The organism is Plantibacter auratus (genome assembly GCF_050587365.1).
GTDB classification, from domain to species: Bacteria; Actinomycetota; Actinomycetes; order Actinomycetales; family Microbacteriaceae; genus Plantibacter; species Plantibacter auratus.
The window spans coordinates 1-115,343 of record NZ_JBOBFV010000005.1; the positions used below are offsets into that span (position 1 = coordinate 1).

Annotated in this window: 87 protein-coding genes, 2 tRNA genes and 1 other RNA gene; 46 read left to right on the forward strand and 44 right to left on the reverse strand. The window is 68.9% G+C overall.

Annotated elements, in window-relative coordinates; all coding sequences use genetic code 11:
* Positions 1-197 precede the first annotated feature (197 nt).
* The 4 genes from ACQ3HE_RS17080 to ACQ3HE_RS17095 form a co-directional block, all read right to left on the reverse strand.
* Positions 198-271, reverse strand: a tRNA-Pro gene (locus tag ACQ3HE_RS17080).
* Between the two features lie 123 nt (positions 272-394).
* Complete coding sequence (locus ACQ3HE_RS17085; RefSeq protein WP_430893575.1) at positions 395-934, reverse strand: hypothetical protein; 540 nt, start codon at positions 932-934, stop codon at positions 395-397.
* Positions 935-1,242: 308 nt separating this feature from the next.
* The gene (locus ACQ3HE_RS17090; protein ID WP_159879670.1) at positions 1,243-1,788 is read right to left on the reverse strand and encodes a hypothetical protein; all 546 of its coding nucleotides are present in this window, start codon (positions 1,786-1,788) and stop codon (positions 1,243-1,245) included.
* A gap of 123 nt (positions 1,789-1,911) precedes the next feature.
* Positions 1,912-3,711, reverse strand: coding sequence for a DUF4012 domain-containing protein (locus ACQ3HE_RS17095; protein ID WP_430893576.1), 1,800 nt, complete (start codon positions 3,709-3,711; stop codon positions 1,912-1,914).
* 179 nt (positions 3,712-3,890) lie between these two features.
* Here ACQ3HE_RS17095 and ACQ3HE_RS17100 point away from each other — a divergent pair, with 179 nt between their 5' ends.
* On the forward strand, positions 3,891-4,328 hold the full coding sequence (locus ACQ3HE_RS17100) for a VanZ family protein (protein ID WP_167374571.1): 438 nt from the start codon (positions 3,891-3,893) through the stop codon (positions 4,326-4,328).
* On the opposite strand, the gene ACQ3HE_RS17105 is transcribed toward ACQ3HE_RS17100, so the two are convergent.
* The 6 genes from ACQ3HE_RS17105 to ACQ3HE_RS17130 form a co-directional block, all read right to left on the reverse strand.
* Positions 4,304-5,614 carry a UDP-glucose dehydrogenase family protein gene (locus ACQ3HE_RS17105; RefSeq protein ID WP_430893577.1) on the reverse strand — a complete coding sequence of 437 codons (1,311 nt, stop codon included), beginning with the start codon at positions 5,612-5,614 and terminating at the stop codon, positions 4,304-4,306. The genes ACQ3HE_RS17100 and ACQ3HE_RS17105 overlap by 25 nt on opposite strands.
* Positions 5,611-6,258, reverse strand: coding sequence for a thymidine kinase (locus ACQ3HE_RS17110; RefSeq protein ID WP_192005612.1), 648 nt, complete (start codon positions 6,256-6,258; stop codon positions 5,611-5,613). Before ACQ3HE_RS17110 ends, ACQ3HE_RS17105 begins: the two co-directional genes overlap by 4 nt.
* 70 nt (positions 6,259-6,328) lie before the next feature.
* Entirely contained in the window at positions 6,329-7,795 is a 1,467-nt protein-coding gene (locus tag ACQ3HE_RS17115) for a malate:quinone oxidoreductase (RefSeq protein WP_159879674.1), read from the reverse strand.
* A 115-nt stretch (positions 7,796-7,910) separates the two neighbouring features.
* Positions 7,911-8,642: an SGNH/GDSL hydrolase family protein gene (locus ACQ3HE_RS17120; RefSeq protein WP_079706867.1), complete on the reverse strand. Its 732-nt coding sequence runs from the start codon at positions 8,640-8,642 to the stop codon at positions 7,911-7,913.
* Positions 8,643-8,676: 34 nt separating this feature from the next.
* Positions 8,677-9,744 carry an aspartate-semialdehyde dehydrogenase gene (locus ACQ3HE_RS17125; protein WP_079706866.1) on the reverse strand — a complete coding sequence of 356 codons (1,068 nt, stop codon included), beginning with the start codon at positions 9,742-9,744 and terminating at the stop codon, positions 8,677-8,679.
* A gap of 113 nt (positions 9,745-9,857) precedes the next feature.
* Complete coding sequence (locus tag ACQ3HE_RS17130; protein ID WP_079706865.1) at positions 9,858-11,144, reverse strand: aspartate kinase; 1,287 nt, start codon at positions 11,142-11,144, stop codon at positions 9,858-9,860.
* Positions 11,145-11,356: 212 nt separating this feature from the next.
* On the opposite strand from ACQ3HE_RS17130, the gene ACQ3HE_RS17135 reads away from it, so the two are divergent.
* On the forward strand, positions 11,357-12,109 hold the full coding sequence (locus tag ACQ3HE_RS17135) for a GNAT family N-acetyltransferase (protein WP_064296091.1): 753 nt from the start codon (positions 11,357-11,359) through the stop codon (positions 12,107-12,109).
* A gap of 131 nt (positions 12,110-12,240) precedes the next feature.
* On the opposite strand, the gene recR is transcribed toward ACQ3HE_RS17135, so the two are convergent.
* Positions 12,241-12,840: a recombination mediator RecR gene (gene recR / locus ACQ3HE_RS17140; RefSeq protein ID WP_430893578.1), complete on the reverse strand. Its 600-nt coding sequence runs from the start codon at positions 12,838-12,840 to the stop codon at positions 12,241-12,243.
* Positions 12,841-12,843: 3 nt separating this feature from the next.
* Positions 12,844-15,645, reverse strand: a complete 2,802-nt coding sequence (locus ACQ3HE_RS17145; protein WP_430893579.1) for a DNA polymerase III subunit gamma and tau — start codon at positions 15,643-15,645, stop codon at positions 12,844-12,846.
* Positions 15,646-15,783: 138 nt separating this feature from the next.
* Here ACQ3HE_RS17145 and ACQ3HE_RS17150 point away from each other — a divergent pair, with 138 nt between their 5' ends.
* The 5 genes from ACQ3HE_RS17150 to ACQ3HE_RS17170 are packed head-to-tail and all read left to right on the forward strand — an operon-like array spanning position 15,784 to position 18,896.
* The gene (locus tag ACQ3HE_RS17150) at positions 15,784-16,080 is read left to right on the forward strand and encodes a hypothetical protein (RefSeq protein ID WP_139382533.1); all 297 of its coding nucleotides are present in this window, start codon (positions 15,784-15,786) and stop codon (positions 16,078-16,080) included.
* The gene (locus tag ACQ3HE_RS17155) at positions 16,077-17,480 is read left to right on the forward strand and encodes a hypothetical protein (RefSeq protein ID WP_430893580.1); all 1,404 of its coding nucleotides are present in this window, start codon (positions 16,077-16,079) and stop codon (positions 17,478-17,480) included. Before ACQ3HE_RS17150 ends, ACQ3HE_RS17155 begins: the two co-directional genes overlap by 4 nt.
* Entirely contained in the window at positions 17,477-18,082 is a 606-nt protein-coding gene (locus ACQ3HE_RS17160; protein ID WP_159879682.1) for a hypothetical protein, read from the forward strand. The genes ACQ3HE_RS17155 and ACQ3HE_RS17160 overlap by 4 nt, the downstream gene beginning before the upstream one ends.
* Positions 18,079-18,267, forward strand: coding sequence for a hypothetical protein (locus ACQ3HE_RS17165; protein WP_430893581.1), 189 nt, complete (start codon positions 18,079-18,081; stop codon positions 18,265-18,267). The genes ACQ3HE_RS17160 and ACQ3HE_RS17165 overlap by 4 nt, the downstream gene beginning before the upstream one ends.
* Entirely contained in the window at positions 18,264-18,896 is a 633-nt protein-coding gene (locus tag ACQ3HE_RS17170) for a hypothetical protein (protein ID WP_430893582.1), read from the forward strand. Before ACQ3HE_RS17165 ends, ACQ3HE_RS17170 begins: the two co-directional genes overlap by 4 nt.
* Positions 18,897-18,961: 65 nt before the next feature.
* Here the strand turns inward: ACQ3HE_RS17170 and ACQ3HE_RS17175 are convergent, their stop codons facing one another.
* The 5 genes from ACQ3HE_RS17175 to ACQ3HE_RS17195 form a co-directional block, all read right to left on the reverse strand.
* Complete coding sequence (locus tag ACQ3HE_RS17175) at positions 18,962-22,945, reverse strand: family 43 glycosylhydrolase (protein ID WP_430893583.1); 3,984 nt, start codon at positions 22,943-22,945, stop codon at positions 18,962-18,964.
* Positions 22,946-23,190: 245 nt separating this feature from the next.
* Positions 23,191-24,948 carry a glycoside hydrolase family 35 protein gene (locus tag ACQ3HE_RS17180; protein WP_430893584.1) on the reverse strand — a complete coding sequence of 586 codons (1,758 nt, stop codon included), beginning with the start codon at positions 24,946-24,948 and terminating at the stop codon, positions 23,191-23,193.
* A 117-nt stretch (positions 24,949-25,065) separates the two neighbouring features.
* Positions 25,066-26,418: an ABC transporter substrate-binding protein gene (locus ACQ3HE_RS17185; protein ID WP_124769910.1), complete on the reverse strand. Its 1,353-nt coding sequence runs from the start codon at positions 26,416-26,418 to the stop codon at positions 25,066-25,068.
* A gap of 116 nt (positions 26,419-26,534) precedes the next feature.
* Positions 26,535-27,485 (reverse strand): carbohydrate ABC transporter permease, encoded by a 951-nt coding sequence (locus tag ACQ3HE_RS17190; RefSeq protein ID WP_064296051.1) that lies wholly within the window; start codon positions 27,483-27,485, stop codon positions 26,535-26,537.
* Positions 27,485-28,408, reverse strand: coding sequence for a carbohydrate ABC transporter permease (locus tag ACQ3HE_RS17195; protein WP_064296050.1), 924 nt, complete (start codon positions 28,406-28,408; stop codon positions 27,485-27,487). Before ACQ3HE_RS17195 ends, ACQ3HE_RS17190 begins: the two co-directional genes overlap by 1 nt.
* Before the next feature lie 150 nt (positions 28,409-28,558).
* Here ACQ3HE_RS17195 and ACQ3HE_RS17200 point away from each other — a divergent pair, with 150 nt between their 5' ends.
* The gene (locus tag ACQ3HE_RS17200; protein WP_430893585.1) at positions 28,559-29,599 is read left to right on the forward strand and encodes a LacI family DNA-binding transcriptional regulator; all 1,041 of its coding nucleotides are present in this window, start codon (positions 28,559-28,561) and stop codon (positions 29,597-29,599) included.
* A 381-nt stretch (positions 29,600-29,980) separates the two neighbouring features.
* Positions 29,981-33,889: a glycoside hydrolase gene (locus tag ACQ3HE_RS17205; protein WP_430893586.1), complete on the forward strand. Its 3,909-nt coding sequence runs from the start codon at positions 29,981-29,983 to the stop codon at positions 33,887-33,889.
* Positions 33,890-34,261: 372 nt separating this feature from the next.
* On the opposite strand, the gene ACQ3HE_RS17210 is transcribed toward ACQ3HE_RS17205, so the two are convergent.
* The 7 genes from ACQ3HE_RS17210 to ACQ3HE_RS17240 all read right to left on the reverse strand — a co-directional run bounded on the left by ACQ3HE_RS17210 (position 34,262) and on the right by ACQ3HE_RS17240 (position 49,310).
* Entirely contained in the window at positions 34,262-34,531 is a 270-nt protein-coding gene (locus ACQ3HE_RS17210) for an HPr family phosphocarrier protein (RefSeq protein ID WP_056014456.1), read from the reverse strand.
* Positions 34,532-34,610: 79 nt separating this feature from the next.
* On the reverse strand, positions 34,611-36,653 hold the full coding sequence (locus ACQ3HE_RS17215; RefSeq protein WP_430893587.1) for a PTS fructose transporter subunit IIABC: 2,043 nt from the start codon (positions 36,651-36,653) through the stop codon (positions 34,611-34,613).
* A 78-nt stretch (positions 36,654-36,731) separates the two neighbouring features.
* Positions 36,732-37,733: a 1-phosphofructokinase family hexose kinase gene (locus tag ACQ3HE_RS17220; protein WP_430893588.1), complete on the reverse strand. Its 1,002-nt coding sequence runs from the start codon at positions 37,731-37,733 to the stop codon at positions 36,732-36,734.
* Complete coding sequence (locus ACQ3HE_RS17225; RefSeq protein WP_085512485.1) at positions 37,730-38,518, reverse strand: DeoR/GlpR family DNA-binding transcription regulator; 789 nt, start codon at positions 38,516-38,518, stop codon at positions 37,730-37,732. Before ACQ3HE_RS17225 ends, ACQ3HE_RS17220 begins: the two co-directional genes overlap by 4 nt.
* A 339-nt stretch (positions 38,519-38,857) precedes the next feature.
* Positions 38,858-39,883: an HTTM domain-containing protein gene (locus tag ACQ3HE_RS17230; protein WP_430893589.1), complete on the reverse strand. Its 1,026-nt coding sequence runs from the start codon at positions 39,881-39,883 to the stop codon at positions 38,858-38,860.
* Complete coding sequence (locus ACQ3HE_RS17235) at positions 39,880-40,848, reverse strand: DUF5819 family protein (protein WP_430893590.1); 969 nt, start codon at positions 40,846-40,848, stop codon at positions 39,880-39,882. Before ACQ3HE_RS17235 ends, ACQ3HE_RS17230 begins: the two co-directional genes overlap by 4 nt.
* Before the next feature lie 116 nt (positions 40,849-40,964).
* Positions 40,965-49,310: a hypothetical protein gene (locus tag ACQ3HE_RS17240; protein WP_430893591.1), complete on the reverse strand. Its 8,346-nt coding sequence runs from the start codon at positions 49,308-49,310 to the stop codon at positions 40,965-40,967.
* A 514-nt stretch (positions 49,311-49,824) separates the two neighbouring features.
* Here ACQ3HE_RS17240 and ACQ3HE_RS17245 point away from each other — a divergent pair.
* From ACQ3HE_RS17245 to ACQ3HE_RS17265, 5 genes are all read left to right on the forward strand, one after another.
* Positions 49,825-52,713 carry a helix-turn-helix transcriptional regulator gene (locus ACQ3HE_RS17245; RefSeq protein ID WP_430893592.1) on the forward strand — a complete coding sequence of 963 codons (2,889 nt, stop codon included), beginning with the start codon at positions 49,825-49,827 and terminating at the stop codon, positions 52,711-52,713.
* 198 nt (positions 52,714-52,911) lie between these two features.
* On the forward strand, positions 52,912-53,556 hold the full coding sequence (locus ACQ3HE_RS17250) for a SipW-dependent-type signal peptide-containing protein (protein ID WP_430893593.1): 645 nt from the start codon (positions 52,912-52,914) through the stop codon (positions 53,554-53,556).
* A 20-nt stretch (positions 53,557-53,576) separates the two neighbouring features.
* Positions 53,577-54,224, forward strand: a complete 648-nt coding sequence (locus tag ACQ3HE_RS17255; protein WP_430893594.1) for a SipW-dependent-type signal peptide-containing protein — start codon at positions 53,577-53,579, stop codon at positions 54,222-54,224.
* A 10-nt stretch (positions 54,225-54,234) separates the two neighbouring features.
* On the forward strand, positions 54,235-55,548 hold the full coding sequence (locus tag ACQ3HE_RS17260) for a signal peptidase I (protein ID WP_430893595.1): 1,314 nt from the start codon (positions 54,235-54,237) through the stop codon (positions 55,546-55,548).
* The gene (locus ACQ3HE_RS17265; protein ID WP_411556777.1) at positions 55,548-56,126 is read left to right on the forward strand and encodes a hypothetical protein; all 579 of its coding nucleotides are present in this window, start codon (positions 55,548-55,550) and stop codon (positions 56,124-56,126) included. The genes ACQ3HE_RS17260 and ACQ3HE_RS17265 overlap by 1 nt, the downstream gene beginning before the upstream one ends.
* Here ACQ3HE_RS17265 and ACQ3HE_RS17270 read toward each other — a convergent pair.
* A complete protein-coding gene (locus tag ACQ3HE_RS17270; RefSeq protein ID WP_159879707.1) occupies positions 56,116-57,129 on the reverse strand; it encodes a LacI family DNA-binding transcriptional regulator in 1,014 nt (337 codons plus the stop codon). The genes ACQ3HE_RS17265 and ACQ3HE_RS17270 overlap by 11 nt on opposite strands.
* 221 nt (positions 57,130-57,350) lie before the next feature.
* Here ACQ3HE_RS17270 and ACQ3HE_RS17275 point away from each other — a divergent pair, with 221 nt between their 5' ends.
* The 4 genes from ACQ3HE_RS17275 (at position 57,351) to ACQ3HE_RS17290 (ending at position 62,622) form a co-directional block, all read left to right on the forward strand.
* Positions 57,351-58,292 (forward strand): carbohydrate ABC transporter permease, encoded by a 942-nt coding sequence (locus tag ACQ3HE_RS17275; RefSeq protein ID WP_079706839.1) that lies wholly within the window; start codon positions 57,351-57,353, stop codon positions 58,290-58,292.
* Positions 58,285-59,214, forward strand: coding sequence for a carbohydrate ABC transporter permease (locus ACQ3HE_RS17280; protein WP_425313603.1), 930 nt, complete (start codon positions 58,285-58,287; stop codon positions 59,212-59,214). Before ACQ3HE_RS17275 ends, ACQ3HE_RS17280 begins: the two co-directional genes overlap by 8 nt.
* A 95-nt stretch (positions 59,215-59,309) precedes the next feature.
* Positions 59,310-60,638 (forward strand): ABC transporter substrate-binding protein, encoded by a 1,329-nt coding sequence (locus tag ACQ3HE_RS17285; protein WP_430893596.1) that lies wholly within the window; start codon positions 59,310-59,312, stop codon positions 60,636-60,638.
* A 121-nt stretch (positions 60,639-60,759) separates the two neighbouring features.
* A complete protein-coding gene (locus ACQ3HE_RS17290; protein ID WP_430893597.1) occupies positions 60,760-62,622 on the forward strand; it encodes a glycoside hydrolase family 2 protein in 1,863 nt (620 codons plus the stop codon).
* A 169-nt stretch (positions 62,623-62,791) separates the two neighbouring features.
* On the opposite strand, the gene ACQ3HE_RS17295 is transcribed toward ACQ3HE_RS17290, so the two are convergent.
* Positions 62,792-63,661, reverse strand: a complete 870-nt coding sequence (locus ACQ3HE_RS17295; protein ID WP_430893598.1) for a CPBP family intramembrane glutamic endopeptidase — start codon at positions 63,659-63,661, stop codon at positions 62,792-62,794.
* A complete protein-coding gene (locus tag ACQ3HE_RS17300; RefSeq protein WP_430893599.1) occupies positions 63,658-64,092 on the reverse strand; it encodes a hypothetical protein in 435 nt (144 codons plus the stop codon). Before ACQ3HE_RS17300 ends, ACQ3HE_RS17295 begins: the two co-directional genes overlap by 4 nt.
* A gap of 257 nt (positions 64,093-64,349) precedes the next feature.
* Here ACQ3HE_RS17300 and ACQ3HE_RS17305 point away from each other — a divergent pair, with 257 nt between their 5' ends.
* Positions 64,350-64,529, forward strand: coding sequence for a hypothetical protein (locus tag ACQ3HE_RS17305; RefSeq protein WP_064296076.1), 180 nt, complete (start codon positions 64,350-64,352; stop codon positions 64,527-64,529).
* A 77-nt stretch (positions 64,530-64,606) separates the two neighbouring features.
* On the opposite strand, the gene ACQ3HE_RS17310 is transcribed toward ACQ3HE_RS17305, so the two are convergent.
* The 3 genes from ACQ3HE_RS17310 to ACQ3HE_RS17320 all read right to left on the reverse strand — a co-directional run bounded on the left by ACQ3HE_RS17310 (position 64,607) and on the right by ACQ3HE_RS17320 (position 67,918).
* The gene (locus ACQ3HE_RS17310; protein WP_085512517.1) at positions 64,607-65,152 is read right to left on the reverse strand and encodes a hypothetical protein; all 546 of its coding nucleotides are present in this window, start codon (positions 65,150-65,152) and stop codon (positions 64,607-64,609) included.
* 142 nt (positions 65,153-65,294) lie between these two features.
* Positions 65,295-67,055 (reverse strand): DUF4012 domain-containing protein, encoded by a 1,761-nt coding sequence (locus ACQ3HE_RS17315; RefSeq protein WP_430893600.1) that lies wholly within the window; start codon positions 67,053-67,055, stop codon positions 65,295-65,297.
* A 161-nt stretch (positions 67,056-67,216) separates the two neighbouring features.
* Positions 67,217-67,918, reverse strand: coding sequence for a CPBP family intramembrane glutamic endopeptidase (locus tag ACQ3HE_RS17320; protein WP_430893601.1), 702 nt, complete (start codon positions 67,916-67,918; stop codon positions 67,217-67,219).
* 202 nt (positions 67,919-68,120) lie between these two features.
* Here ACQ3HE_RS17320 and ACQ3HE_RS17325 point away from each other — a divergent pair, with 202 nt between their 5' ends.
* The 11 genes from ACQ3HE_RS17325 (at position 68,121) to ACQ3HE_RS17375 (ending at position 81,377) form a co-directional block, all read left to right on the forward strand.
* On the forward strand, positions 68,121-69,503 hold the full coding sequence (locus ACQ3HE_RS17325) for a tyrosine-protein kinase domain-containing protein (protein WP_430893602.1): 1,383 nt from the start codon (positions 68,121-68,123) through the stop codon (positions 69,501-69,503).
* On the forward strand, positions 69,500-70,099 hold the full coding sequence (locus tag ACQ3HE_RS17330) for an arsenate-mycothiol transferase ArsC (protein ID WP_430893603.1): 600 nt from the start codon (positions 69,500-69,502) through the stop codon (positions 70,097-70,099). The genes ACQ3HE_RS17325 and ACQ3HE_RS17330 overlap by 4 nt, the downstream gene beginning before the upstream one ends.
* Positions 70,100-70,197: 98 nt before the next feature.
* Positions 70,198-71,103: a hypothetical protein gene (locus ACQ3HE_RS17335; RefSeq protein WP_430893604.1), complete on the forward strand. Its 906-nt coding sequence runs from the start codon at positions 70,198-70,200 to the stop codon at positions 71,101-71,103.
* A gap of 205 nt (positions 71,104-71,308) precedes the next feature.
* Entirely contained in the window at positions 71,309-72,817 is a 1,509-nt protein-coding gene (locus tag ACQ3HE_RS17340) for a sugar transferase (RefSeq protein ID WP_430893605.1), read from the forward strand.
* On the forward strand, positions 72,817-73,968 hold the full coding sequence (locus ACQ3HE_RS17345) for a glycosyltransferase (protein ID WP_430893606.1): 1,152 nt from the start codon (positions 72,817-72,819) through the stop codon (positions 73,966-73,968). Before ACQ3HE_RS17340 ends, ACQ3HE_RS17345 begins: the two co-directional genes overlap by 1 nt.
* A gap of 188 nt (positions 73,969-74,156) precedes the next feature.
* Positions 74,157-75,176 (forward strand): glycosyltransferase family protein, encoded by a 1,020-nt coding sequence (locus ACQ3HE_RS17350; protein ID WP_430893607.1) that lies wholly within the window; start codon positions 74,157-74,159, stop codon positions 75,174-75,176.
* Entirely contained in the window at positions 75,169-75,996 is an 828-nt protein-coding gene (locus tag ACQ3HE_RS17355; RefSeq protein WP_430893608.1) for a glycosyltransferase family protein, read from the forward strand. Before ACQ3HE_RS17350 ends, ACQ3HE_RS17355 begins: the two co-directional genes overlap by 8 nt.
* Positions 75,993-77,279 (forward strand): lipopolysaccharide biosynthesis protein, encoded by a 1,287-nt coding sequence (locus tag ACQ3HE_RS17360; RefSeq protein WP_430893609.1) that lies wholly within the window; start codon positions 75,993-75,995, stop codon positions 77,277-77,279. Before ACQ3HE_RS17355 ends, ACQ3HE_RS17360 begins: the two co-directional genes overlap by 4 nt.
* A 1,245-nt stretch (positions 77,280-78,524) precedes the next feature.
* The gene (locus ACQ3HE_RS17365) at positions 78,525-79,313 is read left to right on the forward strand and encodes a glycosyltransferase family 2 protein (protein WP_430893610.1); all 789 of its coding nucleotides are present in this window, start codon (positions 78,525-78,527) and stop codon (positions 79,311-79,313) included.
* Positions 79,294-80,313, forward strand: coding sequence for a glycosyltransferase family protein (locus ACQ3HE_RS17370; protein ID WP_430893611.1), 1,020 nt, complete (start codon positions 79,294-79,296; stop codon positions 80,311-80,313). The genes ACQ3HE_RS17365 and ACQ3HE_RS17370 overlap by 20 nt, the downstream gene beginning before the upstream one ends.
* A 533-nt stretch (positions 80,314-80,846) precedes the next feature.
* Positions 80,847-81,377, forward strand: a complete 531-nt coding sequence (locus tag ACQ3HE_RS17375; protein WP_430893612.1) for a glycosyltransferase — start codon at positions 80,847-80,849, stop codon at positions 81,375-81,377.
* Here ACQ3HE_RS17375 and ACQ3HE_RS17380 read toward each other — a convergent pair.
* Positions 81,364-81,939, reverse strand: a complete 576-nt coding sequence (locus ACQ3HE_RS17380) for an acyltransferase (protein ID WP_430893613.1) — start codon at positions 81,937-81,939, stop codon at positions 81,364-81,366. The two genes, ACQ3HE_RS17375 and ACQ3HE_RS17380, sit on opposite strands and share 14 nt — an antisense overlap.
* Positions 81,940-82,200: 261 nt before the next feature.
* On the opposite strand from ACQ3HE_RS17380, the gene ACQ3HE_RS17385 reads away from it, so the two are divergent.
* From ACQ3HE_RS17385 to ACQ3HE_RS17400, 4 genes are all read left to right on the forward strand, one after another.
* Positions 82,201-83,223, forward strand: a complete 1,023-nt coding sequence (locus ACQ3HE_RS17385) for an acyltransferase family protein (protein ID WP_430893614.1) — start codon at positions 82,201-82,203, stop codon at positions 83,221-83,223.
* Positions 83,224-83,641: 418 nt separating this feature from the next.
* Complete coding sequence (locus ACQ3HE_RS17390) at positions 83,642-83,920, forward strand: alkaline phosphatase family protein (protein WP_430893802.1); 279 nt, start codon at positions 83,642-83,644, stop codon at positions 83,918-83,920.
* 59 nt (positions 83,921-83,979) lie between these two features.
* On the forward strand, positions 83,980-85,536 hold the full coding sequence (locus tag ACQ3HE_RS17395) for an LPXTG cell wall anchor domain-containing protein (protein WP_430893615.1): 1,557 nt from the start codon (positions 83,980-83,982) through the stop codon (positions 85,534-85,536).
* Positions 85,537-85,759: 223 nt separating this feature from the next.
* Entirely contained in the window at positions 85,760-87,526 is a 1,767-nt protein-coding gene (locus ACQ3HE_RS17400) for an alkaline phosphatase family protein (protein WP_430893616.1), read from the forward strand.
* Positions 87,527-87,872: 346 nt separating this feature from the next.
* Here ACQ3HE_RS17400 and ACQ3HE_RS17405 read toward each other — a convergent pair whose 3' ends face one another.
* A complete protein-coding gene (locus tag ACQ3HE_RS17405; protein ID WP_430893617.1) occupies positions 87,873-88,226 on the reverse strand; it encodes a hypothetical protein in 354 nt (117 codons plus the stop codon).
* A gap of 151 nt (positions 88,227-88,377) precedes the next feature.
* Between ACQ3HE_RS17405 and ACQ3HE_RS17410 the strand changes: the two genes are divergently transcribed.
* Positions 88,378-89,976 (forward strand): HNH endonuclease signature motif containing protein, encoded by a 1,599-nt coding sequence (locus ACQ3HE_RS17410; RefSeq protein ID WP_430893618.1) that lies wholly within the window; start codon positions 88,378-88,380, stop codon positions 89,974-89,976.
* A 575-nt stretch (positions 89,977-90,551) separates the two neighbouring features.
* On the opposite strand, the gene ACQ3HE_RS17415 is transcribed toward ACQ3HE_RS17410, so the two are convergent.
* From ACQ3HE_RS17415 to ffs, 4 genes are all read right to left on the reverse strand, one after another.
* Positions 90,552-91,640, reverse strand: coding sequence for a hypothetical protein (locus ACQ3HE_RS17415; protein ID WP_430893619.1), 1,089 nt, complete (start codon positions 91,638-91,640; stop codon positions 90,552-90,554).
* A gap of 363 nt (positions 91,641-92,003) precedes the next feature.
* Positions 92,004-93,227 carry an acetate/propionate family kinase gene (locus ACQ3HE_RS17420; protein ID WP_430893620.1) on the reverse strand — a complete coding sequence of 408 codons (1,224 nt, stop codon included), beginning with the start codon at positions 93,225-93,227 and terminating at the stop codon, positions 92,004-92,006.
* Positions 93,228-93,239: 12 nt separating this feature from the next.
* A complete protein-coding gene (gene pta / locus ACQ3HE_RS17425) occupies positions 93,240-95,408 on the reverse strand; it encodes a phosphate acetyltransferase (RefSeq protein ID WP_064296374.1) in 2,169 nt (722 codons plus the stop codon).
* Positions 95,409-95,616: 208 nt separating this feature from the next.
* Positions 95,617-95,713, reverse strand: an RNA gene (ffs, locus tag ACQ3HE_RS17430) — signal recognition particle sRNA small type.
* A gap of 155 nt (positions 95,714-95,868) precedes the next feature.
* Here ffs and ACQ3HE_RS17435 point away from each other — a divergent pair.
* The 8 genes from ACQ3HE_RS17435 (at position 95,869) to ACQ3HE_RS17470 (ending at position 105,341) form a co-directional block, all read left to right on the forward strand.
* Entirely contained in the window at positions 95,869-96,519 is a 651-nt protein-coding gene (locus tag ACQ3HE_RS17435) for an SDR family oxidoreductase (protein WP_086475012.1), read from the forward strand.
* 506 nt (positions 96,520-97,025) lie between these two features.
* Positions 97,026-97,655, forward strand: coding sequence for a hypothetical protein (locus ACQ3HE_RS17440; RefSeq protein ID WP_430893621.1), 630 nt, complete (start codon positions 97,026-97,028; stop codon positions 97,653-97,655).
* Positions 97,652-98,695, forward strand: a complete 1,044-nt coding sequence (locus tag ACQ3HE_RS17445) for an AAA family ATPase (RefSeq protein WP_086475010.1) — start codon at positions 97,652-97,654, stop codon at positions 98,693-98,695. Before ACQ3HE_RS17440 ends, ACQ3HE_RS17445 begins: the two co-directional genes overlap by 4 nt.
* Before the next feature lie 62 nt (positions 98,696-98,757).
* Positions 98,758-100,152 carry a DUF58 domain-containing protein gene (locus ACQ3HE_RS17450; RefSeq protein WP_430893622.1) on the forward strand — a complete coding sequence of 465 codons (1,395 nt, stop codon included), beginning with the start codon at positions 98,758-98,760 and terminating at the stop codon, positions 100,150-100,152.
* Positions 100,139-102,628, forward strand: a complete 2,490-nt coding sequence (locus ACQ3HE_RS17455) for a transglutaminase TgpA family protein (RefSeq protein WP_430893623.1) — start codon at positions 100,139-100,141, stop codon at positions 102,626-102,628. Before ACQ3HE_RS17450 ends, ACQ3HE_RS17455 begins: the two co-directional genes overlap by 14 nt.
* A gap of 143 nt (positions 102,629-102,771) precedes the next feature.
* A tRNA-Ser gene (locus ACQ3HE_RS17460) sits at positions 102,772-102,859 on the forward strand.
* Positions 102,860-103,147: 288 nt separating this feature from the next.
* Entirely contained in the window at positions 103,148-103,591 is a 444-nt protein-coding gene (locus ACQ3HE_RS17465; protein ID WP_138945078.1) for a MarR family winged helix-turn-helix transcriptional regulator, read from the forward strand.
* A 235-nt stretch (positions 103,592-103,826) separates the two neighbouring features.
* Complete coding sequence (locus tag ACQ3HE_RS17470) at positions 103,827-105,341, forward strand: MATE family efflux transporter (protein WP_430893624.1); 1,515 nt, start codon at positions 103,827-103,829, stop codon at positions 105,339-105,341.
* A 170-nt stretch (positions 105,342-105,511) separates the two neighbouring features.
* Here the strand turns inward: ACQ3HE_RS17470 and ACQ3HE_RS17475 are convergent, their stop codons facing one another.
* A complete protein-coding gene (locus ACQ3HE_RS17475; RefSeq protein WP_430893625.1) occupies positions 105,512-106,012 on the reverse strand; it encodes a GNAT family N-acetyltransferase in 501 nt (166 codons plus the stop codon).
* Between the two features lie 46 nt (positions 106,013-106,058).
* Positions 106,059-106,418, reverse strand: coding sequence for a DUF4406 domain-containing protein (locus tag ACQ3HE_RS17480; RefSeq protein WP_430893626.1), 360 nt, complete (start codon positions 106,416-106,418; stop codon positions 106,059-106,061).
* A 56-nt stretch (positions 106,419-106,474) separates the two neighbouring features.
* Here ACQ3HE_RS17480 and ACQ3HE_RS17485 point away from each other — a divergent pair, with 56 nt between their 5' ends.
* Entirely contained in the window at positions 106,475-107,239 is a 765-nt protein-coding gene (locus ACQ3HE_RS17485; RefSeq protein WP_430893627.1) for a DeoR/GlpR family DNA-binding transcription regulator, read from the forward strand.
* Here the strand turns inward: ACQ3HE_RS17485 and ACQ3HE_RS17490 are convergent.
* From ACQ3HE_RS17490 to ACQ3HE_RS17510, 5 genes are all read right to left on the reverse strand, one after another.
* A complete protein-coding gene (locus ACQ3HE_RS17490; RefSeq protein ID WP_430893628.1) occupies positions 107,224-107,928 on the reverse strand; it encodes a glycosyltransferase family 2 protein in 705 nt (234 codons plus the stop codon). The genes ACQ3HE_RS17485 and ACQ3HE_RS17490 overlap by 16 nt on opposite strands.
* Positions 107,929-107,951: 23 nt before the next feature.
* A complete protein-coding gene (locus tag ACQ3HE_RS17495) occupies positions 107,952-109,409 on the reverse strand; it encodes a PIG-L family deacetylase (RefSeq protein WP_430893629.1) in 1,458 nt (485 codons plus the stop codon).
* Positions 109,409-110,431: an acyl-CoA dehydrogenase gene (locus tag ACQ3HE_RS17500; RefSeq protein ID WP_430893630.1), complete on the reverse strand. Its 1,023-nt coding sequence runs from the start codon at positions 110,429-110,431 to the stop codon at positions 109,409-109,411. Before ACQ3HE_RS17500 ends, ACQ3HE_RS17495 begins: the two co-directional genes overlap by 1 nt.
* A 328-nt stretch (positions 110,432-110,759) precedes the next feature.
* Positions 110,760-111,770 carry a 1-aminocyclopropane-1-carboxylate deaminase gene (locus tag ACQ3HE_RS17505; RefSeq protein ID WP_079706802.1) on the reverse strand — a complete coding sequence of 337 codons (1,011 nt, stop codon included), beginning with the start codon at positions 111,768-111,770 and terminating at the stop codon, positions 110,760-110,762.
* A gap of 66 nt (positions 111,771-111,836) precedes the next feature.
* The gene (locus tag ACQ3HE_RS17510; RefSeq protein ID WP_192019503.1) at positions 111,837-112,505 is read right to left on the reverse strand and encodes a GntR family transcriptional regulator; all 669 of its coding nucleotides are present in this window, start codon (positions 112,503-112,505) and stop codon (positions 111,837-111,839) included.
* Between the two features lie 179 nt (positions 112,506-112,684).
* Here ACQ3HE_RS17510 and ACQ3HE_RS17515 point away from each other — a divergent pair, with 179 nt between their 5' ends.
* Positions 112,685-113,218, forward strand: a complete 534-nt coding sequence (locus ACQ3HE_RS17515; RefSeq protein ID WP_430893631.1) for a hypothetical protein — start codon at positions 112,685-112,687, stop codon at positions 113,216-113,218.
* Between the two features lie 102 nt (positions 113,219-113,320).
* Here ACQ3HE_RS17515 and ACQ3HE_RS17520 read toward each other — a convergent pair whose 3' ends face one another.
* Positions 113,321-113,923, reverse strand: coding sequence for a GNAT family N-acetyltransferase (locus tag ACQ3HE_RS17520; RefSeq protein ID WP_430893632.1), 603 nt, complete (start codon positions 113,921-113,923; stop codon positions 113,321-113,323).
* Between the two features lie 395 nt (positions 113,924-114,318).
* On the opposite strand from ACQ3HE_RS17520, the gene ACQ3HE_RS17525 reads away from it, so the two are divergent.
* On the forward strand, positions 114,319-115,194 hold the full coding sequence (locus tag ACQ3HE_RS17525) for an aminoglycoside phosphotransferase family protein (protein ID WP_430893633.1): 876 nt from the start codon (positions 114,319-114,321) through the stop codon (positions 115,192-115,194).
* Positions 115,195-115,343 lie beyond the last annotated feature (149 nt).

Genomic DNA, 115,343 nt, shown 5'->3' on the forward strand with positions numbered 1-115,343 from the left:
GTAGCGGGATGTGCAACCCGCCAGCCCAGCGGACCGCCAACCCGGGAAACAGAGAAGCCCGGTCAGACGATTTCTCATCTGACCGGGCTCGTACTGTCGGGGTAGCGGGATGTGCAACCCGCCAGCCCAGCGGACCGCCAACCCGGGAAACAGAGAAGCCCGGTCAGACGATTTCTCATCTGACCGGGCTCGTACTGTCGGGGTAGCGGGATTTGAACCCACGACCTCTTCGTCCCGAACGAAGCGCGCTACCAAACTGCGCCACACCCCGATGGCCCGAAGGCCTTGTCTAGGATAGCCGATTTTTCAGCGGCTGTTCGCCACTTCCTGGAATCGGTTGATCCCGGACCGGATCAGCCGGGCGCCGCCATCGCCGCCCGGCCGATCCGTGATCTCACGCCTGCTGGCGGCGACGCACGACCACGGTACCGAGCGCGGCAGCACCGAAGGCGAGGAGCCCTCCGGCCACCCACGGGAGGGCGGTTCCGGCGAACCCGGTGTCGGCGAGGGCGTTGCCCCCGGCAGACGGGTCGGAGGCCGATGCGCCGGCCGCCGCGGCATCCGCGGGGTCCAGGACGGTGAAGTCGGACGAGTCGGTCACGGCACCCTGGGTCGCGGTCAGCGTGTAGGTGCCCGCGGGGTCAGCAGCCGTGTCGATGGAGACCTGGATGTCGCCGGTCTCGCCCGCGACGGTCGACAGCGTGCGAGCGGAGACACCGGCTGCGGAGGACTCGATGGTGATCGAGACCGTCTGGTTCGCCGCCCAGAAGTCCGAGCACGAGTACGAGACCGCCGCGCCGCGCGCGACGCTCGCCGGCGTGATCGAGTTGCAGCTGCCAGGACCGTAGCTGTCGCCCTCGAGCGCGTTGGCTGCGGTGGGCAGCGCGACGACGGCGAGGAGGACGAGTGCGGCGGCGGAGAGAGTTCGTTTCATGTGCGGGCCCCTTGGTGTGCGGATGGCGCATGCGCTGCGTGATGCGACATGCGGACAGGGCCTGGAGCCGAGCGCTGATCACTCGTGGCCTCCATGGCCGTCATCATGCTAGGGCAGCCGCCATCTCGCCAGGGCTGGAAAACCGCGGAATTCCGCGGATGTGACCACCTTTGGGGGTACGACCTGTCCGCCTGACGCCAAGCCGGGCGAGGACCGTGCCACGCCGAAGCCCAGGAGGGTGAGATGCCCTCCGGTCAGGCCGTGGTCCGAGCGGACGACCGCTCGGACCACGTATCCCGGCTGACGGATCAGGCCGTCTTGCGGCGACGGATCGCCATCGCACCGATGACGCCGGCACCCACGACGAGGAGGCCTCCGCCGATCCACGGCAGGGCTCCACCGTCGAAGCCGGTCGAGGCGAACTCGCGCTCCGAGACCTGGAACGAGGCGCTCTCGGTGGTCGCGCCCTGGGTCGCCGTGACCATGCAGGTGCCGGAGGCGGTCTTGCTGGTCTCGATCGTCACCGCGAATGCACGGGCGGCGTCGGTGTTGAACGTGCCGGACGTCGGCACGGCGCTCTGCTCGGCGGCCTGCTCGGTCGCGCCGGCGGTGTTGGGCTTCGCAGCGGGAATGCTGCAGCCGGGCCCGGCGACGGTGACCGTCACCGGAGTGCCGGGATCGAAGGTGCCGTCGCAGCGGAAGACGGTCGACTCCCCCTGGGTCACCGACACCGGTGTGAGGGTCGCACAACCGGCAGGGCCGTAGGTGGACGAGTCGGTCGCTGCACTCGCGGCGGTCGGGGCCGCGAAGACTGCCAGGAGGCAGAGCGATGCTAGGGCAAGGGTGCGCTTCATGTTGATATCCCCAAGGAACGTCGAATACCCCCTGCGTCCGCCGATTTCGGGTGGGCGTCCGCGCGAGGTTCCCCAGGGTCACGAATTCGGGTGCGTGGCTTCCTGCGGTGTTGTCATGCTATGTCAGGAGGCGCACCGAGGGAAGGCTGAAATGGTCGTTTTGCCCGTGATTCCGGGGGTTGTGACCAGGTTTGGGGGTACGTCGGAGGCCTTCGGAGCGAGCACCGTGAAGACGAGTTCCGTTGTCGCCCCCGGAGTGAGGGTCACGTCGGTCTGGGCGTAGAGACGACCGTTCGGGTCGGTCACGGCCTTGACCGGCAGGTCCTCGCCGTCGCTCGCACCGAGCAGGGTTGCGCCCAGCGGACCGTGGATCACGACGCGCGTCGCGATGTCTCCCGCGGGGGTGCCGAAACGCCCGCCCGCGGTCACGTAGTCCGGCAGGGAGGTCGCGGCATCCGCCGGCGCAGTGGACGTCAGGGTGACGGCGACGACGTATTCGGCGCCGTGCTTCGTGCACCGGGCGTCGCGGATGTCGACGTTCGTCTCCAGGTAGTAGTCCATCTTCGCGCGGGTCAGGTCCTCGAGGTAGACCCCGGTGTAGACCGCCGCGTCGTCGGTCGTCGGCGGGATCCCGGCGAGGCTCGTCTGGGCGATCAACGCCTGTTCGGCGGGGACCGCACTCCAGACGTGAAGACGGTTCTCCGCGCCGGACTCGGACAGGGCCTGGACGAGCGCGGCGGGGTCGGGCGAGCGGGAGATCATCCCCTCGAACACCGCACCCGAGACCGCGGCGAAGAACGCGTCCTGCACGAGCCGGTCCGGGAACCGGGCGTAGACGTCGCTCAACAGCGTCTTCGCCGCGTTGTCGGCGGTGAGCTCGGTGCCGTCCGGGAGGGCCACAGGCCCGGTCGCCTCCAGCAGGTGCGCGAGGACGTAGGGATCGACGGCGACCACGGTGTCGATGGGCACGCCGAACACCTGGGTCCCCATGGCTGCGGCGAGCTCCCCGGTGCGACTGAAGTCGACCGTGAGGTTGGTGTCCTGGATGTACCGGCCGAGGTTGTCGGTGTAGACGTTCTGCTCGAACGGGGTGAGCGGCAGCACGGGGGCCGGGAAGCCGGAGAAGTCGTCGCTCCCCCGGGTACCGACGAAGGAGATGACGCCGTTCTCCGCGTGGATGAGGGCCACCGCCCCGGCGATGCCGCCACTCGAGCGCAACTCCGCGTTGTTCTGGATCATCACCATGATGTTCCGAGGCCCGGCCCCGCCCGCCATGTCCGGCAGGAGCGCCGTGGCCCGCGCGGCGGTGTCGAGCATCGTGGACGCACCGGTGATCGTCCGGGTGAGCTTCTCGACGGCGTCGGCGACCACCGGCAGCGCACCGTCCGTGCCGATCGTCTCCACACGCCCGGCGATGGCGTCAGCCGCTACAGCCGCCTCGGCCACGGTCGGCGCGACGGCGCGGAGCGGCTCTGTCGCGATCGAGCCGTCCCCGGGGAGCAGGGACGACAGGTTGACCTGATCGGCGATCTCGACGACCTTCGGCACGACGTCGACCGCGACGTCGTCGGTCGCAGCGGCAGCCTGTCGCACCGCAGAGAAGTTCACGCCGAGGAACGGGACCGCCTCGGCCGCCCGCCAGACGGGATCACTCGTCAGCGACACCGCCTCGCCGGTGTGCTTCGTGAGGGCACGCTGCGTTGCCTCGGTGCCGCTCGCGTCACCCTTGAGTACGGCCGATTGGAGCGACTTCGCCTCCGACTGGGCGGCTTCGAGCGCGTTCTTCGCCAGGGACGCCCGGACGCCGAGCCAGGCTCCGAGCGCGAGGACGACGAGGAGGACGGCGAGTGCGATCCACCACAGACGCGAACGCCGATGGCCGGGCAGGCGAATGCCGGCCGTCGCCGGGCGTGGGTCAGCCAAGAGTGCTCCTTGTTCGGGTAGGCACAGCCTAACCGCCGGATGACGGCCTCCGAGGGTCGGTGCACGCCCCCTTTCAGGGGTGGACGGCGCATGCGGCGACCGGGCTCCCGGCCACTCATGGCCTACGATTGCGGGATGCCGTCAGCACGCTCGTCGACCGATCTGGAGCCGCACCGCAGATGACCCGCACGCCGCGCATCGTGATCGGGATCCTGCTGCTGCTCTGCCTGTGCGTCATGCTCGGCATCGCGTTCTGGCCCACGCCCGTCGACGCCGACGGCCGCACGACACTGCTCGCGATCCTCGACCGATTACAGGCCGCGGGCGCGCCGGACTGGTTCGACTACCGCTTCGTCGAATCGGCCGCGAACGTCGTGCTGTTCATCCCACTCGGCGCCCTGCTCGCCCTGGAGCTGCCGCTGCGGCTCTGGTGGATCGCACCGCTGACGACGACCCTGTTCTCGGTCGTGATCGAACTCGGACAGACCCTGCTCCCCGAGCGCGTCGCGACGATCGCCGACGTCTACGCCAATGCGGCCGGAGGGCTGCTCGGCGCGACGATCGTACTCGTCGTCCGGCTACTCGTCGCCGGTCACGGGCGACCGAGACCGACGTAACGCCACCCGGCGCCCCGCCAGGCGTCCACGTCGAGGCAGTTGCGTCCGTCCACGATCGTCTTGCCCGCGGTCAACTCGGCGACGGCAGAGGGGTCCAGGGTACGGAACGCCTTCCACTCGGTCACGACGACGACGATGTCCGCGTCCGTCACGGCCTGCTCGGCCGAGTCTGCGAACGTCAGCTGCGGGTGGAGTCGACGCGCGTTGGGGACCGCTTCCGGATCGAAGGCGAGCACCTCCGCACCCAGGCCGTTGAGTCCGACGGCGACGTCGAGGGCCGGCGAGTCGCGGACGTCGTCGCTGTCGGGCTTGAAGGCGAGCCCGAGCACCGCGACCCGCTTCCGGTAGGCGCTCCCGCCGAGCTCCTCGACGACGAGGTCGATGACGCGCTGACGGCGACGCAGGTTGATCGCGTCGACCTCCTTGAGGAACGCCACCGACTCGCCACGACCGAGCTCCTCGGCACGAGCGGTGAAGGCCCGGATGTCCTTCGGCAGGCATCCGCCGCCGAACCCGACACCGGCGTTGAGGAAGCGGCGGCCGATCCGGGCGTCGTAGCCGATCGCGTCGGCGAGCTCCGTGACGTCGGCGTCCGTGACCTCGGCGATCTCCGCCATCGCGTTGATGAAGGAGATCTTCGTGGCGAGGAACGCGTTCGCCGCGACCTTCACGAGCTCCGCGGTCGAGTAGCCGGTGGCGACGAGCGGCGTGCCGGTCGAGAGCGCCTGGGCGTAGACCTCGTCGAAGGCGGCTCGCGCGACGGCGGCGTCCTCGGGAGCCGGCGGCAGCCCGTACACGAGTCGGTCGGGCGCGATGGTGTCCTGCACGGCGAAGCCTTCCCGCAGGAACTCCGGGTTCCAGGCGAGCACGGCGCCGGTGGGGGCGACGAGTTCCGCAAGGCGCGCAGCGGTGCCGACGGGGACGGTCGACTTCCCGACGACGACGTCACCAGCCGACAGGTACGGCAGGAGGGCCGTCACCGCAGCGTCCACGTAGCGCAGGTCGGCCGCGTTGGAGCCGGCCTTCTGCGGCGTACCGACTGCGACGAAGTGCATGGTCGCCCCGGCCGCGTCGGCCATGTCCGTGCTGAAGCGCAGGCGGCCCGACTCGACGCCGGCCAGCAGCAGCTCCGGCAGACCGGGCTCGAAGATCGGCGAGCGTCCGGCGGCGAGCGCCTCGATCTTGGCCGGGTCGACGTCGATACCGACGACCTCGTGCCCGATCGACGCCATGGCGGCCGCGTGCACGGCCCCGAGGTAGCCGCAGCCGATGACGGAGAGCTTCATGCGTGTGATCCTTCGCTGATGGGACGAACGGTGGGTGTGCTGGACAGTCGACCGCCGGACTCCTGCAGGTAGCAGACGCCGCAGAGCGATTCGTAGGTGACGGTGGTGCCGTCGATGGCGACCTGGTCGCCGTCGAACACGAAGGTGTCGCCGAACCGGCGGCCGTTGAAGATCGCCTTCCGACCGCACCGGCAGATCGTCTTGAGTTCTTCGAGGCTGTGGGCGACTTCGAGGAGACGCCGGCTCCCGGGGAACGCGACGGTCTGGAAGTCGGTCCGGATGCCGTAGGCGAGCACCGGGATGCCCTCGAGCAAGGCGATGCGCAGGAGGTCGTCGACCTGCTCCCCGTGGAGGAACTGGGCCTCGTCGACGAGCAGACAGCTGACGTCCTCTCCGGTCTCCTGCACGACGCGGCGACGGTGCTCCGCGAACACCCGGACGGCGTCGTCGTCAGGACCGAGCAGGAAGTCGGCGTCGCGGGTCACACCGAGGCGACTGACGATGGCGGCGTCGCCCTTCGTGTCGAGGGACGGCTTGGCGAGGAGGACGCGGTGGCCGCGCTCCTCGTAGTTGAACGCCGCCTGGAGCAAGGCGGTGCTCTTGCCGGAGTTCATCGCCCCGTATCGGAAGTACAGTTTCGCCACCAGGCAAGCTTAGGGTCCCAAGCTTCACCTGTCGCATCCGACGACGGACCGGGCGAGCGCCCTGGGGCGGCTACAGCGAGATGTCGAGGGCCTCGGCGGTGCTCTCGAGGACCTTCGCGGCCGTCGCGGGGACGTCGTTCAGCGTCGAACCGTAGGTCGGGATCATCTCGCGGAGCCTCGGCTCCCACGCGGTCATCCGGTCGGGGAAGCACTTGCGCAGGACGTCGAGCATGATCGGTACGGCCGTCGACGCGCCGGGAGAAGCGCCGAGCAGTCCCGCGATCGTGCCGTCGGCACCCGTGATGACCTCGGTGCCGAACTGCAGGACGCCGCCCTTGGCCTTGTCCTTCTTCATCACCTGGGCGCGCTGCCCGGCCTCGATGAGGTACCAGTCCTCGTCCTTCGCCGTCGGCAGGAACTCGCGGAGGCTGTCCATCTTCTGCTTGCGGGACTGCAGGAGCTGCCCGACGAGGTACGTGATGAGACTCGGGTTGTCTTTCGCGACCGCCAGCATCGGGAGGAGGTTGTGCGGGCGCACCTGGGTGACGAGGTCGAGCATCGATCCGCGCTTGAGGAACTTCGGGCTGAACGTCGCGTACGGGCCGAAGAGGAGACTCGCCTGACCGTCGACGACGCGGGTGTCGAGGTGCGGGACCGACATCGGCGGGGCACCGACCGAGGCCTGGCTGTAGACCTTGGCCTGGTGCTTCGAGACCACCGCGGGGTTGTCGGTGCGGAGGAACTGCCCGCCGATGGGGAAGACGCCGTAGCCCTTGATCTCGGGGATGCCGGACTTCTGCAACAGCTTGAGCGCCCATCCGCCGGCACCGACGAAGACGAAGCGGGCGTTGATCTCCATCGGTGAACGACCGAGAGTCTGGCGGCCACGGATGCGCCACGTGCCGTCCTTCAACCGCTTGAGCGACCGGACCTCGTGGTTGGTACGGACGTGCGTGTTCGGTGCTGCACCGAAGAGCTTGTGCGTGAGCGAACCGAAGTCGACGTCGGTGCCCGCGGTGATCCGGGTGGCCGCGATGCGTTCGCCGACGGCACGACGGTTGATGAGGAGTGGAGCCCACTCGGCGATGACGGCCGGGTCCTCCGAGAACTCGATGCCGGCGAAGAGCGGCTGATCCTTCAGCGCCTCGTAGCGCTTCCGCAGGTATTCGACGTCCTTCTCGCCGCGCACGAAGGTCATGTGCGGGGTCGGGTTGATGAAGGTGTCGGGTGCGCCGAGCAGGCCCTCCTCGACGAGGTGCGACCAGAACTGGCGGCTGAGCTGGAACTGCTCGTTGATGCCGATGGCCTTCGCCGGGTCGACCTGGCCGTGGGCGTCCTGCGGCATGTAGTTGAGCTCGCACAGCGCGGCATGGCCCGTCCCGGCGTTGTTCCACGGGTTGGAACTCTCGAGTGCGACGTCGCTCAGGCGCTCGTACACCTCGACCTTCCAATCAGGCTGCACCTGGTGGATGAGGGCGGCGAGCGTGGCGCTCATGATGCCACCACCAATGAGGGCTACGTCGATGGTTTCGGTCACCAGAGCAGTCTAGTCGCGGCGAGGCCCGAGCTCCCCACCCGCGTGCTGTCGCTGATCGACTGCAGTGAGATCGCTCGATGTCGAGACACTTCGGGTCGCCTGCGGTGACGCGGGGTCAGCGTCCGGGGAGCGCAGGGGTGAGGGCGTCGAGCTCCTCGAGCATGCGCTGGGCGAGGTGCGCATACCCGGCGTCGCTCGGGTGGAGGCCGTCGGCGGAGATCCACGTCGCCGGGTCGTCGTCCAGCCAGTGCGACGCCCCGGAGATGTAGTCGGCCCCGATGGTGTCGGCGGCGTCATGCACCCATCCGATGATCTGTTCGACGGACGCCGGTCGCTCAGCGGTGTACCACCAGGGCTCCACCACGATGATGCGGGTGCCGGGCAGCCCGTCGCGCAGCCGCTGGAACTCCGGCAGGATCGCCTCCTGGATCGCCTGCTCGTTGCCGGTCCACTCGAAGTTGTCGTTGATGCCGAGCGCGACGATGAGGACCTCGGGGTGCTGGGCGATGACGTCGGCCGTGACATCACCGACCTTGTCGCGCTTGCGGACGAAGCCGAGACCCGGGTAGCCGGCGTTGTACTCCGTCCAGCCTTCAGCCTTCGCGACGAGCGAAGACCAGCGCGCGGCGGGCGACGACGCTGCCGAGCCCTTCGTGTACGAGTCGCCGTAGAACGCGACGAGCGGTCCGACGGCGACCTCGGAGCCGGAGGTGTCGGCGCGGGCGACCGTCGTCTGCTGGACGTCGGCACGCAGACCGCTCACGGTGATCACCGCGGTGACGGCGATGGCCGCCGCGATGAACGCGGCCAACCAGCGTCGGCGCAGGCGTGGTCGCTGGCGGGCCATGTCGTCGTCCCCGATCGGGTGGAGGGAGGGCCGGTCAGACCGTCGCGGGCTGTGCGAGCAGCTCGGCGGCGACGATCTCGGCGATCTGCACCGCGTTGAGGGCGGCACCCTTGCGGAGGTTGTCGTTCGAGATGAACAGGGCGAGGCCCTTGCCGGCCGGCGCGCTCTGATCCGGACGGATGCGCCCCACGAACGACGGGTCTGCACCGGCGGCCTCGAGCGGCGTCGGCACGTCCGACAGCTGGACACCCGGGGCGTCGCTGAGCAGCTCGATCGCACGTTCCGGCGACAGGTCGCGCGAGAACTCGGCGTTGATCGACAGCGAGTGGCCCGTGAACACGGGCACGCGCACGCAGGTGCCCGACACGAGCAGCTCGGGGAGCTCGAGGATCTTCCGGCTCTCGTTGCGGAGCTTCTTCTCCTCGTCGGTCTCGCCCAGTCCGTCGTCGACGATCGAACCGGCGAGCGGGATGACGTCGAAGGCGATCGGGGCGACGTACTTCTCGGGGGCCGGGAAGTCGATCGCCGAACCGTCGTGGACGAGTCGGGTGAGGTCGCCCTGGGCGACCGCGGCCTCGATCTGGCCGGCGAGTTCAGCCGCACCGGCGAGCCCGGAACCGGAGACGGCCTGGTAGGTGTTGACGATGAGGCGGGTGAGCCCGGCCTCGGCGTCGAGGACCTTGAGGACCGGCATGGCCGCCATGGTCGTGCAGTTGGGGTTCGCGACGATGCCCTTGACCGCGTCCTTGATGGCGTGCGGGTTCACCTCGCTGACGACGAGCGGGACCTCGGGGTCCATCCGCCACGCGCTCGAGTTGTCGATGACGAGCGCACCGGCAGCCGCGAACCGCGGAGCCTGCGTACGGGAGCCGGTGGCACCGGCCGAGAACAGGGCGATGTCGATGCCGCTCGGGTCGGCCGTCTCGACGTCCTCGACCACGATGTCCTGGCCACGGAACGGGAGCGTCGTGCCCGCCGAACGAGCCGTCGCGAAGAAGCGGATCTCGCTGATCGGGAACTCGCGTTCCTCCAGCAGGCGGCGCATGACCTTGCCGACCTGACCGGTCGCTCCGACGACACCGACACGTACACCGTTGCTCATGGGGATTCCTCTGGTTTCAGGGGGTTGTTGTGAACCATCTTGCATCAGGATCGGCGGGATCCCGCCCGTCGGTCCGTGGTCGGCTTGGTTCCGGAGCCTGTGGACGAGCCTGCTCAGCGGCCGGTGCCGCCGTGGACGACGGCTTCGTCCTCGCCGTCGAGACCGAACGCGGAGTGGACCACGTTGGCGGCCTTGTTGAGGGTGTCGGCACGCGTCACGACCGAGATGCGGATCTCGCTGGTGGAGATCATCTCGATGTTGATGCCCGCTGCGCTCAGCGCCTCGAAGAGTTTCGCCGAGACGCCGGTGTTCGTGCGCATGCCGGCCCCGACGAGGGCGAGCTTGCCGATCTGGTCGTCGTGCTGGATGGCCGAGAAGCCCACCCGCTCCTGCTCGGCCGCGAGCGCGCGGAGGACCTGCTGCGCCTCGGGCTTCGGCAGGGTGAACGAGATGTCGGTGACGCCGGAGACGGCGGTCGACACGTTCTGGACGATCATGTCGACGTTGCCGCCAGACTTCGCGACGATCGTGAAGATCTCCGCCGCCTTACCCGGCAGGTCGGGGACACCGACGACGGTGATCTTGGCTTCGCTGAGGTCGGTCGCGACTCCGGCGACGATGGGCTGCTCCATGGGTGCCTCACCTGCTCCTGGGTTGTTGCGGCTCGCGTCGTTGAGGACGAGCGTGCCTTCGTTGTTGTTGAAGGACGACCGGACGTGGAGCGTCACGCCGTGGCGGCGTGCGTACTCGACGGCGCGGATGTAGAGGACCTTGGCGCCCGAGGCCGCGAGCTCCAGCATCTCCTCGCTGGAGATGCGGTCGATCTTCCGGGCTTTCGGGACGACGCGGGGGTCGGAGGTGAAGATGCCGTCGACGTCGGTGTAGATCTCGCAGACGTCGGCGTCGAGGGCTGCGGCGAGCGCGACGGCCGTGGTGTCGGAGCCGCCGCGACCGAGCGTGGTGATGTCGCGGGTGTCGCGGTTGAAACCCTGGAAGCCGGCGACGATGACGATGGCGCCGTCGTCGAGGGCCTCGCGCAGACGCACGGGGGTGACGTCGACGATGCGCGCGGCGCCGTGCTGGGCGTCGGTGATCATGCCGGCCTGGCTGCCGGTGAAGGAGCGTGCGACGTAACCCATGCTGCTGATCGCCATCGCGAGGAGCGCCATCGAGATGCGCTCTCCGCTGGACAGCAGCATGTCGAGTTCGCGGGGCGCCGGGATGGGCGTCACCTCGTGGGCGAGGTCGAGCAGTTCGTCGGTCGTGTCGCCCATCGCCGAGACGGCAACGACGACCTCGTTGCCCGCCTTGCGGGTCTCCACGATGCGCTTCGCCACGCGCTTGATGCTCTCGGCGTCCGCGACGGAGGACCCGCCGAACTTCTGCACGATCAATGCCATCGGATCTCCTGGGGAAGTCGGTGCGGGCACGAGCGGCCCAGCGATCATCCTACCCATCCGGGCATTCCGCGCCGTTCATGTGACGAAGGGCACCCTCACCCGCTCCGGGGCAGGAGATCCGCCCCGCAGCAGGACGCATCGGCCCGTCCGGTCCTGCTGTCGGGCCGATCTCCTGCGGCGGGGAGACGGGTGGGCCTCGGTAGGGTTGGCCTATGCAGCAGGAAGACGCGCGGGTGCTCGCGACGGTGCGACGCCTCTGGCAGGGGCTCGCATCGCCGACCGCGCGGTTCTCCGCCGGCCGGGTCGCCGTCGTCGTGAACGCCGGCTCGATGGCGTGCCCGCCCGGATGGATCGGCGTCGTCGAGATCGACGGCAGCGCCCTGGCGATCGTGCCCGACGAGGACACCGCCAGGCGGCTCGCCATCGAGGACGAGTCACCGAGGAGCGTCGGAACGGTCGAGTTCCTCCGCTCGCGGGTGCAGGTCGCCGAGGTGCTCGGGCCGGCGACCCTCGACTACCTGCTGCCCGGGCGGTTCCGACCGGCCGAGGAGATCGACGTCGTGGCGAGCAAGGCGAGTGACCCCGCCATCGAGTCGCTGCTGTCGAAGGTGGGCGACGACGAAGCCTCGGAGAGCGGGATCTTCGGCATCACCTCGCCGCTGTTCTCGGTGCGCGAGCACGGACGGGTCCTCGCCGTCGCCGGCTACCGGTCGTGGCCGTTGGGCGTCGCGCATGTGACCGCGTTGACCGCCCCGGAGGCTCGCGGGACCGGTCTCGCGACCCGTCTGGCCTCGACCGCGGTCGAGCACGCCCTCGCGGCCGGACTCCTCCCCCAGTGGCGGGCCGCCGACACGAACCCCGGCTCACGCGCCGTCGCCCGCAAGCTCGGCTTCTCCGCGATCGGCCGACAGCTGTCGGCTCGACCGGTGGTCGCCGAGTGGCCGGCGCCCTCCGCCGACGCCTGAGGCGCGCCCGGCTGCCCTCACTCAGGAGTCCCTCGGCACGGCGCAACCCACCAGCCCCGACACACCGGCCGACTCCTGAGAAAGGACCGATGGCAACAAGGGGGCGGAGGGGCGGACGACGGGGCGGGGTGTCAGCCGCTGACGACGGTGCGACCCTCGAAGGCACGACCGAGGGTGACCTCGTCGGCGTACTCGAGGTCGCCGCCGACGGGGAGGCCGGAGGCGAGGCGCGTGATGCGGATCCCCATCGGGAGGAGCAGCCGACTGAGGTAGGTGGCGGTCGCCTCCCCCTCGAGGTTCGGGTCGGTCGCGATGATGACCTCGGTGACGGTGCCGTCGGCGAGGCGCTGCATGAGACGACGGATGTTCAGGTCGTCGGGACCGACACCGTCGATCGGGCTGATGGCGCCACCGAGCACGTGGTAGAAGCCGCGGAACTCACGCGTGCGCTCGATGGCGACGACGTCCTTCGGTTCTTCGACGACGCAGATCAGGGCCGCGTTGCGACGCGGGTCGCGGCACACGCTGCAGAGGTTCTGCTCGGAGATGTTGCCGCAGATCTCACAGAACTTGACCTTCTCGCGGACGACGGTGAGCAGCTCGGCGAGCTTCGACACGTCGAACGACTCCGTCTGGAGGATGTGGAACGCGATGCGCTGCGCCGACTTCGGACCGATACCGGGCAGCCGCCCGAACTCGTCGATCAGATCTTGGACGATTCCCTCGTACATGGCCTACCGCCCTCCGGAGCGCGGCTCGTGCGGCTGCTCCTCGATGAATGTGGCGCCGAGAAGCTCGCGGACGACGCTCTCGCCGTACCGGTTGTCGCCCGCGGGGTGGGACGTCGGCACCGGGGGCGCCTGGCGCATCCGGACCGGGGGCTGCGGGCGCTGCTCGGCGACCGGGGCCGCAGGCGGTGCGGCCTGCTGGGAGCCTGCAGGAGCTGCGGATGGCGCGACGGCCGCTGGGGATGGAGTAGGTGCCGACGACTCGAACGGGTCGGGGTAGGGCGGCTCGTCGTCCGGCGGCGGTGCGTCGTCGTCGGACGGGATCGAGACGACGTCCCACGTGACGGTGCGCGAGCCGAGCGCGTCGCCGTTGGACGGGCCTCGGGCGGGTGCCTGCTGGCGCGGCGGGGTGGACGGCCGCCGCTGCGCGGGTGAGCTGGCCGGCGTCTCAGGTGCTCCGGATCCGGCGGGTCGCGCGGGCTGCCCTTCGACAGGCTCAGGGACCGAAGACGGCTGCGTGGACGAGGCAGGCGCGGGCGACGAGGTGGGCCCTTCGACAGACTCAGGGACCGGAGACGGCTGCGTGGACGAGGCAGGCGCGGGCGACGAGGTGGGCCCTTCGACCGGCTCAGGGACCGAGGATGGTGGCGTGGACGAGGCAGGCGCGGGCGACGACGTGGGCCCTTCGACAGGCTCAGGGACCGAGGATGGTGGCGTCGCCGAGGCGGCACCAGGTGACGACGTGGGCCCTTCGACAGGCTCAGGGGCCGGGGTCGGCTCGGGCTCGTCGGCCGGCGGCGCGACCGTCGCCCACGAGGAGGCGGAGACGGAGGTCTGCTCCTCGACGGGCTCGGGGGCCGCGGGCGCAGGAGCCGCCGGGGCAGCGGGCGAGGACGCAGCGGGCGACGACTCGGCGTCGGCCGGCGCAGCGGAGGCGGGCTCGCCGCCGGCGGGAGCGACGGTGGGCCACGAGGATCGGGATGCCGACCCGCCACTGCTGTCTGACGACGACGGGGCTGCAGGGGCGGGGACGGTCTGCGGCAGGCTCGGGGTCGACCAGGCGGACGAGTCCGACGACGGAGCGCGGGTGGCGGGCGCAGTTGCCCGCGGTGCCGGCGGCTCGTCGGCACCGGCAACCTTGGCGAGGTACTTCACCCGCACGCCGAGGACGTCGAGGACCGCCGTGCGCAGGACCTCAGCGACACCGGTGCCGGGGGCGTGACGTGCCTTGAAGTCGTTGAGGTCGCTGTTGTTCGCGAAGACGAGCGTGAGGACGTCGTCGTCCGAGTACCCGCCGACCTGGGTGTTGACGACGATCATCCAGGCCTTGCGATCGGCCTTCTCGACCCGCGCCACGATCTCGGGCCAGGCGTCGCGGATGTGCTGCAGGGTGACCGGGCCGACCCGCGGGGCGGCGGGGGTCGGTGCCGCGGTCTGCGCGTGGTCAGGTTCCTGCGCCGGTCGACGGTCGGGGGCCGCGGATGCTGTCGAGGCAGCGGCCGGGGCGGGAGCCGGGGTGGAGCTCGCCGCCGTGCTCGCGGGGACCGCGCCGGCAGGGGCCGGAGCGCGGTCGGCGACCACGGGCTGCGTCGAGACCGCGGGCTGCGCCGAGACCGCGGCCTGGCCGCTCTCGACGGCAGCACCCTCGACGCCGATGCGACGCTCGAGCCGCTCCACCCGGGCCAATGCACCACGAGCGGAGTCGTCGGCTGCGGGCACGAGGATGCGCGCCATCATGAGCTCGAGGTGGAGCCGGGGCGACGTCGCGCCCGTCATCTGGGTGAGCGCCTCGTTCACGACGTCGGCCGTGCGCGACAGCTCGGCGATGCCGAACGCCCGCGCCTGGGCGAGCATCTTGTCGAGTTCGTCCTGCGGGAGCCCGCGGAGGACCGCCGCCGCGTTCTCGCCCGTGGCGGCCACGACGATGAGGTCGCGGAGTCGCTCGAGCAGGTCGTCGACGAAGCGGCGTGGGTCTTGGCCGGTCTGGATGACGCGGTCGACGGTGCTGAAGGCTGCACCCGAGTCGCGGGCGGCCAGGGCGTCGACGACTTCGTCGAGCAGGGCCGTGTGGGTGTAGCCGAGCAGGGCGACCGCGCGCTCGTAGTCGACGGAGTCGCCCTCGGAGCCGGCCATCAGCTGGTCGAGCAGGGACAGCGTGTCGCGGGCGGAGCCGCCTCCGGCCCGGACGACGAGCGGCAGCACGCCGGCCTCGACACCCACGTGCTCGCTCTCGCACAGCTGCTGGACGTAGTCGAGCATCTGCGCCGGCGGGATGAGCCGGAAGGGGTAGTGGTGGGTGCGGGAGCGGATCGTGCCGATCACCTTGTCGGGCTCGGTCGTCGCGAAGATGAACTTCACGTGCTCCGGCGGCTCCTCGACGATCTTCAGCAGGGCGTTGAACCCCTGCGGGGTGACCATGTGCGCCTCGTCGAGGATGAAGATCTTGTAGCGGTCGCGCGCGGGCGCGAAGATCGCGCGCTCGCGGAGGTCGCGGGCGTCGTCGACACCGTTGTGGCTGGCCGCGTCGATCTCGACGACGTCGAGCGAGCCGGAGCCGTCGCGGGAGAGGTCGACGCAGCTCGCGCAGACACCGCACGGGGTGTCGGTCGGGCCCTCGGCGCAGTTGAGGCAGCGCGCGAGGATGCGGGCGGACGTCGTCTTGCCGCAACCACGCGGACCACTGAACAGGTACGCGTGGTTGACGCGGTTGGTGCGGAGGGCCGTCATGAGGGGATCGGTCACCTGCGCCTGACCGATCAAGTCGGCGAACGTCTCGGGCCGATACCGGCGATACAGAGCTGTGACCACCCACCAATGGTAGCCGTCGCCCCCGACATCGGAGCCGGCTTCCCGGCAGCACCGGTCGGCCCGCACGGTGGGGAGTTCTCCCCATCGAGGCCGTCCCCGTCGCTTCCTAGAATGGTCAGCGCCACCAGAGAGGACCAGATGGAACAGTTCACGGTCGACACGGCCCTCATCAGGGACACGACAGCCAACCTCACCGTCATCCAGAGCGAGTTCGACGCCGCGGAGAAGCACACCGCGTCGGCCGCCGACGTGATCCCCCACGAGCTCCTCGCCCGGACCCTCCAGGAGTTCTCGAGCGGCTGGGACACCAGGCGCTCGGAGTTCTCGGAGGCCATCACCACCTTGAACGGGATGGGCACGGCGATCGCCGACCACTTCGAAGGCTGGGAATCCGACCAGGCCGCGGCAGCCGGCGGAGACGGAGACGAAGGATGAGCCCGATAGCCGGCGACCCCGGTTCCATCCGCACCTGGGCGACCACCTACGGCGGCATCGCCGACACCATCGTCGAGGCCTCCTCGCAGCTGCAGTCGCTGGAACTGGGCGAGCAGACGAGCATCGCGGTCATCGAATACCACGACAACGCGCAGTACCTCGGGGAGAACATCGCGCTCACCGAGCCCCGGTACCGCGCGGTCCACGAGGCGCTCACGTTCTACGCCGACGAGCTCGAGGCAGCCCAGCAGACCGAGCGCGACGCGATCGCCGCAGCGGAGGCTGCGGAGACCGAGCACGCGAGCGCGAACAGCGACTACCTGACGAAGTGGGAGGCCGCGGACACGGCGGCCCACGATCCGGCTGCCACCGACGCCGCGGAGACGAGGACCGCCTCCGACGCCGCGTGGTACCGATTGGAAGAGGCCCGCATCGCGCAGGGGCAGGCCCAGGTGGACCTCGAGAACGCGCAGATCCGCGCCGAGAACGCCGGACGCACCGCCGCCTCGATGATCACCACGGCCGTCGACGGCGACGGCATGAACGACACCTGGTGGGACGACTGGGGGAAGGGCCTCTACGACGTCCTCTCGGAGGTGGGCAAGTGGATCGTCGGGATCGTCGCCGTCGTCGCGATCGTCGGCCTCGTCCTCGCGACGATCGGGACCGCGGGTATCGGGCTCCCCGCCTTCGTCGTCGCGGGAGTCGCCGTGATCGGTGCAGCGGGTGTCGGCATCGCCGGACTCATGGGCCTGATGACCGGCGGCGCCATGCTGTCGGGCGAGAAGGGCCTCGAGAACCAGTTGATGTGGGACGCGATCGGACTCCTCCCCTTCTCGAAGTTCCTCAAGGGCCCGATCGCGAAGGCCCTCCGCAACATGGACGTGCCGACGACCGGGCCCGGTTCCCTCGCCGGAGTGCCCCGTGTCTCCGGCACGACGCCGACCACCAACCGCTTCGTCGATGCCGCAGGGCGCGGTGGAGAGACGCAGAAGGCCGCCGTCGAGTTCTACCTCGACAATCAGGTCGACATCTTCGCCTCCATCGGGCTGGAGGCAGGCAAGAACATCACCGCGGGGACGCCGTCCCTGCTGCCCGACCTCACGCCGAACGACCAGGCGCCGAACGCGCACCAGGAGGGATGGCACCCCGGCGACTCGCAGTACGTGCCGCCGGACGAGTACCGCCTCGACCCGTTGGTGCCCGACTTCGGCACGCCGTCGACCGTGTTCGGTGGTGGCGGCAACGGGACCGGTGTACAGCCACCGCCGACGGTCAGCCCATACCCGCTCACCCTGCCGGGCTCCTCGCCGGTCGTCCCCGGCGGTCAGACCTACGGCCCGGCGAACCCGACCGTGCCGGACACCGGCACCGGCACGGGCACGGACGGTCAGGGATGACCGCGCCGACCCCGTCCGTGATCACCGTCCGCCTCGACGGCGTCGACCTCGACCGCTGGATCTGGGTTCCGCACGCCTGGCCCTACGAGGGGTTCGCCGACCCGCGGGGCTGGGCGGACGCCGCGGCGAAGGGTGTCGCACGCCGGTCAGGGTTCGCCTTCGTGAAACGAGCCGCGCTCCGCGACGACCTCATCGAGATGTCGAGGAGCCGGGACAGCGTCGGCGCTCATTGGACGGTCGCCTACGCCCCGGACCTCAGCCGCCCGGCGCGCATCGCCCGCATCGAGGTGCACGACAGCCGCGTGGGGACGTACCGGAGTCTCGAGCAGTTCATGCAGCTCGACACCCCGGGTCTCGAGGGCCCACCGGTCGTCGAACCGTTCGTGTCGCCCCACCTCGGCGAGGGCATCACGGCGATCATGCACCAGCGGAACGCCGACCGGACGCTGTCCGCAGTGCGCTCGTACGGCTGGACCCTCCCCACCTGCTGGGTGTCGATGTACTACGCCGACTTCGACCTCGGGCTGATGGAGCGACTGCGACCCGAGTTCGATGCGTTGGCACGGGCCTTGCAGGTCGACGAGCAGGTCGTCGACTCGTGAGTTCGACGCGACCCTCCCATCCGAGCGGCGCGGGCGTCCGATCGGTTCCGCGGCGGACACAGTTCGCGTGGCCGCACGACCTCGGAACGGCGGTCTGGATCGGCATCGGGTGCATGATCGTCGGCCAGGGGTTCGCGTACCTCGCCGAGCGCTCGGCCGCTCGTCACCGCGGGGTGGTCTCGTGAGCGTTGCTCGTCGCTACCGGTTCGTCCTCCCGGCCGGTTGGGGGTATCTGGCTGCTTCGGAGAGCGTGGAGGCCGCCGTCACCAGACTGGTTCCGGACGACGGACCCACCGCCGGACGGGCCGCCCTCGCCAAGCTCCGCCCCGTCCTCCGCCAACAGTTGCGTTCGCTCCGCGGTCGAACCGTCGCGAGCGGCGGCGTCGACATCCTGCTGCCGGTCGCCCCTCGTGCCGGCGCCATCATCCCGGCGAACATCGTGATCGCACGGCCCGGTGCCGAGGAACGGTCGGAGTACGCATCCGGCGGGCTCCCCACCGGATGGGCGTCGGCGGAGGGAGGCGCTGATCGCTCCGAACGCCGCGCCGACCTCATCGGCGAGCTGCCCGTGACCCGCCACCTCCGGGTGCGCCGGGAACAGACCGACGAAGCCGGCACGACCGCCGACCTCATCCGAGTCGACTACTTCATCCCGGTCTCGCCGGAACGCGAACGCGAGCTCGCGCTCATCGTCAGCGCGACGGTGCTCGGCCGGGTCGGCGACGAACGCCTCCCGCCGTCGACGGTCGAGGTGCTCGTGACGCTCGTCGACGCGATCATCCACACCTTCCAGTGGGAGGAACCGCCCCGCTGAACCGCCCCGTGGCCGGATGGCGGACGTTCGTCCCCTCGCCCGGGCACGGGCGAGGGGACGTGGAGTCAGCGTCGGACGATCATGATCCAGGAGAGCTGCACGTCGGTGCCGCCGCCCGAACCGACCGGATCGAGGGTGATCGACAGGCGGCCGTCCGCGTCCGGCTGCACGGACGACAGCGTCGCCACCGTCGGAGTGCCGGTGATCGGTTGCGCGCTGAGCAGCGTCGCACCGTTCGCCCCGATGTCCGCGCGCCGGTTGTCCGCCCACTGCGACCACGGGTCGTACAGCCCGACGTACACGTCGTAGCTCCCCGCGTCGAGGGAGTCGAACGCGTACTCCAGGGTGCGGTCGGTCGCGGAACTCGCGACGTAGCGGAGCGACTCCGAGAACGGCCCGTCGGTCGTGCCCGTCTCCGCGCCGACGACGCCCCAGTTCGCGCCGGTGGCCGCGTCGGCCCCGAGCGTCCGGTCGGACGTCGAGTTGAGCAGGGTGCCGTCGGCGTCCGCCACCGAGCGGATCGCGTCGTACTCGCGCGACGCCGATCCCCCGGCGTCGACGAGGTAGACGAGGTCCTTCGGGACGACCGTCACCTGCCGGGTCACCGGACGGGACACGCCCTCGACCGTGCCGGTGAGCGAGACCGGACCGGGGACGGCGAGCGCAGCGGTGTCCCACGTGATCGTCCGGGTGGTCGTCGTGCCACCCTCCGTGACCTGCGCCTCGCTCGGCAGGGTGCTCGCGTCGCCGAGCCGGACGGTCGCAGGCACCTCGACGTCGACCGCGACCTTGCCCTTCCCCGCGAGGTCCGCGAGCGTCCACTCGTCGTACCACTTCAGGGACAGGGATCCGTCGTCGCCGAACTCGAGCGGGAGCCAGACGGCCGGCGCGTTGCGCAGGTCGGACGGCGTCCAGCGGTCACCCATGTAGATGAACTTGCCGGCGGCCGCGTCGATGGGGATCACGGACGTGCTCTGGCTGCCGTGGGTCGTCGACGCACCGGAGCCGCTCACCGGGTTGCCGTGGTCGGTCCACTCCCCCAGCATCGAGTCGGCGGTGGCGTACTTGGCCGGGTTGGGGTTCCAGCCGGTCGCGCCCGAGGTGATGAGGTAGTACGTGCCGTCGTAGACGAACACCGCCGGTGCCTCGCGCTGCCCACCGATGTAGGTGCGGGTGAAGTCCTCGCCCTTCACGGCGCGGTCGACGGGTGCCGACAGGAACATGAAGTTCGACGACAGCTTGGAGATGAAGAGGGTCAGGTTCTCCTCGCTCGCGTAGATGATGTAGCCGGTGCCGTCGACGTCGGTGAAGAGGTTCATGTCGCGGGCCATGCCGGGGCTGTCGGGCTGGTAGTTGGGCTCGCCCTCGGGCGCGACGTTCAGGCGGTAGCTGTCCACGTAGCGGAACGGGCCGGTCGGTGAGTCGGAGACCGCGACGCCGGCGGTCGCCTTCGCGTACTGCGCGTCGGACGTCGCGCTCGGGCCGTCGGTGTGGATCCACATGACCCACTGTTCGGTTGCGGCGTTGTACATGACCTTCGGCCGCTCGAGGATCGCTGCGGGGACGGCCGGATCGCTCGGGACCGTCAGGAGGTCGCGGACGACCGCCGCCCGTTGCCGGGCCGTGTAGTCGGCGTACAGCTCGGCTGCGGCCGGATCGGTCGTGAGCTGGTCGGCGGTCGACAGGGCCTGCAGCGCGAGGCCTTCGTCGGTCCAGTTGTAGAGGTCGCGCGAGGAGTACACGTGCACCCCGCGGCTGCTCGCGTAGCCGTTCCACCGGTCTTCGCCGTACCAGTAGTAGATCGGCTGGCCGTCGGCGTCCGTCGACGGAACGACCTGCCCGCCGTGCGCCTGGATCGGGTTGCCCTGGTCGTCGACCCAGGCCTGGCCCGGGCGGAACGAGTCGTAGGTGACGATCGGCCGGAGTGCGGTGCGTGCGGCACCGAGCGCGTCGTAGGCGGCGGTGAGTGCCGCGGTGTCGGTCGACCCGGCGTCCACGAGCGCCTGGGCGTCGGCGATCGCTGCGTCGAGGACGGCGAGCGAGTCGGCGACGTAGCCGGCGCGCTGCCCCTCGTCGAGCGTGACGGCTCGGATCTTCGCCGCGAGCACCTCGGTGGACGCCGTGTGCGGCGCTCGGATGACGATGGAGTTCACCGCGGGGTCCGTGTAGGTGTTGGTCCGACCCGCCGGGCTGTGGACCTCGAGGTCGAGGGTGCCGTCGTCGACGCTCACCGTGAGCTGCTGCTCGAGGAGCGCGCCGGCCGGCGCGGTCACCTGGGCGAGCGTCTCGCCCTCGGCCCGGAGGTCGAGCGGTCGTGCCGCCCAGCCGCTCGGCAGGTTGAACCCGAGGGTGACCTCGTACTCGCCGGCCGGGAGGTCGAAGGCGTAGTCGACCGACCGCGTCGGGAGTGAGCTGCCCGCGGGCGGTGCGTCGTACCGGAGGGAGGCGGTCTTCTCGGTCCCGGAGGAGCTGTTGGCCGTCGGGTTGCTGTTCGCGTCGGCGACAAATCCCCAGGACGCGCCGGTTGCGGCGTCGACCCCGTAGGACTGGTCGGTGCGTGACTGGTACAGCCCGATGTGGTCGCCGGCGGAGACCGCGTCGGTCACCGTGCTGCCGGCGTTCGCGAAGTAGAGGACGAAGTCGTTCGCGACGAGTTCGTCGACCGTCGGGCTGGGGTAGCTCGGTGCGGCCTCGGCACGTGGTGCGTCCGCCGTGACGAGGGCACCGGAGAGCCCGAGGGCGAGGACGACCGCGCCCGCGACGCCACTGCGTCCGACACCGCCGCTGGAGGAGGCGCCTTCGGCGGCGCTCGAGGCCACGACCCGACGACGGCGGAGGATGAGCAGGGCACCCGCGAGCAGGAGCACCGCAGCCACGATCACCGCGGCGGCGATCGAGACACCCGACACGGCGAGCCCACCGGCACCGCCCGCACTCGTGCCCGAGCCCGGCTGACCGACCCCCGGGTCCGCCCCGGGCTCGCCGCCCGGCCCGGTTCCGGGATCGGTGCCGCCGGGCAGGGAGTCGACGGTGTTGCCCGGGCCGCCGTTCGTGCCACCGGCGACGGGGACCGCACCGGCCGCGGCGACGGCACCCGTCTCGCCGAGCGCGACGCCGGCGGCCAGGAGACCGTCGGGCAGTGCCGCGCGGGCGTCGGCAGCGCCCCAGACGGTGACCGATCCGTCGGCGGCGATCGCCCCGGACAGGTACGGACCCGCGAAGACACGGACGACGTCGACCCCGTCGAGGGACGCCGGCACCTCGGTCTGGCCGGAGCCGTCCGCGCCCCAGGCGAGGACGGTGCCGTCGGCGGCGAGGGCGAGTGTGTGGTCGGTGCCGGCGGCGAGCTGCACGACGTCCTCGTCGGCGAGCGCCGTCGGGAGCTCGAGCTGCCCGGCGTCGCTCCGCCCCCAGGGGACGACGTCACCGTCGTCGGTGAGGGCGACGGTGAAGCCGGATCCGATCGCGACGTCGGTCACGCGTGCACCGTCGAGCGCGGTCGGGAGGTCGTTCTGTCCGAACGCGTCGTCACCCCAGAGCGCGAGCGTGCCGTCAGCGCGGACGGCGGCCGAGTTCGGTCCGCCGGCGGCGATGCGCAGGACCCGGTCGAGGCCTGCCGGGACCGTGGCCTGGCCGTCGGCATCGCGGCCCCAGGCGGTGACGGTGCCGTCGGCGGCGAGCGCGAGCGAGTGCTTCGTGCCGGCCGCGACCTGGGTGATCGTCCCCGTGAGGCTCGGGACGGTCGCCTGATCGAAGCCGTCGGCGCCCCACGCGAGCACGGTGCCGTCCGCACCGAGCACGACGGCGTGGCCGAGACCGGCGGCTACGCCGGTCACCGGGGTGCCGACGAGCTCCGCGGGAGCCGCGGGGTCGCCCCAGCTGAGCAGGGTCGCCGCGGGCGCCTCGGCAGCGGCCGCGCTCCCCGCCGTCAGAGCGGTGGTGCCGACGATGGCGACCGTCAGGAGGCCTGCGGCGAGACCACCCCGCCGCAGGACGGCGGCACCTCCATCCGGTGTCGATCGGTCGGTTCGTCTCGTCGCTCGTCGCATGCTGCGGCGTCCTTTCACGTCATCGTGGGGTGCTGCGGAGGTGGTGCTCAGGTGCTGCAGCCCTTCGACAAGCTCAGGGACCGGGGTTGAAGTCGGGGACCGGGGTGGAGGTGCTGGCGTTTGGATCGGTCCCTGAGCCTGTCGAAGGGCGGGGAGCGGACCTGTGACCCTTCGACAAGGTCAGGGACCGGGTGGTGCGGTCGGCGCCGCGTCTGTGCGGGCGACGCCGACCGGATCGTGGGCGGTTAGAACTCGGTCGGGCCGAGCGAGGGGCGGTCGAGGAAGGACAGGGCAGGGGTCGTGAGCGCGTGGAACTCGAACACCGTGAAGCGGTTCTCCCCGGCACGGAGCTGGCCGCCGGGGACGTACAGCGTGTGCTGCGGCCCCCGCGACCAGTAGCGACCGAGCAGGAAGCCGTTCACCCAGACGAGCCCTTTGCCCCAGGCTGCGGTGTCGAGGAACAGGTCGGTGGGCGCGTCGAGCGTGACGGTGGCGGTGAGGAGGACCGGCCCGGCACCGCTGATCGTGGCGCCAGACGTCCGCGTGGCTGCGGCGTCGACGACGGCGTCGAGGCGGTCGAGGGCCACGGGGGCGATGCCCCACGACGTGAGTTCCACGCCGTCGAGCGACACGGGCCCGATGATCCCCTTCGGCTCTCCCAGGCGCTTGCCGTAGTTGACGCGGCCCTGGTTCTCGAGGAGGAGTTCGAGCGTCTCACCCGCCGGGATCACGATGGACCGCTCCTTGAACTCGCGGGTGAGTGCACCGACCGGCACGCCGTCGACGGAGACGACCACGCGGTCGCGCACCTCGGCGAACCGGAGCACCCCGCCGCGTCCACCGAGCGACGCCCGGTAGCGCGCCAGACCGCTGAACGCTCCGAGTTCGTCCATCGTCGGGATCCGGTCGAACGCCTGGAGCGGCGCGATCTCGTCGGCCACGTCCGCGAACGGGACCTCCTGCTCGAACGACGCGGTGAACGCCGGGGCGTCCGTCGCCGCCGGAGGGATTTCCGTCGGCACCTCGGCGTACTTGGCGATCACGTCGCGGAAGGCGAAGAACTTCTCCGTCGGGTGGCCCGCCTCGTCGAGGGGCGCGTCGTAGTCGTAGGAGGTGACGTGCGAGCGGTACTGGCCCTTGTCGTTCGCGCCACCGGTGAACCCGAAGTTCGTGCCGCCGTGGAACATGTAGATGTTCACGGACGCGCCGGCAGCGAGGAGGGCGTCGAGGTCCGCCGCCGTCTCGGCGATGGGCGTCGTGTGGTGGTGCTCGCCCCAGTGGTCGAACCAGCCGTCCCAGAACTCGGAGCACATGAGCGGCCCGGTCGGCTGGTGTTCCCGCAGGGTCGCGAGGCGTTCGAGCGAGCGGCTGCCGAACGAGCCGGTCTTGTGGAGTTCGGGGATGCTGCCGTCCTCGAGCATCTGGGCCGTGGGCTGGTCGACGGTCGTCAGCGGCACGGTGATGCCGAGCTCGCGGGTCCAGTCGGTCAGCGTGCGGAGGTAGTCGTGGTCGTCGCCGTAGGCGCCGTACTCGTTCTCGACCTGCACGAGGATGACGGGACCGCCGCGGTCGATCTGCAGCGGGGCGACGATCGGCAGCAGCGCCTCGAAGTACTCGCGGACGGCGGCCAGGTAGCGAGGCTCGCTGCGACGGAGGCCGAGTTCGGGGTCGTGCAGCAGCCAGCCGGGGAGGCCGCCGTTGTCCCACTCGGCGCAGATGTAGGGGCCGGGACGCACGATCGCGTACATGCCGGCGTCGTCGACGAGGCCGAGGAAGCGTTCGAGGTCGTTCACGCCCGTGGTGTCGAACACGCCGCGCTCGGGGCTGTGCTGGTTCCACGCGACGTAGGTCTCGATGGTGTTGAGGCCCATGAGCTTCGCCTTCGCGATGCGGTCCGCCCACTGCTCCGGGTGCACCCGGAAGTAGTGGAGGGCTCCGGAGATGATCCGGAACGGCTGACCGTCGAGCAGGAAGTCGTCGTCGCCGATGGAGAAGGTGGGCATGCTGGGGCTCCGTGATGAAGGGGTGCGGATGGAGCGACCACGGCCGGCCGGAGCGGATCCCGGAGGACCCTCCGACCGGCCGCGGTCGATGGTGCTGGTGCTACAGGTGCCGTTCGGCTACTTCTCGGTGACCGTGAAGCCCTGCGTGTTGCCGTACTCGACGAGCTGCTTCTGCCAGTCGGCGAGACCGTCGTTCAGGTCGGCCTTGTTCGCGTAGGACTGTCCGACGGTGTCGGCGAAGATGCTGTTCGCGTAGACCTGGTACGGCAGGTACTGCCAACCGGTCGACACGTCCTTCGCGCCCTGCACGAGGACCTCGTTGATCTTCTGGCCACCGAAGTACTCGGGAGCTGCGGAGAGGAACTCGTCGGAGTTGAGGTCGGCGGTCGTCGCCGGGAAGCCGCCGTTGTCGAGGAAGACCTTGACGCTGTCCTCGTCGTTGTTCAGCCACTTGAGGAAGCCCGCGGCGAGCGCCGGGTTCTTGCTCTGCTTCAGCACGACCTGGCCACCGCCACCGTTCTCGGCGTTGGCGGGCTTGCCGTCGTAGGTCGGGATCGGTGCGACGCGCCACTGACCGGAGGCCTCGGCGACGGACGACTCGAGCACACCGGGCATCCAGGCGCCCGTGATGAGCGTCGCGATGCTGCCGTTGCCGAGCGACTTGTACCAGTCGTCACTCCATCCCGGGACCTCGGAGAGGAGGTCGCCCTCGACGAGCTGGTTCCAGGTGTCGGCCCACTTCTTGGAGCCCTCGTCGGCGAGGTTGACGCTCACCTTGGTGCCGTCGGCGGTGAACGGACGTCCACCGGCCTGCCAGATCATGCTGGTCGCGAAGCCGGAGTCACCGGAGTCGTTGGTGATGTACTTCGACGGGTCGGCCGTGTGCAGCTGTGCGGCTGCCGCGATGTACTCGTCCCAGGTTGTCGGCACGGCGATGCCGTACTGGTCGAACACCGTCTTGTTGTAGAACATGGCCATGGGGCCGGAGTCCTGCGGGAGGGCGTAGAGGCCGTCGCCGATGTTGACGGAGCTCCACGGGCCGGGGCTGTAGTCGTCCTTCAGGTCGCCGAAGCCGTAGGCGTTGAGGTCGACGAGGGAGTCGCTGAGCGCGAACTGCGGGATGGCGTAGTACTCGACCTGCGCGACGTCGGGGGCACCCTTACCGGCCTTGATCGCGTTCTGCAGCTTCGTGTACTCGGTGGTGTTGGTGCCGGCGTTGACGAGGTTGACCTTGACCTTGGGGTAGGCCTTCTCGAACGCGGCGACCTGCGCCTCGGCGGAGGGCGTCCAGGACCAGTAGGTGATCTCGCCACCGGCTTCGAGGGCGGACTCGATGTCCTTGGCGTCGCCCGAGGCGGTGCTGCCGCCGCCGGACGAGCAGGCGACGAGCGAGGCTCCGATCATCGCGGACGCGACGGCCGCCGTGGCCGCGCGGCGCAGAACCGTGCGAGACGGTGAGATGCGCTTCATGGGTGTTTCCTTTCACTGCGTTGGGAGGAGGAGGTGATGCGGGTGGTGCGGGTTGGGAACGGATGTTGGTGCGGGTGGCCCTTCGACAAGCTCAGGAACCGAGACCGCAGGAAGGATCAGCCCTTGACGCTGCCGGCGCTCAGACCGGACTGCCAGAAGCGCTGCAGGAAGAGGAACGCGATGACGATCGGGACGATGGTCAGGAGCGATCCGGTGATCACGAGGTTGAAGATCGGCTGCGCGGCGACACCGGTGGCCTGGGCGCTCCACTGACTGAGGCCGACGGTGAGCGGATACCAGGTCGGCTCCGACAGCATGATGAGCGGCAGGAAGTAGTTGTTCCAGGTCGCGACGATCGCGAAGAGGAGCACCGTGACGATGCCGGGGCCGAGGAGTCGCAGTGAGATCGTGAAGAAGGTGCGGAACTCCCCCGCGCCGTCCATGCGGGCTGCCTCGAGCAGCTCGGTCGGGACCGCGTCCACCGCGTACGTCCAGATGAGGTACAGACCGAACGGGCTGACGAGCGAGGGCAGGATGACCGCCCACGGCGTGTTCGTGAGGCCGAGTTGGCTGAACATCAGGAAGGTCGGGACGGCGAGTGCGGTACCGGGCACCGCGATGGAGCCGAGGATGATCGCGAACACGGCGCGCTTGCCGGGGAACCGGAACTTGGCGAGGCCGTAGCCGCCGATCGTCGCGAGGAGCGTCGCCCCACCGGCACCGACCACCACGTAGAGGAGCGTGTTGCCGAACCAGCCGACGAACTGCCCGTCGCGGTAGGTGAGCGTGTCGACGATGTTCTGCCAGAGGTTGAACCCGCCGTCCCCGAACCAGAGGCCGAAGGAGGTGAAGAGGTCGGGCTGGGACTTCGTCGCGTTGATGACGAGCCACAGGATCGGGACGACCGAGTAGATGAGGAAGACGGCCATGACGATCGTGAGGACGATCGAGCGCTTGCGGCGCGGGTCGTGGCGCTTCCGGGTGGGCCGGTCGAAGGCGCGCGGGTTGCGGGCGGTCCGGGTCGACACGGTCTGCGGGCGGACGGTCGGGTTCGAGACGGTGGCCATCAGCTGTTCTCCTGTCGGGAGCCGCGCACCTGCACGACGTAGGCGATGACGGCGGTGATGACGCCCATGATGATCGCGACCGTCGCCGCGAGGTTGAACTGCTGACCGGCGAAGGACAGGTTGTAGGCGTACATGTTCGGGGTGAAGTTGCTCGTGATCACGTTGGGCGCGAGGTTCTTCAGCAGGTTCGGCTCGTTGAAGAGCTGGAAGGAGCCGATGACGGAGAAGATCGTCGCGATGACGAGCGCTCCGCGGAGGGCGGGGATCTTGATGCTGAAGACGGTGCGGAACTGTCCGGCCCCGTCGATCTCGGCAGCCTCGTAGATCTCGCCGGGCACGACGCGGAGGGCGGCGTAGAAGATGAGCATGTTGTAGCCCATGAACTCCCACGTCACGATGTTGCCGATGGACGCGAGGACGGCCTGCGAGCTGAACGGCTCGAGGATCTGGGCACCGACGAGGTCGTTGAAGCTGCCGGCGAGACCGAACTGGTCGCCGTAGATGAAGCCCCAGATGAGCGCCGCGACGACGCCCGGGACGGCGTAGGGCAGGAAGAGCGCGATGCGGAAGAAGGCGGCGCCGTGGAGCCTCGCGCTGTCGAGCGCGAGCGCGGCGGTGAGCGACAGGGCGAGCATGATCGGCACCTGCACGACGAAGAACAGTGCGACGCGACCGAACGGCTCCCAGAACTTGGGGTCCTGGAGCACCTGGGCGTAGTTCTCGAAACCGACGAAGGCGTTGCCGCCGATGAGCTTCTCCTGGAAGAAGCTGAGGTAGAGCGCATAGACGAGCGGCGCGATGATCATCAGCGCGAAGACGATCATGAAGGGGGCGATGAACGCCCAGCCCTTCCAATCCCGGCGGTCGCGTCGGTGGACACGGACCGCTGGTGGCCGGCCGGTGCGAGCGGTCGTAGTGGTCATGGGCAGCTTCCTTGCTGGGATTCGGGCGGAACCGTCGTGCGGTGGAGCCGTGCGGGGGAGGGATCGCGGTGGATGTTTACGTCAACATCTGATCGGTACCATAGCATGTTCACGTCAACATGCAAGGATGGATGCGACGATAGGGAGACCATGACGGACACCACCCGGAGAGCGCCTGGCCGCGCCAGGCGAGCACCGTCGATGGCGGACGTCGCGGCGCACGCCGGCGTCTCCTCCCAGACCGTCTCCCGCGTCGCGAACGGGCTGACCAACGTCGACGACGGCACCCGCGACCGCGTGCTGGAGGCCATGACCGAGCTCGGCTACCGCCCGAACAAGGCCGCTCGGGCGCTGCGATCGGGGCGCACCCGCAGCATCGGGATCACGATGTTCACGCTCTCCTCCTACGGCAACATGCGGACGCTCGACGCGATCACGGTGCAGGCCGCACGGGCCGGCTACTCGGTCACGGTCGTCCCCGTCGAGTACCCGACGCAACGCGATGTCGCGGTCGCCCTCGACAGCCTCCGCGAGCAGGACGTCGACGGCCTCATCATCGTCATCGAGTCGCACATCGTCGACGGCGCCGACGTCGAACTGCCCGCAGGTCTCCCGGTCGTCGTCATCGACTCCGCGGCACGCACCGACTACCCGGTCGTCGACAACGACCAGGCGCAGGGCGCGGCGCTCGCCACTCAGCACCTCCTCGACCTCGGGCACCAGGGCGTCTGGCACATCGCCGGCCCCCGCACCTCGTACTCGGCGGCTCGTCGCGAGCAGAGCTGGGCCGACACGCTGCGCGAGGCCGGCATCACGCCGCCGCCCGCGTTCCGAGGCGACTGGTCGACGACCTCGGGGTACGAGATCGGCCTCGAGATCGCCGAGCGCCCGGAGATCACGGCCGTGTTCGCCTCGAACGATCAGATGGCGCTCGGCCTCCTCCGCGCCCTGCACGAGCGCGGGCGCGCCGTGCCGGAGTCGATCAGCGTCGTCGGCTTCGACGACACCCCGGAATCGGACTCGTTCTGGCCGCCACTCACGACGGTGCACCAGGACTTCGACGAGATCGGACGCCGGGCGATCACCACGCTCCTCCGCGAGATCGAGGAAGGCCCGTCGGCATCCTCGGAACCCCTCACGCCGACGCGCCTCGTGGTGCGCGCGAGCACCGCTCCCCCGCCCGCGCGCTGAGGCGAGCGAGACACTCCACGCGGTCATTGAGCCTGTCGAAATGCCCACGGCGACACCTCGACCAGCTCGGCGAACGAATCCCCGGTCATTGAGCCTGTCGAAATGCCCACCTCCGCACTTCGACAGGCTCAGTGACCGGCGTAGGGGCCCCAGTGACCGGCGTAGGGGCCCCAGTGACCGGCGTAGGGGTCCCAGTGACCTGCGCAGGGGCCTCAGCCGGAACGGACCGGAATGGGGCCGCAATGACCGGGCTCGCCTTGACACCCGAGCGAGGGGTCGCCCATACTCGTCGGAAATGTTGACGTGAACACGGTGGTTCGACGCCGCTGAATGTTCACGTGAACATCCCCTGCACCACGGCCTCCAACGAAGGAACCACCGATGACACTGCCGTCACCAGTCCGCCGACGAACGATCGGAGCGACCGTCGCCGTCGCCCTCGGCATCGCCGCGATCGCACCAGCACTCGCCACCGTGGAGGCCGCACCTGCGGCCGCCGCGGAGAGCACTCCCCTCACCATCACCCCCAACCCGGCCTACCAGAACGAGGCGTTCGAAGGCTGGGGCACAAGTCTCGTCTGGTTCGCCAACGCGACCGGCGACTACCCCGCGGACGTCCGCCAGGACCTCTTCGACAAGGTGTTCGGTGAGGACGGTCTCAACCTCAACATCGCCCGCTACAACATCGGTGGCGGCAACGCGAGCGACGTCCCGCCCTACCTGCGGGCTGGCGGCGCAGTCGACGGCTGGTGGAACCCGGACCTCGCCGCGAGCGACGCCGACGGCCCCATCACCTCGGACTACGCCGACCGCGACCGCTACGCCGCCGCCTGGGACGCCGACGACCCGGCCTCCTACGACTTCGACGCCGATGAGACCCAGCGCTGGTGGCTCACGGCGCTCAAGGACAAGATCACCAAGTGGGAGGCGTTCAGCAACTCCCCGCCCTACTTCATGACCGAGAGCGGTTACGCGTCAGGCAACTTCAACGCCGCCGACGAACAGCTGAAGCCGGAGAGCGTCGACGACTTCGTCGCGTACCTCACCACCGTCGTCGACCACCTCGAGGCCGACACGGGCATCGACTTCGACACCATCGACCCCTTCAACGAGCCGAACACGAACTACTGGGGCACCCAGATCGACGAGGCCACCGGTTGGCCGAAGGGCGGACGCCAGGAGGGTGCGCACATCGGCCCGGCCATGCAGGACACCGTCATCAAGGCCCTCGCCGAGCGCCTCGCCGCCGAGGGCACCTCGACCGAGGCCGTCATCGCGGCCATGGACGAGACCAACCCGGGCATCTTCGCGACGAACTGGAACGGCTGGTCGCAGACCGCCAAGGACCTCGTCACGCAGCTCAACGTCCACAGCTACGGCCAGGGCGGCAGCGTCGTCGCGCGCGACATCGCGAAGACCGCCGGGAAGCCGCTGTGGATGAGCGAGGTCGAGGGCAACTGGGACTCCAGCGGCAAGCACAACCTCACGAACATCGACAACGGCATCGGTATGGCGACGCACCTCATCGACGACCTCCGCAACCTGGAGCCGACCGCATGGGTGCTCTGGCAGCCCGTCGAGGACCTCTACAACATGGAGAAGGTCGAGAAGCTCAACTGGGGCAGTGTCCTCATCGACTTCGACTGCAACGCCGAGGGCGACTCCGAGCGACGCATCGCCGACGGTGACGCCGATCCGAGCTGCTCCGTGAAGACGAATGCGAAGTACAACACGCTCCGCAACTTCACCCACTACGTGCAGCCCGGTGACCACCTCATCCCGTCCTCCGACGCGCAGACCACCACGGCGCTCCGTGCCGACGGCACCGGTGCGACCCTCGTGCACGCCAACCCGTCGACCTCGGCTCGGACGATCACCATCGACCTGTCGAAGTTCGCGGACATCGCTCCCGGCGCGACGGTCACGCCGATCGTGACGACGGAGTCCCCCGCGGACGACGTCACCGCCAACGCACTCGTGCAGGGCGACGCCGTGTCGATCGACCCGGTGACCAAGCAGGCGACGCTCACGGTCCCGGCGAAGTCGGTCACCACCTTCCTCGTCGACGGTGCGACCGGTGTCGCAGCCGACGCGGCGCCGTTCCAGGACGGACACGCCTACCAGCTCGTCGGCAAGCAGAGCGCGAAGGCGTTCACCGCCGCAGCCACGACCGGGACCGTCCCGGCCGGCACGATCACTCCGCGTGCCTCCGACGCCACGACCGGTGCCGCACAGGTGTGGACCGCCGAGCGACTCTCGGGCGGCGGCACGAACACCGACCGCTACGCCGTCCGCAGCTCGTCCGGGGCACTCCTCTCCGCGAACTCCGCCGGCACCTCGCTCGTCGCTGCGACGCGGGAACAGGCTGCGGCCGACCCATCGCTGCAGTGGATCACGACGACGACCAACGGCTCCGAATGGAGCCTCGTGAACGTCGGCACCAGCCAGGCCCTCGAGGTCGGCGGGCAGTCCACCACGACGGGCGCCGCCGTCGGCGTCTACCAGTCGAACAACGGCGCGAACCAGACCTGGAACTTCGTCGACACCGCCCTCACGGGGGTGCAGCCGGTCACGGTGCAGACCGTCGCCGGCGTTCCGGCGGCGCTGCCTGCGACCGTGGTGCCGCTGTACGGCGCGGTCCAGGGCGCGCCGGTGCCGGTCACCTGGGACACCTCGGCCGTGGACTGGAACACGCCGGGCACGATCGTCGTGAACGGTTCCGGCACCGACGGGTGGGGTGCGGCGTTCACCGCACAGGCCACCGTCGACATCGGCGGCTTCACGACCACCGAACCGGTCTCCCTGACGGTCGCCGCAGGGTCCCCGGCGAGCGCCGTCATCGCTGCGGCACCGACGACGGTACCGGCGCAGATCGGGGCGAGCGTCAACCGCTTCGACACGCCCGTCACGTGGGACTTCAGCACCCTCGACGACGCCGACCTCGCCGACACCGGTGTGGTGCAGGTGCGCGGCGCGGCTGCGTCGAACGACCCGGCCGCGGCACCGATCGACGCACTCCTGTCGATCATCGTCACGGCGCCCGGCGAGCGGAACATCGCACCGGACGCCACGACCGTCGCGGGTGCGACGTCCACCGAGTCGGGCTACCCGGCGAGCAACACGAAGAACGGTGTTCGGAACGACAAGGGTTGGTCGAACTGGCGCTCGTCGAACAAGCCGGCGAGCGACACGCTGAGCTACGAGCTCGGCGGTGAGCACACGATCGAGCACGTCACCTTCTACGCCTACAAGGACGGGAGCACCAACAGCTGGCCGAGTGCACTGACCGTGCAGGTCCGCGACGCCGACGGCGCGTGGATCGACGCTCCGGGTGGGGCGGTCGCTGTGCCGGTACCGACCGATGGGACGGCTCCGGTCGTCGACGTCGACCTCGGTGGTGTCACGACGAGTGCGGTGCGCGTCGTGATGACGGCGTACGCGAACACCCACCTGGTCGTCTCGGAGGTCGAGATCTACGCGCTCGCACCGTCGGTCGCGACCGAGGCGAGCCTCGCCGCGCTGCGGGTGAACGGCACGCCGGTCGAGGGCTTCGACGCAGGCGTCCTCGAGTACGAGGTGCCGCTCGCCGGGTCCGCCGATCCGGTGGTCGACGCCATCCCGGCCGACCGCGACGCGACGGTGACGATCGAGCCGCTCGAAGCGGCACCGGCGGCTGCGGCCCGTGCTGCGGCTGACGCGACCGACGGTGTCGTCATCACGGTGACGGCGGCTGACGGCGTGACCACACAGTCGACGACCATCACCTTCGCCCGGACGGCGGTCGCGACCGCGACGCTGTCGAGCGTGGCCCGCGAGGGCGTGCCGACGACCGCGGCGGTCGTCGTGGACCCGGAGGACGCGGCAGTGGTCTACGCGTGGCTGCTCGACGACGAGGTCGTGGACGGTGCCGACACGGCGACGTTCACGCCGCCCACCGGCAGCGCTGGTGCGGCGCTCGCGGTGCGGGTCACGGTCTCCGCCGATGGCTTCGCGCCGGTCGAGACGACGTCCACACCGGTGACGGTGCTCGCTGCCGCGGTGGACCCGGGGACCGATCCCGGCACCGACCCGGGGACGAACCCCGGGACCGGTCCTGGCACGGGCGCCGGCGGTGGCGCGGTCGGCGGTGGTGACGGCACGAGCTCCCCCTCGGGTGGTTCGGCCGCCGGCGCCGACTCGCTGTCGCGCACGGGTGTGGATGTGTCGAGCATCGGGCTCGTCGCGCTGCTCCTCGGCCTCGTCGGCTTCACGTCGGTGCTGCTCGCGCGTCGCCGTCGCACCGCAGAGTAGGTCACTGCTGATGAACCCCGTCACCCGTCGTCGCGGGTGGCGGGGTTCGTCGCGTGTCGGCAGACGCGCGGTTCCCCGGGGGCACTTCGACAAGCTCAGCGACCGGACGGTTCCACGCACGACACGAAACGGTTCCCCGAGGACACTTCGACAAGCTCAGTGACCGGAACGGTTCCACGCTCCCTGAGCCTGTCGAAGGGCCCACGAGCAACCACGCACGACACGAAACGGTTCCCCGAAGACACTTCGACAAGCTCAGTGACCGGAGCCCTTCCCGCGGAGAGACCCGCTCCCTGAGCCTGTCGAAGGGCCCACGAGGAAACCCCGCCGTCCGAGATGACTCGGGCGGCGGGGCTTCGTGGTGCAGGGTGACTACTCGGCGTCGAGGTCCGTCTCGAGGAGACCGGCGAGCTCGGCGAGCGCCTCGTCGGCACCCTCGCCCTCAGCGCGGAGGGTGACGACGTCGCCGTTGGTGGCGCCGAGGCTCATGATCGTGAGGATGCTCGAGGCGTCGAGCGGGCCCGAGTCGCCCAGCTCGATCGTGACGGGCACCGGCTGGCGCTTGACCGTCTCGATGAAGAGCTTGGCGGGGCGGGCGTGCAGCCCGACGCGGCTGGCGATGGTGGCTTGGCGTTCGGCCATGATGATGCTCCTTCTGCGGTTCGGTTGGTGCCGGCCGGACCAGTGGATCAGGTCAGGCTGTGGATCGGACGGGTACGGATCAGACGGTCGCGGGCTCGGTGGCGACCGCGGGGGCTGCCGAGTCGGCACCCTCCACCGGACGACGACGGGCGAACCGCTTGAGCAGGATGACCGCGACGGCGGTGATGACCGTGCCGACCGCGACCGACAGAATGAACATCCCGATGTTGCCGATGGCGAAGAACACGAAGATGCCACCGTGCGGTGCCTGCGAGGTGACGCCGGTCGCCATGATGAGCGCACCGGTGGCGGCACCACCGAGGATCGACGCCGGGATGACGCGGAACAGGTCGGCCGCGGCGAACGGGATCGCACCCTCGCTGATGAACGCGGCACCGAGCAGCCAGGCGGCCTTGCCGTTCTCCCGCTCGACCGCGGTGAACGAACGACGGCTGAGGACGGTCGAGGCGAGCGCCATCGCGAGCGGCGGAACCATACCGGCGGCCATCACGGCGGCCATGATCTGCCACGGTGCCTGGTTGGCGAGCGTTCCCGCACCGAGACCGGCGACGGCGAACGAGTACGCGACCTTGTTGACGGGGCCACCGAGGTCGAATGCCATCATCGTGCCGAGGATCACGCCGAGCAGGATCGCGGAGACACCGGTGAGGCCGGAGAGCCAGGAGTTGAGGCCGTTCATGAGCGCGGCGATCGGGCCGCCGAGGACGAGGATCATCAGGCCGGAGGCGACGATCGATCCGAGGAGCGGGATGATCACGACGGGCATCAGGCCGCGCAACCAGCGGGGCACGTTGAGTCGGCCGAGGCCGTAGGCGACACCACCGGCGAGCAGACCACCGACGAGTCCGCCGAGGAAGCCGGCGCTCATGAGGAGGGCGACGGCGCCGGCGACGAACCCGGGCGCGATGCCCGGTCGGTCGGCGATCGCGAAGGCGATGAAGCCCGCGAGGGCCGGGACGAGGAAGCCCATCGACGCGGCACCGATCGAGAACGCGACCGCACCCAGGTAGGTGCCGAGGCCGCCAGCCGGGAGGTCCGCGAGGCTGTTCTCGACGATGATCTTGCCGGCGTTCTCCGTGATGTTGTATCCGCCGAGGAGGAAGCCGAGGGCGATGAGCAGACCGCCACCCGCGACGAACGGGATCATGTAGCTGACGCCGGTGAGCAGCCAGCGCTTGATCGACTGACCGACGTTGGCGTCCTTCTTGTCCGACGTCGACGCGGAGGCGTCGCCGGCCGCTGCGGCGACCCGCGGGGCGTTCGGGTTCGAGATCGCGGCGACCGCGTCATTGATGAGCTGTTCCGGGGCGTCGATGCCGCGCTTCACGGGAGCCTTGATGACGGGCTTGCCGGCGAAGCGGGTGACGTCGCGGACGTCCACGTCGACGGCGAAGATGACCGCCTGCGCCTTCGCGACGACGTCGGCGGGCAGCGGGGTCGCACCGGAGGCGCCCTGCGTCTCGACGTGCAGCTCGACACCGAGGCGCTTGGCGGTGGCGGAGAGCGAGTCGGCTGCCATGTAGGTGTGGGCGATGCCCGTCGCGCATGAGGTGACCGCGATGAGCACGGGCCGTGCGGCCTGGTCGCCGGCCTCGACGGGAGCCGTCGCGGCGCGCTCGGCTGCAGGAGCCGACGCCGGCTTGGGCGCGTCGCTGAGTGCACCATCGACGAGGGCGACCACCGCGGCGGCGTCGGGCGCCTCACGCAGTGAGGTCACGAACTCGGGCTTGATGAGCGAGCGGGCGAGCTTCGACAGGAGGGCGAGGTGCGCCTGGTCGGCGCCGTCCGGGGCCGCGATGAAGAAGAGGAGGTCGGCCGGGCCGTCGTCGGAACCGAAGTCGACGAGCGGCGAGACACGGGCCATCGCGAGCGTCGGCTCGGTGACGGCGGCTGAACGGCAGTGCGGGATCGCGATGCCGCCGGGGATGCCGGTGTCGGTCTTGCTCTCCCGCGCCCAGGCGTCGGCGAAGAGGGCCTCGGTGTCGGTGGCACGGCCGGCGCGGACGACGAGCTCGGCGAGCGCGCGGATGACACCCGCGCGATCGGTGCCGAGGTCGGCGTCGAGGGCGACGAGCCCTGGGGTGATGAGTGGGGTGGACATCTGGGTTCTCCTTCGAAACGGATGCTGGTGCTTCGGGTGGTCGGGGCGGCCCTTCGACAAGCTCAGGGACCGGGGTGGTCAGGGGGCGGAGGGGATCCGCTGCGGGAGCTGGACGACGTCGATGGCGGCGGCGTCCGTCCCGCTGAGCGCCGGTACGTCGCTGCCGGGGAGTGCCGCGGCTGCGGCTCCGTGGGCGACGGCCTGCGCGAGGCGTGCTGCAGGTGCGAGACCTGCGGTTCGGGCGATCAGGTAGCCGGCGAGGGAGGAGTCCCCCGCACCGACGGTGCTGCGCGCGACGATCTTCGGGGCCCGGGCCGACCAGGCGGTGTCACCCTCCACGAGGACGGCTCCTCGGGAGCCGAGCGTGACGAGGACGGCGGCGACCGGGCCGGGTCGGTCCGTGGTGCCGATGAGCCTGGCGGCGACGGACGCGGCGAGCGCCGGGTCCGCCTCGATCTCCTCGCCGGACGCGGTGCCGGTGAGCTCGGCGAGTTCGGCACCGTTCGGCTTGATGAGGTCGACGCGTTCCCCGGTGACGGCGAAGGCGGCGAGGAGGGCGGCGAGCGGCTCCCCCGAGCTGTCGACGGCGACGAGCGGGCGAGTGCCGTCGGTGAGGGCGCGAGCGGCCCGGACGATCCGTGCGTAGAAGTCGGCCGGCAGCCCGGGTGGCAGCGAACCGGCGATGACGAGCCATTCGGCACTCGCGGCGGCACGGGCGGTCGCGTCGACGAGGCGTGCAGCGTCGTCCTCGGTGAGGAGCGGACCCGGCTCGTTGATCTTGGTGGTGGTGCCGTCTGGCTCGGTCAGCGTGATGTTGCGGCGCACGGGCTGCCCGGTCGGGACGGCGAGGACGTCGATGCCCTGCGCGCGGAGCGACTCGATCATCGGGTCGGTCGATTCGCCGGGGAGGACGGCGATGGTCGCCAATTCGGCGGCGGCGATCGCCCGCGAGACGTTGACGCCCTTGCCGCCCGGCTGCTCCCGGCTGGCGAGTGCGCGGAGGACCTCGCCGCGCTCGACGATGCCGGGGAGCTCCACCGTGTGGTCGAGCGAGGGGTTGGCGGTCAGGGTGATGATCATGCGACGACCACCTCGACACCCGCAGCCTCGAGGGCGTCCCCGAGCGTCGTCGGAACGACCTCGTCGGTGATGACGGTGTCGATCTCGTCGAGGGCGGCGAAGCGGATGAGCGCTTCCTCGCCGAGCTTGGCGGCGTCGGCGAGGACGACGGCCCGTCGCGAACCACGGACGATCGCCGACTTCACGGCGCCCTCGAGTTCGTCGGGCGTGCTGAGGCCGAAGTCGGCGCTGACCCCGTTGGCGCCGACGAAGGCGATGTCGGGGCGGAACCGGCCGAGCTCGTCGACGGTCGTGCTGCCGACCGCCGCGCTCGTGATGCCACGGACGCGGCCACCGAGGAGGTGCAGTTCGACGTGGTCGCAGTGGTGGAGCGTCGCGGCGATCGGCACGGAGTTGGTGATGACCGTGAGCGTCTGGCCGGCGGTGGCCGGGCGCCAGGTGACGAGGAGGTCGGCGAGGTGGGCTGTGGTCGTGCCGGCGTCGATGACGATCGAGCCACTGAACGTGGCCGGGATGAGCCGGAGGGCCGCACGGGCGATCGTGGCCTTCGCGTCGCTCCGCTGGCCCTGGCGATCGGCGAGGCTGGCCTCGGCGACGGAGGCACGCGCTGCGGAGACGGCGCCGCCGTGGACGCGGCGCAGGACGCCAGAGGTTTCGAGCTGGTCGAGGTCGCGGCGGATCGTCTCGGCGGTGACGCCCAGCTCACGGGAGACGTCGGCGACGGAGACCCGTCCGCTCGTCTTCACCCGGCTGGTGATGTGCTCGTGCCGCTCCGTCGCGTACATGCGTCGTCCTTGACCTTCGTTTCCGGTGTTGCAGGCTTGCAGTGCGAAGAAAGTATCACACAAACACAGAGAAACACAGATCCACTTCTACGCCGGACCCTGAGCTTGTCGAAGGGCAGCAACCATCCCCGGACCCTGAGCCTGTCGAAGGGCAGCAACCATCCCCGGTCCCTGAGCCTGTCGAAGGGCGCAGTTCGACAAGCTCAGTGACCGATCGAGTAGGACGGTCGGCAGCGACTCAGGGCGCGAGGGAAGGGACCGGCAAAGGGGTGGCGGTCGGCGCAACCGTGGCGCCGACCGCCGGTTCGTCTCGCACCCGAACGCGCGAGACGGCTGTGGTCACGACGGCGAACCGGCCGACGTCGTGACGGGTCTTTCGGTCCTCTGGCGCTCCGGCAGCAGCTGGCGGAGCACTCCCCCGGCGTGCGACGCCCACCGACCGACGGCGACCCAGCTGCGGTCGCGGACGAACAGCAGGTCGAGCGCGATCATCGCGAGCGAGAACGGCCACAGTCCGAGGAAGAGGCCGATGCCGAGGTGCATCAGGATCGTGAAGCCGAGCGCGAGGATCCGCGTCGGCCGCCACAGGATCAGCACCGGGAACAGCAGCTGCACCCAGACCGACAGGAACGTGGCGACCCAGACGAACGGACCGACCTGCCAGGCGAGGTCACTCAGCACGGGGAACGGCCGGAACACGTCGAGGACGAGCGAGTAGTAGAACGCCGTGCCCTCGCGCCACTCGGGACCCATGAGCTTGTAGATGCCGGAGTTCACGTAGACGAGCATGATCTGGTACGCGCAGAGGAGGACCGCGGTGTTGTTGGCGGCGTTCGCGAGCCAGGCCGGGATCGCGAACCGACCGCGCAGGATCGGCCGCAGCGCTCGACCCCGCCGCTTGGTGAGCCAGGCGTCGACCGACCAGTGACGCGACAGGTCCGCGAACACCAGGAACAGCAGCGTGATGCGGATGATCGTGTCGCCGCCGTTGGTCAGCACCGTGCTGTTGGTCGCGAGCCCCACCCAGAACACGAGCAGGACGGGCGTGACGAACCGGGTCTGCCAGCCGACGAGGAACAGCAGCCCGAGCACGATGAGCACGCCGTAGGCGAGGTCGAAGACGAAGGCGCTGTCCTTCGTGAAGACGAGCTCGAACAGCGGGAACCACGCGCGACGGTTCGCCTCCGGGTCGACCCACTTCGACGCGACGCCCCACAGGTAGTGGCGGTCGGCGAGGCTCGTGAACAGGAAGCTGACGATCGCGACACCGTAGAGGATCCGCAGGGCGGAGAGGCTGTAGCCGGCGTGCTTGGCACCCGTGACCCAGCCGGCGAACCGGTCGAACGATGCGCGGACGGCGTTCATCGCGCACCTCCGTAGCGGGTGACGACGTCGCGGTAGACGGCGAGGGTCTCCGGGTCGATGACGTCGTCGACGTGCCGCCAGCCGAAGGTGACGGCGGTGTCGTCGAACTGCTGCTCCTCGGAGAAGCGGTTCTCGAAGTCGTTCGGGCGGGTGCGGTCGATCCGCCACCGGACGCGCTCGACGTCCTGGTCGAAGTACGCCGTGGAGAACGCGGTCGCGTACTCCTTGAGCATGTAGTCGTAGCGGAGGAACCGGACGACGTCGCCCTGCCCCGAGCCCGGCGTCGTGCTGACGGCGTCGAGGTCGGCGATGAGCGACTCGGCCGACTGGGCGCGATACCCGCCACCGTCGGCTCGCTGGATGAAAGTGTCGCGGACGAGCTCGCGCTGCTGGGCGTCGAGGGCGAGGTAGCGGGCGTTGTAGGCGAGCATCGCGTTCCACGAGGACTTCTGGATGCGCGACGGCTCGGCGTGGCCGGGGACGGCCTGCTGCTCGAGCTTCGTCACGTTGACCCAGTCGGACTTCACGAGTGTCCCGTCGGCGTCGCGCCACTGGGCCTGGACGGAGAAGGTGATGTTCGTCTTCATGATGCTCGGCGCGAAGACGTTCCACTTCTGCGTGAAGTACGGGCCGGCTGCGGCGACGACGGCACCACGGACTGGTGTGGTCGGTGAGACGATGACGAGGGTGCCCGCGACGTAGACGCCGACGAGGGCGATCGAGACCGCGGCGGCGATGCGCGCGGCCCGCTTCGGCGGGGCGGCTTCGTCCCGAGACGATCCCGCCCTCCGGTCCTGTCGAGCGGACGCCGGTGCTTGATCGTCCTCCGGTTCCTCGGCGCCGGCCGGTTCCTCGGCGCCGTCCGGTCCCTGAGCCCCTTCCGGTCCCTGAGCCCCTTCCGGTCCCTGAGCTTGTCGAAGGGTGTCAGAACGACCCCCGACGGGTGTGCGTGTGATCGGAGTCACGGTTCCTCCTTGGTGCTGGGTGGTGATGAAACCGCGGGGCACCGGTTCGGCGGTGTCTCCGCGGGAGAAGGAGCAGGCCGTGCCGACCCGAATGCGGCACGGCCTGCTCGGCGAGGTCACTCCATACGCGCCCGTCGCGTGGCCACGAAGGTGCCTCCGAGGAGGAGCATCATGGCGCCGAGCCCCCCGAGCCACAGGCCGTCGAAGCCGGTGCTCGGCAGACCGGGGCGTGACCCCGGTGCGGTGGCGGCCACCGCGGTGACCGTGAAGGCGGTGGCCTCACGATCGAGCGGCAGGTCGCCGGTCACGGATCCGGAGAGTTCCACCCGATGCGCACCCAGCTCGAGCGACGAGTCGATCGGGAAGGTGAACGTGGCGTTACCGGAGGCGTCAGCGATGACGGGCGTCAGTGCGAACGGGGTCGAGAAGACCGTGGCCGAGATGGTCTCGCCGGGCTCGAAGCCGGTGGCGTAGACCTCCTGGATCACACCCGTGTCGCGGACGATCGTCGAGTACTTGACCGTCGCCTGACGCTCGTCGCCGGCGTCGGTGTCGCCATCGGCGTCAGCGGCGGTGTCGGCGGCAGCGTCCGCGTCAGCTGCAACATCGGTGTCGGCAGCGGCGTCGGTGTCGGCAGCAGCATCGACGTCAGCCGCAGCATCCACATCGGCCGCAGCGTCAGTGTCAGCGGCGGCATCCGTGTCGGCAGCAGCATCCGTGTCGGCAGCAGCATCGACGTCAGCAGCAGCATCGACGTCGGCAGCAGCGTCAGTGTCAGCAGCAGCATCGACGTCAGCAGCAGCATCCGTGTCGGCAGCAGCGTCCGTGTCAGCCGCAGCATCCACATCAGCCGCAGCATCGACGTCGGCAGCAGCATCGGTGTCGGCAGCGGCGTCCACGTCAGCCGCAGCATCCGTGTCGACATCAGCCGCAGCATCGACGTCAGCAGCAGCATCCGTGTCAGCAGCAGCATCCGTGTCAGCAGCAGCATCCACATCGGCCGCAGCGTCCGTGTCAGCAGCAGCATCCACATCAGCCGCCGCATCCGCGTCGGCCGCAGCATCGGTGTCGGCAGCAGCGTCCGTGTCAGCAGCAGCATCCGTGTCAGCAGCAGCATCCGTGTCAGCAGCAGCATCCGTGTCGGCGGCAGCGTCCACGTCTGCGGCAGCGTCCACGTCTGCGGCAGCGTCCGTGTCAGCCGCAGCGTCCACATCGGCAGCAGCGTCCACGTCTGCGGCAGCATCCACATCGGCAGCAGCGTCGGTGTCGGCGGCAGCGTCCACGTCAGCCGCAGCATCCACATCAGTCGCAGCGTCCGTGTCAGCCGCAGCGTCCACATCGGCAGCAGCGTCCACGTCAGCGGCAGCATCCACATCGGCAGCAGCGTCGGTGTCGGCGGCAGCGTCGACGTCAGCCGCAGCATCCACATCAGTCGCAGCGTCCGTGTCAGCCGCAGCGTCCACATCGGCAGCAGCGTCCACGTCAGCCGCAGCGTCGACGTCAGCCGCAGCGTCCACGTCTGCAGCAGCATCCACATCAGCGGCGGCATCGACGTCCACGTCCACATCAGCGGCGGCATCCACGTCGGCGTCCACGTCAGCAGCAGCGTCCACATCGACCGCAGCTGCGTCGGTGTCGACGTCGACCGCTCCGTCCTCGATCGTGACGTCAGCCTCGGCCGGCGTCTCGGAGACATCGCCTTCGGCGGTCACCGTGACCGGTCCGGGCGTGTAGTCGTCCGGGATCGGCAGGTCCACGGTGAAGGAACCGTCAGGGTTCGTCACCACGGTGACGGACGGTGCGCCCGGGATGGACACCGTGACCGTCTCGCCACCGGCGAAGCCCGTCCCGTCGACCGTGACCGTCTCACCCGGCAGCACCGAGGACGGGTCGACCGTGATGGCCGTGTCGTACGCGAGGATCTCGATGATCGTCGTCGCCGGCTCGTCCGATGCTGCACCGAGTGCCGTCACCGTGACGTCGCCGAGCGCGTAGCCGTCGGGGACCGGCAGGGTCACCGTGAAGCCGCCGCCGGCGTTCGTCACCTGCGTGACGACCGGGGCGCCGGGGATCGACACCGTGACCGTCTCGTTGGCTGCGAAGCCCGATCCGGTGATGACCGTCGTGTTGCCGGCGATCAGCGCGTCCGGGGAGGCGGTGATGACGGGCGAGAACACGATGGCGGTGACCGTGACGGTCGCGGTGGCCGGCGTCTGCGACACCGCTCCCTCCGCCGTGACGACCAGCGGGCCGACGGGCGCGTTCGCCGGGACCGTGATCCCGACCGAGAACTCGCCGGCACCGTTCGTGGTCGCAGGGACGGCCGTGCCACCCGGGACCGTGACCGTGACGGACTCGTTCGGCGCGAAACCGGTGCCCGTGACGAGCGTCGCTCCGCCGGCCGCGACCGTGCTCGGGTCGGCGGTGATCGCCGTCTCGTAGGCCTCGACCGTGAGCTCCGCCTCGGCGGGCGTCGCCGAGGTCTCACCGACCGCGGTCACCGTGACGGGCCCGGCGGGCGTTCCGGGCGGCACCGGCAGGGTCGCGGTGAAGCCGCCGTCGCCGTCGGCCGTCACCACGACGGGGTCGCCGCCGGGGATCGAGACGCTGACCGACTCGTTCGGCTGGAAGCCGGTACCGGTGACCGTGGTGGTCTGGCCCGGGTTCACCGTGTCCGGTGTGAGGGTGATCGCCGTGTCGTAGACCGTGGCCTCGACCGTGACGGTGGTGGTCGCCTCGGTCGCCGAGACGACGCCGAGTGCGGTGACCGTGACCGGACCGGTCGCGAAGCCCTGCGGGACGGCGAACGTCGTGGTGATCTCACCGTCGGCGTTCGAGGTGACCGTCACCGGCGCGAGGCCGGGGAAGGTGACCGTGACGCTCTCGGTCGGCGCGAAACCGGTGCCCGTGATCTCCGTCGAGGTGCCGCCGGGGACTGTCGCCGGGTCGGCAGTGATCGTCGGCGTGTAGACCACGTCGACCGTGAGGTTCGTCGTCGCAGGGGTGTCGGACGTCGCACCGAGCGCGGTCACGACGACCGTGCCCTCGGCGTAGTCGGCCGGCACGGGCAGCGACACGGAGATGGTGCCGGTCGCCGTCGCCGTGGTGGTCACCGGGTCGGCGCCGGGGATCGAGACCGTGACGCTCTCGGTCGGCGCGAAACCGGTGCCGGTGACGAGGGTGCTGGCACCCGCGACGACGGTGGTCGGGTCGGCGGTGATGGCTGTGACGTAGGTCGTGGCCTCGACGGTGAGCGTCGCCGTGGCGGGGGTCGCCGAGACGGTACCGGTGGCGGTGACCGTGACGTCACCGATCGGGAAGTCCGCGGGGAGCGAGACGCTCACGGAGATCTCGCCGTCGGCGTTCGCCGTGGTCGGGAACGGGTCGACGATGCCCGGGACCGTGACACTCACGCTCTCGTTCGGGGCGAAGCCCGCACCGGTGACGGTCGTGCTGCCACCCGGCGCGATGGTCGCGGGATCGAGGGCGATCGCCGTCTCGTAGGCGAGCACCGTGACGGTGGTCGTCGCGTCGGTCGCCGAGAGGGCACCGGTCGCCGTGACGACGAGCTCCCCTTCGGTGGTGCCCGACGGGATCTGCAGGGCGGCGGTGAAGCCGCCGTCGCCGTTCGCCGTCACGACGACCGGTGTGCCACCGGGGATGGAGACCGAGACGGACTCGTTCGGTGCGAACCCGGTACCGGTGATCGTCGTCGAGGTGCCGGGGAGCAGCGTGTCGGGGTCGGCGGTGATCGCGGTCTCGTAGGGCACCACGGTCACGTCGGCGTCGGCGGGCGTGTTCGACGTGTCACCGGTCGCCGTGATCGTGATCGGTCCGGCCGGGGTTCCGGCGGGGATCGTGATGGGCTGCGTGAAGTCGCCGTCGCCGTTCGTCGTCACCGTGACGGGGTCGCCGCCCGGGATGGTGATGGTGACGGTCTCGTTCGGCGCGAAGCCGGTGCCCGTGACGGTGGTGGTTCCACCCGGGTTGGCCGTCGTCGGGTCCACCGTGATCGCCGTGTCGTACACGACCGCTTCGACGAGGACCGAGGTCTGCGCCGGCGTGAGCGACAGGGCGCCCATGGCCGTGAACGTCACGGTCGCGGGGACGAAGTCCGCCGGGAAGGCGACCACCTGGCTGATCTCGCCGAGCCCGTTCGCGGTGGTGACGACGTCGTCGAAGCCGGGAGCCGAGATGGTCACCGACTCGTTCGCGACGTAGCCGGTGCCGGACAGGATCGTCGAGTCACCGGGGTTCAGCGTCGACGGCGTGGCCGTGAGCGTCGTCTCGAACGCCTCGACGGTGATCGTCGCGGTGGCAGGCGTGGCCGACACCGCTCCGACGGCCGTCACGACGACGGGGCCGGCGGGGGTGCCGGGCAGGATCGGCAGGATGGCGGTGATGTCGCCGTCCGGGCCGGCCTCCACCACGACGGGCGTGCCGCCGGGGATGGAGACGGAGACGGACTCGCCGGGCAGGAAGCCCGTTCCGGTGACGGTGGTGCTGCCGCCGGGGAGGAGCGTGTCGGGGTCCGCGGTGATCGCCGTGTCGTAGACCGTCGCCTCGACCGTGACCGTGGTCGTCGCCTCGGTCGCGGAGACGACGCCGAGGGCCGTGACCGTGACCGGACCGACCGCGAAGTCCTGCGGGACGTCGATGGTGGTCGTGATCTCGCCCGCTGCGTTCGACGTGACGGTGATCGGGTCGAGGCCCGGGAAGGTGACTGTGACGCTCTCGCTCGGCGCGAAGCCGGAGCCTGAGATCTCGGTGCTGGTGCCGCCAGGGACCGTGGCCGGGTCGGCGGTGATCGTCGGGGTGTAGACGACGTCGACCGTGAGGTTCGTGGTGGCCGGGGTCTCGGAGACCTCACCGAGCGCGGTCACGACGACCGCGCCCTCCGCGTAGTCCGCCGGAACCGGGAGCGACACGGAGATGGTTCCGGTCGCCGACGCCTGCGTGGTGACCGCGGGCGCACCGGGGATGGAGACCGTGACGGTCTCGTCGGGCTCGAAGCCGGTACCGGTGACGAGCGTGCTCTCCCCCGCGACGACGGTCGTCGGGTCGACGGTGATGGCCGTGACGTAGGTGGTCGCCTCGACGGTGAGCGTCGCCGTGGCAGGGGTGGCCGAGACGGCGCCGGTGGCGGTGACGGTGACGTCGCCGAGCGGGAAGTCCGCGGGGAGCGTGACACTGACCGTGATCTCACCGTCGCCGTTCGCCGTGGTCGTCACGGGCGTGGCGAGGCCGGGGATGGTGATCGTGACGGTCTCCTGAGGGACGAAGCCCGAGCCGGTGACGACCGTGCTGCCGCCAGGGGCGACGGTCTGTGGGTCGAGCGCGATCGCGGTGTCGTACGCCTCGACGGTGATGACCGTCTCGGCCGGCGTGGCGGAGACCGCGCCGGTGGCGGTGACCGTGAGCTGGCCGGCGGGCGTGCCGGAGGGGATCGGCAGGACCGCCGTGAAGCCGCCATCGCCGTCAGCCGTCACGACGACGGGCGTGCCGTCCGGGTAGGAGACGGAGACCGACTCGTTCGCGGCGAAGCCGGTGCCGGTGATCGTGGTCGAGTTGCCGGGGAGGAGCGAGGCCGGGTCGGCGGTGATGGCCGTGTCGTACGGCAACACCTCGAGGTCGGCGGTCGCCGGGGTGGCCGACGTCTCGCCGGTCGCAGTGACGACGAGCGTGCCGGCCGGTGTGGCGGCAGGGACGGGCAGGTCGACGGTGAAGCCGCCGTCGCCGTCCGCCTCGACGGTCACCGGGGTGCCGCCCGGGTAGCCGACGGTGACCGTCTCACCGGGCAGGAAGCCGGTGCCGGTGACAGTCGTGGTGTTCCCAGGGATGAGGGACGTCGGGTCCAGCGTGATGGCGGTGTCGTAGACCGTCGCGGTGACGGTGACGACCGTAGTCGCTTCGGTCGCGGACACGGCGCCGAGGGCGGTGACCGTGACGTCGCCGACCGCGAAGTTCTGCGGGACGGCGATGGGGGTGCCGATCGCGCCGAGTGCCGTGGCGGTGACGGTGATCGGCTCGAGGCCGGGGAACGTCACGACGACATCCTCGCCGGGTGCGAAGCCGGCGCCGTTGATGATCGTGGTCGTGCCACCCGCGACCGTGGCCGGGACGGCGACGATCGACGTCTCGTAGACCACGGTGAGGTTGGTCGTGGCCGGGGTGTCGGACGTCTCGCCGAGCGCGGTCACGACGACCGGGCCTGCGGCGTAGTCCGCCGGGACGTCGAGCTCGACCGAGATCGTGCCGGTTCCGGTGGCCGTCGTGGTGACCGGGTCGACGCCGGGGATCGAGACGGCGACGGTCTCGCCCGAGGCGAAGCCGGTGCCGGTGATCGTCGTGGTCCCACCGGCGACGACACTGGCCGGGTCGGCGGTGATGGCGGTGACGTACTGCGTCGCCTCGACGGTGACCGTCGTGGTCGCGGGGCTGGCCGATGAGGCACCGGTCGCCGTGACCGTCACGGGGCCGAGCGGGAAGTCCGCCGGGAGCGTGAGGCTCGTGGAGATCGTGCCGGTACCCGTCGCGGTGGTGACGATCGGGTCGGTGAGGCCGGGGACGGTGATCGACACCGACTCGCCGGGCAGGAACCCGGTGCCGGTGATCGTGGTGCTGCCGCCCGGAGCGATCGTCGCCGGGTCGGCGATGATGGCGGTCACGAAGGGTGCGACGACGAGGTCGGTGGTGGCCGGGGTGGCGGAGGTCGCACCGGTGGCGGTGAACGTCAGCGTCGCCGGGGTGAAGCCGGCGGGGATCGCGACGCTCTGGCTGATCACACCGGCGGCATCCGACGTCGTGGTGACCGGGTCGAGTCCGGGCGCGGTGATGGTGACCTGCTCGTTCGCCGCGAAGCCGGTGCCGTCGATCACGGTGGCCTGGCCGGGGTTGACCGTCGCGGGCGTGGCGGTGATGGCCGTGTCGTACACGACGAGCGTGCCGCGCACGGAGGACGACGCGAGGTTGACCGTCGCAAGCGAGATCGCCGGGACGAGGGAGATCTGCACGGCCCGGACGGTCGCCGATCCGTCACCGAGGTCGCCGGTCGCCGGCTGCACGTTGGCGGTGACGTCGGCGACGAGCCGCACGATGTTCAGGATGGGGCCGACGACGTTCGCCGCCAGGCCGCCGGTGATCCCGTTGAGACCGGTGTTGAGCGTGTTCAGACCGGTGAACGCGGTTCCGACGACGCCCTTGACGAGGTTGAGGACGAGGTTGACCACGCCGTCCAGCGTCAGACCGAGGGTCGCGAGGATCGGGTTCAGCACGTTCGGGAGGAGCCCCGCCGAGGTGAAGGCGGCGGTACCGTTTTGGACCGCCCCGAGGGTCGAGTCGAGCGACAGGGAGATGACCGGCACCTGGGTGACCACGACGTTCGTCGTGACGTTGCCGGTGACCTGGATACGTGTGTTGTCCACGGCCGTCTGCAGGCCGGCGGACACGGCCGTGACCTGCGCGGTGACGGCAGACGTGATCGCGGCCGCGATGGCGGCACCGATCGGGCCGGACAGCAGCGAGGTGTTCGGCGGCAGGTCGTTGAGGTCGGGCAGCGTCGGGTCGTTCGCGAGCAGGGTCGCGAGGTCGACGGTCACCGCACCGGTGAGCAGGTTGACGGAGACGCCGGTCGCCGCCGACTGCGACGCCTGGGTGGTGAGGATCGTGTTGACCACGGTCGACAGGTTCGGCGGGGTGACCGTCCCCGTCGCGCTCACGCGGAGGACGCCGATGAGGTTCGCGTTCAGCGCGGTGTTGAGCGCCGAGGTGAGCCCGTTGAGCGTGGTCTGTAGCGGCGGGAGGAGGCCGGTCACCTGCGTGCCGACGTTCTGCACGAGGGGGCTCTGGAAGTTGAGCGTCGCACCGGCGATCTGGTAGTCGGGAACGGCCGTGGTGCCGCCCGTCTGCGAGATCGTGGAGGCGAGGGCGCCGAGGCTGAGCGAGAGGTCGCTGAGAATCCCGCCGGTGGGCGTCCCGACCCGGCCGAGCAGACCGGTCAGGTCGAGTTCGGCGTCCGCCGGCGGAGCATCGGGTCCACCGATCGAGACGCCACCCTGGTCGGTGACCGCGCCTGAGCCGGCGATCGCGTCGCCGTTGTCGGCGGCGGACCCGTACTGAGCGACGGCACCGAGCTCGATGACGCCATTGGCACCGAACAGTTGGAGCGAGCTGCCGAGGTCGACGCCGAGGGTGTTGAGCACCTCGGCCGACAGCGGGTTCGCGGCGACCGGGTGCACCCCGCTCGGGTTCTCGGCACGGGCGCCGCCGACTGCGGCGAGAGCGTCGAGGTTGATCCCGGCCGCCTGTCCACCGAGGAAGCGGCCGAAGCCGTCGGAGACATCGGTCGGGGCCGCTGTGGCCGCCGTCGTCGATCCCATGGCGATGACCGTGCCGACCACGGCCATGGCCGCGACCTTCCACGCACGGCCTCGGCCGAGGATGCTTCGCTGCTGTTCCCCCACGGTGGAACCCTTTCTTCGGTGCACGGGCGAACCCGCGACTGGCGTCGATCCCGGCCAATCTATGGGCGGGCTTCCCTGTCCCCCAGAGGAGGGACCCCAACCTCCGTAGTGCCGGATGGAAAACCGGTACTGGCCTCCGCAGTGCGAGGCGGCGCCGCGGGACGCCGGGTTTCGATCGGTCCCGGGGGGCCTCCGACGCGTCATCAGTGGCGGGGCTCCGGTGCAGTCGGTTCCATCTGTGTCATGTCATCGATGACGGTTGAGAGATAACCCGCACTGGCCGGGGGTCTACCCCCGACTGGGGTGCGTAGTTTCTACTGAGAACGCTCTCTTAGGGCTGCGGGAGCACTCAGGGATTACGGATAATGGGGCATCCGACGGAGTATTCGCAGCGTCCCTAGTGATGCGGATCCCGTCGTCCTGACGGAGCTTGAGGGGGCTGCGATATGGAAGAACCGGTTGCGACGGTAGTGGAGCGAAAGCCACGCCCGAGGTTGGCCGAGCAGGTCATCCCATGAACCCGGGTGCGCATCGGTTCAGTGGCGGCGCGCGGTCCGCCGCATCGCCCACCCGTCGCTCCGGCGAGTTCCGCCAATCCGCCACCCGCGCTCCCGCCCAACCGAGCGGTCGAGCGGCCGCGATCGCCCGGATGACGGCGCTCATCGCGAACCGGACCAGCACGCTCCTCGTCGGACCACACGGCTACGGCAAGACCTTCACCGCGGACGCGATCGGACGTCGGATGCACGAGGAAGGACGCCCGGTCATCCACGTGTCGGGTGCGTCACGGGACGCCTCGCACACGCTGAGCGACTGGCGCACGGTACCGAGCGGTGCCGTCTTCATCGTCGACGACGGGGCAAACCTCCACCCGGCGAGCCTCGCCGACATCATCGAACTCTCGCGGTCGCGTGAGCAGGTCGCCCTGGTGACGCTGGAGCAGGAGCTCGCCGGACTGCAGGGGCGCGGCGACGAGTCCGCCGATCGGCTCCTCGCCGTCTGGCGGAGCGGATCGCTCACACGGATCGACCTCCCGGCGCTCGACGGGTTCGAAGCCTCGGCGATGGTGGACGAGGCCGCCGACGACGCGGTCCTCGACGACATGGCCAAAGCCGTCATCGTGCGGCTGAGCAACGGCTCGCCGCGACTCGTGCACGAGCTCACGAAGGACGCCCTCGAGACGGGCGGGGAGTTCTACCTGCCGCGCAGCATCCTCTCGCTCGGGGTCGCGGGCGTCTCACCGCGAGTGCACGACCTCACGGAACCCCAGCTCTCCCGGCTCGAGGACGAGGGTCGCTACGCGCTGGTCATGCTGGCGAAGCTCGGCCCGGTCCCCTACTCGCGCGCGATCCGCCTGCTCGGCGAGCACCAGTTGCACGCGCTCCTCCGGCTCGGACTCGCGCGGCACGACGGCTCAGGCCAGGACCGCATCGTCGCCGACGAACTGCACGCGTGGTCGGCACTCGCAGAGTGGCGCCACAGCGGACGACTGCACCGCCACGACCGCGTCCAGCGGACGCTCATCTCGGACCTGCGTGGCGGTGCCCGTCTCACGCCGAACGAGTCCTTCATCCTCGGCCGGTACTGGCTGACGGCTCCGCACACCGAGCTGGACGAGGGGTTCGAGTCCCTCACGATGGCCCGCACCTTCCTCGAGGCGGCGCACGTCGCGAACGTCTCCGGCCTCGCCGAGGACGGTCGTCTGCTCGCCGAACGCGCGTACACCTGGCGCCCGTCCGTGGCAGCGGCGCTCCAGTGGTCACGGTCGCTCGCCATGCTGGGCGACGGTGACGGGGCTCAGCGGGTCCTCGAGGTCGATCCCGCGGCCGATTCCGACGAGGACATGCAGGCGGAGGTCGTGAGTTGGCGGGCGACCCTCGATCGCTGGTCCGAACGCACCTGCGCGCAGGAGCTGACGGAGCAGGAGGAGCACAGCCGCCTGCTGTCCCAGCGCATCCTGATGGTCGAGACCTGGCGCGACCAGGATCGGCAGGAGCCGACCGAAGGCGATGCCGTCTTCTGGAAGGTCCTGCGCGACGTCGACGCCGCGCAGTCCTCGCGACTCTATGCCGCCGCTGCGCTCGTGACCAGGCTCGGCCTCAGGCTGCCACCGTCCGAGCTGCGGGAGCTGCTCCAGCTGGGTGACGCCGTCTATCGGTCGGTGCCCTACAGCGCAGCGCGGCCGTTGTCGCACGCCCTGCGCGACGCGAGCGCCATGTACGTCCTGTCGGCCGGCACCATCCGCCTGCTCACCGGACTCTCCTGGGCCGGCTTCGCGCGCTACATCGACGAGTTCGTCGCTCGTGCCGAGCGCGGGACCGGGCGCCTGGCGACGACGGACCAGTGCATCGTCGGGATCCTCGGAGCCCAGTTGGCGTTCTTCGATGGCCGCCCGGACCGAACCGTGGCCGACCTCCGGGTCGTCGAACGGCTCCTCGACTCGACCGTTCCGCCCGAGGTGCACACGCAGACCGCGCTCCTCCTCGTCGGTGCTCTCGCTCAGACCGGCGAGCTCGAGGAGGCGACGGAACGGCGAGCTGCCGAGGACGAACGCCTCATCGCCGCCTCCACGGTCCTCTCCTATCTGGCCGACATCGCCGACTTCGGTCTGCTGATGGCAGGCGGTCGCGTCATGGACGCCCGGGATCACCTGCGTCGGCTCGCGCAGGACATCCGGAAGCCGCTGACCCAGCGGATCTACTCCGCGAGCCTGGCCGCCGCGGCCGGCGCCGACCTGTCCGAGACCCTGTCCTGGGTCGTGGACGCTCGATCGCAGGAGCTCACGCCCCTGCAGGCGTCGCTCATGCTGCTCCTCGAGGCCGGCGCCGCCGGCGACGCGAGCCGCGCCGAGGAGGCCGCCTGTTCGCTCGAGGAGGTCGGAGCGCGGCACCGGGCGATCGGGGCCCATCTGCTCGCAGAACGGCTCCACGAGGCCCAGGGGCGACTGCAGCACGCCCGCCGTTGCGCGGAGCGGGCCGCCGAACTCGTGGGTCCCACGCCAGGCGCCGCTGCGGATGCGGAGGCCCGACGGACCTCGGTCGTGTCTCCGTCGCCCGTGTTCGCCACCTACCGGGCGGAGACGACCGATGAGACGGTGCCGGTCGAGCGCACCGTCCCCGTGGAGCCGCCCTCGACACACGCTCCGCTGGCCTACCTCTCCCGCGGGCAGACGGACACCGACCAGGAGACCGCCGGGGCCGACTTGAGCGCGCTCACCCGGCGGGAGCTGGAGGTCGCCCTGCTCATCGCGCAAGGACTGAGCAACCAGGAGATCGCGACGCGGCTCTTCCTCAGTGTCCGCACCGTCGAGTCGCACGTGCTCCAAGCGCGGACGAAGCTGGGCGCGGGGAGACGGCGCGACCTCGGCCGCCTCGTCGCGCAGTCCTCGCAGCGTCAGGCCTGACCCCCCTGAGCGGGCGACGCAGCGCGGTTCAGCAGTTTTCTCGGTAGCGTCCGGCGATCCCAGTACCCCACTACTGGTTACAACCGTCAGCCTGCTGCCTATCGTCCTGAGGGTGTCGTGAGACGCGCGGAGGCCGTCTCCGCACGCCCGACACCTGTGGTGACGCGAGCCGTCACCGGCGGACTCCAGGGGGCTTCCATGACCATCGACACCAGCACCGAGGCCTCAGCGGCCACCGGCACCGACGCGCCCGTCCGCGGCCAGCGCAGCAAGCGGGCGAAGGCGATCCTCGCCGGCGGCCTGGTGCTCGGCGTCGGTGCGGCCATCACGCTCGCGGCCTGGAACGACTCCGAGTTCGCGACCGGGATCTTCGCCGGTGGTGGTTTCGGCATCGAGGGCAGCACGGACGGCACCGCGTTCACCGAGCACCCGACCGAGGCTGCGGCCGCCCCGCTCACCTTCGCGGTCGAAGCCGACAACCTGGCACCCGAGGAGCCTGTCTACGCCGGCTTCGCCATCCAGCTGACCGCCGCGTCGACGTATGCCGGCACGGTCGACATCACCGCCACGAGCGGAGCCGCCATCGCCTCCTCGCTCAGCTACTCCGTCGTGGAGACCACCACCTTCGGCTGCGACGCCGCGAGCTTCGCCGCCGGCGACCCGCTCGTGACCGACGCCGCCACGACGTCGAGCACGGCCGCGGACATCTTCACGCTCGGTGCCGTCACCACGCCGGTGTTCCTCTGCTTCGAGGTCACCCCGGCGGCGAGCCTCCCGCAGTCGTCGCCGAGCGGCACCGTCGTCTGGGAGTTCGCGGCCGAGTCCACCACCCCGCTGCCGTAACCCGCGGCGGGACGGCGATCATGGGACGGCACACCCCGGCGGTAGGCAGACACCACCGCACCGACGAACGACGGAGCACATCGCGTTACACGAAGGCCAGGGCGGCCCTCGCGGCAGCGCTCGTGCTGGGCGTCGGGACCTCGCTCACCCTCGCGGCCTGGAGCGACGACGAATTCGGGACGGCGACCTTCGCGGCGAGCACCTTCGCCGTGGAGTCGCAGACCTCGTCGTCGACCTGGGCGGCGCACGAGGCGGCGAACCCGGCCACGCTGGTGTTCAACGCCACCGCCATGTCGCCAGGGCTCTCCCAGTTCGCCTACATCGACATCCGCACGACCGCTGCGACGAACATCGGCGGGACGGCGGCGCTGTCGGCAGTCTCAGCGGCGACGGGCACCCTCCTGCCGCAGCTCGAGTACCGTGTCGTCACGACGGCGGCGGGCACGGCGTGCAACGCCGCCGCGTTCACCTCGGCGACCGTCCCCGCGTACACCGCGTCGCTCTCGACGGGCACGGCTCCGCCGACCGCGACCGGCGCGCTCACCGCGGCGGGCAATTCCACCGTGCGCTTCTGCTTCGACGTGCGGGTGAAGGCCGGCACCGCCTCCAGCTTCCAGGGCGGCACGGCGTCGGCGACCTGGGTGTTCACCAGCACCTCCAGTTCCTGATCGGAGCACCGTGACCCGACCCTCCACGGAAGCGATCGACGCCACCGAGCGGCAGCACCCCCGCCGCTCGGTGGCGTCGATCGTCGGCAGCACCCTGCTGAACCTCGCCGCCGTCGGCGGGGTGGTCTGCATCGTGCTCGTCATCCTCGCGACCTGCTTCAACATCACCCTCATCATGTTCAAGACCGGTTCCATGAGCCCGACGATCCCCACCGGCTCACTCGCGCTCGTCCGCGAGATCCCCGCGTCCGACATCGCGGTCGGCGATGTGGTGACGGTGGATCGCGCTGGTCAGCTGCCGGTCACCCACCGCGTCACCTCGGTGATCGCCGGTGTCGACTCCGCAGGACCACAGCGGACGATCACCATGCAGGGCGACGCGAACCTGTCGGAGGACCCCGAGCCATACACCGTCTCGACGGTCCGCATCGTGCTCGCCTCGGTGCCCGGGCTCGCGTACCTCGTCGTGTGGCTGTCCAACCCGTGGGTCCTGGCCGGATTGACGCTCAGCTGTTCGGCCCTCGTCATGTGGGCGTTCTGGCCGCGCTCCGACCGTAAGCGCCCACCGCGTGGCCCGGGAGGAACGGGTGGCGGCGGTCGCGCGGCTTCCCGACGCCGCTCCTCGACGGCGGGCGCCGACGGAACCGGACCGCGACCGGCCCGCCACGCCGCGCTCCGCTGCTCACCGGTCGCCCTGCTCCTCGGAGCCGGTCTCGCGATCGGCGGCGCAGCTCCCGCGCACGCCGAACCGATGGTTGACGTCATCGCCGGTGAGGCGGTCGTCCTCACCTCGATCGGCGACCCGTCGGCCATGCGATCCCTCACTCCGGGTCGGTCGACGCCCTGGGAGGTGGGTGTCAGCACCAAGCCCGAAGCCACACCGGGGTCCATCGACGTGTCCATGGTCGGCTCCGGCTCGTCGGAGCTCGGGCTCGTCATGGTGGTCGACGCCTGCTCCGTCCGCTGGACCGCGGCCGGCTGCGTCGGCACCGTCACCCACCTGTTCGACGAGATGGCGGTGCCCGTCGACGGCGTCGAGCGCGCAGTGCTCTCGATGCGCAGCTCGGAGGCGTGGTGGCTGAGGTTCGACGTCCGGATGCCGTCCGGTACAGCGGCGGCGAACGCCTCGGTCGCCCTCACGGTCACCGCCGAGGGCATCGGCGACGACGTCTCGGTCTCGCCCGGCCCGATCACCACCCTCCCCCGCACCGGCGCGAGCATCGAATTCGCCGTGTGGGCGGCTGCGGGCGCGATCCTGATCGGTCTCGTCGGCGCGTGGTTCGGCGCGCTGCGTCAGCACTCGCGTTCGGCGAGGGGCGCTTGATGAAACCAGGTCGGTCGAGACACGTCGCGGCGGTCGTCCTCGCGACCGCTGTCGCGCTCGTCGCGGCTCCTGCTCCGCAACCGGTGGAGGCCGCATGGCAGGACGCCGAGTCGGGTGCCGCGACGTTCGCCGCACTGAGCATCCCCAAGCCCGTCTACCTCGCCGGAGCAAGCGGATGCTCCATCTCGACGACGTCGGTGCTCGGCGTCGGTCTGGTCATCAACTCCTACACCCTGACGTTCACCATGCCGGAGGGGTACGGCGCGGCGGACATCCAGGTCGGCGGCGGGAACACGTCGGCCACGATCGCGCTCGCTTCCGCGGCGGTCACACCGGCCGCGACCTCGCCGACCCCGAACCCGACGAGGCAGTACTCCGTCACGTTCAACCGCGGTCTCCTCGACGGACTGCTCACCGGGCTACTCGGCGGAACCGGCTATCTCGGCGTCCGCGTAGCTCCATCGAGCCTGATCGTTCCGCCGCTCGCCCGAGACACGATCTGGACGTCGCCGTGGGCCATCGTGCAGGTGGGGACGGGCCTCCTCGGGACGAACCCGACGTGCGCCGTCATCGGGTGAGTCGCGCCGGACCGGACGACTCTCTGACGATCAGCTCGAACCCGGCGCGCACCCGCCGCCCCGGCCCGACGTGCCCGGCCACGCGTTCGACCAGCATCGCGACCGCCTCGCGGGCGATGGCCTCCTTGTCGGGCGCGACCGTCGTCAGTGACCGCATCGCGTACCGGCCGTCCTCGATGTCGTCGAAGCCGACCACCGCCAGGTCGCGCGGGATGTCGACACCGCGATCCCACGCGGCACGCATCGCGCCCAGCGCCATGAGGTCGTTGAAGCAGAACACCCCGTCAGGAGGATCGCCGGCGTCGAGCATTCCACCCATGACCGCTGCACCACTCGCGCGATCGTATTCCCCTTCGGCCATATACCGGTTCGGGTCGAGTCCTGCCTCCTGCATCGCGCGGGTGAACCCGTCCACGCGCTGCTTCGCGGTGCCCGTGGAGTGGGCCTGCCGTCCGATGGCGCCGATGCGGGTGCATCCCCGTTCGATCAGGTGCCGGGTCGCCACGTAAGCCGCCTCGGTACCGTCGATGGCGACGTGGTCCGCGCTCGCGCCGTAGTCGCGCTCGCCGAGCAGGACGATCGGCTGGGTCGCGGCGGCTGCTTCGACGTCGGCGGCCGTGAGGTTGAGCGCGTTGAGCAGCACGCCGTCGAACGTCGAGGACACCGCTCCCCCGGTGAGCACGGCGCGCTCGCGTTCCGGGTCGCCGTTCGTCTGGTCGACGACGAGGGTGAGCGAGCGCTTCGTGAGTTCGGGGATGAGGCAGCGGGCCAGGTCGGAGAAGTACGGAACGTCGAGCTCGGGGACGACGAGGGCGATGAGTCCGCTGCGGTTGTTCCGGAGTCCTCTCGCGTGCGGATTGGGCCGATAGCCGAGCTCGTCGATGACCGCCTGCACGCGCTTGCGGGTCTCGGCACCGACCCGTCCCGGCAGGTTCACGACGTCCGACACCGTGCGCTGGGAGACGCCGGCCGCCTGCGCGACATCCCGTGCGGTCACTGCCATCCGTGCCTCCCCGTCGGTCGCGCGCGCTCCACCGTGCGTCGGTACTGACGCAAGCGTACCGACTCCTCGACCGTCGGATACCAACGGAAACCGATTTCCAAATCCGCCTTGTGCTACGTAGCACAAGCGGTTAGCGTGTCTCCCTGTCAGCACGGTCGCAGCGAGTCGAAGGAGATGCGCAGCATGTTCGAGAACCCACCACCCATCACCCGAGCCGCCACATGAGCGCGCTCAACGAGCTGCGCGCGCTGCGGACGCCGAAGGGGGCGATCAAGCATCGCGACGCCTCCGAGTTCCGCGACAACCGCGCGGCGCTCCTCTTCCTCGGCCCCTGGATCATCGGCTTCCTCGTCATCACGCTCGGGCCGGTCCTCGTCTCGCTGTACCTGTCGTTCACCGACTACAACCTCCTCCAGAACCCGAACTTCACCGGGCTGGAGAATGCGCAGCGGATGGTCGAGGACCCCCGCCTGCACCAGTCCCTCGGAGTGACGATCACCTACGTCCTGGTCTCGGTGCCGTTGCAGCTCATGGTCGCCCTGGCGATCGCGGTCCTCCTGGATCGCGGCCTGCGCGGACTCTCGTTCTACCGGTCGGTGCTGTACCTGCCGTCACTGCTCGGCGGCAGCGTCGCGATCGCCGTCCTGTGGCGCCTCGTCTTCGGTTCGAGCGGCCTCGTCAACGCCCTGCTCGCCGTCTTCGGTATCCAGGGCCCCGGTTGGATCTCGGAACCCGACACCGCGCTGTCGACGCTGATCATCCTGCACGTGTGGACGTTCGGTGCTCCGATGGTGATCTTCCTCGCCGGGCTCCGCCAGATCCCGCGGCAGTACTACGAGGCGGCGTCGACGGACGGTGCCGGCCGGTGGACGCAGTTCCGGTCGATCACCCTGCCGCTGCTCAGCCCGATCATCTTCTTCAACCTCGTGCTCGGCATCATCGGCGCGTTCCAGTCGTTCACGCAGGCCTACGTGGTGTCGAACGGATCGGGCGGGCCGTCCGACTCGACGCTGTTCATCACGCTGTACCTGTACCAGAAGGGCTTCGGCAGCTTCCAGATGGGGTACGCGTCGGCGATCGCGTGGCTCCTGCTCATCATCATCGCCGCCGCCACGGCCATCAACTTCTGGGCCTCGAAGTATTGGGTGTTCTACGATGACTGACCTCAAGACCCGCCCCTCGTCCGAGGACGGCCTCTCACCCGATGCGGCAGCCCGTCGCGAGCGGGGCGAGGCACAACGCGCCAAGCTCCTGCGCCGTCAGCGGATCTCGAGCATCGGCAAGCACGCGCTGCTGATCCTGCTCGGGCTGCTGATGCTGTACCCCGTGCTGTGGATGGTGGTGTCGTCGCTCCGCCCGAACGGGTACATCTTCGACAACCCGGGCCTCGTGCTCGACACCTTCGAGGCGTCGAACTACACGAACGGCTGGAACGCTCTGGCGCAGCCGTTCGGCAGCTACCTGGCGAACTCGGCGATCGTCGTCGTCGGCTCGATCATCGGCAACCTGCTCACCTGCTCACTCGCCGCGTACGGCTTCGCCCGGCTGCGGTTCCGGTTCAAGCGCTTCGCCTTCGCGGCGATGCTGCTCACGATGATGCTGCCGATCCACGTGCTGATCATCCCGCAGTACGTCATCTTCGCCCAGCTCGACTGGATCAACACCTACCTGCCGCTCATCGTGCCGAAGTTCCTCGCGACGGACGCGTTCTTCATCTTCCTCATGGTGCAGTTCATCCGCGGCATCCCCCGGGAGCTCGACGAAGCGGCGCGCATCGACGGAGCCGGCCACCTGCGGATCTTCGTGCAGATCATGCTCCCGCTCATGACCCCGGCCCTCGCGACGACGGCGATCTTCACCTTCATCTGGACGTGGAACGACTTCTTCGGCCAGCTGATCTTCGTGACCGACCCCGACAAGTACACGTCGTCGGTCGCCCTCCGCTCGTTCGTCGACACGCAGTCGCAATCGGACTACGGTGCCCTCTTCGCGATGAGCGTCGTCACCCTGCTGCCGGTGTTCCTCGCCTTCCTGTTCGGTCAGCGGTTCCTCCTCCGAGGCATCGCGACCACCGGAGGCAAGTAGCGCTGGTCCCTGACCCACAACCCGGTCCCTGAGCCATAACACGGTCCCTGAGCCTGTCGAAGGGCCAACCGATCCACCCCATGCAAAGGAGCATCATGCAACGCCAACCACGATCCCGGTCCCGCCTCCTCGGCTTCGCAGCCGCAACCGCCATCTCGGCGCTCGCCCTCAGCGGCTGCGCCGTCGGCGGTGGGAACGGCGACGCCGCGCTCAGCGACGAGGACGTCACCATCACCTTCAACTGGTGGGGTGCCACGGCCCGCGACGAGCGCACCCGCGCAGCCATCGACCTCTTCCAGGAGAAGTACCCGAACATCACCGTGAAGGGTCAGTCCACCGAGTGGGGCGGCTACTGGGACAAGCTCGCCACCACAGTCGCCGGCGGAGATGCCCCCGACGTCATGCAGTTCGACCAGCTCTACCTCGCCTCGTACGCCCAGCGCGGTGCCCTCGCCGATCTCGGTGCACTCGACGAGTTCCTCGACACTTCCGACCTCAGCGCCGAGGTGCTCGACCAGGGCAAGGTGAAGGACGAGCTGTACGGCGTGCCGATCGGTGTCGGCACCGTCGGCCTCATGGTCAACCGGTCCATCTTCGAGCAGTACGGGATCCAGCTGCCCGACGCGACGACCTGGACCTGGGACGAGCTCAACGAGGTCGCCCTGCAGGTGACCGAGGCCTCGGGCGGGGCCGTCCACGGGATGTCCCCCTTCGGCGGCGACATGCCGACCCTCACCCTGTGGGCCCGGCAGCACGGCAACGACATCTATGACAAGGACGGCAAGGTCATCCTGAAGCCCGAGGTCGTGGAGAGCTACTGGCAGTACGCGCTCGACCAGATCGAGAGCGGCGCGGCCCCGAGCGCCTCGCAGCTGGCCGAGGGCAACGGTGTGGCGATCGACCTCATGGACATGAGTACGGGCAAGGTCGCGATGACCTTCCAGCCGTCGTCGGTGCTCACCGCCTTCCAGGCCGCTGCGCCCGACCACCAGCTCGACCTGCTGCCGTTCCCGGCGAGCGAGGATTCGTCTGCAGGGTTCCAGTACCTGAAGCCGTCGATGTACTGGTCGGTCTCGTCGAAGTCCGAGCACCCCGCTGAGGCGGCGTTGCTGGTGGACTTCCTCACGACGGACACCGAGGTTGCGAAGCTGTTCGGCACCGAGCGCGGCATGCCCGCGAACCCGGACTTCCAGGAGGCGATCGACCCCGACCTGACGCCGACGGACCGCATCGTGGCCGGCGTGGTCGACGCCGCGCGCGAGGAGTCCGGCACCCCGCCGGCGATCACGCCCGTCGGTGGCGGCGACAGCGAGAAGATCCTCGGCCGCTACAACCAGGACGTCCAGTTCGGCAAAACCACCCCTAAGGAGGCCGCTGAAGCCTTCGTCGCCGAGCTGACGAAGGCCGTCGACGACGCCCGCTAGCAACTCCCTCGCCCTTCGACAGGCTCCGCCCCCTCAATCCCCGAGCCCAAACCCGGTCCCTGAGCCTGTCGAAGGGCCCCGACGACACCTCCACCCATCACGACGCATCGGAACGACACCCATGACGCACCCTCTCCTCTTCCCCGCCCCGCTGCCGAGCGGCCGCGCCGACTCCACGCCGCAGCCGCGCCCGGAGTATCCCCGGCCGCAGCTCGTCCGTGACGGCTGGGTCAACCTCAACGGCCTGTGGGAGTTCGAGATCGACGCCGGCGACAGCGGGCTCGAGCGCGGGCTCCTCGGCCGCGAACTGACCGACCGGATCCTCGTTCCGTTCGCGCCGGAGTCGGCCGCGTCAGGCGTGGAGCACACCGACTTCATGGAGGCCGTCTGGTACCGCACGCGGTTCACGGTGCCGGCCGGCTGGCAGGGGAAGCACGGTGTGTTGCACTTCGGCGCTGTGGACCACGACACGACCGTGTGGGTGGACGGGGTCGAGGCGATGCGGCATCGCGGCGGCTTCACGCCGATCCGGGTGCCCCTCGGCGCGGTCCAACCGGGCCAGGAACTCGAGATCGTGGTGCGCGCCCGCGACACCCGCCACGAGCCGAAGGCCGGTGGGAAGCAGGCGACCTGGTACGGCAACACCGACTGTTACTACACCCGCACGACGGGGATCTGGCAGACGGTCTGGGTGGAGGCCGTTGACGAGCTGCACCTGCGCCGGTTCACCGTGGTCCCCGATGCGGACGCCCGGCGCTTCGACTGCACGCTCGTCCCCAGTCGGAACGCCGCGGGGGCGACCGCGACGGTGACCCTGTCCGCAGACGGCGTGGTCGTCGCCAGCGAGACCGCGCAGCTCGGGTCGACGATGGCACCGTCGGTGCGGCTCGAGGTCCCGGCGGACCAGCAGCGTCTGTGGAGTCCCGCCGACCCGTTCCTCTATACCCTCGACATCGAGATCCGCGATGGTGCGGGCGAGACCACCGACCGCGTCGCGAGCTACGCGGGGCTGCGGAGTGTCGCGATCGACGGCACCGCGGTGCTGATCAACGGCGAGCACGTCTTCCAGCGGCTCGTGCTCGACCAGGGGTACTGGCCGTCCTCACTCATGACCGCGCCGGACGATGACGCGCTCGTGGCCGACATCGCGCTCGGGCTGGACGCCGGGTTCAACGGTGCGCGGCTCCACCAGAAGGTGTTCGAGGAGCGGTACCTCTATCACGCGGACCGGCTCGGGTATCTGGTGTGGGGCGAGTTCGGCGACTGGGGGGTGTCCGGCGCGGGCACGGTCGGTCACAACCAGGGCCCGACGGCGTCGTTCATCACGCAGTGGGTCGAAGCGTTGGAGCGCGACGTCAACCATCCGTCGATCATCGGCTGGTGCCCGTTGAACGAGACGCACCAGACCCTGCACGACCGCGTGACCGTCCTCGACGATGTCACGCGCGGCATGTTCCTCGCGACGAAGCTCATCGACCCGAGTCGCCCGGTGATCGACGCCTCGGGCTACGCGCACCGGGTGCGGGAGACGGACGTGTGGGATGCGCACTCCTACGAGCAGGACCCGGCGGCGTTCGCCGTCGAGCAGGCCGGGATCGCGGACGGTGAGCCGTTCACGAACCTCGAGGACGGACGCACCATCTCCTTGCCATACGAGGGGCAGCCGTTCTTCGTGTCGGAGTTCGGCGGCATCTGGTGGAACGCGGAGCTCGCGGCGGCGGACACCGGTGGCGACTCCTGGGGCTATGGGGCGCGGGTGGCGTCGGTCGAGGAGTTCCACGAGCGCTTCGCGGGGCTCGTCCGGGTGCTGACCGACGACGAGAACATGTTCGGCTACTGCTACACGCAGCTCACCGACACGTTCCAGGAGCAGAACGGCATCTACGACTTCGATCGTCAGCCGAAGTTCGACCTCGCCCGGGTGCGTGCGGTCCTCGCGGCCGACGCCGCCTACGAGCGCCGCATCCGCCCCGCCGCCTCCTGACCCCTCGGTCCCCGCCGGTCCCTGAGCCTCCGCCGGTCCCTGAGCCCCCGCCGGTCCCTGAGCCTCCGCGGCTCCCTGAGCCTCCGCCGGTCCCTGAGCCTCCGCGGCTCCCTGAGCCTGTCGAAGGGCCCACGGGCTCCCAGCTTCGCCCAGGGACCGGCGCCCGGGTTCAGCTGCCGCTGCGTGCCAGCGTCAGCAGCACCGTGAAGGTGTTGAACCACACGTGCGTCCAGATGCCCGGTCCGAGGCGTCGAGTCGTCGCGGCGTAGACACCGTTCACCGTGCCGAGCACGAGGATGGTGAGTCCGAGCGTCACCATGGTGACCGGGCTACCCCAGCCCTCATAGAGGTGGACGATGGCGAAGATCAGTGCGCTCGCTCCCACCGAGACGATGGCCGCTGTGCGACGTCGGGCGGTCGAGGGCGTCGCCGCACCTCGGCGCACGCCGTTCGTCGTCCGTCCGCGGAGGATCGTGTTCCGGAATCCGCGGAGCAGGAGCCCGCGGAAGAGCGCTTCCTCGCAGAACGGCGCGACGATCGCGGTGACGAACACGGTGTTCACCAGCACCCAGACGAGCTCTGGCGACGGCGGGGCGATGTTCGACTTGGGCGTCTCGCCGGTGAGGGCGATGACGAACTGGCCGATCATGCCGCCGATCAGCTGGATGCCGACGGCGGAACCGAGCCCGATGAACACGTCGAACCAGCGGAAGCGGAGTCCGAAGTCCTTCGCCCAGGACCCGCTTCCCCAGGTGCGGCAGACGATCGCGAGGGCGACGAGGATGCCGCCGTCGAAGATGATCCACATGGTCATCGTGCCGACCTCGCCGGACAGGACGCCGAAGGTCCGCGCGAGTTCGACGACGACGAGGAGCGCGATGATCGCGACGAAGGTCACCAGCGCGGTCGGGGTACCCCACCGGGTGTCAGGCCAGGGGGTGTAGGGCCGGCGCGCCTCGGCGCGGCGGGCTTCGGCCCGTTCCTGGCGCGAGCCCGGGCGCGGGGCGGTCTCCGCCGGTGCAGCGGAGTGGTCGCTCATCGCTTGTTCGCGGCGAAGTACTCGCGTGCTGCCGGCACGTACATCTGGACGATCGCGACGACGGTCACGATGACGAAGATGAAGGAGAGCGGGTTGAGGGCGATCAGCCCGGTGATCGAGCCGAGGACGGAGAGGATGCCGACCACGGTGAGGACGATCCGAGCCCAGTTGCGACCCCGGAGCATGAAGAAGGCGAACAGCACGTGGAGTGCACCGACGATGAACGCGCCGACGGCGGTCGAGATCAGGAGCACGCTCGAGGAGAGCACGCCTCCCGAGGCCGACTGTTCGGCTGCGGCCTCGGCGACGGTTCCGGCCGACATCGCGGCGGTGACGCCGGAGATGACGGAGAGGACGGCGGAGACGACCCACAGCCAGAAGGAGATGATGATCGGCGTGGGGGCGGTCTTGGTACCAGCGGTCGTGGCCATGATGCTCGTTTCGGTCGTGGAGGATCCGACGACCGGACCCAGGCTGCTCGAAGGGTATTGCCGCACCCCTGTCCCCCGGAAGGGAGGTATGTCCCGGCCTATCCGTTTTCCGCAAGATAGTCGGTCCCCTTGGTCCCTGAGCCTCTCGAAGGGCCCGGTCCCCTTGGTCCCTGAGCCTGTCGAAGGGCCAAGAACCGCCGCCCGCGCACCCTGTCAAGCCTGCTCACGCGCGCTCGCGTACCTCTTAACCTGTCCCCATGACGAACGACACGAACGACACCGACCAGAACAGCAGCGAGGGAACGCCGAAGCCGGGCGGCCTGGGCGAGAACCAGACCATCCCCAACAGCGAGGACGGCCTCGCGGTCGGTCACGACCCCGACGCCTCGAACTTCAACCAGGAGGAAGACCCCGACCACCCGAGCGACGACGCGTAGGGTCCGGGAACGACGAAACGGCGGCCGGTGCAGAAGCACCGGCCGCCGTTTCGTGTGCGGCGTGAGCCGCGGTGTGGCTAGGCCGCGAGCGAAGCGCGCTGGCGACGAACCATCACGAGGACCGCGATGAGCGCTGCGCCGAGGGCGACTGCGCCGGCTGCACCCCAGACGACGAACGCCGGAGCGCCGAAGCCGGTGTCAGCGAGGTCGTTGTCGTTGTCGCCCGAGCCGCCCGCGCCAGCTGCCGTCACCGTGAGGGTGGCGCTGCCGGGCGTGCCCGAGGTGAGGCCGACTGCCGCAACGGTGTAGGTGCCGCTGGCGTTGCTCGGAAGCGTCACGTTGAGGTTGACTGCACCGGTGCCCGATGCCGTCTTCTCGAGGGACTTCGTCTCGACCGCGGCGAGGGTGGCGCCGGAGGCGTTCTCACCGGTCAGTGTGAACGAGACCGTCTCGCCGGGCTGGAAGGAGCCACCGGTGAAGGCGACCGTGCTGGTGCCGCCCGGCGTGACCGTTCCACTGACCGTGACGGATCCGTCGGGAGCGTAGAAGGCGTTGGCTGCGACAGGCGCGATGAACAGGCCCGCGAGGACCAGCGCGAAGATCGCGGTGATTTTCTTGATCATGAGTGTCCCCTTGAAGGCTCTGCAGGTGTGCTGGTGCAATGACAGTGCTGTAGCCGACCGCCTTGACGATGTCGTCGTGCGGCGGAAGTAGAGCGTGCCTCCCCGACACCCCCCGAAAACGGGTCAAGAGCGACAACAGTCCTTACTGTAGAGCAAATTCACAGTTAATGGACGCTTGTTGTGTTTCAGAGAGATGAACTTTCGGCGTAGCCACGACTTCCGGGGCTCCTGACGCGTCATACGCCGTCACACCGAGGTCGACGGTCGTGCTCTCGCCAGGCGCGAGTTCGATCGCGAACTGCGTGATCGGGAACTCACCGTCGGTCGCGGGCTGTGATGGGAGCACTGATCCATCGCGCTCGACGCCGCCCGGCATGGACCCGGGGGGCGCATAGACGATCACCCGGAACCGGAAGCTGCCCTTGGGTACGCCGTACTGGCCCTGGCCGGTGATGTAGTCGTTGAGCGTCGTCGCCGCGTCAGCAGGTGCGGTGTTCGTCAGGGTCAAGCGCAGGCCGACGAGTCTCCCGTCGGTGCCGCACTGCGCCGTCCCGACAGCCGTCTGCACGTCGAGGTAGTAGCCCATCTTGCTGCCGGTGGCGTCGTTGATGTACACGCCGAACGCGTTGGGCGCCTGGGCCGCGGTCGGTAGCAGGTCTGTCAGCGTCGTCCCGTCCAGCAGGGCCTGTTCCGTCTCGGCCGCATTCCAGATCAACACCCGTCGTTCCGAACCGGCTTTCGCGAGCGCACCGATGAAGGCGGTCGGGTCGAAGTTCCCGGAGGCGATCCGGTTGAAGACCGCACCCGACGCCGCAGCGAAGAACGCGTCCTGATCGGGACCGGCCGGGTACCGGATGTACACCTCGTTGAGCAATAGGGCGGCTGCGTTCGCCGAGGTCAGCTCGTCGCCGGTCGCGAGCGGGATCGGGCCGGTCGCGTCGAGCAGGTAGCCGAGGGCGACCGGATCGATGCTGAGCACACCGTCGACCCGGGTTCCGAACCGTTCGAGCCACATCTCGGAGGCCAGCTGGGCCGATTCCTGGAACCGGGGCGTCAGCGTGACGTTTTGCAGCCAACGACCGGTGATGTTCCCGTAGATGCCGGCGGTGTCGCTCGCGAGCGGCAACACCGGCTCCGGGAACCGCGGGAAGTCGGCAGTGGACGCCTGCCGGAGCAACGAGATCCGGCCGCCGTCGGTGCCGATGAGCGCGAGCGCTCCCGGGTTGCCGCCGCTCGCCCGCGGCTCGGCGGGGTTCTGGAACATCACGAGGTAGGTGCGCGGTCCGTCGGCACCGAGCATGGCCGGCATCAGGTCGATCGCGCGTCTCGCCGCGTCCACCGTGTCGGCGGTCTCGGTGAGGACGGGCCGCAACTGGTCGACCGCGCCGCGGACCTGGCTGATGAGCGGGCCTTCGTCGATCGTCCGCACCCGCTTGGCGGCACCTTCCAGAGCGTCATCAGCCTTGCGCACGTCCTCCTGTGCGTCGACGATCGGCTGCAGCGGCACCGCGCCGTCGACGGGCTTGAACAGTTCCGGGCGCAACGACCCTGCGAGGTTCACGAGCGGCGTGATGGCGCCGACCGCGACGTCCTCGGTCGCGCCGGCCAGCTCGCGGACGGCGGTGAGGTTCGGTCCGACCCACGGGACGATCTCGGCGGCTCGCCAGATCGGATCACTCGTGAGGCCGGCGGCCGATCGAGCATGCGCAGCCAGCTCGCGTGCGGTCTTGCCGGCCGAACCGGGATCGTCGGCGACGACCTGCTCGCGAACCGTCTGCGCCAACGGGACCGCCGCCTCGAGCTCGCCCTTGGCGAGGAAGGCGCGCACGCCGATCCAAGCCACGGCGCCGACGATGACGAGGACGAGAGCACCGACGATGAGCAGCGTCCTGCGACGGCGCACCTTCAGGCGTTCGTCACGCGCACCCTCCCGACGGCGGGCCCGCGAACTGGCGCTCGATCTCCGGCGGGCACGGTCAGTGCGGCTCGAGCCCTCGGACCGTCGGGCGGCGGGGCGACCGCCGGAAGATGAACGACGGTCGTCGGATGGGGACGGCATGGGCGCTATTCAATCACGACGCCTGTTCCACCGGTCACGGCGGTCACACCGAGGACGAGAAGCGAGGCGTTGAAGACGATGTGCGTCACGATGGCCGGACCGATGCGCCCGGTGAGCACTGCGGCGGTTCCGGTTCCGAGACCCACAAGGAACGTCCCGATACCGGTGACGAGTGCTTCCGACGGCCCGCTGGCGACCACGAGGTGAAGCGACGCGAACAGTGCTGCCGAGATCACCACCGCGATCCAAGCCGCCCGGCCGGGCAGACCCCCGCGCACCGATCGCAACAGCAGCCCTCGGAAGAACAGCTCCTCGACGACGGGCGCGATCACCGTCGCCGCGAGCACCGCGACGATGAACGAGGCCACGATGAGCGCACTCCCGGTCGGCGCTTCGCCGCCAGCCGTCGCCGGCAGTGAGCCGTAGACGACCACCTCGAGGACACTCACGAGGATGCGGAGGAGCAGCCCCGCGGCCAGTCCCCAGAGGAGGTCGATCGGTCGAAAGGTGAGGCCGAGCACGGGCGCACTTCCACGAGGAGCCGAGACGGCGAACCGGGCGAGCAGCACCGCACCGACAAGCGGGACCCATACGAGCAGGTAGCCGCCGAGCGCGTCGAACGGCTGCGGGAGCTGCACGCCAGCTCGCATGGTCGCGGCCAGGAGCGCCGCGGCCGCGAGCCCGATAAGCGCGATGGTCAGCCGCATTCTGGAGCGTCGCGCGTCCGTGCTCGAAGGGGTTCCCAGGTCGTCCGTCACGGTCGCAAAGCTACGCCACGCGTCGACTCGCTCGATCACGACGCTCGGGAACAGTTGACGGTTTGTGGCACCATGGCTCACAACCCCCTCTTCGGGGCCGCCTCCAACCGAGGTGCCATGCTCTCCCCTCTGACTGATCGGATGCCACCGCGTGGAGCTTCGTGACTATCTCCGTGTCCTTCGCAAGTACTGGGTGCTGATCGTCGCGCTCGCGCTCGTCGGGATCGGTGTGGCTGCGACCTATTCGATCGTCAAGACGCCGGAATACAGCTCGTCGGCCAAGGTGTTCGTCTCGACACAGTCCAGCGACAACGTGCAGGAGCTCGCCCAAGGCAACACATTTACTCAGCAGCGGGTGAAGACCTACGCAGACCTCGTCAGCACTCCGATCGTGTTGCTCCCGGTCATCGGCACACTACAGCTCAACATCACGGCCGGACAGCTCGCCGAGCAGGTGACGGCGTCAGCGCCGCTTGACACCACCCTCATCGAGATCACCGCGATGAGCCCTGATCCGGTCCTTGCCGCCGAGATCGCGAACACCACCGCCGAAAGTCTCACGAATGCGGTGTCCAAGATCGAAACGCCGGAGGACGGCGCTTCCAGTCCGGTCAAGCTCACCCTGGTGCAGCAGGCCGACGTGCCGAATGCTCCGGTGAGCCCAAACGTCCCGCTCAACATCGCCCTCGGCCTCCTCGTCGGTCTCGCTCTCGGGGTCGGTTTCGCCGTGTTGAAGGAGACGCTCGACACCCGCATCCGCAACGAGCGCGACGTCGAAGGTGTCACCGACATCCCGCTCATGGGCGGCATCGCCTTCGATCCGAAGGCGAGGCAGCGTCCGCTCATCGTGCAGGCCGATCCCAAGAGCCCCCGCGCCGAGTCGTTCCGCAGCCTGCGGACGAACCTGCAATTCCTCGACGTCACCGATCAGCCACGCAGCTACGTCATCACCTCGTCGATCCAGAGCGAGGGGAAGAGCACGACGGCGGCGAATCTAGCAATCGCCCTCGCCGACGCCGGCCACAGGGTTGTGCTCATCGACGCGGACCTGCGGCGCCCCAAGCTTGCGAATTACTTCGACATCGAGGGCGCGGTCGGGCTCAGCGATGTCTTGATCCGGCGCGCTTCCCTCGATGACACGATCCAGCCCTGGGGGCGCGGGCTCTTGCAGATCCTGCCTGCCGGCGCCGTCCCACCGAACCCCAGCGAGCTCCTCGGCTCCGTGACGATGCAGAAGCTGATCCGCGGCCTCGAGCAGCAGTTCGACTACGTCCTCATCGACGCACCGCCGCTCCTGCCAGTCACCGACGGTGCGCTCCTCGCCCGTCACACCGGCGGCGCGTTGGTCGTCGTGGCAGCGGGTCGCACGCACAAGAACCAGCTCAAGGGCGCCATCGAATCCCTCGCTCATGTGAACGCCTCCATCGCGGGGCTCGTCATGACGATGGTGCCGACGAAGGGGCCCGACGCCTACGGGTACGCGCGCTACGGCTACGGAGCCGGGTATGGCTACGCCGAGGACGTGAAAAAGTGACCGGTTCCTCTGGAACCCACCACCGGCCGTTCTCGGTCCTCTTCGTCTGCACGGGGAACATCTGCCGCTCGGCGCTCGGCGCGCAGATCCTCACGGCGAGGCTCGCCGCAGCCGGGGTGACCGCTGGTGGCCGACCGATCGCTGTCTCGAGCGCGGGCACGGGTGTCGGACAAGGACTCGAGATGCCTCAGGAGGTCGTCGAGCAGTCGCGTCGTTTCGGCGGATCTCCGGAGGGTCACGTCCCCACGGCCCTCGATCGCGATCTCGTGGCCGATGCCGATCTCATTCTGACGGCGACGCGCGAGCACCGCAGCATCGTGGCCAGGTTCCTCCCCCGCGCCTCGCGCGTCACCTTCACGGTGCCGCAGTTCGCGAGGCTCGTCGCGGAGACCCCCGCCGTCTCAAATCCTTGGACGCTCGTGGACGAGGTCGCCGCGCAGCGTGGCTCCATTCCACCACCGGAGGACCCGGAGGACGACGACATCGAAGACCCGTACCGTCGCAGCGCGGTCGTATACGCGCGAGTCGGCGACCAGATCCATGATCACGTGTCCGTCATCGCGGATCGACTGGCCCAGGCGGTCGAACGAGCGTGACACCGAAGCAGAGCAGGTCGACGTATCGCGCGGGCGATCGCAGGGAGACGTTCCGGGATCGACTCGGTTCCAAGCGCCGGACCTTCGCGATCATCGGGTTGGCGCTCTTCCTCGTCGCCGATGTCGTCCTCGTAGGGCTCGCGCTCACCGCCAACGGTGGAAGCTCCGACCCCGGGACACAACGGCCGATTCCGACGTTCGGTGGTACATCGTCAACCCCCGCCTCACCAGAGGCAACTGAGGAGCCCGCTGCCGCCGAGCCGACCAAGCGTTTCATCGCTGCAGGGAGCGCCACGGTCCTTTGGCGCGCGACGCAAGGGACCTGCGAAGTTCCCGCCGTCGTCGAGCGCAGCGAGGACGCGGGGGTCACCTGGGCGGTGAACCCGACCGCCCAGGCATTCGACCTCCGCGTTGTCTACGGCCTCACGGCGACGAGCGAGGACGAGGTACAGCTCGTCGGATCAGCCGGGGCGGAATGCGCGGTGGGCGGATTCTCGTCTACCGACGCCGGCGACACCTGGGACTCCTCGCCCGAGCTGCTTTCGACCGTCGCGTACCAGACACCGGTGGCGCCGGATGGCTCCACCGCCGTCGTCATGGGGGGTCAGCCGGTCGCGGCACCGTGCCCGGCCGTAGAGGTGCTCGCGGCGGACGAAACCCGCACGGTGACGGCCTGCTCTGCGGTCCTCGCCGAGTGGGATGCGTCGAACGGCTCATGGACGGCTATTCCGTTCGCCGGCATCCATGCCGTTGAGCTGCAGCCGGAACAGATCCTGTTCGCCGCTCGTGGAGTCACCGGTTGCGCGGGCCTCGGAGTCGTCCGCGTGCCCGGTACGACCTTGACCTCTACGTCCGCGCCGGAGAATGTCGGGTGTGTCGCGGAAGCGGATCTCACCGCGCCGGCCGCGCTCACCTCGGCCGAGGGTGCCAGTTGGCTCTGGGTGGGCGACACGCTCTTGACCTCACCCGACGGCGGCGTCTCATGGGGAGCCGTCGCATCCTGAGCGCCCGGACCGGCGGTTATGGCGCACTAGGGTTTTCCCTACAGTTGTCGCGATTGCGGCCCAAATGGGGTGCAACCACCAAAAAGGGGACAGATGTCGGCCATCTCCACCGCTAGTGTCAACAAGACCGATACAGTCCCGTATCGAAACGCCTCCTTTACTCCTCGTCATCAGTAGTAACTACGTGTTCCACCACGGAGACCGCATGTTGTCGCAGCCTTCCGTGCCGCTGCCAACGACGCCCGCGAGCACTCCCCCCGCCCCCACCGCTGTCGTCGCGCGCGATTGGCGTCGGGTGTACGCGAACCGCCTCGCCTTGACGGATGCCCTGGTGCTCATCTGGGTCGTCTTCGGCACGCAGCTGGTGTGGTTCGACTTCGACCAGGAGACCACCTCCGTCGACTTCGATGTAGCCCGCGTCATCGTCAACTACACGGTCATCTCGCTCGTCCTGATCGGCGCTTGGATGATCGTTCTCCGGGTGTTCGGCACCCGTGAGGCGCGCATCGTCGGGAGCGGCAATACCGAGTACAAGCTCATCGCCGACGCGAGCATCCGCCTCTTCGGCCTCGTCGCCATCGTCGCATTTCTCTTCAAGCTTGATCTCGCCCGCGGTTACTTCCTCCTCGCGTTCCCCCTCGGTATTCTCGTGCTCCTCCTGTCGCGCTGGATGTGGCGCCAGTGGCTGTCAGTGCAGCGCGCGCGGGGTAACTACTCCTCGCGCGTCCTCCTCGTCGGGTCAGCCGACTCCGCGGAGCACATCGCCGGGGAGTTGGGCCGTTCGACGGACTCGGGCTACCGCGTCGTCGGTGCCTGCGTTCCGACGGGCAAGGTCGGCGGCACGCTCGGGTCGACGACGATCCCGGTCTCCGGCACCGTCGACACCGTGCTGCAGGCACTCGAGGCGACGGGTGCGGACACGGTCATCATCACGAGTTCCGACGAGCTCACGCCGGTACGTGTCAGGCAGCTCAGCTGGAGCCTCGAGCCCGGCCGCCAGCACCTCATCGTGGCGCCGAGCCTCACCGACATCGGTGGACCGCGCATCCACACGCGTCCCGTCGCCGGTCTGCCGCTCATCCACGTGGAGACACCGCGTTATGAGGGACGGAAGCGGTTCTCGAAGCGGTTCTTCGACATCCTCGGTTCCGGTGCGATCCTGCTCGTCGCATCGCCGATCCTCCTTGTCGTCGCTCTCCTCGTGAAGTTCACCAGCCCCGGACCGGTGCTGTACCGCCAGGAGCGGGTCGGGCTCAACGGCGAGCCGTTCAACATGCTCAAGTTCCGCTCGATGCGGTTGAACGCCGACGCAGAACTCGCCGCGCTGCTCGCCCAGCAGGGTACGAGCGATCGTCCACTGTTCAAGGTGCAGAACGACCCGCGACTCACCCGCGTCGGCGCGACCCTGCGGAAGTTCTCCCTCGACGAGTTCCCCCAGCTCATCAACGTCTTCCGCGGCGACATGAGCCTGGTCGGCCCGCGCCCGCAGCGCGAGGGCGAGGTCGCGCTCTATGACTCCGCTGCCAAGCGCCGCCTCATCGTGCAGCCCGGCATGACGGGCCTCTGGCAGGTCAGCGGCCGCTCGGCCCTCAGCTGGGAGGACGCGATCCGACTGGACTTGTACTACGTCGAGAACTGGTCACTCATGGGCGACGTCGTCATCCTCTGGCGGACGATCCGGGCCGTCGTGGCTCCGGGCAAGGAAGCCCACTGATGGCTGGGCTCATCATCCACGAGTGGATCGAGCGGCACGGCGGCTCGGAAAACGTCGTCGATGCGATGGCCGCCGCCTATCCCGACGCCGACATCCACTGCCTGTGGAGCAACGCTCCCGACCGCTTCGCCGGCCACACCGTGAGTGAATCCTGGATCGCCCGCACACCCCTGCGGAAGAGCAAAGCGGCCGCGCTGCCGTTCATGCCGGCCACCTGGGCCAGGACCGACGTCTCCGCCGCCGACTTCGTCCTCATCAGCTCGCACGCGTTCGCGCATCACGCCGGCGGACGACAGCCAGCCGACGGCCCGCAGCGGTTCGTCTACGTCCACACGCCTGCCCGATACCTCTGGGCCCCCGAGCTGGACGTCCGTGGCGGGAACCTCGCTGCCCGCGCACTCGCCCCCGCCCTCCGTCGCGTTGACCGCAAGCGCGCGCAGGACGGCGCGACGTTCGCCGCCAACAGCGACTACATCCGTCAGCGGATGGAGCGTTCGTGGGGCGTCGAGGCCGAGGTCATCCATCCGCCGGTCCGCGTCGAGTACCTCCAGAGCGTGCCGTCCTGGGCGGACCGACTCAGCGCTGAGGACGCCTACCTGTTCTCGACGCTGCCGTCCGAGTACATCCTCGGTGCCTCCCGCTTCGTCGACTACAAGCGACTCGACGTCGCCATCCGCGCCGGCGAACTCGCCGGCTTGCCGGTCGTGCTCGCGGGCGCGGGGCCGCAGCACGCCGAACTGCAGGCGCTCGCGGATGCCGCGACGGTGCCGGTCATCATCATGACGAGGCCGAGCGACGAGTTGCTCTTCGCGCTGTACCAGACAGCATCGCTCCTGGTGTTCGCAGCGGTGGAGGACTTCGGCATCATGCCCGTCGAGGCGATGGCTCTCGGCACGCCCGCGCTCGTGCTCTCCGAAGGTGGCGCGTCCGAGAGCGTGCTCGCCATCGACGGCGGTGTCGTCGTCGATGCGCTCGATGACGCGACGCTTCGCGAGGCGGTCGAGCGTGCCCTGCTCGTCGACATGGCTCCGGCTCAGGAGCGCGTCAACGCTCTGTTCGGATCCGCCGCATTTGCCACAAGACTCATGAACTGGATCGGGCAACCCGCCAACTCCAACGAACCCACCGGAACTTCTCGTGATCGTCGCTGAGACCAGAAGCGGCTTGACCAAGACCGGCCGCAACGAGACCAATGCGACACCGCGCCGGGCCTCTGAGCGGCTGGCCCGCGCCGTCGGCGCCGCTCCGCTCGCACGAAGGACTTGCCGAGCCAACGCTGGAGGCCCACTAAGAGCAGGGGTTGCGCGGCCCGCTGTTCGACTTAACGTAGAGGATGCCCGTGCCTAGAGTCGTCTTGATAAACAGCTACAGAATGGCGGAGGCGCAGCGCCTTGTTGAAGAAGGCACTTATCCCGCACAACACCTGTGGGGAACACACTACCTCCATCCAAAGTGGAATGTCGCGACGACTAGCCTGTCGCTCAATTACATTGCCGAAAAGCACACGTGGTTGTCACGACTGACCCGCGCCGTGGAGCGAGCCGTGGGCGATCCTCTGCAGAGCATTTGGGCCATCTCCGGAAAAAACAGACACGCTGTTGTGTACGCGGCCAACCCGAAGACCGGCACTCTAATAGGCATGATGAAGTCTGCAAGGCTCATAAGCGCGCCTTACATTGTGCTAGTCCACAGCTGGCCCATCTCATCGTGGGCGAAACGCTGGCTGCGCTCAGCTGAGCACATAATGGTATTCAGCCAACAGCTGCGCGAACAGGTGGTCCGTGACGGCTTTGCAGCAGAATCAGTCTCCATGATTCATTGGGGTCCAGATCTTGAATGGCCTCCCTATGCCACATCTGTTGATTATAGAGACCTTGACTTCTTCGCCGCCGGAAAGACGAATCGGTCTTATGATGGCCTGCGCGAAGCGGCAACGGAATCTCAGTGGGCGGGAATCATTCAAGATGGACAGAGCGTACGCACGTACGCGAACGGAAGCTGGCGGGAGACTGAGAGACGTCCCGCCTATGATGAGACGATAGTATCGATGGCTCGCGCCCGAAAAGTTGTCATTCCACTGGAAGATCATCAGATGCTGTCTGGCCTGACTGAGTTGTGCGACGCAATCGCGCTTCGGGTTCCAGTCCTCATGTCCGCGAACAGTTGGAGCCCCATCGATGTAGAGCGAGAGGGAATCGGTCACTGGCTACCTGACACTTCTGCGGAGACGATCGTCAACATGATTGAATCACGTGCGGACGACCTTGCTAGCTTTCAAGACGTCCAAGATCGATTCAATGCTCGGCGCCACTCCTCCGAGCTGAACGAGATTCTCGAAAAGGTCATCGCCCGTGCTTGAGCAAGCGCGATCACGCGTTCTGATAGTTCTGGTCTCCTTTGACAGTCAAGCAGGCACTGAAGAGCTCTGTGATCGCTACGCGACCTTCATGCGTGAAATAAAAAATAGGCACGATGTCCACTGCCTCATCTGGGACAACGCCTCGCATGACCTGCGGTCGAAAAGCGAACTTGTCGAATATATCTCATCGACGTCCGGAAATGTCGGGTTTGGTACGGCTATCAATCATGCCGTCGAGAACCGCGCGTACGACCGTATGCTCCTAGTGAATCCCGACATCGAGATGTCCATAGACAAGCTTGACGACACGCTCAGCGAAATCGAAACACTAGAAGCACGAGTCATTTGGGCTCCCTCACTGATCAACCCGGACGGCTCACCACAAACCTACTCGCAATCTCTGTACATGCGTACTCTGCGCCAGGAAATCAGCGACATCTTTGGAAAGCCCGCTGTGCAGAGCCTGCGAAATCCACCACTCTACTACCTAAGAGGAGCTGTCCTTTCCATCTCACGGGATACCTTCCAGAGCGTCTCAGGCTTCGATGAAACCTTCTTCTTGTATGGAGAAGAGGCGGATCTCTGTTTCCGCTCCCAGCCATTCGCAGAACTTCGGACCGACGCGCGCATCTCGTTCATCCATGAAGGGAGCCAAGGTTACCGTGGTAAGTCCGCTGCGGCCCTTCGCGAGTCTTTCCGCGCTAGAGCGGCGCTACACCGACGCTACACCGGCCCTGTCTCTGGAGGACTTGTGGCAGCAATCGGATTCGCGATGTATTGCGCCATCCGCATACGCTCAACCCTGGCGCGGCCTAGATGACATCCTCATCCTCACGACGACTCATCTACGGAGCCGTTGGTGCGAGACTGATTACCTATCCGCTCACGATCGGACTGGGGCTCGCCACTGCTAGTATTCTCATTCAACGCGGTGATATTCGCGACTACGCAGCATACACGTTAGTCGCGAGCCTTTTACCCTTCGCGGCGTTCTTAGATCTAGGATACGGCGGCGCTATAACCAATTGGACGACCAGGTTCTTAGCCACTCGCGACCGAGATCCTTCGAGTCGAACGCAGTACGTGCAGAACTTGAGGCGTGCGCTTGTGGTGGTCAGCTCAATCGGTGCAATAGCTGCACTGTTAGCAGTTGGTGTATTTGTGGCATCAATGGGGAGCGACGTGAGCATTCTAGATGTGCCGCTCCCATTCTTCGCCGCTTCGCTCCTGCTGGTCGCAATAAACCAACCCATGTCAGCCCTTGTCAAGATTCTGATAGGTGCGGGCAAGAATGCTCTCTGGACCATACTCCAAGTCGTACAGCCCCTCTTCGCGCTGTGCGCTGTGCTGATTCTGCTCGTATCGGGCCTACCGGCATGGGTAGCCGTGGTGCCGGCGGCAGCGCTCGTTGCGATGTGCACGGTAGGATCTTTCGCAGCCTTGCGGTCCGTTCACGTCAGTGCTCGAGAGATCGTCCATACGCCTTTCGAAACCTCCTACCGAGGTAGACATTTCGCCGATGCCTGGCCGATGTTGATAGTCCTTGCCGCCAGCCCTTTGGCGCTCTCATCGGACCGAATTCTAATTGGCTGGCATGGAACCCTGACCGACGTCGCCACGTATTCGCTGGCGGCACAGCTCTTCACTCCGGCGCTATCGCTGGTGTCCACTGCAGGCATGGCCCTTTGGCCCCACTTCGCTAAGCTGCGCCATAATAATGATTATGTCCGCCCGTGGCGTATGATGTTGTACTTTGCAGCGTCCGCCTTTGTGATCTGCGGCTTGCTCGTAACTTGTTCACCTCTTCTCGCCGAAATCATCAGCGGGGGCGACATAACACTTGAAACTCCCCTCCTCATGCAGTTCTCAATCGGGTTCATCATCCAGGCAGCACAGTTCCCTCTGGGTATGTATATGATGCATGGGAACGGCCCCCGCCTTCAGGCTTTTCTCGTATCAGTGATGGCGCTTGCGAAGATTGGACTCAGCATCGCACTTATCCCCTTCGTCGGTATCGGCGGCCCGGTTCTCGCCACCGGCGTCGCAGTACTTTTCTGCCAGTTGATTCCGGGAGTTGTGATGGTGAAGCGTGGCCGTGCCTAACCTACCCAATAGAGACGGGGCGTCGAGGGTATCGCTCGCTACTTCTCTTCATAGCGATGGGCTCGTTCGCTTCATCGCGATAATCGCTGCCGTCATAGCTCTGCTGCCGATTCCGGGCGGAGGACAGCTCAGCGCAAGTGCTCTGCTTTGTGCCGCTCTTGCTCCAGTGATCTACCGCACCGTCCGTAGGAGCCTCCTACTATCGGCAGGGTTCTGGATCTCCGCAATGTGTCTGTTCGTTCCTTCGATTCAGCGAAGCTTGTCTGGATCCTTGCCTCTGAACCCACCCGGTGTCTTTGATACGGCTACCTTGCCTATCTCACTGTGGCTCAGTCTCGCAATACTCGCCTGGTGTGCGGAGCAACTGGGAGCTAGAACCACACTTCTCCTGTGCCTCCCCGTTCCAGCGGTCTTCGACCTCGTTAGTCGTGGCGGCCTCGGTAATGTCTGGAAGTACGCAATTGCAGTTTGGGTAGTGGCAGGTGTGCTCACCTACATCGATGGCAAGCGTCGTGTGACCTTTCTTCTCGGAGTGGTTGCGATCGTTGCCGTGTCCGCTGCGTTCGACACCCGGAACGTCATCGTGATGGTGATGCTTAGCGCGGCCGTCGGCGTTGTGAGCACCCTACGTGGCTCACGGTCCCGTAGGTTCGTTGTCGGTGCACTTGCTGGATGCGCAATCCTCATCGCAGCGCTACAGCTCGCTATCTCGGGTGCACTGGGAGCCGGCATTCAAATCACCACCACGCAGCAGATGTCCTCCGGTCCGATTAGCCTCCTCCGGGACGCTCGACCCGAGTCCGCAGGCAATCTGTCCCTGATAGCTGAGAATCCTTTGCGCGTCCCGGATTCGTCCGGGGTATCAAGCCGCGAAGCGGCCGTCATTCGGTCGTCGTTCTCTGGCGTCGATAGAGACCCTTTCTCACAATACGTAACCGTTAATGTGATTTCTCGGGCCGAGTTCCACTCCGTGGCCGTGGACGCATGGTTCCATATGGGGCTGGCTGGCGCAATATTCTCGATTGCCCTCGCCACTCTTGCCATCTGGATGCTGGCCGGCTTGGCACGAAACCCGTACCCCCTCGCCGTCTTGGCTAGTTTTGGTGCGCTACGCATCCTGTGGGACCTATTATTCTCACCGGTCAGCGACACTAGATTCTGGCCTGTCTACCTACTCGCCTTCTGGGCGGTAGCTCGCCTATTCCCCTCTCGAAAGAGTCAATAGTGCATACAGTGTCCGTCATAATGGCAGCACGGAATGAAGAGTCATCGATAGAGCGAAGCGTTCGTCAGACGCTAGAGCTGTTAGCTGATTCAGATGAACTCATTGTCGTAGACGATGCATCCAATGATGCCACACCCACCATTCTCGCTTCTATCAGCGACGGGCGCCTGCGCGTCTTCAACAACGGGCAGTGTCTTGGACGTGCAGCATCAAGGAATTTGGCTATCTCTCATTCTCAGTCCGACTACCTCGCCATTCAGGATGCAGACGACTATCCCCTCGCCGGACGCCTCGGCCCACTTCGAAAGATGCTGGATGAAGATTCGTCGTTGGTGGCCGTGTCTGGGCAGTGCATCGCCCTTGATCCGAAGTGGGGGGCATGGAGACACACCGAATACCCTCTCGATCCCTCGGAGATCGCGCAACGATTCGACTCTGGTGAAATGGCGGTTTGCCACACGGGGAGCATGCTTCGCAGGTCGGCGGCGCAAAGAGTCGGTTTGTACGATCCGTCGTTTGTGCGCGCACAAGATCTTGATCTGCTCCGTCGCCTTTCGGCAACGGGTAAACTTCGAAATACGGATGCCACCGTTGTTTTGTATTCCCATCCCGTGTTACTTCCCTGGAAGTACTGGTACGTGAGCAGGGTGAACCACGACGCCGTCGTCGGCAGGCCAACGCCGCGGATGTTCCGCCTACGGCTCCGGTACAGCCTCGCAAATGTTCGGAGAGCCGTCCGGTTTATCCTCACGCATCGTCGTGCAGAGCAAGAGATGAAGGACTTGTCAAATGGTCATCGCACTTATTGATCCCTATGTGGAACGTGGCGGTGGACAAGTGGTTCTGGAGAACCTCTTGGAGGAACTCGTCCGTTCGGATGAGGCCGTGGTGCTCGCGATGCCTTCCCTAGGTCGAGCCAAGTTGCGTGTGCCTTCCGGCGTAGAAGAAGTGGAAATTGCGGACCTCGTGCAAACACTCCGGTCTCGATACGCGGGCGAGCACGTGGTTCTCGTCTCCAATGCAAATCGTAGCCACCCGCAAACTTATGCTATGGGCGGAACGCTGAGGCGTCGAGTCGCGACGACCACCGTCGCGATATTGCACAACTACCCGAAGTCACCGGCTCACACATTTGCGATCAGACGAGTGGTCGCACGTTTCAGTCACGCCATAGTCGTGGAACCTGGGCTTGCGGCGATTCGCCCCGATGCCTTCATTCCAAGCTGGTTATCGACTTTCCACGCGGTCAGCAAGGTTGACAAAGCTCAGGTTCAGCGTCGTCGGTTGATCTCGTACGCTCGACCCGATCCGTCGAAGGGGATGCACCTCCTCCCTCCGCTGTTCCGTTTCGCCGAAGAACTAGGTCTGTCCTGCGAGGTTGCTCTCGGAACCAGCCTCGAGTCGAACAAACGCTATGAGCTGGCCCTACGTTCCCAGCTGGCCCCGTGGCTCGTTCAGGGTAGGCGCGGTCCGGATTGGATCAAGCCGGGAGACATCTTCGTGGTGCCATCCGTTTACGGCGAGGCCGCCTGCTTGTCTGCTCAGGAAGCTATGAGCCGAGGTGCATACGTGCTCGCCTCGCGTGTTGGGCTGATGAGCTACCTTTCGCCGACGGCAACCGGTATTCGAACGTTCGCACCGGCCGACTTGGATTCCGCGGCCAAGGGTTTGACGGACATCATGGGCTTGGAGACGGACGTGTTCTCTGAAGAATGTGTGCGCGGAGTATCCGAGATCGAGGAGCGACGAGGCCGCTGGTACTCGGAGGTCTCTTCTTTCCTCCTGCAGGCCTCGAAGGCCGCATCATGAGGCGGCGGCGCGCGGCCCGCGCTCGAACTTCGCGGCGCGCGACCATTTTCGACAGCGATGCTTCTAACCCCTACGGGCGGGAACTTGCTCACCTGCTGAAGATGGAGGGCAGCGTGGAGATGGTGTTTTGCGGTCCCTCCGATCTGAGCGACATTGACGCGCGGCTCAGCCTGCGACCCCGATTTAGCGTGCCGAAGCTGCGAGATTTCGTGCACGAGATCCGCTCGCTCGTCGAAGTAGCAGTCCGTTCCGATCCCAGCAACCCAGTAATTGTCGTCTGGGCTCGTCCGTATCAGAAGATCGTTCTTGCAGCGCTGGCCGGCGGGCCCAGAAGGCGTCTTCATGCGGTCGTACATAATCCAACTTCAGATCGTTGGCCACGCGGCTGGAGGCGAATAGTAGAACGTTATTACCTTCAGAGAGCAAATCGACTGGTGCATTCAGCCACCCTCGGTGAGCATCTGCACCAGTTGACCGGGCTCACATCGGAGGTGGTGCAGCATCCGCCATACCTACAATGGGTATCCGCGAACATGCCAGAGTCCACCGACGGCACCACCGTCGATGGTTCTCGTGGCCGTCTGCTCATTTTCGGGCGGTACGAGCCCGACAAGTTCCGAGACTTGGAAGCACTGCTCTCCGAGCTCGACACGGTCGGAAGCGCTCTGGAGCTCAGAATGCTAACGCGACCTCACATCGACCTAACATTTCGACCGAAGCATCTGACCATCGACAATCGCTCCCGAAGCGAGTGGATAGCCGATCCAGAGCTCGCCGAGGCCCTAGCCTGGGCCGATGTACTGGTCGCCCCATACGAGGGCGTAACCGAGAGCGGGACCGTCAATCTTGCGCTGACTGCCGGCACGCGCGTCGTAGCATTCCGCGGCGGAGCCCTCTCGGAGCATCTGAGGCCCCAGGCTCTCGTGGAGCCTGCCGATTACAAGGCGCTGGCGATCGCCGCGCTTCGAGCTGTCTCCGGGCCGACATCGACGAATATGTGGACAGCCAACGATAGGGCTGAAAGCGCGCGATTGTCATGGCTCCAGGCGCTCAGGTCAGAGTGATTCCACTCTTGTCGCCGTCTGTGATGAGGTCCTCTCGGTCCGCCCGGGATCCGTCGGGAGCGAGGCGGTAGAGGAGTCGAGCCGGCACCCCTCCGTAGACGGCATCACCCTCGCACAGCCCGGTCACTACAGCACCAGCAGCGATCACGGCACCGCGCCCGATGCGAGCACCCGGCAGGATGGTTGCTCGGGCCCCCAGCCAGGCACCAGAATCGACAGAAATCGAGGCTTGAGTTGGCGTGCCACCGCGTCTGCCCGCTGATCCAATCGCGTGAGCACTCGTCACGAACATAACCTCCGGGCCGATCAACACATCGTCCCCGATTCGGATCGGTCCAGAGTTGTCGAAGTACACACCACGATTCGTCCAGCAGCGATCGCCGATGACGATATCCGTCCCCCCGAAGTAGTTCATGGCACCGATGAGAGAGTTCTTGCCGATCTTTAACCCCACCTGATTCAACATCCATCGCCGGAGTGGGCGAACACCCAGCGCGCTTGCGGCGAGGCGATTTCTGACCCATCCGGCCAGTGCACTGTTCAGATCCTGACGGACACCCATTTTCTGAGGGTAACAGGACCGCGTAGTAAGAGTGAGTTACCTGGTCCGCTGAGTGGTTTCTCAGGCAGACCTAGCCAGGCCTGGACCAATGACAGCTGCGCGGACGCTGTCCCTCACAGATAACGTTTGTCAGCTTCGAAGCAAGTTTTCTCAGAGGCTGCGGGCTGGCCGAGAACCCCGTGGGTTCAATCTGCTCGTTCGACGTCCTCCGGCGGCCCCAGGCGCCGGCCGCGCGAGACAGCCGCCCGCTAGCATGGGTGCATGGCAGGGTCTGCGGGGGCAACAGTAAACGGTCGGCGGATCCTCTTCCTTGAGGTGGCACGCGGAATCGCGGCCTCCCTCGTCGTCATCCATCATTTACTTGTAAACGTAGCTCCCGAGTACCGGGGGTTCTCACACACTGTGTTCGACCCAGGTCGCGTTGGCGTCGTCACGTTCTTCATCGTGAGCGGGTATGTGATCCCTCTCAGCCTGGCCGGACAGACCCAGCGCACGTTCTGGATTAGGCGCTTTTTCCGCCTTTTCCCCGTCTACTGGGTTGCGTTCGGCGTCTACGCGCTCTTCGCCCAAGACAGCATCGCTCCTGCACCTTGGTGGGTATGGGGGCTGAACCTTCTGATGCTGAACGGGCTCATTGGGCTAGTGAGCATACTTCCTCCCGCGTGGACGTTGTCGATCGAGTTGCTTTTCTATGCCCAGTCGTCATTCGCAAAGCGAATCGGGCGCCTAAACCTTGCGGTTCACGCAGGATGGGTATGGCTCGCGCTTTACCTTGCACTCTGCGTAGGAGCGGCTGTACTACAAATAGACCTGCCGGTTACCCTGCCTCTGCTCATGTTCTGTGCCGCCCTTGGCCACGCCCTTCACCTCCGCGACAGCGAAGGATCAACCGTCTGGCGGTGGCTCGCACTAGCTGGAGCGATTATCGGACCGGCTGGCGCCTTCCTTCGCGGTTCCGACGGCGAGTGGCCGCCTCTTACCTACTCGGCGTCCTTCCTGATCGGCGTCGCGGTATTCCTGATCTTCTACGTCGCGAGAGCACGGACGCTGCCTCGTTCGCTCGTCTGGCTCGGGGGAGTGAGTTACGCTCTTTACCTCTTCCACATCACGATCACACATACATTCAACAAATACATGGACCTGGGACCGGCGGTGTACGTGTTGACAGCTGGAGTTGCGTCTGTTCTCGTTGCGTGGTCGATGCATCGTTGGGTTGAGCTGCCGAGTATAGAGATCGGACGGAAGCTGACAAAGAAGCGAACATTGCGATCTCCGCTGCGGTGAGGAGTGTGTCGCGGTGTGCACTAGTAGTGGCAGATCCTCCGGTTTGTGGGTAGTTTTTGGATCTCGCCGAGCATTTCTCTCGTGCTGCTATTTCGCTGTACCTCAATTGTGATATCGGAACGAGGGCTTCTCGCCATCGCATCGGCGAAGATCACAGACGCATGCGTCTAGACCACAGATGCGTCGCCGAGAACGTGGCTCCGCGGGGAAGGGGAGGAAGGGATGACACGAGACGAGGTCCACAACACGGACCCGATCCACGACCACGCGTCACCAGCCGACCCGACTCCCACCCCAAACGCCCCACCTCGCGGCGCGACTTCTTCCGCCCCGCAGGCTTCGGCGTCGCCGGTCTCGCTGCCGGGGGTGCCGTCGCCGGCGGGATAGCAGTCGCCACCGCAGCCAACCCGCAGGAGGACTGCGGCTTCACGCCGCCCCCAAGCGCAGCGAATCGGGCTTCGACCACGTCGTCGTCGTGGTGTTCGAGAACCGCTCGTTCGACCATATGCTCGGCTGGCTCTACCCCGCCGGGAGCGAACCGGCCGGCCAGACCTTCGACGGCCTCGCCCAGGGCGACTACAGCAACCCCGGCGAGTCGGGCGAAGCCGTCCCCGCCCACATGTACACGAGGGCCACACCAGGCCTAGGACAAACCTCCCTAGCCCCACCCCTGCATGCCTGTTTGGGAATCACCTGAATGCTAAGTTGAGGAGCCGACCGAGTCCGGTCGTTGCGAATTTCTTCTGGGGGAACCACATGATCCGCTCTCGTTGGCGCGCGCTGCTCGCCACGCCCGCCCTGCTTGCGCTCGTCGTCGGCGGGTCGGTGCTCACCGCTCCGGCCGCGAACGCCGCGAGCCTGCTGACCGTCACCGCGCCTGCTGATGGCTCGACCGTCGCCTCGCGCACCGTCGAGGTCACCGGTCTCGCACCGGCAGACGCCACGGTCGTCGTGCTCAACGCAGCACAGACGGAAGAGCTCGGCCGCGGTGCCGTCACCGCCGAAGCCGAGGCCGCACAGGGCACCTTCGACATCACGCTCACGCCCTACGACGACAACGACACCGTCGCGCAGTCCATCTTCGTCACCGTCGAAGACGGTTCCGAAGCCGCCGTCCCGGTGAACTTCAACCTCCCGGAAGCACCCGCAGCGCCGGTCGACTCCTTCGACGTCGCCGCTCCGACGAACGGCCAGATCTTCACCGACAGCTACATCACGTTCTCTGGCACCAGCACGGTCGGGGCCGTCATCACCATCCGGGACGCAAGCGGCGAGCGTGTCCCCGGGCAGAGCGACGTGACCGCCTTCGACGGCACGTGGACGACGGACCTCTCCTTCGCCACGTACGACGGCGTGCAGACGCTCACGATCGAAGAGTCGGTCAACAACGCAGTCGTGAACACCATCGAGCGCACCATCACGGTACCCGCGCCGACCTTCACGATCACCTCCCCGAACAACGGTGACGTGTTCACCACCGCCGACATCACCTTCACCGGTACGGGCACTGACGGTGCCATCGTCACCGTCAACGACTCGCTCGGCCGCCCGGTCAACGGCGAGAACAGCGTCACCGTCGTCAACGGCGTGTGGAGCGCCGAGCTGTCCTTCGCCAGCTTCTCCGGCGAGCGTTCCTTCGCGGTGTACGAGACGCTCGGCGACAAGTACCTCGGCGCCATCACCCGCGTCATCACCCTGCCGACGTCTGAGCCGGTGTTCTACGACGCACCGGTCTTCACCAGCCCCACGCAGGGTCAGACGGTGACCCCTGGATTCGTGTACTTCACCGGCACCGCGACTCGCGGGACCGATGTGTACATGGTCGCCGTTCCGCGCGAACTGGTCGAGAACCCGACCGCGCGTTCCTCCCAGACCGACCTCCTGTTGTCGGCGGCCGCCGCCGGAGCACGCGCGGGGGACGTCTCCGCAGCTGCAGCCGAGCCCGTCTACCCGCTCTCCGCGGTGCGCGTCGACAACTCGGGAAACTGGAACATCATGCTCAGCCTCGGCGCCGGCGACTACGTCGCATTCGCCGTGCTCATCGACTCGACCGCTGAGCGCCTCGTTCCCGTCTCGCCGATCTCCGACCCGGTCGAGTTCACGGTAGCCGCCGCCCCCGTCGTCATCGACAACGGAAACGCCACCGGACCGACGAACTCCCCCGCCACCCTGGCGAAGACGGGCGTCGAGTCGCCGTCCCTCATCGGTGCTGCAGGCCTGCTCGCCGCTGCCGGCATCCTGCTGATGCTCGTCCGCACGCGCTCGGTCCGCACGGCTCGCGCCGCAGCGAACACCCCCGCACCGCGCGCCTAGTCACCATCACGACCGCTGCCGGCGGGCTCGCTCCACTCGGAGCAGCCCGCTGGCTTCGTCGTTTACGGGGGTCCCGCACACCGGTGCAGCTCGCCCAGCGCAGCACGGCGAGGCGGGAGCAATCCCCCACTCGCCCACAGCACGACATCCGTCGCGCGTCTACGCTAGGCAGCACAGCGGCGACCCCCGACCAGGCGTCGCCGCCGATCAGGGGGAGGCTCGAGTGGCACACGACGAGGAACCGCGTCCGGATCCCGGCCAGGAGTCCCAGCCCGAGGCCCGCACCAAACGCCCGGCCTCCCGCCGAGACTTCTTCCGCGCGGCAGGCTTCGGCGTCGCCGGGCTGGCAGCGGGCGGAGCGGTCGCCGGCGGGATCGCAGCCGCCACCGCAGCCAACCCGCAGGAGGACTACGGCTTCACGCCGCTCCCCAAGCGCAGCGAACCGGGCTTCGACCACGTCGTCGTCGTGATGTTCGAGAACCGCTCCTTCGACCACATGCTCGGGTGGCTCTACCCAGCGGGTGGTGAACCGGCCGGCCAGACCTTCGACGGCCTCGCCCAGGGCGACTACAGCAACCCCGGCGAGTCCGGCGAACCCGTCCCCGCCCACGTCTACACGGGCCCCACCGACCAGATCATGGCGCAACCCGACCCGGACCCCGGCGAGTTCTACCCACACGTCAACACGCAGCTCTTCGGCACCATCGACCCCGAGAGCAACGGCGACCTCCGCAATCCGCTGCAGCCACCGTGGAACCTCCCGGCCGACACCTCCTCGCCCAAGAACGACGGCTTCGTCAAGGACTACATCGTCAACTCGACGCTCGCCCGCGGACGCAAGCCGACGCCCGAGGAGTACTCCACCGTGATGGGAGGCTTCTCCCCCGAGATGCTGCCGGTGCTGTCCACGCTCGCCAAGAACTTCGGCGTCTACGACCACTGGTACGCGGCGGTCCCCTCCCAGACCTTCTGCAACCGCTCCTTCTTCCACGCGAGCACCTCCCACGGCTACGTCACCAACATCGAGGGCGACGGGATCGGCAAGTGGCTGAGCGCACCGGCCGTCCCCACCGTGTTCAACCGGCTCGAGGAGGCCGGCAAGACCTGGCGCGTCTACTACGACGCCCAGCAGGTCGTGTCCCTCACCGGTCTCCTGAGCGCACCGTCGATCGAGCGATTCTGGAAGAGCAACTTCCGCAGCATGGAGCAGTTCCACGAGGACGCGGCGAACGGTGACCTGCCCGACTACGCCTTCGTCGAACCACGCATGGTGTTCGACCACAACGACATGCACCCGCCGGTCGTCCGTCCCGACAACCCGAGCCGGGACGACGTCGACCCGGAGCTCGACTCCGCCTACTCCGACATGCGCGCCGGCGAGCAACTCCTCGGCGAGGTCTACACGTCGATCAAGCACGGGGCGTCGACCACCGGCTCGAACGCGATGAACACGGTCATGCTCGTCACCTTCGACGAACACGGCGGCATCTACGACCACGTCGCACCACCTGAGGCGACCCCGCCGTCGGGCGAGCCGGAGGCGGGCGAGATGGGCTTCACCTTCGACCGCCTCGGCCTGCGGGTGCCGACGATCGTCATCTCCGCGTACACGAAGGCTGGCAGCGTCATCAACGAGGAGATGCATCACGGCTCACTCATGAAGACCCTCGCCGAGCTTCATGGACTCGACCCGCTGACCGAACGCGACCGCACCGCCACGAGCATCTTCAACGCCGTGAACCTCACCTCACCGAGGCAACCGGTGCTGTGGCCGACGGTGACGCCCGCCTACGTGCCGCCGAACCCCGAGGCGAACGCCCGCGCCGACAAGGACAAGGACCGCAAGCGACCGCTCACGCCGCCGGCCCTCGGACTCATCGGGATCCTCCTCGCGAAGTACGAACCGGGCGCCCCGCTACCGGACAACTACGCCGACGCCTACGAGGTGCTGACGAAGCACGGTGAAGGCCTGTTCGGCACGCGGGACTGAGCGGGCGGTGGTGCCCTTCGACAAGCTCAGGGACCGAACCGGATCGAGACGGATGCGAACGCTCCGGTCCTCTCCGCACCGCTCCCGGCCCCGACCTCCCCGGTCCCCGAGCACCCTCCCGATACCTGAGCACCGCTCCCGGCCCCGAGCACCCCTCCCGATCCCTGCGCACCCACCCAGTCCCGGCGCACCCTTCCCGGTCCCCGAGCACCCCACTCGGTCTCTGAGCACCTTTCCCGGTCCCTGAGGCACCCCTCCCGATTCCTGCGCACACCACCCGGTCTTTCAGTACCTTTCCCGGTCCCTGAGCTTGTCGAAGGGCGGCGACCCCCGTCGAGGTGCGACCTCAGAACTCGACGTCTGCCATCAGCGGGAACTCGGTGATCGGCTCATCGCCCCACGGGGCGAGTTCCAGGTACGTCGGACGGTCACCCTCGATATAGAGGAGCAGGCTCGCGGTCGAGGTACTCGCTTCGAGGACGATCTGTCGCGCCGTGGAGGGCCGGTCGTCGCTCTCAGGGACAAGGTCGATCGAGGGACAGGTGCCGCAACCGCACGTCCCGTGGACCGAGATGTCTGCGAGTTGTCCCGCCCACCGTTCCCGATCGGAGGCGGCGATCACCCGATCAACACCGTCCTCCGTACCACGGGCGACCATGGCGACCAGGAGGTCGCGCTCGCGGACGGAGAGGGGGCGCATGTGGCGAGTGTACGCGGGCCACGCGAGAAGTCGCTCACCGCTCGCAGGCCTGGAGAGGCACTCGCGCGCAACAGATGTTGGCTAAATATCCCAGATCAGCGGGAGAATCGGTCCGGGTTCGAATGTCAGTGGCTCATGTTTGGATGGTCCCATGTCCAGCAGCCCACGCGTTCCCCTCGGTCCGGTCTCCACCGACCCCTTGGGCACGCTGAGCGAGACGGTGTCCGAGCTCCTCCGCACGTGGTCGGGCGCGCTCGACCCGATCCGGCCAGGCGACGACGCCATCGAGCAGCTCGCCGGCATGAACGACGCGGGCGTGGTCCGCGTCCTCGACCAGCTGGGTGCCGTGCAGCACGTGGTCGAGGTCCTGGCCGCGCGCATCATGGGCTCGGTGTCGGAGCGTTCCCGAGGCGGCATCGTCGGCCACGACCCGTTGGCCCGCAGCCACGGGTATGCGACGCCGGCCGTCATGCTCTCGGAGCGGTGGCGCATCGCTCGCGGACGCGCCGCCACGATCACCTCGGTCGCCCAGGCGATCACCCCCAAGCGCGCCCTCACCGGTGACGTCATCGAGTGCGACCGCCCCGAGATCGCCGCCGCCATCGAACCCCGGCTCGCCACTGACGCCCCCTGCGTGCCGCTGTCCGAGGGCGACAACCCGACGTGCACGGTCGACCACGACGAAGCGACCACCCCATCCGGCTTCGTCCGGTCCGCACTCAGCGTCGAGGGCGCGGGCATCCTGCTGCGCGAGCTGCGGTTGGTGGGCTCCGGTGTCGACGACGAACGCATCCACCGTGCCGTCAGCGCCGGCATCGAGCACTGCGACGGTGCGCCGCTCGCCGAGGTCAGCAGCCTCGCCAAGCTCGTCCGCACCAGCCTCGACCAAGACGGCCCTGTGCCACGGGAGATCGCGCTCCGGAAGCAGCAGCGCTGCACCCTCCGCGAACTCCCCGACGGCATGACCGAGCTCCGCGCCTTCCTCGCACCCGAGGCGGCGGGATGGGTCCGCGCGACGATGGACGCCGTCGTCGGCAAGCAGCTGCGGCAGGTCCGGTTCGTCGATCCCTCCGATGAAGCGGCCGCGGCGGCAGTGACCAGCAGTGAGCTGCCCTCCGCGGATCCCCTCGACGACGCCTACGTTCCGGCCGCAGAGATGCCAGACACCCGCACGATGGACGAACGCCGGGTGGAAGCCCTCGTCGGGGTCTTCCGTCACGCCGCAGGTTGCGAGTCAGCGGTCATGGAACTCGCGCCCGTCTCCCTCATCATCCGCATGGACGAACCCGATCTGGCCGATGACGGCCAGTGGTCCGACGGCAAGGCCTACATCGACGGCGTCTCCGAACCGATCTCCGCCGGCACCGCACGGTGCATGGCGGCCGATGGCCGGATCATCCCCATGGTGCTCGGCGGGCCGTCCCAGGTGCTCGACCTCGGAGTTGGCACACGATTGTTCACCAAGGGGCAGAAGATGGCCCTCGCCGAGCGTGATGGCGGCTGCGCCTGGACCGGCTGTACCCATCCACCGTCGTATACCGAGGCCCATCACCTCGTCTGGTGGTCACGAGGCGGACCGACCGACCTGTCCAACGGCATCCTGCTCTGCAGCTTCCATCACCATCGCATCCACAACGACGGATGGGAGGTCATCGTGCGCGACCACGTGCCCTGGTTCATCCCGCCCGCGCATATCGATCCGCATCGCATTCCACGCCGCGGCGGCAAGCCGAGGTTGCGCGCCGCCTGACGACGCCATCGCACTCCCGGGTACGGGCCCGGGCGTCGATTCCGACCCAAACCGGTCTGCGGAGTGCTCCGAAGTATGGGTTCCGGTCATTTTCGTTACCCGAACGCGCAAATGGCCGGCGCGCATGGCCTGGGCCAAGCAGTCCCGGCACATGCGACCGGGCGGAGTGCAGCAATGGGGCTGCCACTCCGCCTTCCTCCCCCGCGGGGCTCGAACCGGGTTCGACAGGCTCAGGGGCCGGAGACCCGGTCATTGAGCCTGTCGAAATGCACCACGGACGACCCTTCGACACGCTCAGGGACCGAGGGAGCGCTCAGGGACCGGGGGAAGCACTCAGGGACCGGGGGAAGCACTCAGGGGACCGAGGGGAAGTGCTCCGGAACGGAGAGCCGGTCATTGAGCCTGTCGAAATGCACACGAGAAACCTTGCCCTTCGACAAGCTCAGGGAACGGCGGCTATCGGTCTCAGGGAACGGGGCTATCGGTCACTGAGCCTGTCGACGTGTCAGCACCCCGACGGCAGCACGAAGCCCCGCCCTCGACCGGAGTCGGGGACGGGGCTTCGAAGGGTGAGACTAGGCCGTGACCTGCGCGCCCTTGCGGCGAGCAGCGGCGAACAGCATGCCGGCAGCACCGAGCAGCAGCAGCGCGGCAGCGCCACCGACGAGGACACCCGAGTCCGAGCCGGTGTCAGCCAGCGTCGGGACGGCCGGGGCGCCAGCGGCGACCGGGTCGGCGATGACGGCGATGGAGTCAGCGCGGGCGTTGCCAGCGGTGTCGGTCACGGTGAACGTGTAGGTGCCGACCTGGATACCCTCGCCCTGCAGGGTGAGGCCCGAAGCTGCGAAGCCACCGGTCTCGTCAGCGATGACCGTGTTGGCGCCGTCGGCGGAGCCGAAGATCTCACCGTTCGGGTCGGTCACGGCGAACGACAGGGTGTCGCCCGGGGTGAAGCCCGTGACGGTCACGCTGAAGCCGGCGCCGCCGGGGCGGACGTCGGAGAAGTAGATCGTGTCGGGGTCGACGGAGACCGCCGGGTTGAAGACCGGAGCGACGACCGGAGCGGCGAAGTTGTACGTGTCCGCACCGAAGGTCACCGACTGCAGCGTGTCGACCGTGCCGGCGTTGGCGAAGACACCGAACGCGAGCAGGTTGAAGTCGCCGAGCGCTTCGCTGAGCTCTGCAGGCGTGTAGGTCGCGTCGGTCGCCAGACCCGGAACGTTCCGGCTGACGACCCAGTCGCCACCGAGGTTGTCGACGCCCGGCGCCACAGGACGCAGCGTTGTGAAGGTGTCGGAAGTGCCGTCGGCGAAAACGGGGATCTGGAAGTACAGGTCGTCTTCGACAGACGCGTAGCTGATGCTCGCCGCTGCGTCGAGGAAGCCGCCAGCAGCGACCGGGACACCGCCGTCGTTGTTGAAGCCGTAGATGATCTGCGAGTCACCGGTCATGGTGAGACCGGCGTCGCTCAGGACGGCCGGGGCACCAGGCGTGGCGACACCCTCGTGCCAGCCGGCGTAGTTCGCCTCGTTCGGAGCGATCTGATCTGCGGTGACCTGGATCTCAGCTGCGGACGCGGGTCCGGCGATGAGGAGGGTGGATCCGGCGACAACTGCGAGGCCGGTGGCGAGAGCCGCAGTGCGGCGTGACGTCTTCAAATTCACTGAGGTGAGTACTTTCGTCTAGGGGTCCGACAGGCGCGACGTACCTGTTGGTTTTCTGAGACTAAGCGGATTCTCAGGGAAAGTTAATAGGGGGAACCACTGATTCTTTTGTCCTCCGCACAGGGGACATCGGAGCGAGGGTCGCCCGTGGGCCCTTCGACAAGCTCAGGGACCGGAAGGGGTGCTCAGGGATCGGCAGAGGTACTTGAGGACGACTTCGGTCACTGAGCCTGTCGAAGTGCGCGCGCGAAATCCGCCGATCGAACAGATCGCCCGTGGACCCTTCGACTAGCTCAGGGACCGGCAGAGGTGCTCAGAGACCGGAAGAGGTGCTCAGGGACCGGAAGGGTCGGCGACTCGCAGCTACGCCAGGGCGGCGACCGTCTGGCGGGCGATCTCGAGTTCCTCGTTCGTGGGGACGACGAGAACGGTCACCGGGGAGTCGTCCGTCGAGATCACCCTGATGCCACGCGACCGCTCAGCGTTGCGGTCCTCGTCAAGGATGATGCCGAGCCCTTCGAGGCCCTGCACCGCACCGGCACGGATCAGCGGCGCGTTCTCGCCGACGCCCGCCGTGAACACGACCACGTCGAGACCACCGAGGACCGCGAGGTACGCCCCGAGGTAGTGCCGCAGGCGGTGGACGGTCACGTCGAGTGCGAGCTGCGCCGCTTCGTCGCCTTTCGACGCGGACTCGGTGACGTCGCGCATGTCTCCGGTACCCGACAGCCCCAGCAGACCACTGCGGCGGTTGAGCAACGTGTCGAGCTCGTCGAACCCGAGCCCCGCCTTGCGATGCAGGTGGAACAGCACCGCGGGGTCGAGGTCGCCGGAGCGCGTCCCCATGACGAGTCCTTCGAGGGGCGTCATGCCCATCGAGGTGTCGACCGATCGGCCGCCGTCGATCGCGCACGCCGACGCACCGTTGCCGAGGTGGAAGACGATCTGCTTCAGCTCACCGAGCGGACGGTCGAGGAACGCCGCCGCAGCCTCCGACACGAACTTGTGCGAGGTGCCGTGGAAGCCGTACCGACGGACGCGATGCTTCGCGGCGAGCTCCGCATCGATTGCATACGTGTACGCCGCGGCCGGGATGGTCTGGTGGAACGCGGTGTCGAACACCGCCACGTGCGGGACGTCGGGGAACGCGACCTGCGCCGCGTTGATGCCCTGCAGATTCGCCGGGTTGTGCAGCGGCGCCAGCTCGGAGATGTCCTCGATGTTGATCTTCACGAGGTCCGTCACCACGGTCGGCTCGAAGAAGCGCTTCCCACCGTGCACCACCCGGTGGCCGACCGCGATCGGCGCGTGCTCGTCGAGTGACGGCCCGTGCTCGGCGAACGCATCGAGCATGACCCGGAACCCCGCCGTGTGGTCGGGGATCTCACGCTCGATGACCCAGCGCTCCTCGATGGGCGGCGTCGTCGCACCCGCGGCGTCCGGGAGGTAGGACCGGTGCTCGGCGGCACCCGTCGCGTCGCCGATGCGTTCGACGAGCCCGCTGGCGAGCGTCCGCTCCGTCTCGACATCGATGAGCTGGTACTTGAACGACGAGGAACCGGAGTTCACCACGAGGACGGTGGGCATGTGTGTCTGGACCTATTCCTGTTCCTGCGCCTGGATGGCGGTGATCGCGACGGTGTTGACGATGTCCTGCACGAGCGCGCCGCGCGACAGGTCGTTGATCGGCTTGTTGAGCCCCTGCAGCACCGGACCGATCGCGACGGCACCCGCGGAACGCTGCACCGCCTTGTACGTGTTATTGCCGGTGTTGAGGTCGGGGAAGATGAACACGGTCGCGCGGCCGGCGACCTGCGAGTCGGGCATCTTCGTCGCGGCCACCGCGGCATCGGCGGCGGCGTCGTACTGGATCGGCCCCTCGACGAGGAGGTCGGGCCGACGCTCACGCACCTGCCGGGTCGCTGAGCGGACCTTCTCGACGTCGGCACCGGCACCGGAGTCACCGGTGGAGTACGACAGCATCGCGATGCGCTGCTCGATCCCGAACTGCTCCGCCGTCTCGGCCGAGGAGATCGCGATGTCGGCGAGCTGGGCGTCGGTCGGGTCGGGGTTCACCGCGCAGTCGCCGTAGACGAGCACGCGGTCGGCGAGCGCCATGAGGAACACGCTCGACACCACGGAGACACCGGGCTTCGTCTTGATGATCTCGAACGACGGCCGGATGGTGTGCGCCGTCGTGTGGGCGGCGCCCGAGACCATGCCGTCGGCGAGCCCGAGGTGCACCATCATCGTGCCGAAGTAGGAGACGTCGGTGACGGCGTCGCTCGCCATGTCGATCGTGACGCCCTTGTGGGCCCGCAACCTGGCGTACTCCTCGGCGAACTTGAGGCGCAGCACCGCGTCGAAGGGGCTGACGATGGTCGCCTTGCTGAGGTCGATGCCGAGCTCGATGGCCCGCGAGCGCACCTCGATCTCCTCACCGAGGATGGTGAGGTCGGCGACCTCACGGGCGAGCAGGGTGCCGGCCGCGCGGAGGATGCGGTCGTCGTCGCCCTCCGGCAGCACGATGTGTTTGCGGTTCGACCGCGCGCGCTCCAGCAGGCCGTACTCGAACATGAGGGGCGTCACGACGTCGGCGCGCGCCACGTTGAGCAGCTCGAGCAGGAGCGGTGCGTCGACGTTCTGCTCGAACAGCGCGAGAGCGGTGTCGTACTTGCGCTGCGAGTCGGCGGCGAGACGGCCACGGGTGTTCATGACGCGGACCGCGGTGTCGTAGGTGCCGAGGTCGGTGCTGACGATCGGCGGGATCTCGCCGAGACCGGAGATGAGCTCCTCCACGACCTCGGGCAGCGGGAACCCACCGTTGAGCACGATGCCCGCGATGGACGGGAACGTGCCGGAAGCGTTGGCCATCAGCGCGGCGAGCAGCACTTCGGTGCGGTCTGCCGGGATCACGATGACGGATCCCTCGGTGATGCGCGGGAGCACGTTCACCATGGACATGCCCGCCACGACGACGCCGAGCGCCTCGCGGGTGAGCAGCTCCTCGCTGCCCTTCACGAGGGTGCCGTCGACGGCCTCGAGGATGCTGTCCATGGTCGGGGCGATGAGGAAGGTGTCTTCAGGGATGGCCCAGACGGGGACCATCGCGGCGCCGGCGGCGTGGCCGGCCGGGGCGACGACGGAACCGTTCGCGGAACCGTTCGGGTGGATGGCGTCGCTGATCGCTGCGGTGATCTCGAGGAGCTTGTCGGGATCGGCGCGGTTCGCGACGACCGCGAGCAGCTGGGCGTGGGCGTCTGCGAGCTCGCCCAGGGCGAGTTCGGCGATGTTGCGCATGTCGTCGGGCGTGCGGGCGACGGACTGGCCGAGCTGCTCCCCCGCACCCTGACCGGCCCGGCCGCCGAGCACGAGGAGGACCGGAGCACCGAGGTTGGTGGCGATCCGCGCGTTGTAGCCGAGCTCCGTCGGGCTGCCGACGTCGGTGTAGTCGGAGCCGAGGATCACGACCGCGTCGCACTGCGCCTCGATGTGCTTGTACCGCTGGACGATGCGCGAGAGCGCCGCCTCGGGATCGGTGTGCACGTCGTCGTAGCTGACGCCGATGCAGTCCTCGTAGGCGAGGTCGACGCCGTCGTGCTCGAGCAGCAGCTGGAGCACGTAGTCGGGTTTCGTCGTTGACCGTGCGATGGGGCGGAACACCCCGATCCGCTCGATCTGATGGCTCAGGGTGTCGAGGACCCCGAGGGCCACCGTCGACTTCCCGGAGTGTCCTTCGGCAGAGATGATGTAAATGCTTCGCGCCACGGTTTCCAGCCTACGGGGGCGGGCTCGGCGGGGGCTGGGTAAGCGCACAATGTCGTGGTGCTCTGGCGGACGGACGCGAGCGCAGGAGATCGGCGCGAGAGCAGGAGGAAGCGGCGCCGGATGTCCTGCTGTGGGGCGGACGTCCTGCTGCGGCGCGGGCGGCCTGATCGTGCCGGGCCGGAGACGGCACCGCAGGCAATGCGGGCACGAAAAAGACTCCCCGCGCACCCGCCAGAGCCCGGTTACCCTTGCTGCGTTTCCGCCCTGGGGGAGTTGGCCTGGATGGCGCCACGCGGGGAGCCGTCACCTAGTGTACCCGAGCCGCGACCGGGTTGCGTACGCCCCGGTTGAGGCGTTGACTGGCGGATCTGGGACCACTGGACCCAGACCACCGGTCGACCGCCGCCCCCACGAACGGGCGGGCGCACCGATCGGGACCGCATCGAACGAGAGGACTCACATGACCGACGTCGTCATCGCCGGAGGACACGGACAGATCGCCCTGCACCTGCAGCGACTGCTCGCCGAAGCAGGACACTCCCCCGCCGGCATCATCCGCAACCCCGAACAGGTCGGAGAACTCCAGGGCATCGGTTCCCGAGCCATCGTCCTCGACCTCGAGCACTCCTCGGCAGCCGAACTGGCCGACGAACTCGCCGGAGCCGACGTCGTCGTGTTCGCGGCGGGAGCCGGCCCGAACAGCGGCGCCGACCGCAAGCTCACCCTCGACCGCGACGGCGCCATCCTCCTCGCCGAGGCGGCCGAGCTCGCCAAGGTCCCCCGCTACCTCATGGTGTCGGCGATGAGCACCGACGACTTCGACCCGGAGTCGGACGACGTGTTCCAGGTCTACCTGCGGGCGAAGTCCGAAGCCGACGCCGACCTCCGCGGGCGCGACCTCGACTGGACGATCGTCCGTCCGGGCGGCCTGACGGACGACGCCCCGACCGGCACGATCACCGCCGCGACGACCACCGACCGCGGCTCGATCCCGCGCGCCGACGTCGCCGCCGTGCTGTTCGCGCTCATCGAGTCGGGCGCGGCGTCCCGCACCCAGTTCGAGGTCATCGGCGGCGAGACCCCGATCCGCGAGGCGCTCGCGGCGCTGTAAGTCAGTCCGTTCCCTGAGCGGGGACGGGCAACGAACACCGGTCACTGAGCCTGTCGAAGTGCACACGGGACACCGCCCTTCGACAAGCTCAGGGACCGGAATGAGTTTTCAGGGACCGTGGAGGGCTTCAAGGACCGTGGAGGGCTTCAAGGACCGGAACAGGGACGGGCAACGAACACCGGTCACTGAGCCTGTCGAAGTGCACACGGGACACCGCCCTTCGACAAGCTCAGGGACCGGAATGGGTTTCAGGGACCGGAGAGGGTTCAGGGACCGGAAGTCGTCTCACCGAGCGGGTACGTGCTCAGTGCTCGGGTCCACACAACCGATGCCCACGACGGCTCCGAAGAGTTCTCTGACCCGCACCGGCATCGTGTGCGCGCAACCTGGCGCACATATGGAGTTCCTGTGGGCGACACGTCCAGGGGTGTTACCTGTTCGTTATCAGTCCTAGGATCGGGCAACGGGTTCCGGCCCGGACGATGTACGCAGCGCGACGGAGGCCGATGATGGACCAACGCTACGACCCCGCGTTCCAGCGCGGACACACCGACGAGCGCACGCGCCCGAACGCCTCCGACACCGGCCGCCGCAGCCACCTCGCCTCGCTCGAGGAGATCGCCCCGCAGCTCATCCAGCCGCCCACCGACGGTCGCCCCGTCCGCCCGCCGACCGACGACCGGTTCGACGACGGCCCGCGCGCCCAGCCGTCCCGAGGCATGCCCTCACAGACCGATCGCCGCATCCACCCGTTCGAAGCCCGGACCGGCGACACCGCGGCGGTCGCCGATCAGCCTGGCGCGGCAGGTCCCGACGCGCAGCGGACCGAGTTCGACCAGGAGCGGTACGACGAGTACCTCGACGCCGCCGACGCCCACCGCGTCCGCGCCGTGGTCTGGGAACGGGTCCTCTGGATCGTCGGTGTCGTCCTCACGCTCGGCGGCGGTGTGGGGCTGTGGCAGTCGTTCACCCTGCTCTACCGCGGGTTCGTCGGCGACAGCGGCCCGACCGACAACTACCTCTGGATGCAGTTCCTCGGAGCGCTCGCCCCGACCCTCATCACGATCGGCCTCGCCACCATCGTCGCGCTGCTGTTCAGGCGCATGCTCGACCACGACCGCAGGAGCCGACCATGACCGAGCAGAGCAACACCAGCCGCGCCCCACGGGACACCGTCGCCGAGCTGAAGCCCGCGCTGAACGCCGAGGAGTTCCAGGTACTGGCCGAGCGCATCCTCGACAACGTCGAGCGCGTCCTCGACGGCAAGCCGTTCGCTGCCCGGATGGCCCTCATCGTGATGCTCGCCGAGGGTCACCTGCTCATCGAGGACGTCCCCGGCGTCGGCAAGACGGTCCTCGCGAAGGCCCTCGCCGCTTCCGTCGGCAGTACCGTCCGCCGCATCCAGTTCACGCCCGATCTGCTCCCGTCGGACGTCACCGGCGTCTCGATCTTCAACCAGGTCGACCGCGAGTTCGAGTTCAAGCCCGGAGCGGTGTTCGCGAACATCGTCATCGCCGACGAGATCAACCGCTCCTCGCCGAAGACCCAGTCGGCGCTGCTCGAATCGATGGAGGAGCGTCAGGTCACGGTCGACGGCGAGACGCACGCCCTCCCGTCGCCGTTCACGGTCGTCGCCACGCAGAACCCGCTCGAGATGGAGGGCACCTACGCCCTGCCGGAAGCCCAGCGCGACCGCTTCATGGCGCGTATCTCGATGGGATACCCCGACGCGTCAGCCGAGCTCGCGATGCTCCGCCAGCGCGACACGGTCAACCCGCTCGACACCATCGGCCCGGTCGCCTCACGCGGCGACGTCGAGCGCCTCATCGCCTGGGCCCGCGGTGTCTTCGTGTCACCGATCGTCGAGCAGTACTGCGTCTCGCTCGTGCAGGCGACCCGCGTGCACCCCGAACTCCGGCTCGGCGCGAGCCCGCGCGCCACCCTGCAACTCGTCCGCGCGGCCAAGGTGCTCGCCGCGCTCGACGGCCGCGAGTTCGTCTTACCCGACGACATCGACCAGCTGCTCGCACCGGTCCTCGCCCACCGGCTCATCCCCACCCGCCGCGCGGTGAGCGCCCACGACCGCTCAGGCGTCCAGGCGGTCTCCGAGGTGCTCGTCGAGCTGCTGGAGCGGACACCCGTGCCGCACTCCGGTCGCACCGAGCTGAGGTCCTGATCCGATGGCCCCGCACCGCGACCGCCGGATCGCCGTGATCCGGCACTGGAGGTCCTGAGCCCATGAAGCGCCGCGTGCCGTTGACGAGACGCGCGGTCGGCGTGCTCATCGCGGCCGGCGTGTGCCTCATCTTCGCGCGCGGGATCGGCTCGCCGGAGTTGCTCGCAGCGGCCGGCCTGCTCGTCGCGCTCGTCGCCGCCAGCTTCGGCGCGGTCTACCTCGAGCGACCGTCGCTCCGGGTCGATCGCACCACCCGACCCGACCTCGTCGCGGTCGGCGGCCGGATCTCCGTCGAGGTCACGATCGCCGAGACGAGCGCGCTCCCCCACGTCCACACGGAGTGGAAGGACCGCGTGCCGGCCGGGCTCGCCGGCAGCGCCGAGGGGACCCTGCCGAGTACCGGCGTCGCGGGCATCGGATCGCGCCGTCGGACGGCCGAGTACACCGTGACGGCGCTGCGTCGAGGAGAACACGACCTCGGCCCGCTCGGGCTGACCGTGAGCGACCCGTTCGGACTCGTCGTCCGTCGTCGCGACGTGGGCGGGACGCATGCGGTCGTCGTCCTGCCGGAGGTCGTGGTCCTGCCGGAGATCCCCGCACTCACGGCCAGCCGCGACGGTTCCACGCGCCCGTCGTCGCTGCATGTCGGCGCCGGCGAGGACGACATCATCGCCCGTCCCTACCTGCCGGGGGACGCGATCCGCCGACTGCACTGGCGGGCGAGCGCGCACCACGGTGAACTGATGGTGCGGCAGGAGGAGCAGCGCAACGACCCCGAGGCGACCGTCCTCCTCGACACCGCCGCAGCCCACTGGGCCTGGCCCGACGACGATCCGTCGTACCTGCCGGCGTTCGAGCAGGCCGTGTCGCTGGCGGCCTCGATCACCGCCCACCTCGCCGACGCCGACTACCGCGTCAACCTGGTCGGTGCCGGAACCGAGGAGCTCTCCCGGGAGATCAGTGCGAGATCCGCGACCGGTGGCCTGCGGTCCAGCCCCGTCGGCGACATGGGCGACGCGCTCGCCCGCGCAGGGCAGCATCTCGAGGAGGACGACCTGGACGCCGCCCTGCTCGACCTGGCCCTCCTGCGTCCGTCGGTCCGGCCCGATCGGTTCCTCGACCTCTCACCCGTCATCGCCGCGCGCCGGTCGCAACCGGTCATCGCGATCCTCGGCGATGTGGAGGAGGGCGACCTCGGCGAGCTGACCGCCGTCGCGCACCTCTCGCCGCTCCCCGTCGCACTCCTCCCGGCCGGCGCCCGGCGTCGGTCCATCGAGCTCCTGGAGTCGGCCGGCTGGCGCTGCCACGTCGGCGAGCGCGGCGCATCGTTCCAGGCGCTGTGGTCCGGCACGAGCGGTCCGGCGACCACCACGCTGGCTCCGCAGTCGGCCGGCCGTGGTGGTCGGGGCGGCCAGGGCGGCCGCCGGGGTGCCGGAGGTGCGAATGTCCGTCGCTGAGGAACGCCGCGCGGCGGCCGCCGCCCGTGGCCGTGTGCCGTCTCGCGGAGGGGTGCCCTCGGACGTCCGTCCTGGTGCCGGCTCGTCGAACCCCCGACGCCCGTCCCGTGGCGGAACCAGCGGCGGGTCGTGGTCGGGAAGCGCCGGCGGGCGCCGGGACGACCCACGCGACACCGCGAACGTCGGCGACCTGCGTCTGGGCCTCGCCGCCTTCCTCCTCCTCGCGACGGGTGGCCTCGGATTCGGGCGGGTGCTCGACGCGCTCGGCTGGTGGTTCGTCACGAACCTCGTCATCGCGATCGTCCTCGCCACGGCGATCCTCCTCCGGCGCACGAGACTGCCGGCGGTGTTCGTGTGGCTCGGCGCCGGCGCCGCGTGGCTGCTGACGATCACGCTGTTCTTCGCCAGTGAGACGGCGATCATCGGCATCGTCCCGACCCCGACGACGCTTGGCGCCTTCGAACGGTTGCGTGACGCCGGGTTCCAGACCTTCCACGACGGCTCGGCCCCGCTCGACACCGACGCTGGCGTGGTCTTCGTCATGGCCGCCGGCGGCGGCCTCGTCGCGCTGGCGGTCGCGTGGCTCGTGCTCGGCCGGCACGCGCCGGTGCTCGCGGCCGTCCTGGTCTTCGCCGTGTACGCCGGACCGACGGTCGCCGTGTCGTTCCCCCTTGATCCGTGGGTGTTCGCGTTCGTCGCCCTCTCCTTCCTCTGGCTGCTCCGCGAGGACGTCCGGCGCCGGGAGCTGCTGCGAGCGCTCGCCTCGGCCCGGGCCGCCGGCGATGGACGCGGCGCCGGCCCGTCGGCGATGACCGGTGCCGGTCGCTTCGGAGGCCTCGGCCCGGCCGTCCTGGTCAGTGCCGTGGCCGTGGTCGTCGCCCTCCTCACACCGGCCGTGCTCCCCGACCTCGCCGTCCGGGATGTGACCGCGGGCGCCCGTGGGAGCGGTCCGTTCGTGAACGGCATCAATCCGCTCATCTCGCTCGGCCAGAGTCTGCGGCGTCCCGCGAACACGACCGCCCTCGAGTACACGACCACCGCCGACGACGCCCCCTACCTCAAGGTCACCGACCTCAGCGACTTCACGGGTACGGTCTGGGGGCCGGACAATTCGGGCTACAACGACGGCAACACGCTCGACGCCTTCCCCGCGCCGGCCGGGCTCAGCGAGGCGATCCCGGTGGAGACCTTCGAGACGACGGTCACGGTGGACTCGCTGTCGAGCCCGTGGCTGCCGCTGCCGTATCCGACACAGAAGGTCGACGGGCTCCGCGGTGACTGGCGGTTCGAGGCCGCCGGGCTGACGGCGATGGCGGAGCGTGGATCCACCCGCGGGCAGACGTACACGGCGACGAGCACCGCGATCCTGCCGACCGCGCAGCAGATGCGCGACGTCCCGCCGGTCGCCGACCCGGCGTCAGCCGCCCCCTATCTCGAGCTGCCTGACGACCTGCCGCAGATCATCCGTGACACGGCCGCCGACGTCACGGCGACCGCCTCCACCGACTACGACCGCGCGATCGCCCTGCAGCGCTACTTCCGCAGCACCTTCGAGTACTCGGAGTCGGCGCCGGTCGAGGAGGGCTTCGACGGCAGCGGAGCCGAGGTCATCGCGACGTTCCTGGAGCGCAAGGCCGGCTACTGCATCCACTTCTCGTCCGCGATGGCCGTGATGTCGCGCGTCCTCGGCATCCCCGCGCGCATCGCCATCGGGTACTTGCCGGGCACGACGATCGACAACACCCCGGCGAACCGCGACACCTACATCGTCACCTCGGACCAGTTGCACGCCTGGCCGGAGCTGTACTTCGAGGGTGTGGGCTGGGTGCCGTTCGAGCCGACGGCCAGCCGTGGAGTCGTGACGCAGTTCAGCGACGCGAGCACGGCGACGCCCGGCAGCGGATCGGTGAGCCCCGACAGCCGTCCGGCTCCGACCGCGGCGTCGACGCCCACGCCCACCGCGGACGCGCTCGGCGGACCGACCTCGACCCGGTCCGGCGGGGCCTTCACCGCTGCTCTCGTCCCGCTCGCGATCCTGCTCGGCGCGCTGGTGCTGCTCGCCACCCCGTCGATCGCCCGGGGACTCCGGCGTGCGGCCGGGCGTCGGCGTGCCCTCGCCGAGGGGACCTCGGCAGGCTGGGCCTGGGCGGAGTTCCTCGACACCGCCCGCGACCTCGGCTTCCCCGTGACGTCGGCGGAGTCACCACGCGGGTTCGCATCGCGGCTGCGCGGGCAGTTCCGGATCGAGTCGCCGGCCGTCGACCGACTCGTGGCGGCGGTCGAGCGGGAGAGCTATGCGCCGAGCGCTGGTGGTGCGGCGAGCGCCGGTTCGGTCGACGCGGCGTTGGCTGAGGCGAAGGCGGCCCTGCGGTCGGCGAGTCAGCCGCTCGAACGCGTCCTCGCGGCCGTCCTCCCGCGGTCGCTCGTGCTGCGGCGTGATCAACGGGTGGACTGGCGGCCGCCTGCTGCGAGCTGACGCGAGTGGCGCTCCGTGCCGGTGTCCCCGACCGTGGGCGTTCGTGCTCGGCCAGGGTCGGAGCGCGGCGGCGGGGCCGGGTGGCGCGCGGCGGTCCGTGAACCAGGTATGCTGCTATCTGGCCGTTTTTCACAAACAGCCATGGAGAATTCGCCTAGTGGCCTATGGCGCACGCTTGGAAAGCGTGTTGGGTTAACGCCCTCGGGGGTTCGAATCCCCCATTCTCCGCCACGAACGCCCCGCCTCGCGCGGGGCGTTCTGCGTTTCCGGAGTACACCGGCGACGTGTCCTCAGGTTGCCAGCGCGGTGCGCTGGCGTGAGCGCGGGTCACACGCGTGAGCGCGGGTCTCCGGAGGGGCGCGCTCAAGGCTACGACCCGCGCCCACACCGAACTCGTCGGTTTCGCGCCAGCGCACCGCGCTGGCACCGAGTCCGCACATCTCACGTCAGCGCACCGCGCTGAGCGAGTCGATTATTCGATGGTTGACAGTTATAAATCGAAGCGTTAGCGTTCTAATCATGGACGACGAGACACCCACCCTCAGCAGCACACTCGAACTGGTCCGCTGGATCGGGTGGGCACAGCGCAAAGCCGGCGAGGACTGGATCCGAGCCCGCGAGCTCAGCCACGAACAGGCCTTCGTCCTCGGCCACCTCGTCCGGCATCCAGGATCGAGCCAACGCGACATCGCCGAGGTGAGCCGGACGAGCGCCGCCAGCGTCTCGAGCCTCCTGCAGGGACTCGAACGCCGAGACCTCGTCGAACGCCGCACGGAAGACGGAAACGCACGCACCAAGCGCGTCTACGCCACCCCGCTCGGCACCGACCTCATCGCCGGGTTCGAGACCGCGATGGCCGAAGCCGACGACATCATCCTCACTCCGCTGGACCAGAGCGAACGCGACACCCTGCACGCTCTGCTCACGAAGCTCACGGCGCACCTGCCGCAGCCGACCCGCTGATCACCGCTCGGGGAACCCGAGCACCCTGACCACGCGACGAGACCACTCGCCGCGTCACTCACCGACCGCCGAACACGATCGCGACCGCGAACGCCAGGACGGCGCTGTCCGTCGCGCCCGAACGCCCGCTGAGCCCGTCCGCTCAGCCCGCGCCGCACGACCACCCCAATCACCGAACCTTCGCCGCGCCGGCGCTCATCGTCGCGCCCTGAACCTGCCCGAAACGGAGCCAACCATGCACCCCGAAGACCACACCGATCCCGCAACCGGAACACCCATCCCGAGTGGCACCGCACCATCGACGGCCACCGCTCCGTCGACCGACACCACACCCTCGACCGCAGCCGACACGGTCGGCAGCAACCGCTGGTACCTCTCGACCGCCCCGATCATCCGGGCACTCATCCATCTGTGCGTCCCGATGGCAGCGGCGCTGGTCGTCAGCGCCGTCTACAACCTCATCAACGCGGGCGTCGTCGGCTCGCTGCACGACACCACCCTGCTCGCCGCGATCACGCTCGGAGCCCCGATCCTCGGACTGATCATGGCCATCGGCGACCTGTTCGGCGTCGGCGGCGGCGCGCTCATCTCCAGACTCCTGGGCGCCTCCGAACACGACCCGGCACAGGCCGGGGACATCAAACGGGCCGCTTCCTTCTCCGTCTGGGGCGCGTTCCTGACGGGCGCCGTCCTGGGCGGGATCGGCCTCGTGTTCCTCGGCCCACTCGTGTCACTGCTCGGGGCGGACGCGGTCACCGCCCCGGCGACCTCGGCGTTCATCGGTGTCATGCTCGCGTTCGTCCCCGTCATGGCGACCGCGTTCTGTCTGGAACAGCTCGTGCGGGCCGAGGGTGCCGCCCGTCAGGTGATGATCGCCCTCATCGCGTCGGCCGTGGCGAACCTCGTCCTCGATCTCGTCTTCATCCTCGGGTTCGACTGGGGCGTCGCCGGTGCAGCGCTCGCGATGGGTCTGGCGAACCTCGGTGTCCTCGTCTACTTCGTGGCGTGGTTGCAGCGCAACAGCGAGCACGTCAGCCTGGCACCGCGCTGGTTCACGCTGTCGCCGACCATCCTCAAGCCGGTCCTCGGCGTCGGCGTCAGCACCCTCCTGCAGTCGGGGTTCCTCATCGTCACAGCGCTCGTGTTGAACACGCTGGCCGCGGCCTACGGAGACGCCCCACTCGCGGCCATGGGCGTCGCGGTCCGGATAGCCCAGGTGCCCGAGTTCCTGGTCATGGGCGTCACCTTCGGCGTGCTCCCGCTGCTCGCCTATGCGTTCGGCAAGGGCGACGGCGCACGCCTCCGGTCGGCTCTCCGCGCCTCGGCACTCGCGGTCGGTGGGATCTCGATCCTCTTCGCCGGCGTCGTCTTCGTCCTGCGTGAGCCGATCGTCTCCGCGTTCATCGCCGACCCCTCCGTCCTCGGTCTCGGCGTCACGATCCTCGTCGCCCAGCTCACCGCGATGATCGCCAACGGGTTCACCGGACTCATCACCTCGCTCTTCCAAGCGACCGGGCGAGCGCTCCCCGCGGCGGTCATGGCCGTCACCCAGGGCGTGCTGTTCGTCCCGATCGTCCTCCTCGGCAACCTGTGGTTCGGACTCGGTGGCATCGTCTGGTCGCTCACCGTGACGGAGGTCATCGTCTTCCTGGTCGGTGTCCTGCTCTGGCTCGGCTCGCGACGTGCCATCGACCGTGGCCTCGCAGCCGGTTCCCCGGAGCGAGCCGACGCACAACTCGCCGACGTCTGACGGGCTGCCAGCGCGGTGCGCTGACGTGAGCGCGGGTCACACGCGCGGGCGCGGGTCTCCGGAGGGCCGCGCCCACGTCTATGCCCCGCGCTCACGCCGATTGCAGCGATCTCACGTCGGCGCACCGCGCTGGCGAGACCCCGCCGGGAGCGCGGGCCGTCCCGGGAGCATCACCCGGCTGAGGCGTCCAGGAGCACCCGCATCACCGCGTTCTCGATGAGCACCCCGCGACGCTCGACCCGCTGCTCGCGGACCACGACGAAGCCGTGGCGCGCGAACACCGGCTGCGCCGTCCGACTCGCCTGCACGGTCACCTCCCGGAGCCCCACCGCTCGGGCTTCGTCGAGCACGTGACGGATGAGCGCGGACCCGACGCCGCGTCGTCCCGCGTCCGGATCGACGAACAGCATGTCGAGGTAGCCGATCTTGACGTCCAGGTCGGTGAATCCGACCACCGAGTCGTCGAGCTCGGCCACCCACGTCGTGACCGCGGCACGTCGGGCGGCCCAGTCGTCCAGCACGGTGTCTGCCCGGTCCTCCGGCACCCAGGCCGCGAGCTGCTCGGCCGTGTAGTCGGCGGCAGCGGTCACCCGCACCGCGCGCTCGAAGATCGACCTGGTCACCCGCGCATCGGTGTCGCAGTAGCGGCGGATCCGGAGGTCGTCGAGCACGCGCGCCAGCCTAGCCGGAGCGCCGGGACGCCGCGGGCAAGCGACCTCAGCCCTCGAGCGCCGGGATCTCCGACAGGTCGGTGTACACGGGGATCCCGCGCTCACGGGCGATGGCGACATCGGCGTCGGCACCGGACGACTCCCCCGGCAACCGGAGCACGGCGTCGCAGTGCTGGAGCAACCGCCTCGCCGTCTCGTACATGACGTCGCCGTCGCCCGACGCGGTGTCGATCCCACGCAGGATCGGCAGCGCGACCCACTCCCCGATCATCGGGACGTGACCGAGCGCGTAGATGGGCGCCGCAGCGGCTTCGAGTCGTTCCAGGTTGCGGGCGATGGCGTTGGGATCACCACCGGTCCCGGAACGGTAGGGGCCGGCGATGAGGATGAGGAGTGGCGTTGTCATGTCCAGCACTGTAGCGTTAACCGTGCACGATCGTGCAACACCATGAAGGAGCACGTATGTTGAGCGCACAACGACGATCACACCTGCTCGACCTCCTCGACCGCGACGGCCGGATCGTCGCGAAGGACGCCGCCGCTGCGCTCGGGCTCTCGGAAGACTCGATCCGCCGAGACCTCCGCGAGCTGGCCGAAGCCGGCCTCTGCGTCCGCGTCTACGGCGGCGCGCTCCCGGTCCCAGCGGCCGACCGCCCGTTCCGGGATCGACTGTCCCTCGGAACGGCGAGCAAGGAGCGCGTCGCCCGCATCGCCGCCGAGCGGATCCGACCGGGCAGCACCATCATCATCGACGCCGGCACCACCGCGCTCGCGCTCGCGCGACTCCTCCCGGACGACCCGTCCCTCACCGTCATCACCCCGAGCCCGGCGGTCGCCCTCGCCGTGGCGGAGCACTCGCCGGCACGCGTCATCATGATCGGCGGCGAACTCGGACGTCACTCGATGGTCGCGGGCGGCGCCCTCGCTGCAGAAGCCATCCGTCACCTGAGCGCCGACGCCTGCTTCCTCGGCGTCACGGGTTTCCATCCCGAGCACGGCCTCACCACCGGCGACCTCGACGACGCCGCGACGAAGCGCGCCCTCGCCGAGCGCAGCACCGACGTCTTCGTCCTGGCGAGCGAGGAGAAGGTCGGTGCCGTCTCCCGGTACCCGGTGCTCGACCTCGGCGAGGTCGCCGAGGTCATCGTCGATCCACAGACGGATGCACTCGACCCGTCGACACAGGCCGGGGGTTCAGACGCGCTGGACCGTCAGGATCGCGGGTAGGTCTCGGCGAGGAACGCGGCGTAGCCACCCGGGGTCCGGCCACGTCGCCGACCCGAGGTCTCGACGGGCGCATCCAGCGTCGGCACGACCCGGAGACCCGCCGCCCGGGCGCGCTCGACGAGCTCGACGTCCTCGTGCTCGGGCAGCTCACGGAAGCCGCCGAGTTCGTCGAGCCGATCGGCCCGGACACCCAGATTGGCCCCATGCACGTTGCCCGGCAGATGTCCGGGCGGGTGGGTCAGCGACCACCGCTCCACGTCGTCCTCGGAGAAGTCCGTGAAGTCGGGACGGACGGTCCCGAGGAGGACGTCGACACCGTCGTCGAAGGCATCGGCGTGGACGGAGAACCAGTCCTCCGGAACGCGCGAGTCGGCGTCGGTGTTTGCGATCCACCGTTCTGAGACGTCGGCAGCGCCTGATCCCGCAGCACCTGATCCCACAGTGGCCGCGACACCCGCCCGCCGGCCAGCGCCGACACTGCGCTCGTCGATGACGACGGTGACCATCTCGCCAGGATCGAATCCCGCCAACCGCTCACGGACGATCCGCGCCGTGTCATCGCGACAGTCGTCGAGCACCACGACGATCCCCACCTGCAGCTCGGGACGACGACGCAGCACGGCGGCACGCGCGACGAGTAGCGCGTCGAGGCATGCCCCGATCAGCTCCTCCTCGTCGTGCGCGGGCACGACGGCATCGATCCGTCGCAGCATCAGCCCGTCAGACCGTCCACCGCGGCGATGCTCGCCTCATCGGCAGGCACGAAGACGTCGAGCAGGAAGTCGTCCTCGACGTGCTGGATCGACCGACGGCCGGGCCAGCGTTCGAGCAACCGGCGATGGACGAACTCGGCCGAGGTCGTGGCGTGGTCGTCCGGGTGCCGCCAGTGACATGCGACGATGCTCCCGCCGGGCGTGAGCGAGCCGAGGAGGCGGTCGATCACCCGGTCGAGGTCGGTCGCCGACAGGTAGTAGCCGACCTCCGACATCACCACGAGGTCGAAGGCACCACTCGGCCAGTCGTCGGGGAGCGTGCCGCGTTCGAACCGGGCGGCGGGCACCCGTCGACGGGCGATCTCGAGGGGTGCTTCGGCGATGTCGACACCGAGCACGTCGTCGCTGCGGTCCGCGAGCCGCTCCGTGAGCACGCCCGTCGCGCAGCCGAGTTCGAGCACCGAGCCGTAGCGTTGGCGCGGCAGGGCGGCGAGGAGGACCCGACGTTTGCGCTCCTCGTACCAGGATCCGAAGTCCCAGCCGTCGGGGTGATCGCGGTAGTGGTCCTCGAACGACTCCTTCGAGCGCGAGGTCGCATCGGCCGTCGCAGCCGTCACGGCATCGGTGCCGGCGGGGTCGGCGTCGGTGTCCGCCGCCGCACCTGCATCCGTGTCGGATCCCGCCGCGAGGTCCAGCGCACGCCCGTTCGGGAACAGCACCTCGAACCGCCGCGCGTAGTGCTGCAGGTGGTGGTGGTCGACGATCGCCTCGTCGCCCGGTGCGTCCGAGAGGGGCTCCGTCTGCGAGGGGTAGGCGTCCATCGCGGCGATCTTCGCCCCGTGCGCCGCCGCGTCGAGCGGGACGATCCGCGCCTCGGCCCACGGCAGGGTCGCGTCGTCGGTGTCGGCCCAGTGCCAGAGCCAGATCGGGAACTCCACGAGCGCGAGGTCGAGCTCGGTCGCGAGGGCCGTGGCGAGTTCGCCCGCGATCCGGTGGTCGCGGTGCCCGTCGCCGCGCCAGGGGGCGACGATGAGCGGTCGCGATCCGGCGGTGGCGACGGCTGCACGCAGTCGCCCCGCGATGCCCGCGCGTTCGGCGTCGAGGCCGCCGTCCGGGATGTGCAGGACCTCGTACCGGACCGTCGGGTGGAGACGACCGACGGCATCGATGAACTCGGCCTCCCGGCGCGGGGCGAGTTCCTCGGGCGTGGTGGTCGGTGAGTCGGGGTGCGATCCCTCGCCGAGGGTCACGAGGAGGACCTCGACCGGGATCCCGGCGGCTGCGGCGGCCGCGATCAGCCCGCCGGCTCCGAGTGACTCGTCGTCGGGGTGCGGCGACAGGACGACGACGCCGGTGGCGTGGCGCCAGCTGTCCCAGACAGGCAGGTCGAGCTCGTGCAAGCGGGTCGCCCAGGCGGCTGCCGACGTGCCGGGGTCGCGGTGGTCGAAGGCGGGCATCAGTCGGCCTCCACCAGCATGCGGCCGTAGCGTGCGAGGTCGCGGTCGCCGTGGTCCTGCTGGACGTAGAGCTCGAGGTCGGACATCCGCGCGAGGTAGGCGGGCTCGGAGGTGAGCGGGCCGGGGCCGAGTGCTCCGAGCACCCCGGCACGGATGGCGTCGACCCGACCGCGGACCGTCGACCGCACACGCTGGGCGAGGCGCGGGCCGGCCGTGTCGTCGGCGTGACCGTGCTCGATGGCCTGGGCCGCGTCGGCGATCGCCTGCTCGGCGATCGAGAGGTCGATGGCCGCGGCTCCGAGCGTGCGGAGGAACAGGTCGGCATCGGGTCTGGTGCGTGCCGCGGCGAGCAAGCGGTCGACGAGCGTGACCGCGCCGCCCCACCAGCAGGCGGCGACGCCGATCCCGCCCCAGGAGAATCCGGGGCGTCGCAGATACCACCCGTCGTCGCCGACCGGTGAAGCAGGGACCCCGTCGAAGCCGACCGGGCCACTCGGGACGAGCGGCAGTCCGCGGGCGAGCCACGCGCTGTCGTCGGTCGTGACCCCGGGATCGGTGAGTGCGACGGCGAACAGCCGCCGCTCCCCCGGCGCGGTATGGGCGGTGACGAGCGCGTCGCTCAGATGGGAGGCGAGGGAGCACCACGGCTTGGTACCGGTCAGCTGCCAGGCGTCGTCGACCAGGGTCGCGTCGAGACGCAGCCCGGGCGCCTCGGCCGCGAAGACCCCCCAGGTGGAGACGGCCGGCGGTTCGAGGTCGGCCTGATGCAGGATGGCGAGTGCGTCGAGGTGCGGTTCGACGACCCGTGCGAGTGTGACGTCGACCGCGGCGATCGCGCCGAGTCCCGCGAAGACCCGCCCGGCGGTGTGCTGCTCGAGCGGACCGACGAGTCGCACGGCTGTGGAGGTGAACGCCAGACGCGACTCGATGCTCGCCAACGCACCTGACGCCGCGTCGTGCAGGGCGCCGAGGTCGAGGGAGGTGCCGCTGGTGGGCCAGGCGGTGGACTGCAGACGGATCATGCGATCCGCGTCTGGTGTCGGGGTTCCATCGGTGCGCGCATGCGACCTCCTCGCGTCGTGGAGGTCCAAGTCTCGCACCGCAGCTCGCGACCGCCCGCCCCTGGACCACGACCATCGACCCTGGTAGTGGGTCAGCGCGGTGCGCTGGCGCGAGCGCGGGTCAGCGACGTGGGCGCGGGTCTCCGGAGGGGCGCGCTCGGTCGACTGACCCGCGCTCACACCGGTTCCCTCGGGTTCGCGTCAGCGCACCGCGCTGGCGCCGGTTTCCGACACCTCAGCTCAGCGCACCGCGCCGGCACCCCGCTCGGGCGGGACACCGGGTAACGGCTCAGTCGCGGAAGAGGGCGCTGTAGGCGTTGATCGCCGGCTGCCCACCGAGGTGCGCGTAGAGGACGTTGCTGGACGCCGGGATGTCACCGCTCGTCACGAGGTCGATGAGTCCCGCCATCGACTTCCCCTCGTAGACCGGGTCGATGATGACGCCCTCGAGCCGACCGGTCAGGCGGATCGCCTCCATCGTCGACTCGACCGGGATCCCGTAGAGGTCGCCGGCCCACCCCTCCAACACCGTGATCTCGTCGTCGCGAAGCTCGCGTTCGAGGCCGATGAGCTCCGCCGTGTTGCGGGCGATGCGCGCGACCTGGTCGCGGGTCTCCTGGATCTTCGCCGACGCGTCGATGCCGATCACCCGGCGTGGTCGGTCCTGCCCGGCGAACCCGGCGATCATGCCGGCGTGCGTTGACCCGGTGACACTGCAGACGACGATCGTGTCGAAGAACACGCCGAGTTCACGCTCCTGCTGCTCGACCTCGGCGGCCCAGTTCGCGAAGCCGAGACCACCGAGCCGGTGGTCCGACGCCCCGGCCGGGATCGCGTACGGGGTGCCGCCGCGTTCGCGCACGTCGTCGAGGGCACGTTCCCAGCTCGACTTGAAGCCGATGCCGAAGCCCGCTGGATCGAGACGGACCTCGGCCCCCATGATCCGCGACAGCATGATGTTGCCGACCCGGTCGTTCACGGAGTCGGGCCAGTCCACCCAGTTCTCCTGCACGAGGACGGCCTGCATCCCGAGCTTCGCCGCGACCGCCGCGACCTGACGCGTGTGGTTGGACTGGTAGCCGCCGATCGACACGAGCGTGTCGGCACCCTGCGCGATCGCGTCGGGGATGAGGTACTCCAGCTTGCGGGTCTTGTTGCCGCCATAGGCGAGACCGCTGTTGACGTCCTCACGCTTGGCCCAGATCGTCGCGCCACCGAGGTGGGCGGTGAGGCGGTTGAGTTCGTGGACGGGACTCGGTCCGAAGGTGAGCGGGTAGCGGGAGAAGTCGCTGAGGGACATGTGGTGGCTCCTGGGTCTCGGTGGTGCGGCGGGATGTCGGGGAACGGGTCGGGTGGTGGGCGCTGCTCAGTCCTCGTCGAGGTGGGCGAGGACGAGGTCGGCGAGGGTCGTCCAGTTGCCTCGGACGAGCGCGGCCGCCGCGTCGACGTCCCCCTCCGCACAGCGCTCGATGACGGCGTCGTGCTGCGCGATCGACCCGCGCGCGGCGACCGAGGAGAACCGCAACCGTTCGATCCGGCGCAGCAACGGCGTGACCGCCTCGAGCGCATCACGGATGAACGGGTTCCCGGCGACGTCGACGGCCACGGCATGGAAGGCGTCGTCCGCTGCGAGCGCGGCGTCGGCGTCGTCACGTTGGAGCGCGGCTGCGAAGTCACGGTTCGCCGCGCGCATGCGATCGAGGTCGGCCGCACTCAGATGCGGTACCGCCTCACGGACGGCGAGTTCGTGCATGGCGGCGGCGACCGCCTGTGCCTGCAACGTCGCCCGGCTGTCGAGCGGGGCGACGACGGTCGACCGTCCGGGTTTCGCAATGACGAGCCCACTTCGGGCGAGGCGCAGGACGGCCTCACGGATGGGCGTGCGGCTCACGCCGAGCCAGCGTTCGAGTTCGGTGTCGACGAGTTTCTCGCCCGGGGTGAACGTCCCGTCGACGATCGCGTTGCGGAGCGACTGATAGACGTCGTCGCGGAGGAGCGCTCGGCGCTGCGGGTTGGCTTGAGCGGGAGCGGGCATGCAATATATTGCACATCGCAGGACCGAGAAGTCAAGCGTACCGGCGCAACCGGTCTGACCGGCTCGCAGAGTGGGGTATTCGTCCTACTTGTCCCCCAGATGGCGGATTGTCCACCCACTGAAAGCAGGCCACGATGATCTGCGGGGGTGAGTGCGTGGTGCGACGGGGTGATGAATCGGTGACGGTCAGACCGCATCCGCGCGTGCTCTGGAGCGCCGTTCTGAGCGCCGCAATCGTCGTCCTCCCCGTGTGGGGCGTCTCACTCTGGCTCGTCGGCCCGACCCAGAGCATCGAGCGCACGTGGGTCATCACGCTCGGCATCATCGGCATGGTCGTGCTGCTCGGCGTCGCCGTCCTCTCCCGTCGCCAACGCATCGTCGTGCGGCATGACGGGTTCGTCGAGCAGCCCATCGTCGGGCGGCAGCGGTTCGTTCCACGGGAGGCGATCGGCCGCAGTCTGCTCTTCGAGTTCCGGGGTCGAGGTCTGCATGCGAGCTCGCAGTTCTTCGTCTGCGACGCCGAGAACCGCCCACTCCTCCGCATGCGCAGCAACCGGTGGAGCACGGACAGCATCGCGGCCGTCGTCGCGGCGTACGACGGCCCGGTGGAGCGACCTCGCCAGCCGGTCTCGCTCGACGACCTCCGCGAAGACCACCCCGACCTGCTCACCCCGCTCGAGCGGCTGCGCTGGGCACGCGCCGAGCTGCTCTAGCCGAACTGTTCTCGCTGAGTCGGCCCGCCCCGGCCACCGCGATGGAGCGCGATGGTGACGTCGCACCGCACGGGATCCGACTCGGGACGGATGCCTCTCGGGTCAGAGCGCCTTCGCGTACCAGTGGGCCCCGGGGTCGCCGTCCACCCGGGTGAAGCCCGTCCGCTGGTAGAACTGCTGCGCCCCGGTGTTCGCGACGCCGACGCCGAGGTGCACGCCCGGGACGCCGCGCTCCGCGAGGAGCTCGCAGAACGCGTCGATGAGCCGTCTGCCGACACCCATCCCCTGCGTCTCCGGCAGCAGGTCGATGTGCAGATGCGCCGGGTACTGCGCGAGGAGTTCAAGGGACAGCCCGCCGCGAACGGTAGCGGATCGGACGATGCCGCGTTCGCCCTCCGACGCGGCACCAGAGGCCGCGGCCGCCGCGTACTTCCCCTCGACGGTCGGCCACCAGCGCTCGACGAACCAGCGGTCGAAGGCGGTCGTGTCCGCCGTGCCCAGGATGTACCCGATCGGGCCCGCACCGGCGTCGACGAGCAGCGCCAACTCGGGCTCGTGCTCGACGTAGGGCAACGCGTAGATGTCGGGCAGGAGGTCGTCCGTGCTGAACTGCCCGGTCGCGTCCGCGCCCGAGTCGCCCGTCCGGGTGCAGATCGCCGCCACGGCGGCGCGGTCGGACGGTCGGTACGCGCGGATCTCGGTCACCGCGCCAGCCTAACCGGCGTTCCCCGGTCCCTGGGCCCCCATCCTCCCCGGTCTCTGAGCCCGCCCCTCCCGGCCCCTGACCCCCACTCTCCCGGCCCCTGAGCCCCACCCTCCCGGTCCCTGAGCCTGTCGAAGGGCGACCCCGCCTCCGGTCCCGGAGCCGCACCCCTCCCCGGTCCCTGAGCCTGTCGAAGGGCAGTGTTCGCCCGTGTGCCCTTCGACAAGCTCAGGGACCGACCGAAGGGCGACCGAAGGACCGAGGCGCGGCCATGGGTCCGGCTGAGGGGCGACCCAGGGACCGACCGAGGCGGCGATCGAGACGCGAGGCGCGATCACGGGTCCGGCCGAGGCGCGACCGAGGCACTCGTCCGACCGGGTTGCCTAGGCTAAGTCCCGTGACATGGCGACCAGGAGGCATCGACGCGGCCGTCGAGCAGTGGCGGCTCGTGCCCGACGGCGAGCTCATCGTGACGCCGTCGAGCCGGCTGCTCCCCGTGACGCACCACGGACGACCGGCGATACTCAAGGTTCCGCTCGTCGAGGAAGAAGCACTCGGCGGTCAGCTGCTCGCGGCGTGGGACGGCGCCGGATGTGCAGCGGTGTTCGCGGGCGATGACCACGCGATCGTCCTGGAACGCGCGACGAGCGGCCGTGATCTCGCCTCACTGACCCGCGCAGGTGGCGACCTCGGAGCCGTCGCGATCCTGTGCTCCGTGCTCGACACCCTGCACGCGGCGTTCCCCACCCCGGCGCCGACCGATGCCGGTGATGTCATCGCCGAACTCCCCACGCTCCGCCGGTGGTTCCGCGAGCTGCTCGCCGACGACGCATCCGTCGTCGGCACCCTCCTCGGCGATCCGGCGAGCGCCGCGTTCCTCGAGCGTGGGCGGGAGCTCGCCGGTCGGCTGCTCGACACCACGACGCCCGCCGACGTCGTCGTGCTGCACGGCGACCTCCACCACCTGAACGTGCTGGAGTTCGCACCCGGCGACTGGCGGGCGATCGATCCCAAGGGCATCGTCGGCCACCGCGCCTTCGACGCCACAGCGCTGTTCAGCAACCCCGATCCCGCGACGGCGCGGAACCCGCAGCTGTTCGCCGAGCGGGTGGGGCTGGTGAGTCGATCGCTCGGCCTGTCGCGAACCGCGCTCCTCGAGTGGGTGATCGCGCGCTCCGCGCTGTCCGCCGTGTGGTCGCTGCAGGACGGGCTGCTCGAAGACGCCCGGGCCACCGTCGAGCTCGGTCGCCTCGCCGAGGACGGCCTCCGGTAGGTTCGCGCCCTTCGACAAGCTCAGGGACCGGGAAACCGCTCAAGGGACCGGGAACCGCTCAAGGGACCGGGAGACCGCTCAGGGACCGGGAGACCGCTCAGGGACCGGGAGACCACTCAGGGACCGGGGAACCGCTCAGGGGAACGGGG

What these genes read in the sequence shown, in the direction of transcription:
- ACQ3HE_RS17300 (WP_430893599.1), bottom strand. Translation starts at nt 64,092, where the DNA reads ATGGCCACGACCGCTGGTACCAAGACCGCCCCCACGCCGATCATCATC.
- ACQ3HE_RS17365 (WP_430893610.1), top strand. Translation starts at nt 78,525, where the DNA reads ATGGCAGCACGGAATGAAGAGTCATCGATAGAGCGAAGCGTTCGTCAG.
- ACQ3HE_RS17255 (WP_430893594.1), top strand. Translation starts at nt 53,577, where the DNA reads ATGGGACGGCACACCCCGGCGGTAGGCAGACACCACCGCACCGACGAA.
- recR (WP_430893578.1), bottom strand. Translation starts at nt 12,840, where the DNA reads ATGTACGAGGGAATCGTCCAAGATCTGATCGACGAGTTCGGGCGGCTG.
- ACQ3HE_RS17100 (WP_167374571.1), top strand. Translation starts at nt 3,891, where the DNA reads ATGACCCGCACGCCGCGCATCGTGATCGGGATCCTGCTGCTGCTCTGC.
- ACQ3HE_RS17125 (WP_079706866.1), bottom strand. Translation starts at nt 9,744, where the DNA reads ATGAGCAACGGTGTACGTGTCGGTGTCGTCGGAGCGACCGGTCAGGTC.
- ACQ3HE_RS17175 (WP_430893583.1), bottom strand. Translation starts at nt 22,945, where the DNA reads ATGCGACGAGCGACGAGACGAACCGACCGATCGACACCGGATGGAGGT.
- ACQ3HE_RS17085 (WP_430893575.1), bottom strand. Translation starts at nt 934, where the DNA reads ATGAAACGAACTCTCTCCGCCGCCGCACTCGTCCTCCTCGCCGTCGTC.
- ACQ3HE_RS17480 (WP_430893626.1), bottom strand. Translation starts at nt 106,418, where the DNA reads ATGACAACGCCACTCCTCATCCTCATCGCCGGCCCCTACCGTTCCGGG.
- ACQ3HE_RS17440 (WP_430893621.1), top strand. Translation starts at nt 97,026, where the DNA reads ATGATGGACCAACGCTACGACCCCGCGTTCCAGCGCGGACACACCGAC.
- ACQ3HE_RS17290 (WP_430893597.1), top strand. Translation starts at nt 60,760, where the DNA reads ATGACGCACCCTCTCCTCTTCCCCGCCCCGCTGCCGAGCGGCCGCGCC.
- ACQ3HE_RS17195 (WP_064296050.1), bottom strand. Translation starts at nt 28,408, where the DNA reads ATGACCACTACGACCGCTCGCACCGGCCGGCCACCAGCGGTCCGTGTC.
- ACQ3HE_RS17505 (WP_079706802.1), bottom strand. Translation starts at nt 111,770, where the DNA reads ATGTCCCTCAGCGACTTCTCCCGCTACCCGCTCACCTTCGGACCGAGT.
- ACQ3HE_RS17395 (WP_430893615.1), top strand. Translation starts at nt 83,980, where the DNA reads ATGATCCGCTCTCGTTGGCGCGCGCTGCTCGCCACGCCCGCCCTGCTT.
- ACQ3HE_RS17185 (WP_124769910.1), bottom strand. Translation starts at nt 26,418, where the DNA reads ATGAAGCGCATCTCACCGTCTCGCACGGTTCTGCGCCGCGCGGCCACG.
- ACQ3HE_RS17265 (WP_411556777.1), top strand. Translation starts at nt 55,548, where the DNA reads ATGAAACCAGGTCGGTCGAGACACGTCGCGGCGGTCGTCCTCGCGACC.
- ACQ3HE_RS17320 (WP_430893601.1), bottom strand. Translation starts at nt 67,918, where the DNA reads ATGCGGCTGACCATCGCGCTTATCGGGCTCGCGGCCGCGGCGCTCCTG.
- ACQ3HE_RS17310 (WP_085512517.1), bottom strand. Translation starts at nt 65,152, where the DNA reads ATGATCAAGAAAATCACCGCGATCTTCGCGCTGGTCCTCGCGGGCCTG.
- ACQ3HE_RS17445 (WP_086475010.1), top strand. Translation starts at nt 97,652, where the DNA reads ATGACCGAGCAGAGCAACACCAGCCGCGCCCCACGGGACACCGTCGCC.
- ACQ3HE_RS17090 (WP_159879670.1), bottom strand. Translation starts at nt 1,788, where the DNA reads ATGAAGCGCACCCTTGCCCTAGCATCGCTCTGCCTCCTGGCAGTCTTC.
- ACQ3HE_RS17130 (WP_079706865.1), bottom strand. Translation starts at nt 11,144, where the DNA reads ATGGCATTGATCGTGCAGAAGTTCGGCGGGTCCTCCGTCGCGGACGCC.
- ACQ3HE_RS17285 (WP_430893596.1), top strand. Translation starts at nt 59,310, where the DNA reads ATGCAACGCCAACCACGATCCCGGTCCCGCCTCCTCGGCTTCGCAGCC.
- ACQ3HE_RS17245 (WP_430893592.1), top strand. Translation starts at nt 49,825, where the DNA reads ATGAACCCGGGTGCGCATCGGTTCAGTGGCGGCGCGCGGTCCGCCGCA.
- ACQ3HE_RS17280 (WP_425313603.1), top strand. Translation starts at nt 58,285, where the DNA reads ATGACTGACCTCAAGACCCGCCCCTCGTCCGAGGACGGCCTCTCACCC.
- ACQ3HE_RS17205 (WP_430893586.1), top strand. Translation starts at nt 29,981, where the DNA reads ATGACACTGCCGTCACCAGTCCGCCGACGAACGATCGGAGCGACCGTC.
- ACQ3HE_RS17200 (WP_430893585.1), top strand. Translation starts at nt 28,559, where the DNA reads ATGACGGACACCACCCGGAGAGCGCCTGGCCGCGCCAGGCGAGCACCG.
- ACQ3HE_RS17455 (WP_430893623.1), top strand. Translation starts at nt 100,139, where the DNA reads ATGTCCGTCGCTGAGGAACGCCGCGCGGCGGCCGCCGCCCGTGGCCGT.
- ACQ3HE_RS17420 (WP_430893620.1), bottom strand. Translation starts at nt 93,227, where the DNA reads ATGCCCACCGTCCTCGTGGTGAACTCCGGTTCCTCGTCGTTCAAGTAC.
- ACQ3HE_RS17345 (WP_430893606.1), top strand. Translation starts at nt 72,817, where the DNA reads ATGGCTGGGCTCATCATCCACGAGTGGATCGAGCGGCACGGCGGCTCG.
- ACQ3HE_RS17405 (WP_430893617.1), bottom strand. Translation starts at nt 88,226, where the DNA reads ATGCGCCCCCTCTCCGTCCGCGAGCGCGACCTCCTGGTCGCCATGGTC.
- ACQ3HE_RS17465 (WP_138945078.1), top strand. Translation starts at nt 103,148, where the DNA reads ATGGACGACGAGACACCCACCCTCAGCAGCACACTCGAACTGGTCCGC.
- ACQ3HE_RS17495 (WP_430893629.1), bottom strand. Translation starts at nt 109,409, where the DNA reads ATGCCCGCCTTCGACCACCGCGACCCCGGCACGTCGGCAGCCGCCTGG.
- ACQ3HE_RS17450 (WP_430893622.1), top strand. Translation starts at nt 98,758, where the DNA reads ATGAAGCGCCGCGTGCCGTTGACGAGACGCGCGGTCGGCGTGCTCATC.
- ACQ3HE_RS17305 (WP_064296076.1), top strand. Translation starts at nt 64,350, where the DNA reads ATGACGAACGACACGAACGACACCGACCAGAACAGCAGCGAGGGAACG.
- ACQ3HE_RS17375 (WP_430893612.1), top strand. Translation starts at nt 80,847, where the DNA reads ATGCCAGAGTCCACCGACGGCACCACCGTCGATGGTTCTCGTGGCCGT.
- ACQ3HE_RS17500 (WP_430893630.1), bottom strand. Translation starts at nt 110,431, where the DNA reads ATGATCCGTCTGCAGTCCACCGCCTGGCCCACCAGCGGCACCTCCCTC.
- ACQ3HE_RS17380 (WP_430893613.1), bottom strand. Translation starts at nt 81,939, where the DNA reads ATGGGTGTCCGTCAGGATCTGAACAGTGCACTGGCCGGATGGGTCAGA.
- ACQ3HE_RS17135 (WP_064296091.1), top strand. Translation starts at nt 11,357, where the DNA reads ATGCAGCAGGAAGACGCGCGGGTGCTCGCGACGGTGCGACGCCTCTGG.
- ACQ3HE_RS17270 (WP_159879707.1), bottom strand. Translation starts at nt 57,129, where the DNA reads ATGGCAGTGACCGCACGGGATGTCGCGCAGGCGGCCGGCGTCTCCCAG.
- ACQ3HE_RS17155 (WP_430893580.1), top strand. Translation starts at nt 16,077, where the DNA reads ATGAGCCCGATAGCCGGCGACCCCGGTTCCATCCGCACCTGGGCGACC.
- ACQ3HE_RS17160 (WP_159879682.1), top strand. Translation starts at nt 17,477, where the DNA reads ATGACCGCGCCGACCCCGTCCGTGATCACCGTCCGCCTCGACGGCGTC.
- ACQ3HE_RS17225 (WP_085512485.1), bottom strand. Translation starts at nt 38,518, where the DNA reads ATGTACGCGACGGAGCGGCACGAGCACATCACCAGCCGGGTGAAGACG.
- ACQ3HE_RS17190 (WP_064296051.1), bottom strand. Translation starts at nt 27,485, where the DNA reads ATGGCCACCGTCTCGAACCCGACCGTCCGCCCGCAGACCGTGTCGACC.
- ACQ3HE_RS17230 (WP_430893589.1), bottom strand. Translation starts at nt 39,883, where the DNA reads ATGAACGCCGTCCGCGCATCGTTCGACCGGTTCGCCGGCTGGGTCACG.
- ACQ3HE_RS17105 (WP_430893577.1), bottom strand. Translation starts at nt 5,614, where the DNA reads ATGAAGCTCTCCGTCATCGGCTGCGGCTACCTCGGGGCCGTGCACGCG.
- ACQ3HE_RS17275 (WP_079706839.1), top strand. Translation starts at nt 57,351, where the DNA reads ATGAGCGCGCTCAACGAGCTGCGCGCGCTGCGGACGCCGAAGGGGGCG.
- ACQ3HE_RS17215 (WP_430893587.1), bottom strand. Translation starts at nt 36,653, where the DNA reads ATGTCCACCCCACTCATCACCCCAGGGCTCGTCGCCCTCGACGCCGAC.
- ACQ3HE_RS17220 (WP_430893588.1), bottom strand. Translation starts at nt 37,733, where the DNA reads ATGATCATCACCCTGACCGCCAACCCCTCGCTCGACCACACGGTGGAG.
- ACQ3HE_RS17150 (WP_139382533.1), top strand. Translation starts at nt 15,784, where the DNA reads ATGGAACAGTTCACGGTCGACACGGCCCTCATCAGGGACACGACAGCC.
- ACQ3HE_RS17180 (WP_430893584.1), bottom strand. Translation starts at nt 24,948, where the DNA reads ATGCCCACCTTCTCCATCGGCGACGACGACTTCCTGCTCGACGGTCAG.
- ACQ3HE_RS17295 (WP_430893598.1), bottom strand. Translation starts at nt 63,661, where the DNA reads ATGAGCGACCACTCCGCTGCACCGGCGGAGACCGCCCCGCGCCCGGGC.
- ACQ3HE_RS17360 (WP_430893609.1), top strand. Translation starts at nt 75,993, where the DNA reads ATGACATCCTCATCCTCACGACGACTCATCTACGGAGCCGTTGGTGCG.
- ACQ3HE_RS17370 (WP_430893611.1), top strand. Translation starts at nt 79,294, where the DNA reads ATGGTCATCGCACTTATTGATCCCTATGTGGAACGTGGCGGTGGACAA.
- ACQ3HE_RS17120 (WP_079706867.1), bottom strand. Translation starts at nt 8,642, where the DNA reads ATGGCCCGCCAGCGACCACGCCTGCGCCGACGCTGGTTGGCCGCGTTC.
- ACQ3HE_RS17435 (WP_086475012.1), top strand. Translation starts at nt 95,869, where the DNA reads ATGACCGACGTCGTCATCGCCGGAGGACACGGACAGATCGCCCTGCAC.
- ACQ3HE_RS17410 (WP_430893618.1), top strand. Translation starts at nt 88,378, where the DNA reads ATGTCCAGCAGCCCACGCGTTCCCCTCGGTCCGGTCTCCACCGACCCC.
- ACQ3HE_RS17510 (WP_192019503.1), bottom strand. Translation starts at nt 112,505, where the DNA reads ATGCCCGCTCCCGCTCAAGCCAACCCGCAGCGCCGAGCGCTCCTCCGC.
- ACQ3HE_RS17485 (WP_430893627.1), top strand. Translation starts at nt 106,475, where the DNA reads ATGTTGAGCGCACAACGACGATCACACCTGCTCGACCTCCTCGACCGC.
- ACQ3HE_RS17340 (WP_430893605.1), top strand. Translation starts at nt 71,309, where the DNA reads ATGTTGTCGCAGCCTTCCGTGCCGCTGCCAACGACGCCCGCGAGCACT.
- ACQ3HE_RS17470 (WP_430893624.1), top strand. Translation starts at nt 103,827, where the DNA reads ATGCACCCCGAAGACCACACCGATCCCGCAACCGGAACACCCATCCCG.
- ACQ3HE_RS17385 (WP_430893614.1), top strand. Translation starts at nt 82,201, where the DNA reads ATGGCAGGGTCTGCGGGGGCAACAGTAAACGGTCGGCGGATCCTCTTC.
- ACQ3HE_RS17210 (WP_056014456.1), bottom strand. Translation starts at nt 34,531, where the DNA reads ATGGCCGAACGCCAAGCCACCATCGCCAGCCGCGTCGGGCTGCACGCC.
- ACQ3HE_RS17250 (WP_430893593.1), top strand. Translation starts at nt 52,912, where the DNA reads ATGACCATCGACACCAGCACCGAGGCCTCAGCGGCCACCGGCACCGAC.